Genomic DNA, 115,343 nt, shown 5'->3' with positions numbered 1-115,343 from the left:
GGTTCTACCTGTCTGTCCTGCCGGGCTGGCTCGGACTCGACCAGACCCAGCTCGACGTGTCCGCATGGCAGATCGCCAAGTCCGTTCTGATCTTCCTCGGCATCCCCTTGCTTGCCGGATACCTGAGCCGCAGGATCGGCGAGAAGCGTTGGGGCGCAGACGCGTACGAGCGTTCCTTCCTGCCGAAGATCGGCCCGTGGGCGCTGTACGGCCTGCTGTTCACCATCGTGATCCTGTTCGCGCTGCAGGGTGAACAGATCACCTCTCGCCCGATGGACGTTGCCCGGATCTCACTCCCGCTCCTGGCCTACTTCGTCGTCATGTGGGGAGGCGGTTACCTGCTCGGCCGAGCTCTCGACATGAGCTACGAGCGCACCACGACGCTCGCCTTCACCGCCGCCAGAAACAACTTCGAACTCGCGATTGCCGTCGCGATCGCGACCTTCGGAGTCACCTCCGGCCAAGCACTCGCCGGTGTGGTCGGTCCACTGATCGAAGTGCCCGTGCTCGTCGCTCTGGTCTACGTCGCCCTCGCCCTGCGTCCACGCTTCGACCGCTCTACCAGCACTGACAGTTCCAAGGAGAATCATGTCTGAGTCGCGTCCGTCCATCCTGGGCCCGGCCGTCCGCGTCTTCGAGCCTGCGCTGTGCTGCAACACCGGGGTCTGCGGGCCGGAACTGGACGAGGAGTTGGTGCGCTTCACCGCCGACCTCGATCACCTGCAGCATCAGGGTGCCGACATAGAGCGGCACAACCTCGGGAACGATCCATCGGCGTTTGCCGCGAACCAAGTCGTCGCCGACTTTCTGCGGGTCGCGGGTTCAGCCGGTCTGCCGTTGACGACGGTGGACGGAGTGACCGTGCGGTATCCGGACCGCGATGAACTCTCGCGTTTCACCGGTATCACTGCACCGGCCGGTCTTCCCGCCGGCGTTACCGATGTGGGCCTGTCCTCGACCGCGAAAGCCTGCGGTCCCGACGCCGAATCCGACTGCTGCTGAACGGAGTTCGATATGACCTTGACGTTTCTGGAAGGACTCCCCCGGTTCGTCTTCTTCACTGGCAAGGGCGGAGTCGGGAAGACCTCGCTGGCCTGCGCAACAGCAGTGAGCCTCGCGGAATCCGGCAAGCGCGTCCTTTTGCTGTCGACCGACCCGGCATCCAATGTCGGGCAGGTGTTCGACCTCACCGTCGGTGACCGAATCACGCCCGTACCCCAGGTACCCGGACTGGATACGCTCGAGATCGACCCGAACGAGGCCGCCGAGGCCTACCGGGAGAAGATCATCGCACCGGTCCGTGACCTGCTCCCCCAGGCCGAGCTCGACTCGATCACCGAACAGCTTTCGGGTTCGTGCACGACCGAGATCGCCTCTTTCAACGAGTTCACCAGCTTCCTGGCCGACGACGAACGCATCAGCGACTACGACCACGTCGTCTTCGACACCGCACCGACCGGACACACGATCCGACTGCTGCAACTGCCCGGTGAGTGGACCTCCTTCCTGGACGCCGGCAAGGGAGACGCCTCCTGCCTGGGCCCGATGGCCGGGCTCGACCGCACCCGCGCGGTCTACGCCGAAGCCGTCCGCCGCCTGGCCGACCCCGCCATCACCCGACTGGTGCTGGTCGCCCGAGCCCAGCAGGCGACCTTGCGCGAAGCAGCACGCACCAGCGAAGAACTCGCACAGATCGGCATCACCAGCCAACACCTCGTCGTCAATGCTGTTCTCCCCGCAGCCGCCACCGGTGACGACCTGGCCGACGCGGTCCACCGCCGAGAGACCGACGCCATCGAGAATTTGCCCGCCGCCCTGAAGCCTCTGCCGCTGACCACCGTTCCTTTACGGGCGCACACGGTCGTCGGCGTGGACGCCGTCCGAAACCTTCTTGCATCCGACATCGAGGTTCCCGACGGCGCCGAAAGCAGCGAGCAACTGGACCTGGGCCCGTTGGCCGGGCTCGTCGACGAACTCGCGACGTCCGATCACGGGCTGGTCATGTGCATGGGCAAGGGCGGAGTCGGCAAGACGACGGTGGCCGCTGCGATCGCCGTGGCGCTCGCCGACCGCGGGCACGCTGTTCACCTGACGACCACCGACCCGGCCGCACACCTGGACGAGGTGCTGGAACAGGAGGTGGTCGGCAACCTGACGGTGTCGCGCATCGATCCCCAGCTGGCCACGCAGGAGTACCGCGACAAGGTGATGGCGAGCAAGGGCAAGAACCTCGACGACGCCGGTCGGGCACGGCTGGCCGAAGACCTCTTGTCGCCGTGCACCGAAGAGGTCGCCGTCTTCGGACAGTTCTCCCACATGGTCAACCAGGCCCGCCGTCACTTCGTCGTCATGGACACCGCGCCTACGGGGCACACGCTGCTGTTGATGGACGCGACCGGTTCGTATCACCGCGACATCGCCCGCAGCATGGGCGACTCCGGCACGTACACCACCCCGCTGATGCGACTGCGCGACCCCGACCTGACCAAGGTCGTGATCGTGACCCTGCCCGACACCACCCCGGTGTTGGAGGCGACCGAGTTGCAGAACGACCTGGAGCGTGCCGAGATCCACCCGTGGGCCTGGGTCGTGAACGGCTCGCTGGCCGCAGCGCACGCCACCTCGCCGTTCCTCGCCGCCCGCGCCGCCGCCGAGGAGCCACACCTGAACCAAATCAGCCGACGGGCCGACCGCACCGCGATGATCCCGATGCTCGCCGACGAGCCCCACGGCCCGCAGGCTCTCCGCCGACTCACCGAGTCGAGCCACCAACCCGCCTGACCCACCACTCGGTCGTCCGCGAAATCCGCGACGACATCAGGCGCGCGTCACTACGCTGCTGCGCGAGATTCTCTGAGCATTCACCGATCTGCCCGCCCGGAAGGAACACGAATGTCCGAACACACTGATCGCCCGTCCGTCCTGTTCGTCTGCGTGCACAATGCCGGGCGCTCGCAGATGGGCGCGGCCTACACCCACCACCTGTCCGCCGGCGCGGTCGAACGGTGAGCGGCGCGCAGGGACACGGGCACGGCCACGACCACGCGTCCGGGTTGGTCGATCACCGCAGACGGTTGGCGGCCGTGCTTGCCATCACCGTCACCGTCCTGGTCGTTGAAGTCGTGGGCGCGATTGCGTCCGGCAGCCTGGCGTTGCTGGCCGACGCCGGCCACATGCTCACCGACGTCGCCGGCCTGACGATGGCGATGCTCGCCGCCACGCTCGCGCGTCGGCCGGCAACACCGTTCCGCACGTGGGGATTCCTGCGCGCGGAGATCGTCGGGGCGGCTGCGCAGGCGATGCTCCTGCTCGCCGTCGGGGTGTTCATTCTGGTCGAGAGTGTCCAGCGACTGCTCGAGCCGCCCGAGATCACTTCAACCGCCATGGTCGTCTTCGGAATCGTCGGTCTGGTGGGCAACGCCATCGGGATGGCCGTGCTGGCCGGTTCGCGATCAGCCGACCTCAACATGCGAGCGGCGTTCCTCGAGGTTGCCAACGATGCCCTCGGTTCGGTCGCGGTGATCGTTGCCGCTGTGGTGATCGCGACCACCGGTTTCACCCGGGCGGACGCGTTCGCCTCGTTGGTCATTGTCGCCTTGATTGTGCCGCGCACCATCCGCCTGCTCCGCGAAGCGGTGCACGTGTTGATGGAGTCGACGCCTCCGGGTCTCGATCTCGTGGCCGTCCGGGAAAGCATCCTGGCCCTTCCCCACGTACGTGACGTGCACGATCTGCACGCGACGCAGGTTGCGACCGGGATCCCCGTGTTGACCGCACACCTGGTCGTCGACGACACCTGCTTCCGCGATTCGCACACGTTGCAACTGCTTGACGCCGTCCAGCGAAGGCTCCGGGACGACTTCGCGATCGAGCACTCGACCATCCAGTTCGAGGGACCCGCACACGGCGGTCACGAGTACCCGACCCACGCCTGACCGGCGTGGGTTCTGCGCTACGAGTGGTCGGTTGCTTTCGTTGAGCGCCACGCGAGAGCGGCGAGCGCCAGCAGCGAGGCCCAGCACACGTACGGCGTGACATTGGTGCGGAACCCGAGCGTCCATTCCTGCACGGACGGCGCGACCCCGGTGGCGCGACCGGGCACGTACGCCAGCGTCATGAACAGGTGGCGCACCAGCAGGATCGCGTCCCACACGAACGGGATCACCAGCGGCAGCAACATCCAGGTGACTGCGTCGTACCAGGGCAGTGTGTACGGCGCGAGCAGCACGTAAGCGGTCATCAGCACGAACGTCCCCAGGACGGCGTCGCGGGTGCGGTCGTCGTGGATCGAGTCTGCGAGTCCGAGTCGGCACGCCAGCCGATAGCCGAACCAGGCGAACGCGATCATGCCGGCGGCGGACAGACCGAAAACGACTGCGGTGACGGCCCATTCGGGCATGAAATGGCGAAGCCCCCGGATAACCGGCGACCACGGGGACGCGTACGAGAACGAACCGCCGGCCGCCTTCAGCTGGCGCAGCACGTTGGGCCCGGCGATCAGATACGCAGGTACGACGACCAATGCGAAACCCCCGAACAGTCGCAGCACGGAAGACTTCAGTCGCTCGCGGTCGAGCGTCCGCCAGGCCCACAGGATCGCCACCAGGACGACGCCGTAGGTCACCTTCGTCGCGAAGGCTGAACCGACGAAGATCCCTGCCGCCACAGGCTTCTTGTGCATCGCCCAGAGCGCGCCGAGCACGAACACTCCGGCGATGAGGTCGACATGGGCGCCGAGCACCAGGACGCTGAACACCAGTGGGTTGAAGGTCCAGAGCACGTCCACGCGGCGCCGGGAGACATCGTCGGCGGCCATGCGCAGCAACAGGATTCGCACGGCGACCCAGGCGAAGACGACGAACCACTGCCAGATCCAGACGGTGTCGCGCAGGTTCGTCCCGCCGACCGCGGACGAGACCGCCTGCAGCGCGGTCGAGATAGGCCCGTAGATGCTGGGGGTGTCCTGCCACGGCGCCTGCACGGCACTGGCCACCGGGTCGAGGCCCTGATGCCACTTGATCGGTGACTCGACGTACGGGTCGTCACCACTGACGGCGATGCGACCGTAGGCGGCGTAGTTGATGTGGTCAGCCGAACCGAACGGTCCGGTCAGCAGCGCTCCCGCGCCGAGCAGCGCGACGGCCCACCACCGGGCCGGACGCGGAGGCATCCGCAACAGGCCGAGCAGAACGCCGATCGTTCCGGCGATGCAGGCGACGAACAGGATCGTCGTGACGACGGCGGCACTGGGATACCAGGGAACGAAAGGGCCGGGCGCGAACTCGCCCGGTCCGAGAGGAGGTTTGGCTGCGGAGGTGCGGCCGGCGCCGACCAACAGAAGAAGGCCGAACGCAAGCAGCAGCAACGGGATTCGTGACTGCCGAAGCAGCCTCACCGTTTGGCCCGCCGTTGGCGAAGCGCGATCCAGACGTCCTTGAACTGATTCGCACGATGCAACTGCGCGCCCAGATCGGTGCCGGTGACCCGGTGGTGCAGGGCGACCGGCACCTCTTGCACGCGCAGACCGGCCCGCAGGACATCGATCGTCATCCCGACCTCGACACCCCAGCCGGTGGCGAACGGCAGAGCTTCGTCGAGGGCCTCCCGGTTCAGACAGCGCTGTCCGGAGAGCGGCTGCTCGAAACGTCGCCCGGTGGCCTCCTGGATGCCATCACGAGCCAGTCGGACGACGCGTCCGGTGCCACCACCGGAGGTCTTCTGCGCAGGCAACGTGGCGATGGTCATGTCAGCCTCCTCCGCAAGGATCGGCCGAATGAGCGGGGTGATCTCGTGAGCGGAGTCCTCCAGATCGGCGTCGACGAACAGCACGGGGCTCCTGCCGTAACCGAGCTGCTCGGCGTAGACGACACCGCTGTCCATCGCGGTCGCCTTGCCGAGCGTGCGCGGGTGCCGCAACACGTAAGCGCCTGCGTCCGCTGCCAATTGGTGTGTTCCGTCGCCGGACCCGTCGTCGACGACGATGACGCTCAGCACCTCGGGCAGGCTCAACACCGCCTGCACCGTGGCTTCGATCCTTGCCGCTTCGTCCTTGGCCGGGACGATCGCGATGACCCCTTGCCGGACCGGCATCAGCGCAGCGTGATCTGGCGACTCACGACGCCGTTACGGGCGCGACGCTCCTGCGGCGTGAGCGCGGCGTCGTTCTTCACAGCCTTGTCGAAACGGGCGGCGAGCGCCTTCATCTCGGCGTCGTGCGCGGACGCTTCCACGGACGCGTCCACCTCCCACACCGGGACGAGCAGGCCGTACGCACGGAATGCACCGAGCAGACGTCCCTCGCCGAGGCCGCTCTCACCGGCAGCGTGCAGACGCGCGAGGGCATCCGTCGCCTTGTCCTCGTCGACCTCGAGGATCCAACGCACATAGGTGCGCTGACCGATCTGACACCAGTACGCGGACGGGACGTCCTTCATCCGAACCGTCGGCGACACGGACTCGTTCGCACGGTCCATCGACGCACGACCGGCCTCGTCGAGGTCCTGGCCCTCGACCCAGAAGTCGAACCCGTCGTGCACGGTGACCTCGAGGTCGTCGCTCTTGACGAAGTCCTGCATCCGGGGGCTGTCGGCGGTGGTGCGCGGAGCGTCCTCGAGCGGCATGCCGGCCTCGAGTTCGATTGCGGCGCGGACGACTTCGGCCAGGTCGCGGCTGGCATCACCGGAGCCGGTGAGCGACTGCACGGCGACGAAGATCTCGCCGGTGTCGCGCTTCATCGCCGGCCAACCCATCGGCAGGACGGTGGCGAGCGTGATGTCGTGGCTGGTGCCGTCGACCTCGACGGTCACCGGGGCGGACGCGGCCGGCACGATCTCGCGCATGGCGACCCACTGGGCCTGGTTCGGCAGGCCTTCGAAGGGTCGGGCGACGTACGGTGCCGGTTGTACTTTCGCCGGCTTGATGCCGGCGGCCTTGTTCTGTGCTCTACGTCGCGAAGCCTTGCCCATGGTGGGTCAGCGTACCTACCCGTGGCACCGAATCGGTCCCGGGCTCAATGCGCTCCTCGCGTCACCTTGGTTTCGGCGCCTACGCCTTCCTTCGTCAGGCGTAGGGCTCAACCAGCGCAGGTGGGTGGCCCGCAGGTGAGCTACCGGTCAGACCCGGCGACGACTCGGGCCACCCATGGCAGCCCAGACGGTGGTGCGGCTGTCCTCGTCCGCGACGCCCCACTCGTGGGCGAGGGAACGCACGATGCGCAGGCCGCGGCCGCTGTTGGCCCAGGGGGTCTGGGGCTTGGGCTGGGGCGAACGCTCACCACCGCCGTCGCTGACCTCGATCTCGATGCGCGGCGGCCGCACCTTCCAGTGCACTCGGATGGTGCCGTCGGGCAGCGGGCGGCCGTGCAGCAACGCGTTGGCGACGAGTTCGGAGACGACGGTCTCGGTCTCCTCGATGACCTCGATGGGTACGAGTGAACCGGCGAGGTCCTCGGTGAACACACGCCGCACCTCCGGCACGGAGTCGCTGGTGAAGGCAAGGCGCACGGTGCGCACCCAGGAGTCGTTGGTCGAGCCGTCTTCGGTCATGCGCGCAAGTTTGTCATCTCAGGAGTAGGCGCGCTCGACAGCCTCTCGAACTGCAGCGGGTCGGTTGGTGATGATCGCGTCGACGCCGAGGTCGAGGCACAACTGGATGTCCTCGGGCGAGTCGACGGTCCAGGCGTGCACGTGGTTGCCGACCGCGTGATGGCGGGCCACGAACTTGCGGTCCCGGCGCAGCAACCCGATACCGGGACCGGCGATCGAGGCATTCGGACCGACGCAGGTGCGGTAGCGAAGCAGTTGCACGGTCTCGACCAACTGCACCCGCTCGAGTTCTGGCGCCAACCGTACGAAGCGCGCGACTGCCCGGGACGAGAACGACATGAGTCGCACCTGCAGATCGGCAGTCGCCGTATCGAGCAGTCCGTACTCCTCCAGCACCTCGGCGAGCACTTCCTCGATGCGAGCCGGTTGCCAGAACGGGTGCTTGGTCTCGATCACCAGTTGCAGCTTGCGCGGCCCGTCGAGCAGCGTCTCGATCAGTTCCCGGAGGGTGAGCAGCGAGCCGGTGTGACCCTCGCCCTTCCAGGAGCCCCACTCGAACTCCTGCAACTGTTCCAGCGTCAACTGGGAGACGACGCCGGTGCCGCTGCTGGTGCGGTCGAGTGTGCGGTCGTGGACGCACACGAGCTGCTCGTCGGACGTCAGCCGGACGTCGCACTCGACGCCGTCCGCTCCGTCCTCGAAGGCTTGTTCGTACGCCCTCAGTGTGTGCTCGGGGTGAGCCTGGCTCGATCCGCGATGGGCAATGACCAGGGGCGGTGTCTCACGCACGACTGCAATCCTGCCGCACTCAGCAGCCACCCCGCACCAAGGCGCGACCGTCGCGCCTTACGCCGTGGTACGGACTCGTGCCCGGGCGTAAGGCGCGACCGTCGCGCCTTACGCCAAGCGGACGCGTCCGTCTGAGAAGGTGGCGCCATGACTGACGTGGAGTTCAAGGTGGAGGGGCGTCTCGGCCGCATCGTGCTCGACCGGCCGAAGGCACTCAACGCACTGACGTTGCCCATGGTCGAGGCCGTCGATGCGCAACTGCAGCAGTGGGAGCACGACGAAGCGATCAGCTCGCTCACGATCGAGGGCGCCGGCGAACGTGGGCTGTGCGCCGGCGGCGATGTCGTCGCAGTACGCACGGAGATCCTCGACGGTCAGGACGGTCAGCACTTCTTCGAGGCCGAGTACGCGATGAACGCCCGCCTGGCCGCCTACCCCAAACCGATCGTGGTCTGCCAGGACGGGTTCGTGCTCGGTGGCGGCGTGGGGGTGTCGGCACATTGCTCGTTGCGGCTGGCGACCGAACGCACCAAGGTCGCGATGCCGGAGACGATCATCGGCTTCTTCCCGGACGTGGGCGCGATGCACCTGCTCGCCTCGTCGCCTGGCGAGATCGGCACCCACCTGGCACTGACCGGGCAGATGATCTCCGGTGCGGACGCGGTTTACGCCGGACTCTCGGACGCCGTCATCGACTCGGCGTCGTGGCCGGACGTCGTCTCCTCGCTCGCCGACGGACGCGCACCTGACTATGAGGCGCAGCACGTGCGCAGTGAACTTGCCGGACAGCAGGATTGGATCGACGAGTGTTACGCAGGGGATGACGCGTCCGTCATTCTGGAACGCCTTCGCACCTCGTCCGTCGAGCAGGCCCGGGTGGCCGCCGAACTGATTGCGCAGCGTTCGCCCTGGTCGGTCTCGGTCACGCTCGCGGCTCTGCGCCGGGCGGCCTCGATGGAAACGGTCGACGAGGTGCTCGCCCAGGACCTGCGACTGGCCCGCGTCGTGTCACACCACGCCGACTTCGCCGAGGGCGTGCGTGCGCAGTTGGTCGACAAGGACCGTGCCCCGAAGTGGACGCACGACTCGCTCGACGACGTTCCGAAGGACGAGGTCGACGCAGCGTTCGACTGAGGCCGACGCCCCGGTGCACTTCAGAGGGTGATCAGGTCGTGGCGCGCCAGTGCGCCGGCCTCGATCTCCAGCATCCCGGCAGTCGGACGCGGCTGCCGGCGTTTGTCGGTCGGCGATCCGGGATTGAACAGATGACACCCGTCGTCGACCACGTCCATCGGGATGTGCGAATGCCCGTAGACGACCAGCTCCGCGTCCGGGAAACGACGCCGCATCCGGCGGCCACGACCCTGGCGCGCACCGGAGTTGTGGATCATCGCCACCCGCAGACCGTCGATCTCCCACTCCAGCGTCTCTGGCACCCCGGCGTTCCACGCCGCCACGTCCGGCCCGTCGTTGTTGCCGAGTACCACTCGCACCGGCGCGTAGGCAGCCAGTTCGTCGAGCACCGACGGGACGCACACGTCACCGGCATGCAGGACCAGGTCGGCCTGCTCGAGCAGCGGAAGGAGCGCCGGCGGCACCGTCTTCCAGAAGCGAGGCGCATGCGTGTCGGCCAGCACCAGAACTCTCCTCACGACTCAGTTTCCACCGAGACGTGAACGCACCTGTGCCGGCGAGGGATTGGTCTCGCAGTCCCCGTCCGGGAAGACCACGGTCGGCACAGTGCGGTTGCCGTGGTTGATCACCTCGACGAGTTCGGCCGCGGCGGGTGAGCGCTCGATGTCGATCTCGGTGTAACCGATGCCCTCGCGGTCGAGGCCGGCCTTCAACCGGCGGCAGAAGCCACACCACCCGGTGGAGAACAGCGTGACGGTGCCCGCGGCCGGCAACTCGACGCCGCGGGGAAGGATCTGGCTCACGTTCATGACCACACCAACACCACAGCGTTGATCGGGATTCCACCGTGCGCCGCCCGCTGCCCTCCGCTGTGCCGGAACACCGACGAATACGAGCGGTTTCGGCGCCTACGCATTCGTTCCTCATGCGTAGGGCTCAACCAGCGAGAGGGTATGGGCTCGACCAGCGGCAGGACGCTGACCCACACAACTCCCGCTGGTTGAGCCACGCCGATGAGGAACGAATCAGCGTGCGCCGAAACCACTCCCGCGGACGAAGCACCCGATCAACGGTCGGCGAGCAGCTCGGTGACGACGGTCGGGTCGTGGAAGTCGATGTCACCCGTGGGCAGGTGCTGGACGCGTTCGTGACCCTTGCCGGCGACCACCACGACGTCGCCCGGACGCGCCTCGTCCAGGGCTTGACGGATAGCTTCGCGGCGTTCGAGCACGACCGCCGTGTTCGAACTGTCGGCACCGCTCATCACCTCGTCGGCGATGGCCTGCGGGTCCTCGGAGTACGCGTCGTCGGTGGTGATGATGTTGATGTCGCCCAGTCGGGAGGCCACCGTCCCCATCGGTGCGCGCTTGGCCGGATCCCGTTCTCCTGCAGCGCCGTACACCACGATCAGCCGGGCATCATCACCTCGCGTCGAGGTCACCTCACGGGCCACCTCGAGCAGGGCGCGGAGTGCATCGTCGGTGTGGGCGTAGTCGACGATCACCTCGAACCCGCGATCCGCAGCGGCCGGGACCCGCTCGAACCGGCCGGGCACCTGCGGGATGGTCTGCGCCGCCGCGACGAGCGTGTCGGCGTCCATGCCCATCTCCAGCAGCAACGCCGACGCGCCCGCGACATTGTGCACGTTGTAGTCACCCAGCAGCGGAGTACGGAACGAGAGTGACTGCCCGGCGGGGGTTTTCAGCGTGAACGCCGTCCCGGCCCCCTCAAGCCGCACGTCCGAAATGCGGTAATCGGCGTCCGCGGAAGCGCCGTACGTGAGCGTGCCGTCTACCTCGCCCGCGATGCGGCGACCGTACTCGTCGTCGGCATTGACCAGCTTGGGTCCGTCGGTGCGCTCGAACAGCCTGCGCTTGGTGCGGTAGTAGTCCTCCATATCGGGATGAAAGTCGAGGTGATCCCGCGTGAGATTGGTGAAAAGGGCTGCCGCGTAACGGGTGCCGAGCACTCGGTGCAGCGCGAGACCGTGCGAACTGGTCTCCAGCACGACATGCTTCGCACCGCCGTCGAGCATGCGACGCAGGTTGCCCTGGACGACAGGTGCCTCGCCCGTCGTCCGCACCGCCGGTTCGCGGTGTCTGCCGACCACGATCTCGGCAGTAGTGAGCAGGCCAGTCGCGTCCTCGCCGTACGCGGCCGACAGAATCCCGTGCAGCACATACGAACTCGTCGTCTTGCCGTTCGTTCCGGTGACGCCGTAGACGGTCAGTTCATGTGACGGATCCCCGGCGAACGCACACGCCAACTGTGCCAGGGCCACCCGGGCGTCCGGCACAACAGCCGTCGGCACGCCGTCGATCGGTTCCTGCGCCACGACCAGTCGTGCGCCGCGGCAGATCGCGTCCGGCGCGTACTTGGCACCGTCGCTGGTGAACCCCTTGATCGCGACGAAAACCCCGCCGGGCTGCACCTGGTTCGATGCATTGGTCACGGCAGTGAAGTCGCCCTCGACCGGCACCTCGGTGCTCAGAACGGTTGCAATTGCAGCGGAGTTCAGCCTCACCCGACGAGCCTAGCAACGGGCGCTCGACCCGCCTTCGACGCGCTTGCCGACCGACCTTCGTGGCGAGGAGCCGTCCTGGCGATAATGGGACGCGTGTTCGTCGTGGCGTTGATCCTGCTGGCGGTGCTGCTGGCTTGGCCGATGCCCCGTCTTCTCCCCCGGCTCACCGCACTGCGTTCGGTGCCCGCGGCCGCCCTGCTGCTGTGGCAGAGCGTATCGCTCGCCGCCGTCGCCTCCGGACTGCTCGCAGCCCCGCTGGCCGTCCTTCTGTACGCCCGAGCGACCTCCGGACATCACGATCCCGACCCCGGCAAGCACGTGACACTCCTGCTGGCCGGTCTCGCGGTCACCGGCTTCCTGCTGGCTCGCCTGCTGCTGCAGGGCCACCGGATCGGCACGGACCTACGCCGCGGACGCCGTGAGCACACCGAACTGGTGGACCTCATCGGCATCGATGACGCGGCCCTCGGGGAGAACGTCCGGGTGTTGGCTCACCCGACACCGACGGCGTACTGCGTTCCCGGCTCCAGCCGGCGGGTGGTCCTGACCCAGGGAACGCTCGACGCTCTCGACGCGGATCAACTGGAAGCCGTTCTGGCACATGAGCGTTCGCATCTGCGACAGCGGCACGACCTCGTCCTGGAGTTCTTCACGGTGTTGCACACCGCCGTGCCCGTGGCGGTGCGCAGCACTGCCGGGCTGCGCGAGGTGAAGTTGCTGATCGAGTTACTCGCCGACCGCTGGGCCGTCGGTGTGACCGGCAAGCGGCCGGTTGCCACCGCGATGCTGGCGCTCGCCGGAGGACAACACCCGGCGTCGGCGCTGGGCGCGACGGACGATGCGGTGATCCGCGTCGAGCAGCTGGCGTACGGCACCTACCGGCGGCGACTGGCTTTCGGAGCGGTGTTGACCGCGATGTTCGTGCTGCAGCTGCCCGGGCTGCTCACCGTTGCGACTCTCGTCAGCTGATCAGAGCGCCTCCAGCGCCTTGCGGACGCGGGCGAGATCGCGGTCGGACATGTCCTGCAGGAAGTGCAGCACGGCGTCCGACTCGGCCGGGCCGGCCCAGTCGGCGAGCGTTTCGCGCAACGCCTGGGCGGTGAGCTCCTCACGGCTGGACGCCGCGCTGTAGCGCCAGGCACGACCGTCCCGGACGCGCTCGGTCAGGCCCTTCTTGGCCAGGCGGTCGGCAACCGTCATCACCGTCGTGTAGGCGCGCTTCCTGCCGTCGGTCTGTTCGAGGCGTTCGGCGATCTCACGCACGATGAGTGGAGTCTCGGTGGCCCACAGGCACTCCATGATCGCGCGTTCGAGGTCGCCGAGGCCGTTGGCGCTGACGTTGTCACGATTCATGAGGTCCATCCCGGTGGTGCGGGCTCGTAAGAGCGGTGATCGTTCAATTTTACGACGCGCTGGGCACCGATGGTTCCCACCGGCTGGTGCGCGACGAGGATCACGGTGCGGCCGCTGGTCGCGCTGTGCAGGTCGGCGAGCACCTCGCGTGCGGTCGGGGTGTCCAGGTGAGCGACCGGCTCGTCGAGCAACACGATCGGCCGACCCGACAGCACGGCGCGTGCGATCCCCAGTCGGGCTCGTTCTCCTCCGGAGACGCCTCGGTTGCCGTCGCCGAGTTCGGTGTCGAGGCCGGCGGGCAGCGCAGCGAGCCAGTGTCCGAGCCCGGACTGCACCAGGGCTGCCGCGACCTGCTGGTCGGACGCTCCCGGACGAGCGAGCAGCATGTTGGCGCGCACGGTGCCGACGAAGATGTGGGGTTCGTCGTCGACGACGGCGAACAGGTCACGGACGGCGTCGAGCGACAGGCTGCGGACGTCGCGTCCGCCGATCAGGTACGACCCGGACGCCGGGTCGAGGTGACGAGCGAGCACCGCGAGCAACGTGGACTTGCCGGAGCCGTTCGGGCCGGTGATCGTCACGTGCTCGCCCGGACGGATCATCAGATCGAGCGGCGCCAGGTGCACCGCATCGTCGGTCCAGGCGGCGCTGACATCGCGCAGCTCGACAGTCGTGTCCGGGCCCGGTTCGTCGTGAGCAGTCGCGACGACCGCCGGAGCCTGGTCGAGCAGGACGCTCAGCCGCTTCGTGGCAGCTCGGCCGCGGGCGAGCGCGCCGACGGCGTCCGGGATCAGGCCGAGCACGTCGCCGAGCGCCAACGGCATGAACACGAGCAGGGCTGCCAGGGGCGTGTCCAGGTCACCGCTACGCACCGGGTCGAACAACAGGTAGCCGAGTGCGACGGTGGCAGTACCGGTGAGCGCCAACGAGAGTCCGAGACCGACCGAGCGCCCGCGGGCCTGCCGGCGACTCGCACCTTCGAGCTCGGCCTGCGCCTCGTCGATCCAGCGCAGAGCTTCGTCGGATGCCCCGATCGCCTGCAGCTCGGCGGGGTTGGCCGACACGAGGTGCGCCGCGCGCTGCACCGCTGCGCGTGCTTCGAGCACCTGCGCCTGCCCGCGGCGTTCCAGCGCGAGGTCGAGCGCCCCCACGAGCACGGCTGAAGCACAGAACACCACCAGCACGAACCCGGCTGTTGCGTTCAGCACGAATCCGACGATCACCGCAGCGGCCGACGCGACCAGCGTGGCGATCAACGGCACGACGGTGCGCACCTGTAGATCGACGACATCGTCGAGGTCGCGGACGACGCCGGTGAGCAGATCGGCGCGACGCCGGCGTCCGAGCCTGGCCGGGGTCAGCGGGATGAGTCGCCGGTAGACCTCGGTGCGCTCGTGCCGCAACGAGTTCAACGCGGCGTCGTGCGAGATGACCCGCTCGACGTAACGGAACGCCGGGCGTCCCATGCCGAACGCGCGAACGCCGACGACCGCGGTGAGCAGGGTGAGGATCACCGGGTGCTTGCTCGCCTGCACGATCAGCCAGCCCGAGGTGGCGGTCAGGAAGACACCGCATCCGACGGCGAGGCCGCCGATGACTCCGGCGATCACGATCTTGGCGCGTGACGGAGCCGACTGCTTCTTGATCGATGGTCCGTACGGGGTCCACTGGTTCATCGGGCCACCGCCCGGTGAGCGAGGCGGATGGTGTGATCGGCGCGGTCGATGAGTTCGTCGTCGTGGCTGACGACCACCACCGGACGCCGCGCGGCGAGATCGACGATCAGGTCGCGGACGTCGTCCGCCGCCTCGGGGTCGAGGTGCGCCGTGGGTTCGTCGACGAGCAGCACGTCGGCGTCGCTCAGCCAGGCTCGGGTGAGAACGAGACGGGCGCGCTGGCCGGCGGACAGGCCGAAGCCGTTGTCTCCCAACGCAGTCTCCAAACCGACGGGGAGGGTGCCGAGGATGCGCTCGAAGCCGGTGGCAGACATCGCCTCGTCGAGACGCGAGGTGTCGCTGACACCGAAGAGCAGGTTGTCGCGCACGCTCATCGGCGCGATGAACGGGGTCTGGGTGACCAGGTGGGTGGTCGGACGCTCGATGGTGCCGGCCGTCGGTGTGCGCAGTCCGGCGAGCAGTTCGAGCAGCGTGGTCTTGCCGCATCCGGAGGGTCCGGCCAGCGCGGTGAGGCCCGGCTCGACCGTGAACGAGACGTCGTCCAGCACGTCGTTGTCGGTGCCCGGGTAGCGATAGCGGACGCCGTCCAGCACCAGCGCTCTCCTTGCGGCTCCTGCGTCCGCAGCACCTTGGTTTCGGCGCGTGCGGTTTCGTTCCTCATCCGCACGGCACGACCAGCGGTCGGGCGGCGCGCTCGGAAGCAACGAATCGATCGCCTCGACACCGTCGGCGGCGGCGTGGAACTCCTGCCCCACCCGGCGGATCGGCCAGTACGCCTCCGGCGCGAGCAGGATCGCGGTCAGCGCGACACCGAGTTCCATTTCGTCCCATGCCAGACGCATGCCGGTCCAGACCGCGACGATCGCGACCGAGATGGTGGCCAGCAGTTCCAGGGCTGCGGACGACATGAACGCGATCCGCAGCGTGCGGACGGTGGCGACCCGGTGCCGGTCGCCGACCGCAGAAACCTGTTCGGCCTGGTGCTCGGCGCGGCCGTAGGAGACCAGCGTCGGCAGTCCGCGCATCACGTCGAGGAAGTGACCGGACAAGCGGGTCTGGGTCTTCCACCGCTTCTCGGTGGCGTCCTGCGTGAAGCGTCCGATCAGAGCCGCGAACACCGGCAGCAGCGGCAACGTCAGCACCACGATGAGCGCGCTGCTCCAGTCGACGAAGAGCAGGCAGAGGACGGCGAGCGGTGGCACGACGGCAGCCGCCACCAAGGAGGGCAGGTAGCGGGCGACATACGGCTCGACCGCGCTCGCCCCGTGGGTCGAGACCGTCATCAGACGGGCGGCGTCCGGACGCTCGTCCGCAGGCGCCGCGAGCATCCGTCGCAGGTAGTCGTGACGCAGTGCACCCGAGATGCGGGTCGCCGCCCAGGACGCCACCTGCTCGGTGAGCAAGGACAGCAGACCGCGGATTACGAAGACGACAACAACCGCGACCGCCGGGCCCGTCAGCGAGTGCCCGCGGACCAGAGCCACCACCAGCGCCGCGATCGCAAACGCACCGGAGATGGCCGCGACCCCCGACAGGCCACCCAGCACACCGAGCACCACAACGGGCACTCGGGTGGCGGGTACTTCCTTGACCAGTCGGGGGTCGAACGGCTTCATGTCAGGCGTCCACCTCGTCCTGGATCTTCAGCGGGTCGACGGCGCCGGGGATGTGCTCGACACTGATCCGGCGACGGAACACCCAGTAGTTCCACGCGGTGTACGCCAGCGCGATCGGGGTGAAGATCAGCGCTGCTCCGGTCATGATCTGCAGCGTCAGGTGCGAGCTGGACGCGTTCTCGACCGTCAGGTTGAACCGATCGTCCGTCGTGCTCGGCATGACGTTCGGGAAGATCGCCAGGAAGTAAGTCGCGACGGCCATCGCCCAGGTGATGGTGGTGCCGATGAACGCCTTGCCCTCCGCACCCTTGGTGTTGAAGAAGATCGCCGCGAGCAGCGACACCGCCGCGATCGCCGTGGTGATCCAGGAGCCGACGTTGCCGGTCTTGAGGCCGACCCACAGCAGCAGCACCACGGCCAGTACCGCCGTCACCAGGCCGGCCTTGGTGGCGAAGGCGCGGGCGTCGTGGCGGATCTGACCGGCGGTCTTCAGCGCGATGAAGTGGCCGCCGTGGGTGAGCGACAGGCCGACGAACACCAGGCCACCGAGCAGCGACAGCGGGTTCAGCAGCGTGAACAGGTTGCCGGTGAAGATGAACTCCTGGTGCCGGTCCTGGGTGATCGGCACACCGGCGACGATGTTGGTCAGCGCCACACCGAGCAGCAGCGGCGGCAGCAACGAGCCGATCATGATGCACAGATCCCAGCCCTTGCGCCACGCGTCCGAGTCACGCTTGTGGCGGTACTCGAAGCCCATGTTGCGCACGATCAGGGCGACCAGGATCAGCAGCAGCGCCAGGTAGAAACCACTGAAGAGAGTGCCGTACCAGGCCGGGAACGCCGCGAACATCGCACCGCCGGCGGTGAGCAGCCAGACCTCGTTGCCGTCCCAGAACGGGCCGATGGTGTTGAGCAGGACGCGGCGACGCTTGTCGGTGTCGGCCTTGTCCGAGCCCTTGCCGAGGATCGGTAGCGACATCCCGACCCCGAAGTCGAAGCCTTCGAGCACGAAGTAGCCGGTCCACAGGACGCCGATGATTATGAACCAGAGTGTTTCGAGAGACATGTGTTCTCAGTCCTTTTCGCGAATGTCCGGCGCTCAGTAGGCAAACGCCAACTGGTCGTCGTCCTCGAGCATCTTGGGTTCTTCGAAGGGCTCGGCACCCTTCTTGATGTAGTCGAGGAAGAGCTTCACCTCGATCACGGCGAGCACCGCGTACAGCAGGGTGTAGACGATCAGCGAGATCGCGACGTCGGCGGTCGAGGCGGCCGTGGACAGACCCGTCTCGGTGGTCATGACGCCGTAGACCAACCACGGTTGACGACCGATCTCGGTGAAGATCCAGCCGAAGCTGTTGGCGAACACCGGCGCGAACGGGGTCAGCACCGCGATCCAGATGAACAGCTTGCTCTTCGGAGTACCGCCCTTGCGGGTCTTCCACAGCACCAGCACTGCGCCGGCCATCGCCGCCATGCCTAGGCCGATCATGAACCGGAAGGACCAATAGGAGCCGGGGATGTTCGGCACGTAGCTGGAGGGGCTGATGTAGTGCTCGGGGACGCCGTATTCCTTGTTCTTCTCCGCGATGGCAGCCGGCAGTTCACGACGCAGATCGTTGATGCCGGCGACCTCGCCGTTCATGTCACCGGTGGCCAGGAACGACAACACCTTGGGGACGGTGACGGCGAACTCCTCCTTGCTGCCGTCCAGAGATCCGATGGTGAACACCGAGAAGCTCGCCGGCTGCTCGGTGTCGTACAGCGCCTCGGCGGCAGCCATCTTCATCGGCTGGACGTCGGTCATGATCTTGCCCTGGATGTCGCCGGAGATGAGCATCGCGACGCTGGCGACCAGGGTCACCCAGGCACCCACGCGGGCGCTCTTGCGGTACATGCCGCGGTCGGCTTCCGCGCGTCCCTTCATCAACTTCCACAGACCGACTCCCATGACCATCGCGCCACCGGTCATGTAGGCGGCGGACACGACGTGCGGGAAGGTGACCAGTTGCACCTTGTTGGTGAGGACGGCGACGAAGTCGGTGAGTTCTGCGCGGTTCTTCAACTCGTTGTACTTGAACCCGACCGGGTTCTGCATGAACGAGTTCGCGGCCAGGATGAAGTAAGCCGACAGGACGGTGCCGATGTGCACCAGCCAGATGCACATCACGTGCAGCTTCTCGGGGATGCGCCCCCAACCGAAGATCCACAGGCCGAGGAAGGTCGACTCCAGGAAGAAGGCCAGCAACGCCTCGAACGCGAGCGGGGCGCCGAAGATGTCTCCGACGAACCGGCTGTAGGCCGACCAGTTCATCCCGAACTGGAACTCCTGCACGATGCCGGTCACCAGGCCGAGCGCGAAGTTGATCGTGAACAGCTTGCCGAAGAACTTCGCCAAGCGCAGCCACTCCGGGTTGCGGGTGCGCAACCACGCGGTGTGGAAGCCGGCGACGACGGCGGACATGCCGATCGTGATCGGCACGAAGAAGAAGTGGTAGACGGTCGTGACGGCGAACTGCCATCTCGCCAGATCAAGCGCATCCACTGGGCGTACTCCTGAAATTCCCGGGTCCGGACACAGGTGGTCCCCGTGTCGCCGAATCCGATACTACTCCTAGTAGTACTACCCGCCACCTGTACTGGATTTTCACCGCGTGATACCCGTCACGCAGACGACCTGGCACCCACCTGGGCCGATCTTCCCCTCTTCGGCTTCGCCGTGTTCGCAATGATCCCGGGCCGGACCAGGGAGGTCGGCCAAAGCTGCCGCATCGCGCTGTTCGCCGTCCCCGACCGGCAACCAGGGCCTGGAACAATCGCCGGATGACTTCACCGCTGCGACGCATCGCCGTGTTCTGCGCATCCCGCCCCGGCATCGACGACGCCCTCATGAAGGCTGCGTACGACGCCGGAAACTGGCTGGCCCGCAACGACATCGGCCTGGTGTACGGCGGTGGGGGCAGCGGCCTCATGGGCGCAGTCTCCAGTGGCGCACTGGACGCTGGTGGCGAAGTGATCGGCGTCATCCCGCAGTCGATGATCGACCGCGAATGGGGTCGGCACGACCTCACCCGACTCGACGTCGTCCAGACCATGCATGAGCGCAAGGCCTCGATGGCGGACCATGCAGACGCGTTCCTGTGCCTGCCCGGTGGGCTGGGCACCCTCGAGGAGATCTTCGAGGTCTGGACCTGGCGCACGCTCGGCTATCACGACAAGCCGGTGGGCTTCCTGGACACCGGCGGCTTCTGGCAGCCGATGCTCGAAGTGTTGCGGGCGATGGTCGCGAACGACTTCGTCCACGAGGCGACGCTGAAGGACATCGTTGTGGAAGAGACCATGGACGCGGCCGTCGCAGGTCTGGCCGAACGCGTCTGACCACCTGTCGAAAATTTACCGGCGCACTGGACGTCCATGTGTTCAACGAACCGGGCAAGACCATGCCGGCGGCACGGTACATCCGGGTGCACGCCACCGAGCGCGCGACGAACTACGGCTACTCGATCGAGGAGCTGCAGGTCTTCACCGACTGAGGATTCGCAGCACGACGAAGGGTCCCGCCCGATCGGACGGGACCCTTCGTGTCGGTCAGTGCGTGCCGGGCCGTGTGACGCCGGCCACCTCACATCGGGGAGAATGCTGCGCGTCCGGGACGTTGGAACCACAACCGTCACCCGAGGCCCACCTCCGAACAAGGACCCCGCTTGAACGTCACCGCGCTCGTCTGGACCCTGACCATCACCGGCATCATCGGTCTGCTGCTGTTCGACTTCTTCTTCCACGTCCGCCAAGCACACGAGCCGACGCTGAAGGAATCCGCCACCTGGTCGGCTCTGTACGTCGGCGTCGCCCTGGTGTTCGGCGTCGGCCTCTGGTACTTCGCAGGCAGCGGCCACGGCGGCGACTACTTCGCGGGCTACATCACCGAGAAGGCGCTGAGCGTCGACAACCTGTTCGTGTTCATGGTGATCATGGCCAGCTTCAAGGTGCCACGGGCCTACCAGCAGAAGGTGTTGCTCGTCGGTATCGCAATCGCATTGGTGGCTCGTGCCGCCTTCGTCTTCGTCGGCGCTGCGATGATCAACACGTTCAGCTGGACGTTCTACTTCTTCGGCCTCGTCCTGTTGGTCACCGCCGGCCACATGCTCAAGCCTGAAGGCGAGCAGGAGCACTCCGCCGACAACATCGTCAGCCGGATCGCCAAGAAGTTCTTCAAGGCGTCCGATGAGTACGACGGCGACAAGTTGTTCACCCGGATCGACGGCAGGCGGGTCATGACCCCGATGCTGCTGGTGATGATCGTCATCGGCGGCACCGACATCCTGTTCGCGCTCGACGCGATCCCGGCGATCTACGGTCTGACCGAGGTGCCGTACATCGTGTTCACCGCGACGGCGTTCTCCCTGCTCGGTCTGCGGCAGCTGTACTTCCTGATCGACGAACTGCTCGACCGCCTGATCTACCTCAGCTACGGCCTGGCCGTCATCCTCGGCTTCATCGGCGTGAAGTTGCTCCTCCACGCCCTGCACAAGAACTCGCTCGGGTTCATCAACGACGGCAAGCCGGTGGACGTCATCGAACTCACCACACCGGTCTCGCTCGGCGTGATCGTCGGCGTCCTCGTGACCACCGTCGTCGCATCTCTGATCGCTTCGCGCAAGAAGGCCGAGAAGAAGGAGCTCAGCAAGGCCGGGCCCACGCAGTGATCAGCACGCAGTGATCAGGCGACCCGCTCGGTCGTGATCTGCAGCGCCGCGAGCCGGTCGAGGGTCGGGTCCCACATGCGGGTCAGGTGCTCCGCGATGTTGCTGTTGACGGCGTAGGTGAGCACGAGCTCGCACCCTTCGCCCTCGATGGGCAGCAGTCGTACCGACAGCGTGTCGAGGCCCTCCTGGACGAAGTCGGCACCGTCGACGCGCCAGGTCAGGTCGAAACCGTGCTGATCCCAGTGCAGGCAGGTGCCGGAGATCGTGACACCGGTGGACGCACTGGAGATGCGGTAGGCGTCACCGCGTCCGCGGCGCGGAAGGTCGTAGCTGACGCCGTCGATGTGGGGCCAGAACCACTCACTCATGACGCGGGGGTCAGCCCATGCAACGACGACATCGCTGACCGACATCCGCAGTCGCCGGTGGAAGATGTAGTCCTGGTTCACGCCACCAAGCTAGCCAGATCCGCCTTCTTTTTTGTATCGGACGAGCGTTCTGTAAAACGTCTTTACCTTCTCTATTGGATATCTTTACCTTCTTCAGTGGGTCGTCGAGCGCCCGCTTTGGACAGTCGTCCAGTCACGCGATGACGCGCAATTCTGGGGAGTCGCCATATCCAATTGGCCGATGAACCATTCGGTGCGTCAGACTCACGAGCATGTTGCACGTCGCCTTCTTCGAGCCGCAGATCCCGCCCAACACCGGAAACGCGATTCGCCTGTCTGCGTGCACGCCGGTGCATCTGCACCTGATCGAGCCGCTGGGCTTCTCGATGGAGTCGGCCCGGTTGCGTCGCGCCGGTCTGGACTATCACGACCTGGCGACCGTCACCGTCCATCCCGACTTGGATGCTTTCTGGTCGCATCTGCCCGGCGCTCGGGTTTTTGCCTACACCGGACGCGGCGACACCGTCTTCAGCTCGATCGCTTACGAGACCGGTGATGTGCTGCTGTTCGGACGAGAGGCCGACGGCCTGCCCGAGGAGGTCCTGTCGCACTCACGCATCACCGCGCAGGTGCGGGTGCCGATGATGCCGGGACGCCGATCCTTGAACCTCAGCAACACCGCGGCGATCGCTGTGTACGAGGCATGGCGGCAATGGGACTACGCACTGCCGAGCGCAACGGACGCGACCGTCTCGTAGCGCGGCCTGCCCGACTGGCCTTCCCGCAGGTGGGAGTGCACCAGTTCGACCTCCTCGACCAGCCACGGCGCGGACCGGAAGGTGTCGAGCACCTGCAGCCACTTGCGGGCGTCCAGTGATCGCTTCAGCCGTGCGATCGTGAGGTGACCGACGAAGCGCTGACCGTCCGGGGTCGCACCGGCGCTGTTGCACGCGTTGCGGACGCCGGCGGCGAGGCGACTCATGTCGGCAGCAGGTGCCAGCCACAGCACCTTGGCGGTGAACTCGTCCGGGAAGGCGCCCGCTCCGGCCAGTGACAGCTCGAAGGACTCGTGTTTGGCGGCAGTGCGTTCCAGCGCCTCGACCAGATCGTCGACCCTGTGCTGCGCCACCTGCGCAAGGAAGGCGAGCGTGAGGTGCCACTGCTCGGGGTCGATCCACGGCATGCCGTCGCGGGGCGCGAGAAACTCGCTGAGTTCTTCCTTGATCGGTTCCGGCGGCACCACCGCCACGAACATCCGCGCGCTCACGCCTGCTTGAAGAAATCGGGTGCAGTCATGCATTCGAGCCTAGGCGAAGAGCAGGGTGGAGCAATGACGATGCACGCGGACGATTACCAAGCCTGTCCAGCAAGGCCGGGTACGACATGTGGCCCGGGCCCTACGGCCAGGGCGGCGGCAGCCGGAAGTACCTGATCTCCTCACTCGACCAGTCGCTGAAGCGCATGGGCGTCGAGTACGGCGACATCTTCTACAGCCACCGGTTCGACGACACCACGCCGCTGGAAGAGACGATGGGCGCACTGGACTCGATCGTCCGGTCGGGCAAGGCGCTGGACGTCGGCATCTCCTCCTACAGCGGGCAGCGGACGCGTGGAGGGGTCAAGATCCTGCAGTCGATGGGGACGCCACTGCTGATCCGCATCGCCGGCAAGCGTGGCCAGACCCTCGCTCAGATGGCACTCTCGTGGGTGCTGCGCGACCCGCGGGTCACCGCGGCGCTGATCGGTGCGTCCAGCGTCCAGCAGTTGGAGGACAGCCTCGGGGCATCGACAAACTCGAGTTCACCAACAAGGAGCTGAGCGCGATCGACAAACACGCGGTCGATTCGGGCATCAACATCTGGAAGCGGTCCAGCGACAGCTGAACCACACCGGCTTGTGCCCGCGATTGCGTTCAAGGTCCGGCGCTTTCGGCGCATGCGGATTCGTTCCTCATCCGCGTGGCTCAACCAGCGGAGCGCGCGGATTCGCGTGGGCTCAGCGGGTCAGGCGGTCCAGGAACGCTCTGAGCAACACCCCGCTCAGGCGACGGTGGGTTCCGATCCGTCCGAGGAGACCATCGGCTTGCCCGCCTCGTGCCAGGCCTTCATGCCGCCCTCGAGGTTGGCGACATCGAGACCGAACTCGGCGAGCGAGGGCAACGTGCGCCGGACGCGTCCGCCGCCCTTGCAGGTGACGATCAGCTGGCGGTCGCCGGCGAGGTCGCGGATGTGGTCGAGGTTCTGGGACAACTCACCGAGCGGGATGTGGACGGCGTTGGGTGCGTGCCCGGCGTCCCACTCGTGCTGTTCACGGATGTCGAGGAACACCGCATCGTCGGGAAGGTCGGTGACAGGGACGTCCGGGAATCGGCTCATTCCTCGAGAGTAACCGTTGCCGCCGGGGACAGCCGTAATCACACCGTGATCACCATCGGCCCAACTGCGCGGATCGACCGAGCCTCCAGCGCAGTGATCAGGGTTCAGGTTCAAGGGTCGGGGGGCCGGCATGCACATCAATTCACCGGTCACTGGGCGACTATCGACCTGGCCGGCTTCCGCGCCTGAATCACCTCACTCGTACTGGTCGTCACTGCGGCGCAACAGGATTCGTGGCAGCACCACCCACAACGCGATGATCAGCAGGACGCAAAGCCCGGCCGCGATGTAGCCGGCTGTGCGGCCGATCACTACGTCGACGATCAATGCGGTCGCACACACCAGCGCGAGCCCGAGCATCATCAGGCCGGCCATCGTGAGCTTGTTCGCGGCCTTGACGAGTTCATCCTTCGCCCGGCGCCGGAACAGGATGCGGTGGATGACGACGGGGCTGATGATGCAGAACGTGGACGCCGTGATCAGCCCGACGATCGCGACGTAAAGATGGATCTGCTGCCCCTGCAGGATGTCGAACCGCGCCTGGAACGGGAGGGTCAGCAAGAAGGCGAACAGGATCTGGATGCCGGTCTGGGTGACACGCAGTTCCTGCAGCAGTTCGTTCCAGTTGCGATCGAGCCGCTCGCCGGGTGACTCGCCGCGCTCGTCGTCCCCCTGGTCGTAACTGACGTCCTGGTGCCCCATCCGTTCAACGTACTGGTCGCGAATCTGCCGGTGGGGGGTTTTCGGTCCGGCGACCCGCGACCCGCACGTCCGGCGTCGAGGGTGTCCGACCTTGAACGTCCGTCGCCGCCGAATACTTGCACCGTGAAAGAATCGCGCGATGGGACCCCTCTTGGATCGCATCGCCTCCGCACTTTCCGGTCGTCGGTCCTGGTGGGCCTTGATCCTGGCCGTTCTGCTGGCGGGCCTCGCCTTCGCGATGGGCGCTACCTCGAGTTCGAGTGCTCCGGTGTCGCTGCCCGCCGGCGCGGAGTCGGCCATGGTTCGCGAGACCCTGAAGAGCTTTCCCGGCGGTGAACTGTCCCAAGGCGTCGCCGTCGTGACCCGCGAGGACGGCGCCAAGCTGTCCCCCCAGGACCTCTCGGCGATCGGCCAGATGCGTGAGCGGATGCTCGCCGTCGACCGGGGGGACGCGGTCAAGAACGCACCATCCTCGGGCCCGCCGGTCGTGCCTTCGCCGGACGGCAAGGCCGCGATCGCCTTCGTCCCGTTCGACGGTTCGGTCACCGGTTTCCCCCTGGTCGACTCGGTCAAGGAGGTGCGTGAGGCCGCCAATTCCGGTCTGCCCCAGGCACTGAAGATGGAGTTCACCGGCGGCCCGGGCTTCGGCGCCGACACCGCCAACGCATTCGCCGGAGCTGACCTTCGGCTCATCCTGATCACCGCGCTCGTCGTCGCCGTGCTGCTGCTGATCACTTACCGTTCCCCGATCCTGTGGCTGGTGCCGCTGATCGTGGTTGCGCTCGCCGACCGGGTCGCATCCATCGTCTCCGGCCGTGTCGTCGAAGCGTTCGGACTGGTCAGCGACGGCTCGACGTCCGGCATCACCAGCGTCCTGGTGTTCGGAGCGGGCACGAACTACGCGTTGCTGCTCGTCTCGCGATACCGCGAGGAACTGCGTCACGAGACCGACCACCGAGTCGCCCTGCGCACCGCCGTCCGACATGCCGGTCCGGCGATCCTGGCCTCCAACCTCACCGTCGTGCTGGCCCTGGGTGCCTTGTTGTTCGCGATCCTGCCCAGCAACCGCGTCCTCGGTCTGAGCGCTGCCGTCGGCCTGTTGGTCGCACTGGTCTTCGTGATGCTGCTGTTGCCGCCGGCCCTCGCGCTGTGCGGACGCAAGCTGTTCTGGCCGTTCGTTCCGAAGCCGGGCGACCACAAGGACAAGAAGGAAGGCATCTGGCACCGCCTCGCCGACGGCGTCTCGAGCAAACCGTGGATCTACGGCGGAGCCGGTGTGCTCGTCCTGCTGATCTGCGCCGCCGGTCTGTTCGGGGTGAAGGTCGGCCTGTCGCAGACCGAGCAGTTCCGTGTCGCGGCCGAGTCCGCCGACGGGGTCGAGACGATGGCGAAGCACTACCCCGCCGGTGAGGCGAACCCCACCCGGATCGTTGCGAAAACCGCTGCAGCGCAGCAGGTTCAGCAGCGTGTTCAGGGCGTCGACGGAGTCCGCTCGGTGCGTCCGAGCGGTCGCTCCGAGGCGGGACTCTCCTCCTGGACGGTGGTGCTGGATGCGCCTCCCGGCACGGACGGAGCCACCGGCAGCGTCCGCGGGATCCGGGGTGCGCTGAAGGGTGTTCCGCAGGCCGAGGCGATGGTCGGCGGTCCGGACGCCGAAGCGCTCGACCAGTCGACCGGTGCCGAACGTGACCTGAAGCTGATCGTCCCGCTGATCCTGCTGGTCGTGTTCATCGTGCTGGTGGTGCTGCTGCGAGCGCTCGTGGCACCCGTCCTGCTGATGTTGTCGACGGTGCTCAGCGCTATCGCAGCGATCGGTCTCGGCAGCTGGATCAGCACCAATGTCGCGGGATTCCCGGCGCTGGACGACGGCGTCCCCTTGTTCGCTTTCCTGTTCCTGGTGGCACTCGGTGTCGACTACACGATCTTCCTGGTGATCCGTGCGCGCGAGGAGAACGCGAACCACGGCACCAGGGAGTCGATGGTGCGTGCCGTATCGGCGACCGGTGCGGTGATCACCAGTGCGGGCGTCGTGCTCGCAGCAGTGTTCGCGGTGCTCGGGGTGCTGCCACTCATCGTGCTCACCCAGCTCGGCATCGTGGTCGGCCTGGGCATCCTGCTCGACACCTTCCTGGTGCGCACGGTCGTGATCCCCGCGTTGTGGAGCATCGTCGGTCCGAAGGTGTGGTGGCCCTCGAAGCTGAGCTGAGCACCCGGACGGTTACGTCTCGGACGTACGTTCGTGAAACTTCTCTCGTTGTCGGCGCGTGCGCCTAAGGTCGGACACGTCGCGACCACTGTTCGTTTCACGGTCGCATCGCACATCCACGACACCCGGGGAATCCCATGCACAAGCTCATGTCCGTAGCCACCGCAGCCGCCTTCGCCATCGGTTTGGCCGCGCCGGCGGTGTCGGCCGAGGCCGCCACGTCCGCCCCGTCGTCGGTCCGGACCACCGACCTGCGCAGCGCGATCGAGGCCCACCTTGCCGCGTCCTCGCTGTCGCCGGCGCAGAAGACCCGGGCCCGTGCGATCGCTGCGAAGCTTCCCGCCGGCCTTACCCTGACGCCGCGTGGCGCTGCTGCGGCCGCCACCGACTCGGAGTGGAACACCGCGCGTAACGGCGCGATCGACCCGTCCCAGTACGAGTGTGCCGACACCCCGGTGAGCGGCTGGCTCGACGGTCAGCTCGCGAACGTGAACATGCCGAACTTGATCGCGCTCAACAGGCTCGGTGCGCTCGACATCCCGGCGTACCGCACGCTGATCTTCGGTCAGGCCAGCAAGGGCGACCGGTTCGGCTACAACGGCGAGTACACCAACGAGATGAACCGCACGATGCGCGACCTGCGCAGCTTCTGGGACATCAAGAGCGACGACATCTCGCTGATGCCGATGCACGGCGCGGCCTCGTTCACCGACCAGAAGCAGGTGTCGCTTACCGTGCAGTTGGCCTTCGGCGTCTCGCCCGCCACCGGCGACGCGATCGCCGCGCTCTACCCGATCCTGTTCGCCGCCGACCCGGCACTGAAGGGCGGCGACCACCCCATCTTCACCTTCAACGCGTTCGCGTACACCGAGGACGGTGCGCCTGCGAATGAGCAGCTCGGCATCTCCGACCGCATCGTGATGGGCGACGGCGTTTTCGCCGGCATGGCAGCGATCGGCCTGGGCCGCACCGCTCCCCGCTCGATCCTCGCGCACGAGTTCGGGCACCACGTGCAGTACGAGAACAACCTGTTCGACTCACCGCTGACCGGACCGGAGGCGACTCGTCGCACCGAGTTGATGGCCGACGGCTACGGCTCGTACTTCATGACCCACAAGAAGGGTCAAGCGCTGAACAAGCACCTCGTCGTGCAGGACGCTATGGCGTTCTACAACGTCGGCGACTGCCAGTTCACCTCCGACGGCCACCACGGCAGCCCGAACCAGCGTCTGCGCGCTGCGAACTGGGCGTCCGACCTCGCTCTGGCGACCAAGCCGCGGTCCAACGTGATGCCGTCGATGGACTTCGCGCGAGCATTCGACGCGAAGCTGCCGCAGTTCGTGGCCCCCGACGCCGGCTGACCTGGTCGTTCCACGCACGGTGCCCACGGACCTCGGTTCGTGGGCACCGCTGTCTGCACCGCGAATCCGCTTCATCCACAGCGTTGTTCACACCTGTGGATAAAACTACAACGATGTAATTTGTCCGGACTTCATCGCCATTACGGAACGGAGGCGGGCAGGATCGACGTCACTCCCCCGGTTCGGCACTGGTTCGCCGGACCCTCGGGGCAACGCAAAAGGCGTTGTCACACACAGAGATTCAGGCGAGATCATGAAGAAGATCGCCAAATTCGCACTGGCCGCAACGCTCGTCGGAGGCGTGGGGGCGCCAACCGCCGTCTTCGTCGCCGATCAAGCGTCCGCCGAATCGGCGTGAGTTTCTGCCCTTGGCCGTCCCTGGCGAAGGGCAGAGACTCACGCCGATTTGGTTTGGTCTCAGCTCACGCTGCGCAGGTACTTGCCGAAGTGCGGGACGGTGAACGCGACACGTCCGCGTTCGTTGGAGTAGACGAGCCCCTTCTTCAACAGCGCATCCCGTGCGGGAGATAGGGACTGGGGTTTGCGGCCGAGGACGTCGGCGACATCGGACGTGAGCACCGAGCCGACCTCGTCCTTCTCCGAATCGGGCAGCCGGCCGCCGGCCTCCGCCATCGCGCGTAGGTACTCCCGCTCCCCCGGCGTCGCACGTTCGTAGCGTGAACCGAAGAATCCGACAGCGAGGTCGGCCTCGGCCTGTGGGGCAGCGACGGCCACATCGGACGCAGTGATCGGCGACTTGGGGGCCAACTCCCACACCACCTGGCCGTACGCCTGGATGAAGTACGGGTAGCCGCCGGTCACCTCGTACATCGCATCGAGAGCGCCCTGCTCGAACTCGGCGTCCTCGTCCTGCGCCGGACCCTGGAGTGCACGGTCGGCCGCCTCGCGGGGAAGGCGATCGATCCGTGCGTAACGGAACAACCGCTCGGAGTAAGACTTGGACGCCGACAGCACGGCCGGCAGGTGCGGCAGGCCGGCGCCGACGACGATGACCGGCAGACCGGACTGGCTGATCTCGTGGCACGCCGCGCACAATGCAGAGACGTCCTCGGGGTGCAGGTCCTGCATCTCGTCGATGAAGATGCCAATACCGCGTCCCATGTCGGCAGCCAATCCGCCTGCGTCCGAGAGCAGTTCGACCAGATCGATCTCGATATCGCCGGAGTCGGCGCGCCCACTCACGGCCGGCGCGTCGATGCCCGGGCTCCACTTGTCCCGCAGCTTCGCGTTGGGTGCCGCGTCGCGCTGGGCGAAGGCCTTGATGACGCCCAGGACGTGGTCGACGTCTTCGCTCTGTGGGTGGCCGAGCTCGCGCACCGCCTGGTGCAGCGCACTCGAAATCGGTCGGCGCAGCCGTTGGTCGGGCCGAGCCTCGAACTTGCCGGTGCCCCACTTCGCCCGCACCGCCTCGGAGCGAAGTGCGTTGAGCAACACCGTTTTTCCGACACCGCGCAGTCCGGTGAGCACGATCGACCGCTCCGGACGACCGCGCGCGATGCGCTGGAGCACCACCTTGAACTGGTCGAGTTGCTCGTCACGACCGGCGAGCTCGGGCGGACGTTGGCCGGCGCCGGGCGCGTACGGGTTACGGATCGGGTCCATGCGAGGACTGTATGCGCATCTCTACCGGACACCCGATATTTCGCTAGCGAGTCCGATGGATCCACCAGAGGTGGTCGCAATCCCCCGATCAGGAAGTCTCATCAAATCTATTGCAGTTGCGATAGTCGCCTAGTCGACCTCATCACAGCACTGACGCGCAGTGACAAAGAGCATGTTTGTTCACCTGATGAATGTGACCCTTGACACATTTCCGAGAGTGCGCAACGGTCTGCCGCAGCCGGCACGCCCCCTGCTGCCGCCGACAAGGAGTGCTCCGATGTCCAAGCGCATGCTGTCCGTGAGCGCCGCCGTGGCCGCCACCCTCGCTCTCTCGATCACCCTTCCGCAGCAGGCCGAGGCCGCGTCCGACCCGGTCGGACCGACCCAGCTGTCTTTCCCCGCTGCCCTCGCATGGTCGGCCTTCTCCCCCAACGCCGTAGCACCCGGCATGAACGACTGGGACTGCAAGCCCAGCGCCGCACACCCGCGTCCGGTGGTGCTGGTGCACGGCACCTGGGCGAACCGCTACGCCTCGTTCGCGCTTCTGTCGCCCGAACTCAAGCGCGCCGGCTACTGCGTGTTCGGCCTCAACTACGGCGACGAGAACGACTCGATCGCCGGCAAACTGCCCGGCGTCTACGCAACTGCCGCGATCAAGCCGTCCGGCGCCGAGATCTCGCAGTTCGTCGACCAGGTGCTCGGCAGCACGGGTGCGGCGCAAGTCGACATGGTCGGCTGGTCGCAGGGTGGCATCGCGGCCCGCTCTTACCTGCAGTTCTACGGCGGCGCCAACGCCTCGAATCCCGCCGCCAACAAGGTGAAGAACCTCATCCAGTACGGCGCGACCAACCACGGCACCACCCTCAGTGGTCTGGCGACGCTCGCCGATCAGCTCGGGATCCTCAACCTCACGCCGGCCGCACTTGGCCAGGCCGCCGTCGACCAGACCATCGACTCGCCGTTCCAGCAGCAGCTCAACGCCAACGGCGACACCGTGCCCGGCGTCAACTACACGGTGATCGGCACGAAGTACGACGAGGTCAGCACGCCGTACACCCGCACCTTCCTCACCGCCGGACCTGGCGCGACGGTCAACAACATCACCCTGCAGGACGGCTGCGCGGTCGACCTCAGCGACCACCTGTCGATGATCTACTCGTGGCGCCTGATCGGCCTCACAAAGAAAGCGCTCAACCCGGCCGGCAACGTCTACGTGCCCTGCGTGCCGCGCCTGCCCGTCGTCTGACACCGCAATCCCGTCGCCGTCTCGCGCGGCGACGGGATTAGATGGTGCGGTGACCACGATCCACACCGCCCGCCTCACCCTGCGGCCGATCACCGACGCCGATGTCGCCGACGAACGGATCATCGGCTGGCACACCGACCCGGCCGGGTCCGAGCTCATGTCGGAGGCGCCGCGCACCCGTGACGACGCGGTCGAGGCACTGCAGACCTGGCGGGAGGGGTGGGACGCCGACGGCATCAGCTACTGGATCGCCGAGCACGAGGGCACGCCGGTCGGCATCGGCGGGGCGCGCGCGATGAACTACCAGAGCCACCCGCACCTCAACCTCTACTACCGGCTCGACCCGCAGTCGTGGCGCCGCGGCTTCGGCAGCGAGATTGCCTGTGCGGCAACGGCATACGCGCAGGAGTTCTACACCGACGGACCGGTCATCACCCGCATCGCACCGGCCAACGAGCCGTCACTGCGCATCGCCGAGCGCGCCGGAATGGAAGACCTCGGCCCGTTCCGGATGCCCCAAGACCCGGAGCACCTTCCCGACAACCTGCTCTTCGAGTCGCCCACCGCGCGGCTCGGCATCGGCGAGGCCTACGACGAGGTGCTCGACCTGTGGTGCCGGGTGAACGCGGACGGTGGTGCGGTCGGCTGGGAGGGTGCCGCACCCCGCGACGAGGTGGCGACGGTGCTCGACCGCCACCTGTCCGCCGAAGCAAGCACCCTTCTGCGCCTGCACGCGCCGAACGAGGAGACCTGGAACGACCCGTCCCAGGTCGGCCCGCTGCTCGGGTTCGGCTTCATCCAGCGCGCGACGTGGTTCTCGACCGCGCACCGCGCCACCCTCTACCGCGTGATGACGGACCCGCAGGAGCGCGGGCGCAATCTCGGACGCATCCTGATGGGCGCCCTGCACGGGCAGGCACGCCGGGACGGCGTCGAGACCTGCGAGATCAGCTACCGCGGGGGCACCGGACTGGAGAAGTTCTACGAACAACTGGGCTACGTCGAGACCGGGCGCCTGCCGGGAGGTCTGCGGTTCAGCTGGGGCGAGGTCGACGACGTGGCGATGGCTCGACGCCTCTGATCGGGTCTTATCTGCCTATCTAGCAACTCAACTAGAGGCCGCTAGCGGAAGACATCACGTGCCTCCTTGGTCAAGCGTCCATGGTGGCAGTGGCCGAGCGAATGCGGGAGGGGCTTCGGCGAATCCGTCAGTCGAGCCGGGTGACCTCGAACCGCCCCGTCGGGTGGGCGATGAGTTCCTGAGCGCCGACGATCTGGATCTCACGCGTGGCCGCGGTGTGGGTGGTCTCCATGACGCCGAACACGGAGTCGGCGGTCGCGGCGAGCGCCTGCTCGGCGGGTTCGGTGAGCAGGTGCGCCAGGAAGATCGCAGTGGTCGCGTCACCGGCACCGACCACGTACATCGGCAGCAACGGGGTGGTGACGATCCAGGCGCCGTCCCCGTTGACGACGGCCAGCTGGACGGAGTCGGCCGGGGTCTCGTCGGTCTGCACCGAGGTGACCAGCACGGTCTCCGGTCCGCGATCACGGATGGAGCGCGCGGCGTCCAGCAGTTCGGCGACGGAGTGGATCTCGCGCTCACCGGTGAGGTACTGCAACTCCCACTGGTTCGGGGTGATCACGTCGGCGGCCGGCACGACCTTGTCACGCATGAACTCGGGGATCCCCGGACGCACGAAGAACCCGCGTCCGACGTCGCCCATGACCGGGTCGGCGCAGTAGATCGCCTTCGGGTTCGCCGCCTTCACCCGTGCGACGGCGTCCAGAATCACGGTGCCGATCGGGTCGGCGCCCATGTAGCCCGACAACACGGCGTCGCATTCGGGCAGGACGCCGCGCTCCTCGATGCCGGTGATCACGTCACGCACGGTCTCGGGTTCGAAGACCGGTCCCCGCCACTCGCCGTAACCGGTGTGGTTGGAGAAGTGCACGGTGTAGACCGGCCAGACCTCGTGCCCCAGGCGCTGCAACGGGAAGACGGCGGAGGAGTTACCGGCGTAGCCGTAGGCGACCGAGCTCTGGATCGACAGGATCTTCATTCCCGCGATGCTAGTACGGCCGTGCCGTACACCTGTGCTGCAGTTCGTCGGTGCGCAGGCGCCACACCCGTGCAATCCCGGACCCAGGATTCTGGGCCGCGCCGAACTGCAGCACGGGTGTACGACGATCCCTACGCTGGTCACCATGAGCGAAGAACTGCAGCCGAAGGACATCGCCGACGACGCGATCATTCTCGACGTCCGCGAGCAGGACGAATGGGACGCGGGCCACGCCCCCAACTCGGTACACATTCCGCTCGGGGAGATTCCGGAGCGCCTGGGTGACCTGCCCGAGGGCGAGCCGCTGCCCGTGGTCTGCCGTTCGGGCAACCGGTCGAGCCGCGCCGTTCAGTGGCTGGAGGCGCAGGGCTTCGAGGTCGCGAACGTCGCCGGCGGGATGAAGCAGTGGGAGTTCGACGGCAAGCCCGTCGTCACCCAGCACAACGTGGAACCCACCGTCATCTGACACACAGACCTTCACCGAGTGGCCGGGCTGTGAATTGGTGGCCGGGCTATAGCCCGGACGCTGATTCATAGCCCGGCCACTCGGCGTAGGTGAGCATCAGTTGAGGATCACTTGAGCAGGCGGGACATGCGCCGGTCGGCGAGCGTCTTGCCGCCGGTCTGGCAGGTCGCGCAGTACTGCATCGAGCGGTCCGCGAAGGACACCTCGCGCACCACGTCGCCGCACTCCGGGCACTTCTCGCCGGCGCGTCCGTGCACCCGCATCCCGGAGCGCTTGGCGTCCTTGAGTTCGGCGGCGGGCTTGCCTGCGGAGGCTTCGATCGCGCCGTTGAGGGTATCCCGCATCGCATTGTAGAGCCGCGAAACCGCTTCAGGATCAAGGGAATCCGCCTTCGCGTACGGCGACAGTTTCGCGACGTGCAGCACCTCGTCCGAGTAGGCGTTGCCGACGCCGGCGATCACCGACTGGTCGCGCAGCACGCCCTTGATCTGCCCCTTCTTTGCGGCGAGCAACTGCGCGAACACCTCGAGCGTGAACTCCTCGGACAACGCGTCCGGCCCGAGGGAGGCGATCTGCGGCACCTCGGTGGTGGGGTCCTTGACGATGTACGCGGCCAGACGCTTCTGCGTGCCCTGCTCGGTCAGGTCGAACGCCGAGCCGTCCTCGAACGAGACTCGCAGCGCCACCGGGGACTTGCCGCCCGGACGTAGCCGGGTGGCCGGTGCCTTCTCATACCAACGCAACCAGCCCGCGCGGGACAGGTGGAAGACGAGGTGGATGCCGTCGACGTCGAGGTCGATCCACTTGCCGAACCGTCGCACGTCGGTGACGAAAAGTCCGCAGAGTGCCTGCGGCGCAGGCGAATAGGTCTTGAGCACGCTGAACGAGGCGAGCTCGACGTCGGCCACCGCGACGCCTTCGACCCGCGAGCGCAGGAAGCGCACGAGGGACTCGACCTCGGGCAACTCAGGCATGGGAGACGCCGGTGTCGAGGGTGCGCAGGCAGGAGAGTTCCTGGAAGAGGGCGTACCCGTCGCCGCCCTCGACCTTGAAGGTCGGCGACGCGCGTCCGTCGTCACGCGACAGTGGGTGACCGTGCGACAGCATCTGCTGGGTGACGGTCAACTGTCGGATCGCGATCGCCCGGACGTTGTCGGGCATCTCGGCGGCGAACTCGTCGTAGATCTCCGGATCGTGCTGCCCGTCGTCGCCCACCAGCAGCCACTGGATGTTCGGGAATTCGACTGCCAGTCGGCGCAATTGGGAACGCTTGTGTTCGCGTCCGCTGCGGAAGACGGCGGTCTCGGTGGCACCCCAGTCGGTCATCAGCAACGCGCCGGTCGGGAACCCGTGGCGTTGCAGGAAGCGATTGATGATGGGCTGGGTGTTCCAGGCTCCGGTCGACAGGTACAACATCGGCGATCCGGGATTGTGCGCGAGCAGCGACCGATACAGCGCCGACATCCCGGGCACGACTCGGCGGGCCGTCTCCGGCAGCACGAACGTGTTGTACGCGGCGAGCATCGGACGCGGGAGCGAGGTGACGACGCAGGTGTCGTCGATGTCGCTGATGATCCCGAACCGGATGTCGTCGCCGATCACCTGCACCGGGGCAGTGCTCTCGACCGTTCCGCAGCGCACCCGGGCGTGGTGCCAACCCGGCTCGAGTCCGTGGCCCTGCAGAGTGATGTCGAAGTAGCCACCGCGATCGGAGTGGGTGTCCACGACCGCATCTCCGAGTCGCACCTGTACCGGCTGCCGGGATTGCGGGGCGGCCATGAAGACCCGGATGCCGCGCCGCACACTGGCGTACATCGGGTCGATCGGTTGGTCGGCGGCGTCGACGCGTGAGAGCACGATGCGTCCCATGACCCGCGCCTGGGTGCTGCTGGCATAGCCGGAATAGGCCAACACGCGCGTGACGAATCCACGTCGCGACAGCAACGTGCCCAGCACACTGTTGAACGCGTCCTCGGCGCGGGCGGCGGGGTGCATCGAACCCATGGGCAACACCCTAGGCGAACCGTCCCGCCTAGTCTGGACGCGTGGTGAACGGCAAGCGAGCGCGTCCGACCCGGCGCACCTTCGTGGCCGCGGCCGTCGCCACCACCGCCGGCGTCGGCGGCCTGCTCGGCTACCAGGCCTGGCCCCGCCGCGAGTACCCCCGCCACGTGCCGCTGTACTCCGCAACCGTTGCCAAAGGGCCTGCGCCGCAAGGCGATCCGGTGCCCGGCGAAGACCGCACGCTCGTCCAGTCCGGGGAAGTGAGCCTGTTGATCCGGGACAGCCGAGTCCTGCAGACGGCACCGGACGCGTCCGCCCTGCTCACCAGCGAGAACATCATGCTCGCTGCCGCTCCGCAGTGGTCGCGCACCGGTGATTTCAAGGAGTTCGCGCGCTCGGCGTTGCAGGACGTGTTCGTGCTCTCCGACGGTCTGCCGAGTCCGGTCGCCGCGTGGACGCCGTACTGGCGGTTCAGCTGGCCTCGCGACAGCGCATTCGTCGCGGTGGCTCAGGCGATGACCGGTCAGCCCGACGCCGCCGTGCGAGTCATCCGCTTCCTGCGGTCGGCGCAATCGGACGACGGCTGGTTCGAGGCTCGATACGCGCCCGGCACCTCACGCAGCCCCGACCGCCGGGCACGGCAGTTGGACGGTTCGGGATGGGCACTGTGGGCGGCCGACCAGGTACGAGCGCGTCTGCCGGCAGACCGGGCTCGCGTCGAGGTCGCGTCCTGGAGATCGCTGATCGTGCGCAGCACCGACCGGATCATCGCCGCGACGAACACCTCGTCCGGGTTGCCGCCGGCGACCCCGGACTACTGGGAGGTGGCCGAACGGTCACCGACTCTGGCCACGTGCGCGGTGCTCGCCGCCGGCCTCGAAGCGTCGGTGCGTCTGCTGACCGCACTCGGCGACACTGCGCGAGCCGAGCGAGCCAGTCGTGCGCTGACTCGGTTGGACGCGACGATCATGAGCGCCTACGGCCGGTACGGCTACCCGCGCCACCCCGGACGCAGCGACCCGGACATCGGCGCTGCCTTCCTGCTTCCACCCTTCCGGGAAGCGGTGAACGAGCATGCGCTGCAAGGCCTGGTTTCACTGTTGCCCCGGCTGAAACGACCGGCCGGCGGGTTGGCACCGGGTTCGAGTTGGCACCGCGACGGGATCAGCTGGACGCCTGAAACCGCGACTGTCGCAGCTGTTCTGGGTGCATCTGGTCAGACGCATCGGGCCAGCGACATGGTGCAGTGGCTCGGTGAACATCGCACGATCGCTGGTTCGTACCCGGAGAAGGTGCTGGAGACGGGCGAGCCTGCCGCGGTGGCGCCGCTCGCTTGGACCGGGGCTGCGGTGCTGCTCGCGATCCAGGGGCTCGAGGGTTGACTTCCCACTTCCCGGCGAACAGCCCAGGGACGACGAAAGCGCGACAGTCGCGCGTTACGCCCTGGTGCACGTCCGAACCGCGGCGTAACGGACGACTGTCGCGCCTTCATGTCATGGGTGAAACCAAAACGAACTCAGATGAACGACGGAACCGCGGTCCACGCCTCGCCGGGCTCGCCGGCACCGTCGCGGAGGACGGTCGCTTCGATGAGGCCGTACGGGCGGTCGGCGGCAATGAAGACCTCGCCGTTGTTCTCAAGGCCGAACCGGTCGAGGTCGTAGAGGAAGTGGTGCTTGTTGGGCGCGGAGAACTTGATCTCGTCGATCTCAGGGTGCGCCTCGAGCACGTCGCGGCCCATCGCGTAGAGGGTCTCCTGCAGCGCGCGGCTGTACGTGGTCGCGAACGCGGCCAGGCAGAGCTTCTTGACGTCATCGTAGACCTCGTCGAAGTTCACGCCGTCGATCGTGTTGAAGCGCCAGCGCGCGGTGAGGCTGGTCGCCATGATGCGGTCGTCGGCCTCCTCGAGCGTCGTGTACTTGTCCTTGAGGAAGCCCTTGAACTCCGAGCCGGTCGACTTCAGGACGATGAGGTCCTCCAGGCCGGAGACGACCCACACCTTCTGGTCGGCGTCGCGACCTTCGACCGTGATGATCGCGGTGCGGGTCTCGGTGCCGCGGCGCACGAACGAGTGGTCGTGACCCTGGCCGTCGACCTGGATGCGGTCCCAGGCGTACTCCTCGATGCGGATCTGCGATCCGGTCGCCTTCGCAGCGGCGGTCAGGAAGTGCTTGCCGAGCGCGACGCCGTAGGCCTCCGGCGACTCGATGCCGACCTCCTTGGCGAACGCGAAGGACGTGTTCTTCTGGGTGTCGGTCGGCAGGACGTCGCCCTGGTTGCCCTCGAGGTGGGCGGCGGTGAAGTCGCCACGCAGCGAGGTCGAGACATTGAGGTCACGGATCGAGTGACGGTCGGTGTCGCGGTAGACCCGCATCACACGGTTCTCCGCCTTGCCGTACTGGTTGCTTCCGAGCGAGATCGCCATCGGTTCTGCTCCTTGGTAGGGGCGCCCTCCGCGGCCAGGACACCCAAAGACTCGGTTCTGAGGTGCATTTCGCAATACGAAATTTGAATACCGACTGATGGAACCGTAGGGACGCACATCACACCCTGTCAAGGGTGGAGTCCACGCCTCGATGACAGATGTCACGATGCCTCGCCCGGCGGTCGTCATAACGGCCGGTTCGCCATACTACGGGCGTCTTCAAGGGAGGTGGTCGTCATCGCGACCGGTTGTCAGGGACGCTCGGACGCGATCTGTCGCAACAACTCGTTCGCCCGCACCAGCACTTCGCGATCCTGCTCGGACAGTCCGGCGAGTACCGGAGTGATCGTCGCCGACCGCGCCCGCCGCGCTTCGTCGAGCACCCGGCGTCCGGCGTCCGTCAGCGAGATCAGGCTCGCGCGGGCGTCGTCCTCGTCGCTCGCACGGACCAACAACCCTTGTTGCTCAAGCCTTTTCACCTGAGCGGTCATCGTCGGCTGACTGCAGTGGTCGGCCGCGGCGAGCTCACCCACCCGGGCGTTGTCGTGCGCCTCGACCAAGCTCAACAGACGTGCCTGACCGGTCGGGATCGGCAACTCCGAATGCTTGGTCGCCCAGCGGTTGAGTTTGGCCACCGCCGACAACAACTGAGCACCGAGGTCGTCCGCGGGTATGTCGCTCATCGCTCAGCCCTCTGAGGAATCCCGCAGTTCACGCTTCAGGATCTTGCCGGTCGCTCCCTTGGGCAGCTCGCCGATGAACCGCACCTCGCGCGGGTACTTGTAGGCGGCCAGGCGCTCCTTGGCGAAGTCCTGGATCTCCTGCTCGGTCAGCTGCGAGTCGCCGGTACGGACGACGTAGGCGATCACTTCCTCGCCGTAGTGCTCGTGCGGGACGCCGATGACGGCGGCCTCGGCGACGTCCGGGTGCTCGTACAGCACTTCCTCGACCTCGCGCGGGTACACGTTGTACCCGCCGCGGATGATCATGTCCTTGCTGCGGTCGACGATGAAGAAGTAACCGTCGTCGTCCATCTGCGCCAGGTCGCCGGAGAAGAACCAGCCGTCGCGGATCGCCTCGGCAGTGGCGTCCGGACGCTTCCAGTAGCCCTTCATCAACAGGTGGCCACGGATCGCGATCTCGCCGATCTCGCCCTTGGCGGTGTCCGAACCGTCCGGCTCGGCCAGGCGCATCTCGACGCCCTCGAGCGGGGTGCCGATCGAGCCGGCCTTGCGCTCGGCGTTCGGGTGGTTGAACGACGCGACGGGCGAGGTCTCGGACAGGCCGTAACCCTCGAGCACGACGCAGCCGAACTTCTGCTCGAACTTCTTCATCACCTCGACCGGCATCGCCGATCCGCCGCTGGCGCAGACCCGCAGCTTGGGGAAGTTGACCTCCCGGTCGGCGGTCGCAGCCAGCAACGCCTGGTACATCGTCGGCACGCCCTGGAAGATCGTGACGCCGGCCTTGTCGAGCATCTCCAGCACCGCGCCGGGCTCGAAACGAGGGACCATGGCCAGCGTCGCGCCGGTGGCGACGGAGGTGTTGAGGCCACAGGTCAGGCCGAAGACGTGGAACAAGGGCAGGCAGCCGGCGATCACGTCGTCCTCGGTGATCGCCATCAGCGTGCGGGCGACGACCTCCTGGTTCTTGTTCAGCGAGAAGTGGGTCAGCTCGGCGCCCTTCGGACGACCGGTGGTGCCGGAGGTGTAGAGGATGACGGCGGTGTCGCTGTCGTCGCGGTCGACGAACTCGGTGCTCGGCTCGTACTGCTTGATCGACTCACCGATGCCGGCGGGCAACGGCACCTCGATGAACGGGACACCGGCCTCCTCGGCCCCTGCGGCGGCGTCGCCCGGCATGCCGAACATCAGCTTGGCGCCGGAGTCGGACAGGTAGTACTCCACCTCGCGCGGACGGAACAGCGGGTTCATCGGGATGACCACGGCGCCGGCCTGGAGCGCACCGTAGAGGATGACCGGGAAGTCGAAGACGTTCGGCAGCGAAATGGCAACCCGATCGCCCGGCTGGATCCCCTTGTCCTTCAACAGGTTCGCCACGCGTCCGGCCGCGTCGGCCAGCTGGGCGTAGGTCATCGAGTGCTCGCCCATCCGCAGTGCGACGTTGTCGGGGTGCTGGGCGGCGGTGTTCTGCAGATTGCAGGCGAGATTGGTCATGAGCCGAGATTAGTTGGCGTTCCCGGCGTTCGGGTCGGTGCGGCCGAAAACGACCACGACTTCACGATGGTGCGGCCCTTCAGAGCCAGGAGACGTGCGACTTCAGCAGCGCGTAACCCACGAACGCGACGATGTCGAGGATCGTGTGCGCGATGACCAGGGGCATCACCCGCTTGGTGCGGCGGTAGACGAGCCCGAACACCAGCCCCATGACGACGTTTCCGACGAACCCGCCGAAGCCCTGATAAAGGTGGTAGGTGCCCCGGATCAGCGCCGACACGACGAGCACCTGGATCCACGACCAGCCGGCTTGCGTCCAGCGGGTGAAGAGGTAGCCGATCATGATGACCTCTTCGAGCAGTCCGTTCTGCAGTGCTGCCAGCACCAGCACAGGGATCGCCCACCAGTGCTCGCCAAGACCCGACGCGGCGAGTGTCGTATTGAGTCCGAAAGCTCGAGCCGCGAGGTACAGCAGCAGACCCGGAATGCCGATCACCGCAGCAAGGGCTGCGCCGAGCGCGAGATCGGGTCCTTTGCGTCTCCCGTCGAGCCCCAGCCACGTTGTCGCAGAGGACATTTCACGGTTGAGCAGATGGATCACCAGGAGCACCGGCACGATTGCGAGACCGACGCCGACGAGTTGGTAGACCAGGTCGAGCCATGACGCGCTCGCCTGGCTGCGGTTCATCGTGGTCGTCTGCTTGTTGAGCGCGACGTCGGTCGACAGGCTGCGCATGATCGACAGCACTGAGTAGATCGCCGACGCGCCGAGACTCAGGAGCAGGACGAGGACGGTCTCGTGCACGAGCGCGCGACGACGCAGTGGCGTCACCGGCACGTCGTAGGCAGGCAGGCGCATCAGCGCTGGTCGGTGCCCGTGGGGGTGTCCGGTGCGATCTCGGACGTGCCGCCGGATGCGGTGCCGGATTTCGGTTCGGACCCCCGCGCCGCCGCGTCACGCAACGGGACCGACGGCTCGACCGGGAACACCTGCCCAGGCCCCCACTCCTCGACCTCGACGTCTTCGACTTCGTAGCGCCGACGCCGGCGAGCACCGCTGCCAGCCGCAGCCGCACTGCCAGCGGGGGCCGCAGGGCTCGCCTGGTCGGCGATCGCGGCGCGATGGCGGGTACGTTCGCCGACCGGTTCGTCCGGCGTCGGCGCGTCGGCCCGGTTCCGGCGAGTGGCCCTGGACGCACGGGGAGTTTGCGGGCGCGACGAACCGCCGATCGTCGCGTAGAGCGTGATCGCGAACCCGAGAAGCGTGCTGATCAGCACCCACAACCAGATGTGCGGGAACAGCCAGGTCATGCGCCGTCTCCCGCTTCGCCGGCGGGGGCGCCGTCGGCCGCGGACGACCCGTCGACCTGCGATTCGCCGGCACCCGGCGCCGCGACCTGCGCCTCATGTGGGAACAACATCACCGCGACCAACCAGGCCGCGAGCGCACCGACCGCGAACCCGACGAGGCACCAAGCGATGGTCTGGATCGTCAACCAGGTCACTGCGCGCTCCCCTGCACCACGACCGTGCGCACTCCGGACATCTTTGCCAAGGCGTCGCGTGCCCGGGTGGTGTCGGCGCCGTCGGCGGTGCGCAGCGTCGCGTCGCGTCCGTCGAACCTCACCGTGGCGTCGCTCGCTCCGACTCCCTGCAGCACCTGCTGGGCGCGTTCGGTGAGGTCGTCCTGGATCGCGCCCTTGCTCGCCTGGGCTCCGACGAACCCGAAGATCAACGGGATGCCGCACAACGCGGCGATCCACCACGGCGCCGGGGTGCGGCGCACGCGCGCGCCGGTTGTCGATGTCACTTCGTGCTGCTCCTGTTCGGATCGGGCCGTCCTGAACCTACCCGGTGAACCAGCGTCCGGACGGTCGCCGGCGCCGGTGCCGGCCGCCTGCCCGCGCCGTCCGCAGGGTTGGAGGCCCGCACTACATTGTGCGGGTGAGCACCCTGTGGCGTGGCGAGAAGATCTGGACCGGAACCGAATTCGTCACCGGCGTGTTGGTCGAGGCTGGGCGCGTGGTCGCGACCGGCGACGCCGAATCCCTTGCCGCACAGACTGTTTCGCAGATCGAGACATTGCCGGGTGCGCTCGTGGTGCCGGGTCTGCACGACGCGCACATCCATGCCGCGTCGCTGGCGCGGGTGCGCACCGAGGTCGACGTGCGTGGCTGTGCCGACGAGTTCGAAGCGGCCGAGCGGGTGGCGCGCTTTCTCGCGGCGAATCCGGGCACCGGTCTGGTGTGGGGCGGCGCGTGGGACGCGAACCAGTGGGGCGGTCGGCAGCCCCACCGGCGCACCCTCGATGTCGTGACGGGGCCGCGTCCGGTGGTGTTGGCGAGCGCCGACTACCACTCGCTGTGGGCGAATTCCGCCGCGTTGCGGCTGGTGGGTTACGGCCCGGAGACCACCGACCCGGCCGGCGGACGCCTCGAACGCGACGCCGACGGTGAGCTCACCGGGGTGCTGCGAGAGACGGCCTGCACCGCCTTTGACGACCTGCCGATCGACGACGCCGACGCCCTGCCCGGGCTGATGGCGCAGACGATCGACGACCTGCTCGCGGTGGGGCTGACCGGCATCACCGAGATCGATCACGAGGACGCCCATGTGGCGCTGCGCGCGCTGCACGAGCAAGGTGCCCTGAAGATGCGGGTCAGCAAGGCGATTCGACACGAAGACCTCCCGCTGGCGATGCAGCAGGGGCGCCGCACCGGCGAGGGCGACGACTGGATCCGGGTGGGGCCGCTGAAGCTGTTCGCCGACGGCGCGCTCGGTTCGCACACCTGCCACATGACCGAGGCGTTCGCCGGTGAGGACGGGCACGACGGCGGGCATGGCGTGCCGACGCTCACCCAGGAGCAGCTGAAGGTCTACACCGAGCTCGCGGTGCGGGCCGGCATCGCGGTGGCGACCCACGCGATCGGTGACCGTGCGGCGACCGAGGTGCTTGACGCGTACGAGCACGTGCTCGGGGCGACCGGCTCAGACCTTCGGCTGCGCATCGAACACGCCCAGCACCTGCGCCGGGCCGATCTGGCCCGAATGGCGCGGCTGGGTGTGGTCGGCTCGATGCAGCCGGTGCACTGCACCACCGACTTCGAGCTCGTGGATGCGTTGCTCGACGGCCACGACATCGTGTCGTACGGCTGGCGGTCGGCGCTCGACGCCGGGGTGCCGCTGGCGTTCGGGTCGGACGCCCCCGTCGAAGACCCGAATCCGTTCGTTGCCCTGCACGCGGCGGTCACCCGACAGCGCGTCGACGGCACTCCCGCCGGCGGCTGGCAGCCGCACGAGCGGGTGAGCATGATCGAGGCGCTGGCCGCCCACTCGCGCGGGGCCGCCTACGCAGCCGGTTGGGACGACGTGGGCACGCTCACCCCCGGCATGCTCGCCGACTTCGTCGCGGTCGACACCGATCTCATCGCGACGCCCGAGCGCGCACACGAAGCGCGGGCGCTGACGACGGTCGTCGGCGGCCAGGTGCGGTTCAGCGGCTGAGCGCAGCGGCCGCGGGGTCGAGTTCGGTGGTGTGCACGCTGCCGTTGTCGATCGTGAGGCGCCAGTCGAGTTGCCGGTGAGTGCGGCCGGCGAGCACCGCGAGGGCCATCCGCAGCGTGTCGCCGTGGGTGACCAGCACGAGGTGTTCGATGGGCGCCGTCGCCAGTTCGGCCATCAGCGCGCTCAGCCGGCGGTGCACGTCGAGCAGGCTCTCGCCCCCGCCCCAGCGCACCTCCTCGACCGGCACGCCTTCAGGTGCGGGTTGCGCGGTCAGTTCGCGGGCGAGCCGCCCTTCCATCTCCCCCAGGGCCTGCTCCCGCAGCCGCACATCGGTGCGCACCGGCAGGTCGAGCGCGGCGCCGATGATCTGGGCCGTCTGCTGCGCGCGCACCAGGTCGCTGCTGAGCATCTGCGCCGACTGCGCGCCGATCGCTGCGCGCAGCGTTCGGGCTGCCGCGAGCGCCTGGGTGCGGCCGAGTTCGGTGAGCGGCGGGTGCGGCGTCTGCCCTTGAATGCGCCCCTGCTCGTTCCACGTCGACCGGCCGTGGCGGACGAGGTGGACGGAGGGCATGAGGCCGATCGTAGACTCGTGCCCCATGTCGGGGCTGCTGGTGACGGGAACGAGCTCGGACGCCGGAAAATCGTTGCTGGTCACCGGAATTCTGCGTGCCTGGGCCCGACGCGGAGTGCGCGTCGCCCCGTTCAAGGCGCAGAACATGTCGAACAACTCGATGGTCTGTGCCGACGGCAGCGAGATCGGCCGCGCGCAATACCTGCAGGCCGAGGCGGCCGGCGTCGAGGCCACCTCGCTGCACAACCCGGTGCTGCTAAAACCGGGGTCCGACCGGCGCGCGTTCGTCGTCGTGCGCGGCCGCCCGGCCGGCGAGTTACGGGCGGGCGAGTACGCCACCGGACGCGCCCACCTGCGCGAGGCGGCGTTCGCCGCGTACGAGGAGTTGGCCGCGTCCGTCGACGTGGTGGTGTGCGAGGGAGCCGGGTCGCCGGCCGAGATCAACCTGCGCGCAGGCGACTACGTCAACCTCGGTCTGGCACGGCAGTTCAGCCTGCCGGCACTGCTGGTGGCCGACATCGACCGCGGCGGCGCGCTGGCCGCCACCTACGGCACCTGGGCGTTGCTCGACGACGCCGACCGCGCGGTGCTGCAGGCTTGGTGCGTAAACAAGTTCCGTGGTGACCGCTCGGTGCTCGACCCCGGCCTCGACACGATCGTCGAACGCACCGGCATGCCGTGTGTCGGCGTGCTGCCCTGGCTCGACGACGTGTGGCTCGACGGTGAAGACGCCCTCTCCATCGGCCGCTGGAAACCCGCTGCGCCACAGGAACATTCGCTCACCGTCGCGGTCGTCCGCCTGCCGCGCACCTCGAACGCAACCGACGTCGACGCACTGGCCGCCGAGCCCGGTGTCGAGGTGCGCGTGACCACCGACCCGTCCTGGTGCCGCGAAGCCGACCTGTTGGTGCTGCCCGGCTCACGGACGACGGTCAGCGATCTCGCCTGGTTGCGTTCGCGTGGGCTCGACGCAGTGGTCGATGAGCGGGTGCGCGAGGGACGTCCGGTGCTCGGCATCTGCGGCGGCTACGAGATGTTGCTGGAGTCGATCGACGACTCGCTGGAGAGCGGCGAAGGCGTCACTCCCGGACTCGGGCATCTGCCTGGTGTGGTGCACTTCGCAGCCGACAAGGTGCTCGCCCGGCCGCACTCCACCTGGCAGGGAAATGCGGTGTCCGGCTACGAGATTCACCACGGCATCGTCGAGGGCGTGGTCGACGACGGGTCGTTCCCGGGCGGCAGCGTGCGCGGCCCGGTGTGGGGCACGATCTGGCACGGCACCCTGGAGAATGATGCCTTCCGCCGGGCCTGGCTCACCGTGGTTGCGCAGCAGGCGGGCTCCACCTGGAGCCCGCAGCCCGGCCCGGGGTTCGCCGACCGCCGGACGGCGATGATCGACACGCTCGCCGACGCCGTGGAGCAACACCTTGACCTCGACCGGCTGCTCGATCTCGCCCGACGGGAATCTCATGTGCACTGACCCGATTCCGTTGCAGGTCAAGATCATCGGCATCGGTGCGGGCTCGCCCGGCCACGTCACCGCCGACGCGGCCGACGCCCTGCGCTCGGTCGACGTGTTCGTCGTGGCCGACAAGGGGTCCGCCACCGACGAGTTGCTGCAGGTGCGACGCGCGATCCTCGACCGGTTCGTGCCCGAGGGCGGCTACCGGTTCGTCGCGGTGCCCGACCCGAAGCGCGGGCCCGACGCCGGGCGCGATCGCGACCAGTACGGCGCCGCGGTGCGCGACTGGCACGCCGCCCGCGCCGACGCGTACGCCGCCGTGCTGGGCGAGTTGCCCGAGGGCACCGTGGTCGGGTTCCTGGTGTGGGGCGACCCGGCGTTCTACGACAGCACGATCCGGGTGGTCGACGCCGTTGCCACCCGAATGTCGTTGCAGGTCAGCGTGTTTGCCGGAATCAGCGCTATCCAGGAGTTGGCTGCCGCGCACCGCATCGTGCTGCACGAGATTGGCGAGCCGGTGCACATCACCACCGGACGCCGCCTGGCGGGCGAGTGGTCGCCCGACCTCGGCACCGTCGTGGTGATGCTGGACGGCGCGCTCGCCTGCCGTGAGCTGGTCGAGCGGGCACCCGACCTGCAGATCCACTGGGGCGCCTACCTGGGGATGCCGCAGCAGGAGCTGCGCTCGGGCCGACTGACCGATGTGATCGACGACCTCGTCGCTACGAGGGCGCGGCTGCGCGAGCAGCACGGCTGGATCATGGACGTCTACGCGTTGCGCTGAGCCGTTCGCAGGCTGGTTCGCACCGTCATCCGCCGGGCGGCCATGCCCTGCAGCACCATCCCCGCCGCGAGGCAGGCACCCACCCCTTCGCCGGCGCGCAACCGCAGCTGCAGCAACGGTTCGAGGCCGAGCCGCCGCAGCACGAGTCCGTGCGCCTTCTCCCGGCTGCGTTGCCCTGCAATGAGATACGCCTGCACCGAGGGTTCGATGCCGACCGCGGCGAGCGCGGCGACGCTGGTGGCGAGACCGTCGAGCACGACCGGTCGTCCGGCGCGGGCTGCGCCGAGCACCACCCCGGTCAGCACCGCGAACTCCGGTCCGCCGACCGCGGCGAGCATCCGGTGCACGTCGTCCGTGTGGCCCAGGCGGTCGATCGCCGCGGCCACCACCTCCGTCTTGCGGGCCACGATGTCGGCGTCGGCGCCCGATCCGAGCCCCACCACGTCGGCCGCGGGTGTGCCGGTGAGCGCGCAGGTGAGCGCAGCGGCCACCGTCGTGTTGCCCACCCCCACCTCGCCGAGTGCGACGAGTCCGGGGGCGATTCCGGGGACACCGGCACCGAGCCGGCGTCCGGCGTCCATCAATCGGCGGACGTCGGCGGCCGACATCGCGTCGGTCGTCACCAGGTCTCCACGCGGGTCGTGCGGCCGCACGTCGACAGCGCCCTCGACGTGCGCCTCACCCACTCCGGCGTCGACCACCACGACGTCGAGCCCGGCGGCGCGGGCATGAGCGGCGCCCAGCGAAATGCCCCCGACCGCACTGGTGAGCACGTCACGGGTCACCGACCGGTCGTAGGCACTGACGGCGTGGGCGGTCACCGGATGATCGGCGCCGACGAGCACGAGCTGGCCCGTGTCGAGGTCGGGTCCGGCCGCAGCGCGCGCGAGGTGGAGCGCGCGATCGAGTGCGCCGAGCGCCTCCGGCGGGCTGAGCAGCCGGTCGGTGTCGTCGGTGCCGTCGACCCGGCGCCCCGGCTCGGGCCCGCGCAGATGCGAGGTCGGTGGCGCCGGCGGGGCTGAATCGTCGGGCCAGCGCTCCTGCAACACCACGTCGTCGAGCGGGGCCTTGCGCGACCACGCCGCGCGTTCGAGTCCGGGCGCGGGCGGACGCTCGTCGGGCCACCCCACACACAGCCAGCCCAGGGTCACCACGCCGTCCGGAAGGTGCAGCAGGTCGGCGAGTTCGGCCTGGTCGAACAGCGTCACCCAGCCCACGCCGAGGCCGAGCGCGCGGGCGGTGAGCCAGAGGTTCTGCACCGCGCAGGCGCACGACCACAGGTCGGCGTCGGGGAAGGTGGCGCGCCCGAGCACCCCGGCCGCGGGGGTGCGCCGGTCGCAGGTGACGACCACTCCCACGGGCGCCTCGCGCAGCCCTTCGAGTTTGAGGTCGAGCAGCCGCGCGGCCCGCTCCGAGGTCAGCTCGGACGCCTGCTCGAGCCGGGCCCGGTCGGCGAGATGGGCGGCGCGATCTCGGGTGGTCTGCGAGCGCACGACGATGAAGCGCCAGGGCTGCGAGTGGCCCACCGACGGCGCGCTGTGCGCGGCCTCGAGCACCTGCCGCAGCAGTTCGTCGGGCACCGGGTCGGGCCGAAACCGTCGGATGTCGCGCCGTCCGCCGACCACTGCGGCGAGGGCGTCGACCACCTCGGGCAGCATCGCCCAGCCGGCGGGGTCGTCGCGGCGCTGCTGGGCCGAGGTCGTGTCGCCGACCAGCGGCACCGGACGCTGCGGCGCTGACTGCTCGCTCATTCCTCGAGGTCGCCTTCCACGTCGAGGTAGACCTGCTGCAGTTGCGCCATGAGCTCGGGGTCGGGCTCCTGCCACAGCCCGCGATCGGCGGCCTCGGCGAGCTTCTCCACGATCGACTGCAACGCCCACGGGTTGGCGTGCCGCATGAAGGCCTGGTTGGTGTCGTCGAGCACGTATTCGGTGGCCACCGACTCGTACATCCAGTCGGGCACGACCGAGGCCGTGGCGTCGAAGCCGAACAGGTAGTCGACGGTCGCGGCGAGCTCGAAGGCACCCTTGTAGCCGTGCCGCTGCATCGCCTTGATCCACCGCGGGTTGACCACCCGCGACCGGAACACCCGGTTGGTCTCCTCCTGCAGCGTGCGGGTGCGCACGTTGTCGGGTGAGGTCGAATCGCCCACGTACGCCTCGGGATCGGCGCCGGTGAGCGCGCGGACGGTGGCGACCATGCCGCCGTGGTACTGGAAGTAGTCGTCGGAGTCGAGGATGTCCGACTCACGGTTGTCGACGTTCTTGGCCGCCACCCGGATGCGCCGGTAGTTGCGCTCCATGTCGCCGCGGGCCGGTGCACCGTCGAGTCCGCGTCCGTAGGCGTAACCGCCCCAGGTGGCGTAGACCTCGGCGAGGTCCTTGTCGTCGCGCCAAGTGCCCGACTCGACCACCTGCAGGATGCCCGCCCCGTAGGAGCCCGGCTTCGAGCCGAAGATCCTTGTGCGGGAACGACGTTCGTCGCCGTGCTCGGCAAGGTCGGCGGACGCGTGCTTGCGCACGAAGTTCTGGTCGTGGGGTTCGTCGAGCCCGGCCACCAGCGCCACCGCGTCGTCGAGCATCGAGATCACGTGCGGGAAGGCGTCGCGGAAGAAGCCGGAGATGCGCACGGTGACGTCGATGCGCGGGCGGCCGAGTTCCTGCAGCGGCAGCGCCTCCAGGCCCACGACCCGGCGTGACTGCTCGTCCCACACCGGCACGACGCCGAGCAGCGCGAGCACCTCGCCGATGTCGTCGCCGCTGGTGCGCATGGCGGAGGTGCCCCACACCGACAGGCCCACCGACTCCGGCACCTCGCCGTGTTCGTCCCGGTAGCGCCGCACGAGCGACTCCGCCATCGCCGACCCGGTCTGGTAGGCCAGTCGCGACGGGATCGCCTTCGGGTCGACCGAGTAGAAGTTGCGGCCGGTGGGCAGCACGTTCACCAGTCCACGCAGCGGCGAACCCGACGGGCCCGCCGGCACGTATCCGCCGTCGAGGGCGTGCAGCACCATCGGGATCTCGCGCGTCGTCTGCTGCAGCCGGGGCACGACCTCCTCGCACCCGAACCGCAGGGACGCGGTCGCCGCCGGGTTCGGCTCACTGGTCACCTCGGCGACGATCCGCTCGACGTCCGCGGCGTTCCAGCCGGCCTCGGCGACCCGGGTGACGAGGGTGCGGGCCAGCTCTTCGACGCGGTCGGTCTGCTGCGACGTAGCGTCGTCGGTGAGCCCGAGCGCGTGCCGTAGCCCGGGGATGCCGTCGCCGCGTCCGCCGAAGACCTGCCCGGCGCGCAGGATCGCGAGCACCAGGTTGATCAGTTCGTCGCCTTCGGGCGCCTGTCCGAGCACGTGCAGGCCGTCGCGGATCTGCACGTCCTTGATCTCGCACAGCCAGCCGTCAAGGTGCATCACGAAGTCGTCGAAGCTGTCGTCGTCGGGGCGTTCGCTCACTCCCAGGTCCTGGTCCATCCGGGCCGCCTGCAGCAGCGTCCAGATCTCGCCGCGCAGCGCCGGCGCCTTCGCCGGGTCCATCACCGATACGTTGCCGTACTCGTCGAGCAACTGCTCGAGTCGGGCGATGTCGCCGTAGCTCTCGGCGCGCGCCATCGGCGGCACGAGATGGTCGACGACGGTGGCGTGGGCGCGACGCTTGGCCTGGGTGCCCTCGCCCGGGTCGTTCACCAGGAACGGGTAGATCAGCGGCAGCGAGCCGAGCGCGGCGTCGGTGCCGCACGACGCCGACATCGCGAGGTTCTTGCCCGACAGCCACTCGAGGTTGCCGTGCTTGCCCACGTGCACCACCGCGTGGGCGCCGAACTCCTGCTCGATCCAGCGGTAGGTGGCCAGGTAGTGGTGGGTCGGCGGCAGGTCGGGGTCGTGGTAGATCGCGATCGGGTTTTCGCCGAAGCCGCGCGGCGGCTGCACCATCAGCACGACGTTGCCCGCCTGGATCGCGGCGCAGACGATCTCGCCGTCGGGGTCGCGCGACGTGTCGACGTAGAGCTCGCCGGGCGCCTCGCCCCAGGTGTCCGTCATCGACTCCCGCAGGGCGGCCGGAAGCGTCTCGAACCAGCTGCGGTAGCGAGTGGCCGGGATGCGCACCTGTGCGCTGCTCACCTGCTCCTGGGTGAGCCAGTCGGGGTCTTGTCCGCCGGCCGCGATCAGCGCGTGGATGAGCGCGTTGCCGGCGGTGGTGTCGAGCGCTTCGCCGTCGACCGGGTCCACGTCGTCGAGCCCGGGCAGCGCGCCGCGCGGGCCGAGGTCGTAACCCGCCTCGCGCATGGCCCTCAGCAACCGGATCGTCGACACCGGGGTGTCGAGCCCGACCGCGTTGCCGATGCGGGAGTGCTTGGTCGGGTAGGCCGACAGCATGACCGCGATGCGGCGCTGCTCCGGTGGCGTGTGCCGCAGGCGCGCGTGCTTCACCGCGATGCCGGCCACGCGTGCGCAGCGCTCCGGGTCGGCGACATAGGCGGGCAGCCCGTCGGCGTCGATCTCCTTGAACGAGAACGGAACTGTGATCAGGCGTCCGTCGAACTCGGGCACGGCCACCTGGGTGGCGACGTCGAGCGGCGACATGCCGTCGTCGGAGGCCGCCCACACCTCGCGGCTCCAGGTGAGGCACAGCCCTTGGATGATCGGGATGTCGAGAGCGGCCAGCGGACGCACGTCCCAGGTCTCGTCCTCGCCGCCCGCCTGGGCGTGCGCCGGCTTGGTGCCTCCGGCCGCCAGCACCGTCGTGACGAGGGCGTCGAGGGTGCCGAGCTCGGCGAGCAGCTCCTCGGGGGCGTCGCGCAACGACGCGGCGTGGATCGGCACCCCCACCCCGCCTGCGGCGTCGATGGCGTCGCAGAGGGCGTGGGCGTAGTCGGTGTTTCCAGCGGCGTACTGCGCTCGGTAGAAGAGCACCCCTACCCGCGGAGCACCCGGATCGGCTTGTGCCGCAGGGCGATCGAGCACACCCCAGGTCGGCAGCTCCTGCGGCGGCTCGAACTCGTCGCCGGTGAGCAGCAGGGTGTCGGACAGGAACGCGTGCAGGTTGGTGAGGTTGTCGGGGCCGCCGTTGACCAGGTAGCGGTGCACCTCGTTGACCACTGCGGCGGGCGCCCGGCGCGACAGCTGCATCATCGCGGCGTTCGGGGTGAGTTCGCCGCCGAGCACGATCAGCGGCACCCGTTCGCCGAGCGCCCGGATCTCGTCGTCGACGTCGTCGGGACTGCCGAGGATGCGGGCGATCACGATGTCGGCGCCCTCGACCGCGGGGCCGATCGGGGTGCGGGCGGGGTTGGCCCAGGCGAACTCGGAGCCGCTGGCGCGCGCGCTCAGCAGATCGGTGTCGGACGTGGACAGCAGGGCGATACGCGCCATCGGCGAAACTCCTTCGCGGGGTCCGCGCCCCGGAACGATCGGGACCGATCACGATCGGATCGGCCGGCTCCGCAGGCGTTCCTGACTCACCCTTCGGGGTTCACAGTGGCGGGACCGTCCCGGATTCGCACCGGGTTCCGTCTGCTGGGGCCGGGACGACCCTACCCCGACGGTCGCGGCGGTCGACTTGCGTATCCTCCACCGCGTGACCGTGCCCTCCGATCGCTCCGGCGCCGACCGCTGCCCCGGCCTGCTGCGTCCGCACCTCGCCGACGACGGCGCCCTGGTGCGTCTACGCCTGCCCGGTGGACGGCTGAAGACCGCCACGCTGCACCGGCTCGGCGACATCAGCATTCAGCACGGCGCGCCCTTCGTGCAGCTCACGTCACGAGGCAATCTACAGTTGCGTTCGTTGCCGAATCCACTGACACCGCAGCTGATTTCGCAGATCGAAGCGACCGGTCTGTTGCCGTCGGCGAGTCACGAGCGGGTGCGCAACATCATCGCTGACCCGTTCGACGAGACGCTGCCGCCACTGGTCGCCGCACTCGATGCGGCGCTGATCGCCGACCAGCTGCTCGCCGGGCTTTCCGGCCGCTGGCTGTTCGCCGTGGCTGGTCGCGAGGGGCAGGTGCTCGGCGAGCCCTACGACGTCGCGTTCCAGCGGCTGTCGGAGACCAGCGGCCGGCTGCTCGTCGGAGGCATGGGCGTCGACTGCGCACCCGAGGACGCCGTCGCAGCCATGCTCGACCGCGCTCGGTGCTTCCTGCTGGGCCGCGACGACGAGTCGCACTGGAACGTGCGCAACCTGCCGCCCGAGTCGCCGGTGTTCGCCGGCCTCGCCCCCATGAACATCGACGCCGCGCCGCCGCCGACGCCCGGTCGCCACACGCCGGACGGCGCACGTCACGGCGCCTTCGTGCTCGGAGTTCCCCTGGGAATGCTCACGATCGAGCAGATCGATCTGCTGCGACGCGTTGCCGAGGAGATCGTGGTGACGCCGTGGCGTTCGCTCGTCCTGCGCACCGACGACATCGATCTCGACGTGTTCGAGGCCGGTGGTTTCGCGGTCGCGGCGCACTCGCCGTGGGCCACCCTGTCCGCGTGTGTCGGCGCGCCATGGTGCCGGCGCACCGACACCCCCACCGTCGAGCTCACCACCGCCGCGGCGGCCTCGCTGCCGATCGACAGTCCGCGCACCCACGTGGTCGGGTGCGAGCGCGCCTGTGGTCGACCCGCCGGTGACCACCGCCTCGTGATCGCGCCCCGAACCGTCCAGGAGATCCTGCCGTGAACCTCGATTTGCCTGAGCCGCAGCCACTTCCGCCGACGCGCCGGTATGACTACCTCACCGACGGACCGGAGATCTACCGCCGGTCGTTCGCGATGATCCGCGACCTCGCCGACCTGTCGGCGTTCCCGGCGCAGACCGAGCCGGTCGTCGCGCGGGTGGTGCACGCGGCAGGTGACCCCGCGGTGGCCGAGTGCGTGGCCGCCCACGACGACGTCGTGCGCGCGGCCCGCGACGCGCTACGCGCGGGTGCGCCGATCTTCACCGACTCGGTGATGCTCGCCTCCGGCATCACCCGCACTCGCCTGCCCGCCGACAACGAGGTGGTGTGCACCCTGCGTGACGGGCGGGTGCCGGCTCTCGCGGGGCGGTGGAGCACCACCCGCGCTGCCGCGGCGGTGTCGCTGTGGGGCGACCGGCTCGACGGCGCCGTCGTCGCCATCGGCAATGCGCCGACCGCTTTGTTCCATCTGCTCGAGTGGTTGCACGACGGTGGGCCGCGACCGGCAGCGATCGTCGGCATGCCGGTCGGGTTCGTCGGGTCGGCCGAGTCGAAGGTGGCGCTGGCCGAACACCGGCTGGCCGACGGTCACGTCGTGCCCTGGATCACCGTGCACGGTCACCGTGGCGGATCGGCCATGGCGGCAGCCGCCGTCAACGCTCTCGCCTCGACCTCGGAGGTCTGACATGCGCCCCGCCACAGCTGAATCCGGCCACCTGTACGGCGTCGGCGTCGGGCCGGGCGACCCCGGCCTCATCACCCGCCGCGCGGCCGAGCTCATCGCGTCGGCCGAGGTGGTCGTCTATCACGCCGGCACCGGCCGCTCCTCCAACGCGCGCGCCATCGCCGCCGAGCTCATCCCGGTCGAGGTGATCGAGGAGGAGTTGCGCTACCCGGTCACCACCGGCGCGGCCACCCACCCGGACGGTTACCACGCGCAGCTCGCGGAGTTTTACGACGAGTGCGCCGCGCGCCTCGCTGTTCACCTGGACACCGGTCGGTCGGTGGTCGTGCTCGCCGAGGGCGATCCAATGCTCTATGGCTCCTACACCTACCTGCACGAGCGGCTGGCCGACCGTTACCCGACCGAGGTGGTGGCCGGCGTTCCCGCCTTCGCCGCCGCGACTGCCGTTGCCGCCGAGGCGATCTCGCGCCACGAGGACGTGCTCACCGTGCTGCCCGGCACCCTCCCCGTGCCGGAGCTCGCGCGACGCTTGGCCGACAGCGACGCAGCCGTGGTGATGAAGCTCGGCCGCACCTTCGCCGGAGTGCGCGAAGCGCTGCGGCAGGCGGGCGTGCTCGATCGCGCCGTCTATGTCGAACGCGCTTCCCGCGAGGGCCAGCGAGTGTTGCCCGTGGCCGACGTCGACCCCGCGACCGTGCCGTACATGTCGCTGATCTTGGTGCCCGGGCTCGACCGTCGGGCCGACTCCGCGGGGCGGGCCGCCACCGCTCAGGCCGAGGCCGAGCCCGCGTCCGGCACCACACCCGGCACCGTGCACGTCGTCGGTCTCGGCCCCGGTCCCCACCGCTGGCTCACGCCTGAGGTGGCCGAGTTGCTCGGGCGGGTCGACCACGTGGTGGGCTACGCGCCGTACGTCGATCGCGTGCCGCAGCGAGAGGGCCTCACCCGCCACGCCAGCGGCAACACGGTGGAGGTCGAGCGGGGCCGGCTGGCACTCGACCTCGCCGCCCGCGGCGACGAGGTGGCCGTGGTGTCCGGCGGTGACGCCGGGGTGTTCGGCATGGCGTCGGCGGTGTTCGAGGCCGCCGAACACGCGGTGGCCGACGACCCGCACTACGCCCAGGTGCCGGTGCAGGTGTCTCCCGGCGTCTCGGCCGCGCAGGCCGCCGCGGCGCTCGTGGGCGCGCCGCTCGGCGCCGACTTCGCGATCATGTCGCTGTCCGACCGGCTGAAGCCGTGGCAGGTGGTGGCCGACCGGTTGCGCGCCGCGGCGTCCGTCGACCTGGTCATCGCGCTCTACAACCCGCGCTCGCTCAGCCGTCCGGAGCAGTTGTTCGCGGCCCGCGACGTGCTCTTGGAGGTGAAAGACCCGTCGACCGTCGTCGTGGTCGCGCGCGACGTGGGCAGGGCGGAGCAGTCGGCCACCGTCACCACGCTCGGCGAGTTCGACCCGGCCACCGTCGACATGAAGTGTCTGGTGATCATTGGCTCGTCGAGCACCCGCGTGTCGCCCACCGGACACGTGTGGACCCCGCGCTACGTGGAGTGAGTTCAGCCGCGGGCGTGCACCAACGCGACCAGGTCGTCGGCAGTGCGCGGACGGTCGACGGCGAGCAGGTCGAGCCCCAGCGCCGCGCCCACCCGCACGACGGCCGGCAGGGCCACCCGCGAGGCGGTGAGGGCGTCGGCGTCCGACATCACCTCGGCGCACGAACCCTGCCGAATTCCGCCCTGCTGCAGCAGCACCACGTCGTCGGCCCACGCCCAGGCGAGATCGCTGTCGTGGGTCGACACCACCACGGTGGTGCCGGCCCGTTCGAGTCGGGCGAGTGCGTCGAGGGCATCACGCACCCCGACGTCGTCGACCCCCGCCGTAGGTTCGTCGAGCAGCATCACCGCCGGACGCATCGCCATCGCCCCGGCGAGCGCCACCCGTTTGCGCTGCCCGTAGGACAGGTGGTGCACCGGCCGGTCGGCGAGCGGCAGCAGGTCGAGCAGCGCGAGCGCCTCCTCCACCCGGGCACGCACCTCCGGCGCCGGCAGGCCGAGGTTCGTCGGGCCGAATGAGACGTCGCGCCGAACGTCGGCGCTCACCAACTGGTCGTCGGGGTCTTGCCCCACGAACTGCACCCGCTGCCGGTGCTCGTTCAGTCGAGATCGTCTGTGCTGCAACGGTGTTCCGTGCCAGAGCACCTGCCCTGCCGTCGGACGCAGCGCCCCGGCGAGCGTGCGCAACAGCGTCGTCTTGCCCGAACCGTTCGCACCGAGCACCGCGATCCGGCGGCCGGCGCACACCTCGACGGTGGCGCGGTCGAGCACCTCCGGGGCGCCGGGGTAACCGACGTCGACCCCGCGCAACGCCAACACCGGCGGCTGCGACCGGTCGCTCATCGCAGCACCACCGACGCCGCCGCAACCACGGCGACAACCGCCACCGACGAGCCGACGAAGGGCCACGACACGGGCCGCTCCGGCGCCAGCATGCGCAGCGACCCGCTGTAGCCGCGACCGGCCAGGCCGCGTTCGAGTCGTGCGGCGCGGTCCCAACCGTGCACCAGTGTGCGCACGAACAGTGCCGCGACCGACCGGCGCGCAGACGCACCTCGCGCGTAGCCGAGTCGGGCCGCCTGCGCCTCCCGCGTGCGGGTGAGCGTGGCCCCGAGCACGAAGATCAGCCGGTACATCGCGCCGGCCAGATCGAGCATCACCTCCGGCACCCGCAACCGCCGCAACGATTCGAAGACTTCGACGATCGGCGTGGTCGAGGCGAGCAGCAACACCGCTGCGCTGCAACCGAATGCGCGTGATCCGATGAGCACGGCCGACGACACGCTGCGTTCGTCGACAGCCAAGGGCCCGGCGGTGAGCACCGGGTGCGGCACCGTGCCGACCGACACGACCACGCCGACCAGCCCGATGAGGGTGAAGATCAGCGGGCCGGTCCAGGCCGCCACGAAGGTGCGCCACGGCACCCGCGCCCAGGCCACCGCAGCAAGCAGCGCGAACAACCCGATGCCGATCGGCACGACGGGTGCCGTGGCCGACACCGCAACCAGCAGCAGCCCGCCCGACAAAACGGCCTTCTCCGCCACCGAGCGCGCACGCCAGCGGTTGGTCCAGGCCGCGTCGTCGAGGGCGAACCTCGTCACGCGCGTTTGCCCTTGCGCCGCTCGTGCAGCTTGCCCACGACGAACCCGAGCACGATGCCGCCGAGGGCGGCCTGCATCGCGAACAGCCCCGACTCCACCTCGCCGCCTGGAATGCGGAACGGCAGCTCGAACCACGGTCGGTAACCGCTGCTCTCGATCGCGGCACCGGCCGCGGCGTCGGTGCCGCCCTGGTCGCCGTGGCCGGCTCCGAGCATGAGGGCGACGACGAAGATCGTCACCACGGTGAGCACGATCGCCACCGTCACCAGATGCTTACGCACGACCCGCCACCTCCGGCTCGACCGCGGACTCTTCGGAGGCCGGCGCGAACACCGTCCGCAGCTGCTCGGGCGCCCAGTCGCGCAGTGCCCGGAACAACAGCACACCCACGAGTCCTTCGATGACCGCCAGGGGCACCTGCGTGAGCGCGAAGATCGCGAGGAAGCGGCCGAACGCGCCGACGATTCCCGACCCCGGGTCGGGGTGGGCCAGCGCGAGCTGCGCCGAGGTGACCACGTACGTCGACAGGTTCGCAAGCGCGACACCGGTGAAGATCGCGATCCACGGGTGCACCCGATGCAGCACCCGGAAGCACAGGTAGCCGGTCCACGGGCCGACGATCGCCATCGCGAAGACGTTCGCGCCGAGCGTGGTGATGCCGCCGTGCGACAGCAGCAGCGCCTGGAAGATGAGCACGACCGTGCCGAGCGCGGCCATCACCGGCGGCCGGAAGATGATCGCGCCGACACCGGTGCCGGTGGGGTGCGACGAACTGCCGGTCACCGACGGCAGCTTGATCGCCGACATCAGGAAGGTGAACGCGCCCGACGCCGCGAGCAGCAGTTTCGATTCGGGGTCGTCGTCGACGATCTGTCTGATCCGGCGGACGCCGTGCACGACGAAAGGCGCGGACGCGGCCGTCCAGGCGAGACAGTGAAGGGGTGGCAGGAAGCCGTCGGCGATGTGCAAAGCACCGCACCTCTCTCGGGATGACGCGTCCCGACGAAGAACTGCCGGCGGGGAGTTCCTGACTCGCAGCGTTGGCTGCTCACAGTGGCGCGACCGTCCCCGACTTCCACGGGGTTCCTCGATCCGTCCGGCAATGGACGTTCCGGAGGCTACCCGACGGCGGGTCGGGTGCGGCGACTGGAGTAGAGGTGCGACTCGACGAAGCCCTCCGCGGCGAGCGCCCGCCCGACGATGATGACCGCGGCCTGCCGCAGCCCGTGGGCCTCCACTTGGTCGGCGATATCAGCGAGCGTGCCGCGCAGCACCAGTTCGTGCGGACCGCTCACCTGCGAGCCGACGACCACCGGGCAGTCGGCGCCGTAGTGCGGCACTAGTTCGTCGGCCAGTCGGCGCACGTGCCGGATCGCGAGGTGCAGCACCAGGGTCGCGCCGGTGGCGGCGAAGTTCGCGAGCGCCTCACCCTCGGGCATCTTCGTCGAATCCCGTTGTGCCCGAGTCAGCACCACCGACTGCGCCACCTCGGGCACGGTGAGTTCACGGCCGATGAGCGCGGCCGTTGCGGCGTACGCCGACACGCCCGGCGTGATCTTCCAAGGCACCCCCGCCGCATCGAGCCGGCGGGTCTGCTCGGCGACGGCCGAGTAGATCGTGGGGTCGCCCGAACACAGCCGCGCGACGTCCTTGCCCGCATCATGCGCCCGCACCATCACCGCGACGATGTCGTCGAGGTCGAGGTGTTGGGTGTCGACCAGCTCGGCATCCGGCGGGCAGTGCGAGAGCACCTCGTCGTCGAGGTAGGTGCCGGCGTACAGGCACACCGTGCACTGCGCGAGCAGGTTCGCGGCACGCAACGTGATGAGGTCGGCGGCGCCGGGTCCGGCGCCGATGAAGTGGACGGTCATGGGGTCTCCTTGGGCTTGCCGGCGCTCCATTGCACGACCGGCCGGGCCGGCGTCCACGACAGGTGGCGGCCGAGGGGGCGGGCGTGTTCGACGCTGATGCGGGTGAGTTCGCCGCCGTGTCTGCCGGCGGCGGCGACGAGGATCTGCTCGGTGTCGATGGTCACCGCATGGGCCACGAAGCGGCCGCCGCCGCGCAGCCGCCGCCACCCTCGTTCGAGAAGTTCGGCGGTGAGACCGCCGCCGACGAAGATCGCATCGGGCGTCTCGAGCTCGTCGAGTGCGTCGGCCGACCGGGCCTCCACCACCTCCAGCAGGTCGTCGACGCCGAGGCGAACACTGTTGCGGCGCAGCCGTTCTGCGCGCTCGGGATGCTGCTCGACGCTGACACAACGGGCGTCGCGGCCGGCGAGGCACCATTCGATGCCGACGCTGCCCGAACCGGCACCGAGATCCCACAAGAGCGCGCCGGGGGTCGGACGCAGGTGGCCGACGGCCGAGGCCCGCAGGTCGCGTTTGGTGATCTGGCCGTCGTGTTCGAAGCAGTCCTCGGCGCGCCCTGGTGCCGGCCCGTCGAGGGCTGCGTCGGTCGGCACCGCCACCGTGCACAGCACCAGATCGGGGGTGCGTTCGGCGCCCCAGCGGGCGGCGGTCGCCGTCCGGCACCCCTCGTCGGCGCCACCGAGATGCCACCACGCGGTCATCGCCGCATCGGCGCAGCCGGCGTCGACGAGCAGGTCGGCCAGGGCCGCCGGGGTGGTGCCGTCGGAACAGAGCACGATCAAGCGGGCGCCCGGCGCGAGCCGACGCCGCACCCGGTGCAGCGACCGCCCGACGACGGTCACCACCTCGCACGACTGCGCCGACCAGCCTGTCCGCGCCCGGGCCAACGCCACCGACGAGACGGCCGGATGCAGCCGCACGCCGTCGGCGCCGAGCAGCTCGATCAGGGTGCTGCCGATGCCCGAGAGCGTGGGGTCGCCGCTGGCCAGCGCGACCACTCGATCCGGCGGCAATTCGTCGAGGAGATGGGGCAATTCGGCCCGTAGCGGCGACGGCCACACCCGTCTGACCTGGCCTTCGACGGCGGGCAGGGAAGCCAGCTGGCGGCGTCCGCCGAGCACGACGGCGGCGTCGCTCACGAGACGCTGCAACCGCTGCGGAAGGTCGGCGAAACCCGCATCGGTGACCCCCACGACGTCGATCATGGGGCCTCACCCTAGGTCAGGGTCGCTGTGCCATGATGACCCGGACACCAACGAGGAATCCGGTGCAAATCCGGAGCGGTCCCGCCACTGTGAGCCGTCGGCCAACGCCGACAGCAAGCCAGGACGTCAGCGGTGTCGGCCCGGCCGAACCCGGCGTGGGTCCACCGCTATGACGAGCGTGGTAACTCGTCAGGAGGTTCGATCTCGTTGTCGCAGTTTCCTTTTGCGGCCATCGTCGGTGCCGACGACATGGCGCTCGCTCTCGTGCTCACCACCGTCTCGCCCGAGGTCGGTGGTGTGCTGGTGCGGGGCGAGAAGGGCACCGCGAAGTCGACCATGGTGCGCGCCCTCGCCGAGGTGCTGCCCGACGTCGAGGTGGTCGAGCGCTGCCGCTTCGGCTGCGACCCGCGCCGCGACGAGCGCTGCCCCGACGGCCCGCACGACGACGCGCCCACCCGGATGCGCCCGGCGCGACTGGTCGAACTCCCGGTCGGCGCGACCGAGGACCGAGTCGTCGGCTCGCTCGATCTGGGCAAGGCGCTCGCTGCCGGTGAGACCAGCTTCGAGCCCGGCCTGCTGGCGCAGGCGCATCGCGGCCTGCTGTACGTCGACGAGGTCAACCTGCTGCATGATCACCTGGTCGATCTCCTCCTCGACGCCGCCGCGATGGGCCGCAACACCGTTGAGCGCGATGGGGTTTCGGTTTCTCACGCCGCCCGCGTGACCCTTGTCGGCACGATGAACCCGGAGGAGGGTGAGCTGCGCCCGCAGCTGCTCGACCGCTTCGGGCTCACCGTCGAGGTGCGCGCCTCCCGCGACCCGCAGCACCGCGCTGAGGTGGTGCGCCGGCGGCTGGCGTTCGACGCCGACCCGATCGCCTTCGCCGACCGCTTTCGCCCCGAGCAGCAGAAGCTGCGCAGCCGACTGCACGACGCGTCGGCCCGGGTCGCCTCGGTGCGCCTCGGCGACCGCGCGCTGGCCACCATCGCCCGGGTGTGCGCCGGGTTCGACGTCGACGGCATGCGCGCCGACATCGTCACCGCCCGCGCAGCCCGCGCCCACGCCGCCTGGTGCGGGCGCGACGAGGTGACCAAGGACGACATCCGCGTGGCCGCGCGACTCGCGCTGCCGCACCGGCGTCGGCGCAACCCCTTCGACGCGCCGGGCCTCGACGAGGAACTGCTCGACCGGTTGCTCGACGAAGACCCCGACCCGGACGGCCCGGAGCCCGACGGCCCGCAAACGGACGAGTCCGGCGACGAATCCGCCGACGAATCTCCCGAGAGCCGAAACACCGGCGACGATGGCTCGTTCGGGCAGCCCACCGACGACCGGTCGACCACGCCCTCCGCGTCCGGCCCTGCCGGCGACAGCTCCGACGGGCCCAGCGACCACCCAACCGACGACCCGGCCGGCGACAACCAGAGCGACAACAACGCACCCACCGAACGCCCCAGCACCGTCGGCGTCGCCGCGCCGAATTCGGCGTTCCGAGCCCGCACATTCACCGTGCGCGGCATCGGCACCGGGTCTGCCGGGCGCCGCAGCGCCGCCATCACCTCCGCGGGTCGCACCATCGGGTCGACCCGCCGCGCCGACGGTGCACAGCGCCTCCACCTCCCGGCGACGATCACTGCCGCGGCCCCCCGACAACACGAACGCGGACGTCGCGACGGTCGGCTGCGGTTCGCCACCGACGACGTGCGCCTGCGCATCACCCAGGGCAAGGAGTCGAATCTCGTGCTCTTCACCGTCGACGCCTCCGGGTCGATGGGCGCACGGCAGCGGATGAGCGAGGTGAAGACCGCCGTGATGAGCCTGTTGGTCGACGCCTACCAGCGTCGTGACCGGGTGGGCGTGATCAGCTTCGCGGGCGCCGGCGCCAACCTGGTGCTGCCGCCCACCGGGTCGGTCGAGGCGGCGGCGCGCTGCCTCAGCGACCTGCCCCACGGCGGTCGCACCCCGCTGGCCGAGGGGCTGCTGCGCACTCTCGCCACGGTGCAGGTCGAGCGGCTGCGCGACCCGCACCGACGCCCCTTGGTGGTCGTGCTCACCGACGGCCGCGCGACCGCAGGGCCCGACGCCCTCGTCCGCGCTCGCGAGATCGCGACGGCCTGGCCGACCCTCGGCCTGCAGACCGTGGTCGTCGACTGCGAATCGGGACGCTTCCGGATGGGGCTCGCGGTCGACCTCGCGGCCCGGATGGGCGCCGAACACGTGCCGCTGGAACAAGTGGCCGCAACCGAGATCGTCGACGTGGTGCGCCGGTCGACCGGCGCCGGGAAGGCCGCCTGATGGTGCAAGGACAGACGCCCGTTGAGGCCAACGACGGGCTCACCACCCGGCAGCGGCGCAACCGCCCGCTGGTGATCGTGCACAGCGGCGCCGGCAAGGGAAAGTCGACGGCGGCCTTCGGGCTCGCACTGCGCGGCTGGAACCAGGGCTGGTCGATCGGGGTGTTCCAGTTCGTGAAGTCGGCAAAATGGCGCATCGGCGAGCAGGCCGCGCTCGAAGCGCTCGACCGGGTGCACCGCGAGACCGGCGAGGGCGGGCCGATCGAGTGGCACAAGATGGGCTCGGGTTGGTCGTGGTCGCGCAAGGCCGGCAGCGAGGACGACCACGCCGCCGCGGCCCGCGAGGGCTGGGCCGAGATCAAGCGGCGACTGCAGCAGCAGACCCACGGCCTGTACGTGCTCGACGAGTTCACCTACGTGCTCAAGTGGGGGTGGGTCGACGTCGACGACGTGGTGCGAACCCTGAACGAGCGCAACGGTTTTCAGCATGTTGTCATCACCGGACGCGACCCCCACCCGAAGCTGCTCGAGATCGCCGACCTGGCCACCGAGATGACCAAGATCGCGCACCCGTTCGATCAGGGTCAGAAGGGCCAGAAGGGCATCGAATGGTGACCCAGCCGCGGTTGGTGGTGGCCGCCGCGGCGTCGGGCCAGGGCAAGACGACCGTGTCGGTCGGCCTCATGGGCGCATTGCGGGCGCAGGGTCACGCCGTCGCCCCCGCCAAGTGCGGCCCCGACTACATCGACCCCGGCTACCACGACCTCGCCACCGGTCGACCGAGCCGCAACCTCGACCCGTGGCTCACCTCTCCCGAGCTCGTCGCGCCGCTGTTCCTGCGCGGATGCCTGCACCCGACACCCGCCGACGTCGCGGTGATCGAGGGCGTCATGGGGTTGTTCGACGGACGGCTGGGAGCCGACGGGTTCGCCTCCACCGCCCACGTCGCGGCGCTCACCGACTCGCCCGTGCTGCTCGTCGTCGACATCTCCTCGGCCGCGCGCACGGTCGGCGCGCTGGTGCGCGGCCTCGCCACCCACGACCCGGCGGTGCGGGTGGCGGGCGTGGTGCTCAACAAGGCCGGCAGCGACCGACACGCCGCCGAGGTGCGCCGCGCCGTCGAGCAGCAGGGATACCCGGTGCTCGGGGTGCTCCCCCGCGACGCCGGCATCAGCGCACCATCGCGCCACCTCGGGCTGGTGCCGGCGTCGGAACGGCACGACGCGCAGGCCTCGCTCGACCGCCTCGCCGAGCAGACCGCACAGCACATAGACATCGACGCGGTCTTCGAGATCGCTTGCACCGCGCCGCAGTTGGACGCCGAACCGTGGGCCCCACCGGTCGTCGACCGACCCGCTCGACGAGTGGCCGTCGCGGGCGGACGGGCGTTCACCTTCCACTACGCCGAGACCGCCGAGATGTTGGCGGCCGCCGGCTGCGAGCCGGTGCGCTTCGACCCGGACACCGACCGCGAGCTGCCGTCCGGCACCACCGGGCTCTACCTCGGCGGCGGGTTTCCCGAGGCGCACCTCGGCGCGCTCGCCACCAACACCCCGTTGCTGACCCAGGTGCGCGACGCGGTGTCGTCGGGTCTGCCGACGGTGGCCGAATGCGCCGGTCTGCTCTACCTGTGCGAATCGCTCGACGGCCGGCCGATGGCCGGGGTGCTGCCCACACGCGCCGCCATGCAGCCGCGCCTCACCCTCGGCTACCGCGACGCCACACTCACCGTCGACAGCCTGCTCGGTCCGGCCGGCACCACCGCGCGCGGCCACGAGTTCCACCGCACCCGCACCGACCCCGGTCACGGGACCGCGGCGGCCTGGCACTTCCCCAGCGGTCCCGAAGGCTTCGCCCTCGACCCTGCCCGCACCGGTCGCGCCACCGTGCATGCCTCCTACCTGCACACGCATTGGGCGGGAGTCCCGCGGCTTGCGGCGGCGTTCGCCGATGCGGTGCACGAGTTCGCACCGGTCGCCGACGCCCGACCGGTGCGCGACACGTGTCTCGTCAACCCACGCGCCGTCGATCTGCCCCCGTCGAACGATGCGCGCGTGCAGCCGGTTGACAGCAACGCACACCCCGGCGACGCGCCTCACGGCGACGCACATCACGGCGACGACGACGTCCGCGACCGTCCCGACCTCGTCGACCTCGCAGTCAATGTGCGCCTGCCCGCGCCGCCCGCCTGGTTGGCCCGCGAACTCGCCGACGGCATCCCCGGGCTCGGCGCCTATCCCGACGCGACGGCGGCCCGCGACGCGATCGCCCGCCGACACCGGGTCGACCCGTCGATGGTGCTGCCCACCGCGGGGGGCGCCGAGGCGTTCACCCTCATCGCCCGCGCGATCGAGGGCCGCACTCCGCTGATCGTCGAACCGCAGTTCACCGAGCCCGCCCAGGCGCTCGCGGCCGCCGGGCGCACCGCCGACCGGCTCGTGCTGCGCGCCGAACACGGGTTCGTGCTCGACCCGGCCGCTGTCGACCCCGCGGCCGACCTGGTGTTCGTGGGCAACCCGACCAACCCCACCGGTGTGCTCCACCCACGCACCACCACCCTGCACGCACTGCGCCGCCGCGGACGCGTGCTGGTGATCGACGAGGCGTTCGCCGACGCCGTGCCCGGCGAGACCGAGTCGTGCATCTCGCCCGACCCGGAGCAGCTGCAGTCGGTGCTCGTCGTGCGCTCGCTCACCAAGACCTGGGGCGTGGCCGGTGTGCGCGCCGGCTACGTGATCGGCGACCCACAACTCATCGAGCTGCTGCGCCGCCAACAGCCGCACTGGTCGGTGTCGTCGCCCGCGCTCACCGTGATGCTCGCGACGACGTCCGACCGTGCGCTGCGCGAGTCGGCGCAGGCCGCCCGTGACCTCGCCTCCGCCCGTGAGCATCTCGTTGGCGCGCTGGAGCGCCGCGGGCTGCGTCCGGTGCCCGGGGTGGCACCCTTCGTGCTCGTCGAAGTGGGCGACGGGGTGCGGGCAGCGTTGCGTCACAGCGGTTTCGCCGTGCGGCGTTGCGACACCTTCGCCGGCCTGTCCGACCGTTGGATCCGGGTTGCCGTGCGCGACCCGCACACCATCGACACCTTCCTGAGGGCGCTCGACGACGCTCTCGCCCTTACCCGTAGCGCCGCTGCCGCCACTCCCGAAGAGGTGCCCGCATGACCTTCTGGAAGCCGGGTGACCGTGCCCTGTTGCGCCGGCCGGGCGCCGATGCCGACTACGCCGTGCACCGTCTGCTGGAGGCCGGCTTACGGGTCGACGTCGAGACGCAGACACCCAGCCCCCGGCTGCTCGACCTGCAGTCGCGCGGACTCGTCGGGATCGCGGCGCACCCGGACCTCGACGACTACGCGGTGGTGCTGCGCGACGACGTCCGCCGCGCTGACGCGCCCACCAACGTGCCCACCGACGCGCCCATCGACAGCGCCCGGGTCGGACGGGTGACCCTCGTCGGCGGCGGCCCCGGACCCACCGAGCTGCTCACCGTCGCCGGACTCGCCGCCGTGCGGGAAGCCGACGTCGTCGTGTGCGACCGGCTCGCTCCGCTCGGTGCGCTGACCGGCATCAGCGCCGAAATCGTGCACGTCGGCAAGATCCCGCGCGGCGAGTTCACCCCGCAGGAACAGATCAACCGGCTGCTCGTCGAGCACGCCCAGCGCGGACGAAAAGTGGTGCGGCTCAAGGGCGGTGACAACTTTGTGTTCGGGCGTGGCGGTGAGGAGTGGAACGCCTGCCGTGCGGCAGGCATCGAGGTGCGTGTCGTGCCCGGGGTGAGCAGCGCCCTCGCGGCGCCGGCCCTCGCCGGTGTGCCGGTGACCCACCGCGACATCACGCAGGGTTTCGCCGTGGTCAGTGGGCACGTGCCGCCCGACGATCCGCGCAGCACCGTCGACTGGGCCGGCATCGCCCGCAGCGGCCTGACCCTGGTGGTGCTCATGGGCGTGGCGACCCTGCCCGCGATCTGCCGACGCCTGATCGATGCGGGCCTCGACCCGCACACCCCGGCGGCGTCGATCAGCGACGGTGGCCTGCCTAGTCAGCAGTCGGTGCGTGGCACGCTCGCCTCGATCGCGGCCGACGCCGAGGCCGCCGGCATCCGCGCTCCCGCCGTCACCGTCATCGGGGCGACAGTGGATGCGCTCGACGCCGCGAGCGTCGACCGGCTCGCAGCGGCCCGATGAGGGCGAGGCGTTCGCCGGCCGGGGCCGGTCTCCGGCTGGCCGTCGGCACCCTGACTGTGCTGCCGACCGGCGACATCGGCCCCGTCGACCGCCGCACCGCAGGGTGGGCGATGGCCCTTGCTCCGGTCGCCGCGCTGCCGGTGGCCCTCGGCGCCGCCGCGGTGACGTGGGCCGGCACCTGGCTCGACCTGCCGCCACTGGCGGTGGGCCTGTGCGCCGTGGCGACCACTTCGTTCGCCACCCGTGCGATGCACCTCGATGGTCTCGCCGACACGGTCGACGGCCTCGGCGGCGGATGGACCCGCGAACGAGCGCTGGAGATCATGCACCGCGGCGACATCGGACCGATGGGCGTCGTTGCGCTCGTGGTCGTGCTGGGTCTGCAGGCGGCCCTCATCGGCAGTCTCGCGTTACTCCCGTGGGGCGCTCTGGTCATCGCCGCGGGGGTCGTGGTCGGGCGAGCCTCGACCGTGCTCACTTGTCTGCGCGGTCTGCCCTCGGCGCGGCCCACCGGGATGGGCGCGACGGTCGCCGGCACGGTGTCGCGGCCTGTCGCCGCGGCGGTGCAGTCGGTCTCCGTGGCGCTGCTCACCGGCGCGGCCACGATGGCAGGTCTGCCCTGGTGGCAGGGAGCGCTGGCGGGAGCGGTCGCGGCGCTCGGCGTGCTGTGGCTGCTGCGGGTGTGTTGCCGCCGGTTTGGCGGGGTGAGCGGCGACATCATGGGCGCCGCGATCGAGCTGGCCACCACCATCGCGCTGCTCGTGCTGGCAGCGGGCGCACTGCGATGAAGACCCTCGTCACCGGTGGGGTGCGCTCGGGCAAGAGCGCCGCGGCCGAGGCGGCCGTATCCGCGATGTCGGCCGATCGCGCCGTCGTCTACGTGGCCACCGGACCCACCACCGACAACCCCGACTGGGCCGACCGCATCGCCGAGCACCGCGCGCGGCGCCCCACGGACTGGACGGTGCTCGAGACCACCGACCTGGCCGCCGCGCTCACCGACCGCACCGAGGCACTGCTCGTCGACTGCCTCGGCACCTGGCTCACCGCCCGCCTCGACACCCTCGCGGTGTGGGACGCGCCGTCCGCCGAGTGGGCGCGGGCGCTCGACGCAGAGTTCGACGCGGTGGTCGACGCGCTCGCCGCCCGCCGCGAACCCGCGGTGCTCGTGACCAACGAGGTGGGGCTGGGGTTGGTGGCGCCGCACCGGTCGGGACGCATCTTCGCCGACAGCCTGGGCCGGCTCAATCAACAAGTGGCGGCCGTCTGCGACCGCGTGGTGTTGGTGGTCGCCGGACAGTCGCTGGTGATCAAGTGAGCACGCGCGCCGCGGGTCTGCTCGCCGGATACCTCGCCGACCGCGTGCTCGGCGATCCGCGGCGGCTGCACCCAGTGGCCGGATTCGGCTGCACCGCAACCGCATTGGAGAAGCTCACCTACCGACCGACGCGGGTGGCCGGAGCGGCGCACGTGTGCGTGCTGGTCGGTGCCGTGGCGTTCGCCGGACGGTTGCTGCCGCGGCACACAGTGGTCGTCGCGGCGGCCACGTGGACGGTGCTCGGCGGCCGATCGTTGGAGCGTGAGGCGCTCGCGGTACACGACCTGCTGGCCCGCGGCGACCTCAACGGCGCGCGGGTGCGGGTGCGTAACCTGGTCGGTCGCGACACCAGCGGCCTCGACGCAGCCCAGGTGGCGCGCGCCGCAGTGGAGTCGGTGGCCGAAAACGGTTCGGACGCCGTCGTCGCGCCGCTGTTCTGGGGTGCGTTGGCCGGCACGCCGGGGTTGCTTGCCCATCGCGCGATCAACACCCTCGACGCGATGATCGGCCATCACACGCCCCGATACGAGCAGTTCGGTTGGGCCGCAGCCAAACTCGATGATCTCGCCAATTGGCCGGCGGCGCGGGTGAGCGTGCTGTGCACCATGCTGGTGCACCCCCGCCGCGCGCGCTCGATCGTGGCCACGGTGCGGCGCGACGCGCCCGCCCACCCCAGCCCGAACGCCGGCCCGGTGGAGTCGGCGTACGCTGCCGCCCTCGGTGTGCGACTCGGCGGCACGAACAGTTATCACGGCGCGGTCGAGCACCGCGGGGTGCTCGGCGACGGACGGGCCGTCGCGCCCGATGACCTGCTGCGCGTCGTCCGGCTGCACCGCCGAGTGTGCGGCGCAGCTCTTGCGCTGAGCGTTGCCGCGTCGCTCGGCGTCTCAGCGCTGCGAAGCTGATGGCGACGCCCGGACCGTCTCTGCGGCGGTCGCTGGGACAACGCCTCACTGTTTTCAATCTCGCTGGAGCTGCGATCACTCATCTGCCGTACCCCTGGACCAGGGTGTTGATCGATTCCGGGTGCAATGGCCGACCAGTCGGCTTGTTCCCTTTGGTCACTCCTTGGAAAACAGGCCTGGTGATGCCGCGGGCTCGAGACAGACGCTCAGCGCGGTGGCCGGGAACCGGTGAGGGTTACCGGAACGTGGAAGGCCACAAATTCGGCTTCGGTGCCGTGAACCGCACCGCATCCGTGGCCGCTGGTGCCCGTGCGACCGTCCCCGAGACAGAGTGCGTTGAGGGCGTCGGAGGTGAGTTGGTCAGCGCGTGCATGACGCACTCCCACGGCCTGTTACACGCCATTCCATGCATTATCCCGTGTAATAGGAACGGTGGGGGATGGGCGATTTCTTCGGACACTGAGCAACGGAAGTATGAAGGTAGAGGCGACTACTCCCGCTCGGCGGCGCGGCTGCGACGTCGGAAGGATTGCCCGTACTACCCGCGCAGCTCCGGAAGCTCGGGCACGCCGAAAGGCTCCAAGGTTCGGCGACGATCTTTGTCTCTGCAGGTAGACGGTTCTTCAAGAAGAGGCGCGGCGGCAGCTTGGATGGGGATCGCAGATTCACCTGGGCGACTTCGCCTCGGCCGAGGGCGCCCAATACCTCGGGTGCGTTATCCGCGACTAGTTCCGGGTAATAGTAGCTAAGGGGTTCGTCTAGAATAATGACAGCTTGGTCACCTTGGTCTTTGAGGAGATCGAGCGTCCACTCGAACGGCGTGCGTTCAAACATTAGTTTGCTCGGGTTTTCGATGAAGCTGACGAACGTTTCGTCGTTTAAAGCCTCTGGGAGAATGTTTACGGGCTCATCACAGATGAGGGTGTAGGAGTTCCTGGCGCGTCGGTCCGGGGGTGAGGGTCGAGGTCTCCCGATGATGAGAGTTCTGACGCAACTCATCTGGAAGACCTCGACGTGCACAACGCTACCTTCACGACGCCTGACCTGACTACGTTCTGCCGCCTGGATGAGCTTGGTCTCCTCGCGACGGGTCAACGTCTTGAACCAGGCCGGGCGGTGCTGACGTGCCGGGTCGTTGAGGATGACCGGTGGTGTCACCGGTGCGGCTGCGAAGGGACCCCGCGGGGCAGCGTGGTCCGCCGGTTGGCCCACGAACCGTTCGGGTGGCGACCAACGACACTGCTGGTCACGGTACGGCGGTACCGGTGCACCGAGTGTGGGCATGTGTGGCGCCAAGACACCAGCCTCGCGGCCGAACCGCGAGCCACCTTGTCGCGGCGTGCGATGGCGTGGGCACTTGCCGCGATCGTGTGTCAGCACCTGACCGTCGCCCGGGTCGCTGAAGGACTCGGCGTTGCCTGGAACACCGCGAATGACGCGGTCCTCGCCGAGGGGTACCGGGTGTTGATCAACGACCCGGCCCGGTTCGAAGGTGTCACCGCGATCGGGGTCGATGAACACGTCTGGCGCCACACTCGGCACGGCGACAAGTACGTCACGGTGATCATCGATCTGACCCCGATCCAGGACGGCACCGGGCCAGCACGGTTGTTAGACATGGTTCCCGGCCGATCCAAGGCCGTGTTCAAGACTTGGCTCGCCGACCGTGACCCAGCGTGGCGTGAGACGGTGCAGGTCGTCGCGATGGATGGGTTCACCGGCTTCAAAACTGCTGCTACCGAAGAACTCCCGGACGCGACCACGGTGATGGACCCGTTTCATATCGTCCGGTTAGCCGGTGACGCCCTGGACAAGTGCCGGCGCCGGGTCCAGCACGAGCTGCACGGCCACCGGGGTCGGGCCGGTGACCCTTTGTACCGTGCGCGGCGCACGCTGCATACCGGAGCGGACCTGCTCACCGACCGGCAGCAGGACCGCCTCACCGCGTTGTTCGCGGTCGAGGAGCATGTGGAAGTTGAGTGCACCTGGGGCATCTACCACCTGAGTTGGGTCAAACGCTTAGTGCCTTGAGGGCGGGCGTTCCAGCGCCTCGATGATCTCGGCTTCGTCGCTGTTCAGTGCGGGTGGGATGGTCGTGACGACGCCGTTGATTTCGATGGTGGCTGAGCGCAGTGGTTTGAGGGCGCGCAGGACACGGCGCAGGGACAGCCCGGTCCGGGCTTGTACTTCGCGGCTGACGGCGAGGGCGGTGAACACGATGGTGAGGTGGGCCTCGATCGCGTCGCGGGTGCGGGCGAACATGGGCCGGGCGCGCAGGTCGGTCTTGGACATCCGGAATGATTGCTCGACGTGCCACAGGTCGTGGTAGCTGGCGATCACTTCGCTCGCGGGCATCAGTTCGGCCGGGATGTTGGTGACGTACCCCTTGAGCCCGACCAGCCGGCGTGCCCTCGCCAGTGACGCCTCATCCAGCGTGCGTGAACCGTTGGTGGTTTTGACGAATCGTGGTGTCCGCGCGGCCTTTTCACCGGCGACGACGGCCTTGGCGCGGTTCTCCTGCAGGGTCAAGGTGGTGCTGTCCCGGGCGGCGCGTTTCGCGGAGTACGCCCACACTGCCCGCCACGACCCGGGATGCTGCTCCCGATCCCACACCGGTTCCGCCTTGAGGTTCGGGTCGTTCTCGACCGTGTGCCCGGTCCGTGGGGTGAGGGTATCGATGAGCTGCCCGTCGGTGAACGCGTCACCGTGCCACCGGAAATGAGACTCCAGATCCTTGGGTGCCTTGGTCACCCGGGAGCCCACGATGAACCGCAAGTTCGCCTCGTCGAGGGCTGTGAGGTTGGACGTGGACAGCATCCCCGCGTCGGCGACCACGACCATGTCCGCGATGTTGTGGCGTTCCTGGAACTGCTTGACGATCGGGATGATCGTGGCCGTCTCGGCCTTGTTGCCTTCGAAGCAGCCGATCTCCAGCGGGAACCCTTCCCGGTCGACCAGCAACCCGACCACGATCTGCGGGTCGACCCGCCGCTCCTTGGAATACCCGACCTTACGCAGGCCGTCCTCCTTCTCCGCCTCGAAGTAGAGCGTGGTGACGTCGTACAACACCAACGACACATCACCGCTGGTGCAGGCGTGCTCGAAACAGGCCACCGCGACCTGGTCGCGGTACGAGCCCTGATGCGCCCGCCGCAACGTCCGCTTCCGCGTCGACAGACTCACCGCTCGCCGCCCCAACTCGGCCAGGACCCGGTCCACATCGAGCAGGCTCGTCGGCTCCACGACCCGAGCGATCACCAAGTCCCGGAAGATGTCATCGGCCACGACATCGAAACCCAGGTCCGTGTACACCCCGGCCAGGGCCCCGTACAGCAGCCCCGAGGACGTCTTGAGCACCCGTGACCTCGACACCATCGGCCGAGCCGCTGACACCGCTGGCACTGCCGACACTGCCGACGATGGCTCGGGGTCCATGAACAGCCCCGACGGCCGCGCCGCGGGCACCATCACCGCCTTCGCGGCCACCGGCGTGATCCCGAGGTCCAGCACCCCCTGCCGGTCATCGGCGAGCAGAGCCCGCGCCTGCTCCATCAGCAACCCGAGGTCGGCCTCGTTCCTGGCGGACCCGACATGACGCACGATCCGACGCCGACCGTTGACCGACTCAGCGATCTGCACCGCGGTCGCTCCCGAGGCCGTCCGCACCCGCCGAATCCACACCACCGCGCGACCCTCACCATCGAATTAGTGCCTTAGCGACACACTAATCGTCGGCATCCCCGCAGGTCACAGCGATTCAAACCCCTCGAATCCATCAAAGTGACCCAACTCAGGCCAGATTCTGCGTATGGTCCGACACGACGCGAGCCTAACCGGACCGAACTGGTTCGCGGGCAGCTATCGATCAAGATGCCTGATGGCTGCGTACCGGCGTCATCGTCGCCGACCGTAGGAATCCAAGCTACAGCTCCACCGGATTATCTGCCGTGCCCAGTTCGGCCCAGAACTTTCCGAAATCGCTCAGGCCTGCCAGGGGTGACGATTGCGCCAAGCCGACGATGCCGGCCACGACTGATTGCACCATCTGAGGATCGCCTGATTCCATCGCCTGGTCGAGTCGCACGAACAACTCACCACCGGTCTTGGCGCGCTCTTCGAAGACCCTGTCGAAGTACTGTCTTAGTGTGTTCTCAGCGGCTTGAATTCGATCGACCTGAACCCTTTCGGCTGCACCAATCGCTGCGCGCTTGGTCGATTCCTCCTGCCGGATCTTTCCGTAATCATGGGCTGCGTGCACGATCTCCCGCAGTGCAGAGAGTGCATCCACTGCCGGCACGGGAGAAGCCTTCGCCCCTCGGACGATCTTGCCGACCACTGCGGGCTTGTCAGACATCTTCAGCATCCTTCGTCATCGTCCGGTACTTCATCGTCAAGCCGGTCGTCTCTGCGTTCAGCCCGCCAGTTTCATCGACAACTTCCGCGCTCGCCACTTCGACGATCCCCTTCGCAATGTCGAGAACTTGCTGCAGAGTTGCGCCATCACGTTCCGGCTCGAAAGGCTCCACGGATTCGAGTCGATCCAGGAGCGGCGAGGCCCTCTCGACCAGGCCGCCCAGGAGCGAGGACAGCTCTGCCGCTCGCGCTTCGATCGCGTCGAGCTGAACTATCTTGAGCCGAAGGTCCTCGATGGCGGTGTTCACCGTTGCCTCATTCTCACGAGCCTTCGTTCTGGCTTTCTGTCCCTGACCGGCTACAACCAGACCGCTCACGAGCAGTGCAGGCCCCAGCGTCACCACGTTCAGTGCCGCTGCCCCGGCAGCCATGCCTCCACCGCCACTGGCAAGGCTTCCTCCGCCGAGGGCGGCAAGCGTCGCATTCGTCGCGGCGGCGCCTCCAAGGGAGGAGATCGCGGTACCCGTGCTCGCCGAGCCAACACCCATGACCAGACCGGTGAGACCTGCGTTGATCCCGACACCGGTGGCGCCGGAACCGATGATCCCTCGCATCCATGAAACCGCGTCCTGGCCCAGTCGAGCATCGAGCGCGACCTGCTCGTCCTTCGACTCGAGACCATCGATAAGCAACTTGTCCTTGTTAGTGACGTGCTTCTCGTTACGACGAAGAAAATCAGCAAACCTGCGGACGACTGCACGGTGCGCGAACTCCTGACAAGCGCCCAGTTGATTCAGTACCTCATTCGTGGCCCGAACGCGCTCCCCGGCGTACTCACGTTCCTTTTCGTAACGCGCCCCAGCCTCCCGAATAACGGATTGCGCCTTCTTGAGGTCGTAGCCGCCCTTCAAGCCGAAGCAGGCGCCGGTCGCTCCGGTCGAAGCACCTATGCCCCACAGGACCAACGGGACAAGGGGAAGAACCATGATCGACTCCAGCGGGTGGGTACATCGGGATTGTGACTGTACTGGTGGACGACGACGTAACAGTGCGGTTTCGGAGAACCTCCGTGCCTATAACCTGCTTACCAGGCTCCCAGCAAGGTGGACATCGCTCCGAACCAACTCACGGCGAGCACATCCCTGGCTCTCGTGGATGCAACGTAGAGCAACGAACGCTCGCGCAACATGGCATCGACGAAATCCTCGTCGCTCGCCTTGTAGTCCTTCAGCCCGTGCGGCACCGAACCCTCGTGTACACCGAACAACAGCACGTGCGTGAACTCGAGCCCCTTCGCACGGTGCATGGTCATCACCAGAGGCATTCCGGGCTTCGCGTTCTCCTGGTCGACCGACCGCACCTGAAGCCCTCGCTCGGCGAGGCCGCTGACGACGGACTGCCGACGGTACTTGTCACGGACAAGGACGGCGATCGCTTCGGGCTTGGGAGCACGATCGCTCTCGCCGTCACCGGACGGTAGCCATGTACGGATCAATTCGGCTGCCTGGTCAAGCTCCTTACTCATTGATGCGGTGGGCAGCAGGCGAGGAACTGGCCCCGAACGCGCCGAGTGATAGGGGTGCTTCTCGCTCTCGCCTTCGAGGTCGGTGAAGTCTCCGCCAGCGAGAATGTGCATGGCCCAGTCGAGGTTCTGTGCCGTGGTCCGATAGTTCAAGGTGAGCCGTCGTGCACGGCCGCGGATCTGGATCCCGACGTGTGACAGGACGACCTTCTGTCCGTAGATCCTCTGGTGCGAGTCCTCACAAATGAACAGGTCGTCCCGCCCCTCGGCGACGACCGCTCTCAGGAAACGCAACTGGGACAGGTTCAGGTCCTGCGCTTCGTCGACGACCACGTGATCGAAGAACGTCCGTTTGTTCGACTCGAGCCAGGCCGCGGCAATCTCCGCCTTCTCCTGCCAGTCCGTGGTGTCGTTCGCTCGCGCGAGCATGCGGTACTCGGTGATCACCTTCCACACCTCGAGCCGCTTGGCGCGGTCCAGCGCAGCACCGCGACCAGTTCGTCGCACCCGGACGTACCCGGTCGAGGTGGTGATTCGATTCGGAAGGACGATCAGCCCGTACTCGGCGCTCATGAACGCGGACGTGAGCAGATCGGCAGGAAGGTCGGCGTCGGCGTTGTCGATGGCTTCCTTCCAGAGCTCGCCGCTCGTCGGTGTGCCGAGAACGGTTCGACTGTCCCCCAACACTTTTGCCGTCGCTTCGTCCAAACCACTCCCGGCAGCCTGCAGGACCGCACGGACGGTCTGGTCCACGCCCTTCACGTGGACCCCGGCCGAATCGAGGGAGTTCTGCAAGGTGATCGATTCGTCGAGCTGTCGCAGTCCCTGCGCCAGGTCCTCGGCGAGATTTCGGGTGTAGGTGGTCAGCAGCACCCGAGCCTTCGGGTTCTCCTGGGCCAGGCGCCACGTGCGGTGCAGCGCGACCACGGTCTTTCCCGTTCCCGCGCCGCCCGAAAGACGGAACGCTCCCTTGTACGCACCGTCGGCGTACTTGCGCTGTTCCGGGTGAAGGAACAGACGCCACGCGACCAGGTCACCGGCCTCGACGATGCGACGCAGTTCCTCGTCGTCGTCGATCCAGTGGAAGGACGCCTGTGCCGCTGGGTGCTTGAGGCTCCGGATGAGCTTCTCGTCCTCGGTGCCGTCGCCGACGTCGACCTTCTGGTCGAGCCCCATCTTCGACCGCGCCTCGTCCACCGGCGTACCGGTGGCGAGGTCCAGGAGCATCTGGGCCTGCCACTCGACGTCCACCGTCTCGATCAGGCTCAGTAGGTCGCCCTCGGTCGTCACTGCCATCGCTGCCGACGCAAGCTGCTCGTCGATGCCGAGCTCGGTGTGCAACACATCGGCGGTCAGGCCGGCAGGCCAGCTCGGTGCACTCTCCGCCTCAGGAACGACCGACGGCGCCGGAACAGTCGGCGCAGTCTCGACCGGGACGTCGGACGACGGCTCCGTCTCGACGGCAGGCTTCGCCGCAGCCGCCTTCACACTGCTGACCACGCTCGTGATCTCGGGCACCCCGTTGATGGGGTTCATCGACAGGTGGACGCTCTCGGCGATCTTGTTCGCCTTGTCGTGCGGCCACACACCGTGGATCACGTACACCGGATCGTCCTGACCGACGATCTTGAACAGCACGCACCGGTAGTTGTCATCGACCCGGCCGGTACGCACCCGCGAATCGACCGATCCCTGAATGGGTTCGATGTGAAGGCCGGGAAGTGTGTCGTCCTCCTGCAGTTTCTCCAGGAAGGCGAACGCCTTCTTCTTCATGGACGGGTCGAGTCCGTCCTTGACCTTGCTGAGAATCAGAAGAGGCATCGGGTCACTTCCTGCTGTCGATCAGAACGGCGCGGACTTCGTCGATGAGTGCACCGAGGTCGGAATCGGCGGTCGCTCGGAGCACGGTCCAGCCGCGACCACGAAGCTCGTCGGCGTCCTCGTCGGGAGCTTCGCCGTCGAGCAGCACCAGCTTCCGTTCGCGCCAGACGGCGTCGGCCATGACACCGGAGAGTTCGACCATCATGTCCGCCGAAGGCAGACCCGCCTGCGACATCGCGCCGACGGCTTCGACCACCGACGGTCCGACGTCACCGAGGTCCACGCCGGCCCAATCGCCGGAGAGCGTCGCTGACGGCTGCGCAGACTGTTCGCCACCGACCAGTGAGGTGACGGTGATCCGCGCGTCGATGTCGGCCGCGTGGGCGAGGACGTTCGAAAGTCGCAGCCACTCCCGCCAGGACTGCGCGTGGGACGGGTCCGCCAATGCCTCGTCGGAGTCGTCCAGGACGAGTGCGACTTCGGTGGCGCTGATGCCTTGGATGCGCGCAACCAGCGCGACGTGCGGCATCCGGTACACGATCGCCTTCGGGCCGTTGGACGGAAACTCCCGATCGGCATCGGCGACAAGTTCCGCTGCGACAGAAGCAAGGTCCTCGTCGGGATGGATCGAGCGTGAGCCACCGCCCGGTTGCTGGGACAACAACAGAGGAAGCACACGCGCAAGCACTCCACGGGGTGCCGACAATGGATCGCTGACGACGCCCGTCAGCAGGCCCAACGAACCCGCCACGAGTTCGTCCCGTGCGGCCTTCGAGATGCCGGCACCGACCGGGGTGGCCATCCGCTTGGAGACGAGGCCTTCATCGAGCCACTCCGGGGCCGGCGGTTCGTCGAGGTCCGACCATGGAATCGAGATGACTCGAATCCCCTTGGCTCGCAAGACCTCCCGCTTGACCGCATCATCCGCGAGGTTGTTGTGGACGGCGGACGCATGGAACGCCTTGCCGTCCGTGTAGATCGCGTAGTCGGGGACGCCGGGCGCCGTGAGCATGAAGTCCGGACGTGTCCCGTGGGTCAGTACCTGCGGGCGCAGCACCCACTCCCGGGACGCTGCCGAAATGCGGAGCTCGACGCCGTTGGTGCCGGTCACCTGCTTCACCGGGGCGACGCCGTCCATGCGCTCGGCGAACTTCGTTCGGAACTGTTGTTCGAAGCTCGACTCGCCCCAACCCGGGTCGACCGGTTTGTCGACCACGCTCCACGACGGGTCGTCCAGTTCCAGTGCAGCGAACGACTGCTCGGCGTCGGTCGCGAGCAGGACACGGAGTGCCCGGATCGCGTCCAGTCGAGTTGCAACGGAAGGGAATCGGGTGAACGGCAGCAGACAGCGGTGGCAGGAGGCGCGGTCCTCGAACTGACACGGACAGTCCTCGAGCGCACGAGCGGCACGAACGAGGATCGCCCAGAGCCGAGCCGGCGAGACCAGATCCGTCAGGTAGCCGGTTCCTCCGGGCACCGTGTCGTGCAGGAGAAGCGCGTCGCGCACATTGCCTTCGGCATCGCCGAGTGGATGGGGAACGACCTCGATACGCAAATGGTCGGGCGATCCGCCCATCGTCTCCCGCAGACCGAGCAGCAACGCAGCCTGAAGGCTCGGGACGCTGTAAGGGTCGGCCGTGACGCTGGGCGGCAGACTGATGGCCACACCCTGGGTCATCAACTCGCGGTACAACGCGAGCTGTCGCGTGTGTTCGGTCGTGGACGTGCGATGCGTACACCAGCCACGGTGTTCTCTGGGCGAATTGGTGCCCGCAGCGCCGTCGAGCTTTCCGCATGCAGCACAGACCCGGAACAGTGGCGCGGCCAGTTCACGGCCGGCGAGCATTCGAGTGCTGGGTGCGTTCGTCGAGCGTCCGAGGTTGAACCAGCGCACCGGCAACCGGCGGTAATGGGGCACCCCGAGGCCGACCTGCTCCACCGACCACTGCCCGACGAGCCTGGCGGGATCGAAGTCGACGGCCGTCAACACCTCGAACCGGGTCGAGTGCCGCTCGTCGCTGTTGTCGCTGATCTTGGCGTCGTAACGACGGATCTCCGAGAACACTCGTCTCAGCCGGACGGCTTCGAAGGGCTGACCGGTGTCCGCGATGCCTGCACTGCCGCACTGCGGGCACGAGCCGGGCGACGGGGACGTCGGTGTCACGGTCGCGTGATGGCCGCAGGTGTTGCACAGGACGTGGGTGGCGATCTCGGTCTGATCCTGGCTGACCTCGATACCGTCGACCCGCATCTCCAGGCCGTGCGCGTAGAGGCTGGTGCCGGGCGCGAGTTCGGTGAGGGCTCGGGCCGATCCTCGATCGATCACCATCGAGTCGCTTCCGAAGCGCTCGGTATCGGGATCGATCCAGGAGATCTGGACGTCGAGTTCCACCTTGTCGTCGAGCAAGGAGAGTTGGGCAGCAGGCCACGCATCTCCAGCCCACCGATCCACGGGGCGTTGTTCATGTCCGACAGAACAGCCTGGAGCAGCTTGCGAGTGCCGATCGCCGATCGATAAGCGGCCTTGTCGTCGCTCGCGGCCGGCAGCTCGGCCTTCTCCCGCAGGTCGGGGATGCTCGCCACCACCGCCTTCTTCCGATGACGCAGTTCCTCGACCTCGGCCTTGTGCTGCGCGATCGCACGGTCTGACCCATGAGGGAAGCGGTGTCACCGAGTGCCTTGTGTGCTTCGTGCTCCTTCTCCATCAGCGAGCGCAACACACGAACATCACCGGAGAACCGTTCGTCGCTCGGTTGCAGGAGCAGGGTGGTGATCCGTGGCGGGTGCTTCTGGCCGTAACGGTCGATACGTCCGTTGCGCTGTTCGATCCGGATGAGCGACCACGGAATGTCGAAATGGATGAGTTCGTGGCACTGACGGTGGAGGTTCACACCCTCGCTGGCGACGTCGCCGGTGACGAGCACGCGAATGGCAGAGCCCTCCTGCTTGAAGGACTCGACGATCTCCTGCTGCTCGACGTCGCTCAGCCCACCGTGCAGAACACCCACCTGGCCATCGGACATCTTTCGGTCCTTGATGATCCTGTCGCGCAACCAGTGAAGCGTCGCGATCCGCTCGGCGAAGATGACCACTCGCTCGCTCGACGATGAACCGATTCCGATGCGGTCGAGCTCGCCGAGCAGTGCGCCGTACTTCCTGACCTTGCCCTGAGCCTTCTCGCCGAGCTCGACGAGACGTTCGAGCGATTCGGTGTCCGAGACGGACAGATTCTCGGCGCGCTTGATCCGTGCCTTCGCCGTCTCGGCCAAAGCGACGGGTGACGACAGGAACGCCTTGGCCAACGTCCAGCCGAACAGTTGCTCGGCACCGGTCCGCTTCGAGTCGCCGTAGATCCAGTGGTCGGCGATCTCCTGAGCGATCGCGTTCTCCTCGGCGGACGCGGGCACCAGGATGTTCTGCGGCTCCGTCCGCTCGGCCCAATCGGCGCCGACCACGCTCGCGACCTCCGGGGAGTGCCGGTGACGCCGTACGACCAGCCGCTTGATGTCGGCGGGGTCGATCTCAACGTCGGGCCCGACGGCTGTCGGCTCGAGCAGCCGCATCAACTCGGCGAAGGACTCCTTCTTACCGTTGTGCGGAGTGGCGCTCGCCAGGATCAGTGCATCGGTCTGCGGTGCATGGACATTCGCGAGCCGGTTGTTCTGAGTCGCCCCGGTGATGTTGTGGGACTCGTCGATGACCACGGCGTCCCAGTGGTGCTTGCGCAGATGGGCGAGATAGCGATCGCTCTTCAAGGTGTCGATCGAGATGATCGCCCGTTTGTAGAGACTGAAGGGGTTGCGAGTCGCCGGAAGCCGGCGTCGCACCTGTTGGATGCCGACCGAGTCGAGCCGGACGAACGGCAGCGCGAACCGCGTCCACATCTCGTGCTGCATCTGTTCGAGCACGTGCCGTGGGGTGACGATGAGAATGCGTTCTCCTCGACCACGGCGCACCAGCTCCGACAGGATCATGCCGATCTCAACGGTCTTGCCCAGGCCGACCGCGTCAGCGAGCAGGATGCGCGGCCGCAGGATCTCGGGGTCGAGTGCCTTACGGACCGCGCTGCGCTGGTAGTCGAGCGGGTCGAGCAGCATGTCGTCGGCGACCGCGAGCGTCGAGTCACCGACCGGCAGCGGCGTCTTCCGCAGTGTTGCCTCCAACCAGAGGCGGGCGCGGCGATAGTTCGGCGAATCGTCGGCGACGACCTTCGTCAGCTTCGGGTCGAAGACCTCGATCTCGTCGAACGCCTCACTGAACTGAGCCGTTGTGCCGGCGACGAGTTCGGACAACCCCTGGGCCGTGATCAACGTGCCGTCGCGGTTCTGGGAGACCTGCGTGACGAGCCACTCCTCGTCGCGCACCACCACCAGGGAACCCGGAGCGAGATTGTCCATCGTCAAGGTTCCACTCGGCATGTGTTGCATCGTAATCAGGTCTCCTCGACTGCTCCGGAATGCGAATTGCGTTGTGCTGCCTATATCTCGGCCCCTGAGGTCACAAGTGAGAGAACAGCCCGTCCTCGCCTTCAGCGCCGACGAGGCAGGCGCGATCGAGGACGACGTTGAAACGCTCGCAACTCGTTTCGGGAAGCAGCAGGCACGCGTGGCAGGCGCACAGGTTCATGCCGTCGACTCCGGTGGGGCCGGACTCGATGCAGACCGGGTCGCTCGTACACCACTCCGCCCGCTTGATCGCCGAACGAAGAATCCCATTGAACCGATGGGGGTCGCTGAGGGCAGCCAGCCCACCGAGACTTCCGGCGCTGTCCGCCGTCGCGGTGTAGATGAGAATACCGGCTTGGTTCTCGGCGTCGTAGACGCGTTCACGCAGCGACGCCGCCGGATAACCAGCGGTGAGTGAGAACTCGTCGACGAGGGCGTGGGCAAGCGTATGCAGAACAATTGTCCGTTGGCTCACCTCGAAGCGCCGGGCCAGCGAGGTGGCGGGCAGGCGCTCCTGTACCTCGAGGAGTCGTCGTGCCCGCTCCCGTGCGAACGTGGTGTTCGACCATTGCGTCAGCTTGTCCTCGTCGAGTCGGACGAAAACACCCTCCCCGAGCACCTCGACCGCCGGCAGCCAGTCGATGTCCTTGGACACACTCAGCGGAGACAGCATGGCCTCTCCGGTATCCGGGTCCTCGGGAGCGCTCGGTGTCACCCGCGAGAATCCGGCCAGGGCACGTACCTCCCGGAGCCGGGAGACACGGGAGATCTGCGCGACGGCCTCGTCCACATCGCTGCCGGTGAGGTCGGTCTCCACGCACAGAAATTGGTGACTTCCCTCCTGATCCTCGTCCAGCCCGTTGACCAGTGCGCGGTACTCCTCGGCGCGCAGTTCTGCATCGCTGGGCCGCCGCTTGCGGCCGGCAGAGGGCGAGAGCATCTCGTCGATGGCCTCGATGATGTCTTCGACCGAACAACCCGGCGGCGGCAGGAACATCCCAGCGAGATCCTCGCTCGACTTCGACGGATTCGCGTCGCGGAACTTCCGTTCGGCGAAATCGCGCGCCCGCGAGCGGACCGAGGGAATGGAGATCGCGGAGCGGGTCGAGGCGAACCAGACGTTCGAGGAACCGCGTTGAAGGGTGCGTGGCACCTGATCACAGTCCACCGGGTCCTTCGGTTCTTCCGGCAACCAAGGCCGCCTTCCGAAGCACGAAGTGACATCCTTCAGTGCATTGAAGTCGAAGGCTCCTTGAAGCGAGCGCGACTTGCCGCACGAGCAGTCGACGACGAGGTCCGCGAGCGCCGACGATCGTCCTTCGGTGTTGAGCTTCAGAGAGTGACCGTCGCGGTCCTGTTTACCCCGCCCGTGCACCCACGCGAAATACGGGAAATCGTCGATATGTCCTCTTGGGCAACAGGCGACGAACCGCGAGGGTGCGATGACACCGGTGCATTCACAGCGTCGGCTGTCACCCCTCGCGAGTTTCCATGAGACGTCGAGCCGACGACAGTCCGGGCAGAAGGCCCAATCCGGGAACCGGACGACCGGAACATCGCCGGCTTTCCTTCCCGCGGCCGGCAGGCGGAACGTGTGGACACCCATGCTCTCGGCCAGCCGTGGCTCGAGCACCTCCGGGCCCTTGGGCCAGTCGTCGAGACCGCAGATCATCACGCTCTCGTTCTCGGCGGGGAACAGCGATCCGATCCCGAAGGTCGACACCATGCTGCTGCGGCGACCACGTCCTGCACGCTTAGCGCTCACGGGAGCTCCTACCTCTCGTCCGGACGAAGAACAGAGTGGATTCGGCGTCGACGTCGCGCATGCTGGTGAGCGTCGGCCATGGAGTTTCGGTGACCGGGAAGTTCGGCGACACGTCGTCGTCGGCGCTGACCGCCCGGGAGGCCTCCTGGATGAGTGCTCCGACTCGTTTGTCGAACCAACCGGGATAGTGGTCGATCTTGTATGCGTCGTTCATCCAGTTTCCGATGAGTTCGTCCAGTTCGTCGCGCACCTTGTCGGGGGACTCGTCATCCGGGCTGTAGGACGAACCCGACCTCACGACATCGACCCGACGCACGATCTCGTCGACACAATGTTCGAGTTCCTGTTTCCAGTCCTCGATCTTGCCCGCGGCCTGATCCGGCGCCGCAGCTTTGATGGTGAGCCGGGCCATCGAAACGAGAACCCCGTGCAGCGCTCTGTCCCTCGCCCGTGGAGCAAAGGGCGTGGCACCGGTCGCCTCCACGTGCCGATAGAGCATCCGGTGGTAGCCGGCGAAATTCTCGTAGTGCGACAGGTCTCGGCTTCGAGCCGCGTTGAACATGGTGACCACGAGACCCGGCATGCGGCGCCCGACGCGAGACGTCGCCTGGATGTACTCCGCGGTGGTCTGCGGTTGCCCCATCACCGCCATGAGCCCAAGGCGATCGACGTCGACTCCGACCGAGATCATGTTCGTGGCCAGAACCGTGTCGGCAGCGTCGACCTCGCCCCGCTGCTTCTCGAGGATCTTCAGTTCCTCCGGGATCTCGCTCGACTTCTTGCGCGAGGTCATCTCGCGCGGGTCGGCCAGCTCTCGCCTGTCCTCGCCACGACGGTTGGCGATCACCTGCATCTCCATGGGGACGTCGTCGATCACCTGGATGAACGCGCCACCGAGCACCCGCAGACTGTTGAAGTAGCCCAGCAGCGTCCAGTACAGGTCGGCGGTCTCATCATCCGCACCGACGGCTGCCGCGCTCTGCAGCAGAGATGCATAGACACGAACCATGACGGTCGTGTGGCTGGTGCCGGCTCCCATGACTCCCACGTACTCACGCGACCCCTTGACCTCCTTCGGTGCCTCCACCGCGAAGTAGGAGTGCCGATAGGTACGCCCAGGCGGCGGGAACTGGCGCGCCTCGCGGGCGAACACCGCCCGCACCTGGTCGGTCGCGCGACGAATGGTCGCGGTCGACGCGACCACCTTCGGACGATGCGGACGACTGCACGCCGCATCGACAGCGGTCTCGTACAGACCGACCACGGTGCCCAAGGGGCCGCTGATGAGATGGAGTTCGTCCTGGACGATCAGGTCCGGCGGCGGGTCGGCGTGACTGCCGGTCGTCGAACCCTCGGTGCCGAACAGATTCCCGACATCACGCTTCCACGGCATCATTGCGAACTTGTCGACCGTGCCGATCAGCAGCGACGGACGCTCCCGGTAGACGTCCTCGTCGACGATCCACACCGGAAGCTCGTTGTGGAACCGACAACCCGTGTTGCGGCAGGACACGGTCATCCGACCGTAGGCCACTTTGTACTGTTTGTGCGTCAATTCCGTTCCGCACCAGGGACATTGCCTGAGTTGAACCGGATCCGCCGCGTCCTCGACATCGTCGGCCGGGTTGTGTCTGTTGGCTCGGCGGAGCGCGCGGTTGGCATCCTCGAGCTTGTTCGGTGTCGATGCCTGTCCTACCCACAGGCCGATGCTGATCGGCTTGGTGGTCGGGAGCTCACGCAAGCGCAGATCCTCCAGCGCACAGATCAGTCCGGTCGCTCGTTGGTACTGCTGGAGCGTCAGCAGGCGCAGCGTGTACCGCATGAGAACGGAGACGCCGGCTGCCTTCGGATCACGGATGCGGCGAAGCATGATCGAGATCGCGACGAGGCCGAGGTATGCCTCCGTCTTTCCACCACCGGTTGGAAACCAGAGCAGGTCGGCGAGCTCGCGTTCGGCTGAGTCGGCGACAGCGAGCCCCTCGAGGTTCACGAGGATGAAGGCGATCTGGAAGGGACGCCATCCCGCCTTCTCGACATCCGCCTGCGACGGATCGCCGATGCCGCCGTTTCGATGAAATTCCTGACGGCTCCGCTGCTGGGCCATCGCCAGGTTCATCAATCGGAATGCCTGCCGCACATCGTCGTTCGTACGGAGCAGGTTGATTCCACGCAGCATTCGGTCGGCGGCCGCGCCGGCCTCTGTCTTGTGGCGGTCGAGGGCGTTCGAGTCGTCGGCCGACAGGTCGTCGTCGGACAGGCCATCGATCCAGCGCCTGTAGTCCTCGACCAGCGACTCCAGTTCGCCGAACGTCGTGGAGTCCGCCAGGTGCGTCATTCTCAGATCGACGGAATCAAGACCGCCCGGGTCACTCAGCAGGAGTTCGTGCCGAGGAAGGAAGGTGGTCGAGATGGATGTTGCCTGAGCGTCGTCCCACTCGACTGCGCAGCCGTGGCCGATCGCATAGGACTTCACATCGCTGAACAGCAGGTGCTGTGCCTTCACCTCGTCGTCGTCCAGGCCGGCAACGACCGTTTCACGACGGGCGCAGAGCACACCCTCCGGCGCGGACACGGTGATACACGGACGGAACCAACAGGCACCGTCCTTGTCACCCGGTTCGGCGACGGCCGAATTCACCAAGGCAACGGTCACCGCCACCACCTCGTCGTCCGCCTGACGTACGACGATCCTGAGATCCAGACCCGGAACAAGCTCGACATCACGGTTGGCGGGAACAGTCAGGTCGATTTCGATCGGGTCTGGGGCGACCTCTTCACGAACCCAGCGCTCGTCCGGCTCCGAGGCGATCTGCCGGTACCTCGCTGCGGTCACCGTCAGGGTCACCGTCCGCCCCTGCGTCGGATCGCCCGCGAACGTCAGGCCCATCGTGCGCGGGTACCTCACCCGAGCAAGTGAGACGACCGGGTCGTCGAGTCCCTCGGTCACCGATGCGCCGGCGTTCCCGTCGTTCGAAGTGTCGACCTGATCGGCCTCGGGGGTGTCTGGAGTGGCCACCGACGAAAAACTCGTGTCGGGGTAGAGCACGCCGACGACGAACCGTGACATCGGCTTTTCGCTGAGTTCCTGGTCGAACTCACCACCGAGGAGATCTTCCTCGAGCCTTCGGACGACGAAGTCCCTTGTCCTGTATGCGTCCTGAAGTGATGGCATGTCAGCTCCACTCGAGATCGACGGATCCGGATATGCGAGCTGCGACCCAAAGGCCGTGCCGGCCGGGCTGCTCGCTCCTTGGTTCGCCGAGGGCGGTCTCGAAGCCGTCGACCCGCCCTCCGTTCAGACGTGGGATGACCCCTCGGGCGCACTCCCGTGCCATGAAGCGCCCGAAGTGCTCTCCGGTGCGAGCGATCGGCTCATCATCGACCGACGCCACCCAACTCGGGAACTCGTTTCCTGCCTCGTCGATCAAGGGCTCGGTCTCCTCCCAGGTGACGATCGCGCCGAGAGTCTCGGTGACCCCTGACCCCGTCGCGCCGAAGGCTCGCGCCATCCTCGGTTCCATCAGCACGCCGAGCAGACCTCGAGCACGGAAGGGCCGCTTGACCCACGGCCGCTCGCCGTCGCCGTACGCGGCTCGTCGCCATCTGCCCACGTCGATGCCGTCGACCTTGGTCACGCGGTCGCGGCCTCTCGACATTGCCACGTACAGCATCGAGGCCATGCGTTCGGCGTCGCCGAGATCGTTGCTCCAGTCGTCGGAATCGACCAACACCACGTTGTCGAACTCCAGGCCCTTCGCCCGGTGAACCGTCGAGACCACGATGGGGCTCTCCGGCACTCGCCTGAACATGTCTCGACCCCGAAGGCCGGCGAGTTGCCGCGCGAAGGTGCGGATGTCCACGCCTGAGCCGGCCCCTGCCACCGTCCTCATCTGCCGCCAGGCTTCGTCCACGTCGGGGCATCCGGCCCCCTCGGCCACAGCCATGAACTCGGATCGCTCGATGCGGGTGTGCTGGTGATCGGCCAGTGCGAGGGCGATCCACGCCGGGTGGCTCACATCCCGCGCTTCCGCGACCGCCTCGGCTCGGACGCCATGGCGGGCAAGCGCTGAGGCAGCGAGCGCCGCACGGGCGTTGGTGTCGCACAGCAGGACGGTCCGGCCACGCCACGAGGCGATCGTCTCGACAGCGTCCTCGTCCAGTTCTCCCAGGGGCGACAGATCAGCTGAGGCGGTCTCGACACGCCGCCGTCTACGCGACGGATCGAGACCCTCCAACTCCTTGCGGAGTCGACTCATCTCGCCGGCGACCGTTGTGCGGGAACGATATTCACCACGAAGGTCGCGCTGTGCCACGTTCCGGCGGCGACGGACCGAATCGAGAAACTGTTGACTCGTCATCGGGTGGTCATCGGTCAGCTGGAAGTCGTAGAGCGACTGCAGCGGATCACCGAGCAAGGTGAATCCGGCATCGTCCGGCAGTGCCTCCAACAGTGCGAGCACGAACTCCGCCCGTACACCGACGACATCCTGCACCTCGTCGACGATCACGTGCCGAATGTCGCCGAACACATCGTCGCCCGCGGCCATGAGCGCGATGGCCTGCAGGACCGTGTCGTCGTAACTCTTGAACGGAGCCGGCGAATCGGACAGTTCCTCCACGAGCGATGCCGCAAGCGAGTCGATCGTGCGCACACGCACTCCCTGACCCTCGTCGACGACGTGCTCGGTACGTCGTCGCACGACGCTCACCGCTGCGCGACTGAAGGAGATGACCAGGATCTCCTCCGGGTAGAGCTTGTGTGTCGCAACGAGATTCGCTGCCAGTGCACCGACGGTCTCCGACTTGCCCGCACCGGGTCCCGCGAGCACGATCTGCCGCGTTTCCGGCTCGACCTCAGCCACCTCGCGCTGCGAGGAGTCCAACTCCGTCATGCGCCGTCCGCCTTCCAGAGGTGGTCGAAGTGCTTGAACGCGAACTCACCGCCGTAGTTGGTCAGGTTGTCGGCCACGTTGACGATGAGGACGTCCTCCGAACCACCGTTGAGCGGGCCGCGCAGACCTCGACCGATCATCTGCTGATAGACGTTCGGGCTGAATGTCGGGCGGGTGATGTAGACGGCGTCGACCGCCGGCACATCGAAGCCCTCGGTGAACACGTTGTAGTTGGTGAGCACACGCACCCGCCCGGCCTTGAAGTCCTCGACGTACTGCCGTCGGGCCGAAGACGATGTCTGACCGGACACTGCTCTCGCCTCCACACCGCGGTAGGACAGCAGCGCGGCGAGCACCTTCGCGTTCTCCACGGACGTCGCGAACACCAGTGCGCGGCTGTCGGCGGGGAGTTCGGCGAGTGAGTCGACGATCGTGTTGTTCCGCTTCTCGTCCTCACCTAGTCGACCTTCCACGCGTGCCGACAGACGTCTGAACTTGTCGGCCTCCGCGATCTCGTCCGCGGTCAGCGTGATGTCGGAACCCGCGAGTTCGATCTGTCGGATGGCGGCGAGCACCCCCATGCGCTGCAGGGTCGGGTACGGATCGTCGTCAGGGAAGACTCCTTCGTCGAGCCGACGGTCGTAGCGGCGCACCAGCGTCTCGGTCTCACGCTGATTGAAACCGCGGAACGGAGTGGCAGTCAGCCCGAGGAGCGGGGTCTCCATCTCCGCCACGCGGACGGTGCCTCCGAGGGCGGCCAGAATCCGGGTGTACTGCGGACCGACGGACTTGTGCGCTTCGTCGACCACGATCAACGCGGGGTTGCGGAGCCAGCCATAGGTTTCCCGCCAGTCGTCCCGGTCGATGATGGAGGAAAGTTTGCTGTCGGTCGCGACCACCACCTGCAGGCCGTCCCGCTCGTTCGTGTCGTTGGTGGACCAGAGGCGACTTACGTTGAGCGCAGTGCCGGGTCGACCGAACTGTCGCCAGATCGTCGCCCAGGTCTGGACCGCCTGCTCGCACAGCTCATCGGTCTCCGCGAGCCAGACAACACGAACATCGTGATCGACGTCCGCCATGTACTCGACGACCGCCTGCACGGCGACACGGGTCTTGCCGGCACCCGTCGGCAGGGAGACCATCCCTCTGTTCACCCGCACCGGAGCAGTGAACAAGCGCTGGATGCGCTGTGCGATCTTTCCCTGGTAGTCGTGGAGAGGCCCCAACGTCGGCGGACCTTCGATCTCGACCTCTGCGTCACGTGGCGAACCGGCGAAGCCGGCGAACTCGGCCGGGAAGCAGAGGTCGCGCACCCAGGCACGGGCGGTGCTCCGACCGGCCCACATCGCCGGAGGATCCAGCTTGTTCTGTCTCAGGCCGCGCGCGTGGTTCTCCAGAACGGCGTAGCCGTCCACCGCAATCGACAGCCTCGCGATCTCGACGTCCTCGAGTTCCCGGCCGAGCGAACTCCGCATCGCTTCGAGAGCGGGCGCCGGAATGGACGACCTCAACTCATCGGCACCGATGGCGAGGACAAGCTTCTCGTGAAGGTCCTCGGTCTCGGCGATCGTCGCTCGCAGCTTGCTGAGGCGTTGATCCTCCATCCGCTTCAGGACGACATGCGGCTTGATGCCATCGCCTGTCGCGCGGCCTACCTCGAGCAGGACATCGCGGTCCTCGATCGCCGTCGTGTAGAGGACACCGTCCTCGAGGCGAGAGGTCAGTGGCGACGAGACCTCGCCCTTGTTCGGGATACGCGTCAGCAGTTCGATCCGACTGCACGGCTGGACGTCGAGATCGTGCCATTCGAGGTCGAGCATGTTCGCCAGTGGTGGAAAACGGTCGAGCAACCGGTACTGCTCGCCGGAGGCGTCCCTGCTCACGGTCTGAGTGAGCAGATCGTCGCCGACATCCAGTCCCCAGGACTCCACCAGGCACGCGGCGTCGTTCTCACTCGCGGAGAGAACGACCGGGATGTCCGCCTCGACCAACTGGCGGTGAACCGTTTCGTCCGCGGTCACCGCGACGTCCGAGGGCGGCACTTCTGCGTGGCCACGCCCCCGATCGACCTTGATCCTCGCCGGGGCCGGCACACCTGAGTAGGCCGCCCACGCGTACAGGTGGAATCGCCGCGGCGGCTCCCATCCCGTCGCCCGGTCGAGCATTGTCTGCCACGCCTGATCGTCGAGGTCCTCCGGATCGGACTTCATGCGGAGGAGTTCTGCGTGCCGGTCCGACACCGGCCAGGTGGCATACGGCAGGCACCGTTGATCGCGTTCGTCGATGTCCTCGTCCGGGCGCACGAGTGTGTTCGACACCGACATGAGTCCTGCGACGGTCTCGAACACGCCGAACTTCGCCAGTCGGAACCAGGTCGGGTCCACCACCGAGAACGACTTTCCGCCGCCCGCGCGGGCAAGACGCCACTTCTCGTCGCCGTCCAACTCCCTAAGCGCGATACGGGTCAGCACGGCACGGCCTTCTGCGGAGAGGTCACCGAAGAACTCCAGCGGCCACAGCACCCGGCCGCGGTCGATCTCGATGTTCTCGTCGGGCAAGCGCGGCTGTTGTACCTGCTTGCGGTACTGGTCCCGTGCATCAGCAGCCCGCGCCGATCGCCATGGTTCTGCCGGAGCGTCGGCGATCCGATGCGGTTGCTCGACCAACCCCAGTGCGGACAGCAACACAAGATCTTGCTGGTGGAAACGATGATCGACGACGAAGTTCGCGTCCCGTGAACCATCCGCAGGTATGACTGCCCCGGGAAGGAAGACTTGCCCCGGTGACTTCCAGGTGCCCGCGACGGTACGCACCTGGAGCCTGGTCGGCAGTTCCCTGCCGAGCACCTCGCGGAAGATGCGTTCGGCCTCGCCCTGCTCGAGACGTCGGGCCGACGTCCACACCCGCGCCCAGTCGACCCGGGGTGCAGACAACTCGTTGCGCAACTCCCCCGCGTCGTCGAAGATCTCGATGCCCAATGTGCGTAGCGCGCGTTCCACCCCGGCGTCCGCCGCCAACACCTGATCGATGATCATCTGACCTGATGCTGCGTTGCCTCCGGGCAGGAATACCTGGCCGGGCCGAGGAGGGGCCAGCATTCCGTCCTCGAGCAGGAGGACGCGAGCGCCGACCGCGACACTGCGTTGCGACGGGTCGCGTTTGACGACGGATGCGAGAATGCGCACGGCGGCAGCAGACCCGTCGACTCCACCTGTCTTCGCGATGTGCTCGACCCACTCCTTGAGGTCGACCGCCCCACGGTTGTGGAGCGCCAACAATCGCGAGACCTTCGAACGTCGCTCAGCGCTCTGCAAGGAATGATGAGCCCACGCGTCAGGATCTGTGCAGGCGTCCGCCCAGGCGGCCAACTCCTCCGCGGTCACATCCGAGGGGTGGAGCTTGACCCGAGTCGGGTGGCGAAGTTGCCCCTCCATGTTGGGGATGCACTGACCTGCTCCGACCGCCTTGTAGACCGGGCCGTTGATGATGTCGTCGGCGTGGCCACGACTTTCCTTGCCTCGTGCTGGAAGCACGTCGACAGCCGCGCCGGGCGCATCCGGGCGAGCCACGGAACTGAGTGCCGACGAGACGAGGCCGGGCAGCACCTCGGTCAGAATTTCGTCGTTGAACGCTCCGGCGAGGAGGCGCTCACGGTCGTCGGCCAGCTTCCAGGGGGCGTTGACGATCCCGGACAGGGTGGTCAACTCGGCGGTCGGGAAGAATGCCCAGAAGCTGCCGATCCGCTGATTGACGCCCTCCACGGGTGCCGCCCAGCTCACCTGCACGCTCTCCCGGGCAGCTTGATATCCACCGTCTCTCAAAGCGGCCGCGCTCGGCAGGTGGGTGCGGGTGACCACCGACCACGACGAGCGCTTCCCCGCATCGTCCAACCTGATCAGCCCGTCGGTGCCTCGATCGGCAGTCACACGTCTCGCGGCCCCGCCGGACCGGTCTTCGAGATCCAGCCTGGAGACATGGCCGGAGAACAGCAGAAACTCTGCTGGGAAGTCCTTGATCGACTTGGCGATGACCTCGCGGTTCGTCAGGCGCGGCAGCACGACGACGGTCGTCGCCCAGCCCATCAACTTGTCCAGTACAGGGTCGTCTCGACGCGCGCCATGTGGGTCGAGCGCCCTCGCCAATCGCGCCACCGGGTAGTGCGAACGGCCCGAGACGACCCGGGACAGTTCGGACTTCGACCATTCGCGATCGAAACCGAGCGACCCCGAGCGGCTGAAGATCTTGGGGCTGTCCGTCACCGCCAGAACGGACTTGAAGCCGAGGCCGAAGCGTCCGATCTGTTCGTCCCGCTTACCCGACAGGTGAGCGGCCATCAATGTCTCCACGCCATGAACGGAGAGCGGCTCGCCGGAGTTGGCGACGTACAACGTGTGGTCGGTGAGGATCACCTCGCAGCGACCGTCGCCCGACCTCATCGCGTCGGCGGCGTTCTGCAGGAGTTCGAACAATTGGCGCTGTGCGTAAGCGCCCTCGGAGATCGAGCGTTCCGTGTTCGCGTCTTCCTCGAGACGCTTCGGATCCGTCCGGTACGTGTCGATCAGTCGCCGCGACTGCTCCTCCACGGCAGCAGCTATCGCTCCGTCGAGGCCGATCCAATCCTGCATTCGCACCCCTTGATCACGAACGACGACGTGGGGCGCCGATGCCCCACGCATTCGACACTTGTATCACCTCCTGTGTCGTAGGTCACTGCCGTTGGCCGAATCGAGTGCAATCTCAACGATTTCCACGGCGTCATCGACGGGAACGTGCTCCCAGACCCTCACCGGCGTCCAGCCCAGGGAGCGAAGATGCGTGTCGGTCTCACGGTCACGTTCCACATTCCGCCGTAACTTGTCCTGCCACCACTGCTCGTTGTTGCGCGGGAACGTCGCGTGCTCGGGGCAGGAATGCCAGAAGCAACCGTCGACGAACACCGCGACCCGTTTCTTGGTGAAGAGGATGTCGGACCGGCGCCGGGACATACCCGGCAGCGCGGTATCCACTCGGAACCGGTGACCCCGCCGATGGAGAGCGCGACGGAGCAGCACCTCAGGCTGCGTGTCGCGGCGGCGCTGACGACTCATCCGGCTGCTCACACCGGCGAGCGCAGGACCAGGCTCTGACATGGACTCACGGTAACGACCCACACATTCGCGAAGGTGCCGCGATCACACGCTTCGGCCGGCTACCCTTGTGCAGTGGCCCAGAGGATGACGAAGAAGCGCGACACGCTCTCCGTCCTCGATCTTTTCGCCGGCGCGGGCGGGCTCACCGAAGGGCTCCATCGGTCGTCCTCTGCGTTCGAGACCGTCAGAGCAGTCGAGTCCGACGTCCTGGCTGCCGCCACGTTCGACGCGAATCACGGAGCCGGTGTCACCTATGCGGGACGCATCGAGGACTGGCTCAAGGAGGACACGGTCCCTTCGGTCGACCTGCTGGTGGGCGGTCCACCGTGCCAAGGCTTCTCACAACTCAACCGCTCGAAGGTCGGCATCGAACGCAACGACCTCTGGAAGAGCTACGCAGAAACCGTCGTCCGTGCCCAGCCGAAATGGTTCGTCCTGGAGAACGTCCCTGCCTTCCTCAAATCGGCAGAGTTCGCCGAGTTGCAGAAGGCCTCCGAACCTGGTGGGTGGCTGGCCGACTGGCGCTTCAAGGCGTGGGTGCTGATGGCTGCGGACTTCGGCGCTGCACAACTGCGACGCCGAGCCGTTGTCATCGGGCACCACCGCGATCTCCCCGAACCGGCGTGGCCGGTCCCCACACACGTCGGCTCGCACAAACCGTTGAAGAAGGTACTACTGGGCGTGGCCGAGACGGTCACCCGCCAAGATTTCCCTGATCGACAGACCGAGGTGGACGGGCGCCTTGTCCCCGGCACATTCGAGACCCACGAGCTTCATGTGACCCGTCATTACGAGCCGCGGTCACTGGACCGCTTCGCCCACATACCTGAGGGCGGCAACCGACACAATCTGCCCTGGGCACTTCAGACTCCGGGATGGCGCAACCACACGACCGGATCGGGCGACGTCATGGGTCGACTTCTGTGGGACAAGCCGTCGGTGACCATCCGCACCGAGTTCTTCAAGCCGGAGAAGGGTCGATACCTGCACCCGACGGAACCCCGCGCGATCACACACTTCGAGGCGGCTCGCATCCAGGGATTCCCCGACGACTACAAGTGGGTCGGCGGCAAGACGCACATCGCACGCCAGATCGGGAACGCGGTGCCGATTCCGCTGGGTGTCGCGATCGGCAAGGCCATCGCGCGTGCCGCATCCGAGTCCGCCTGACCTCAATCCCACACACTATTCATGATGCTGGAGATCTTCGGCTGCGTGGTCGTCCTTCTAGCTGCCATCGGGGCCGCGTGGTTCACGAATCGCGTTCGGACTGGGCGTCTTTCAGCAAATGTGACCCGCTTGGGTGCCCTGCTGTGCGGTGCCGGACTCGTGGCGATGATCGTCAGCGACTTCCCGCTGACCGCCAACCGATTCTGGGCCGACCACTCCGTCCTGGCCGCGATGCTGTCGTCCGCGCTGCTTGTCGGAGCTGTCTACCTCGCCTACGAGTACCGAGAGCTCGAACGTCAGGCCGAACTGGCGCGTGGGCTCTCCGGCACCGGGCTGGCCGGAGTCGTCGACCACATGGTCGACCTCGAACTGGCGCTGGTCCTGGCCGTCAGCCCTCGCCCAGCCCGACCATCTTGAGCCCGAACACTGGTCGGCCTGGTCGCAGGACGGAAAGCCGCTCAGATGGCTTCGCAACGGTCGGGAAGCAATTCTCGACGGCGACCGCGACCCCCGCCTCCGCAGTACACGGGCCCGGGACGACGGTCGAAGCGTGGGCACCGGAGCTGGTCGATCAAGCGATCCGCCGCTTGTTCGCCGCTATCCGAGATTGGGGTCCGCTCATCAAAGCATCCGAGGACGGCACCACTGTTCTCATCATGTTGTCGGACATTCGCGTCGCGCTGATGGACCTTTCAGCGGACCTCGTCCCTGGAAGCGGCATAGCACTGAGCACTGCTTCTCAAATCGATGAAATACGTTCGCGGACGCGGGTTTTCGCAGTGTGCTTCGAACAGTGGAGCGGAGCTCGCACCCTTCGATCCGAGTTGCTCACGACACACGCTCCGCTCCCCGACCGAGCACCTTCGTTCCCACGGTTCAACAAGACTCTGGACGAGCGGCTCGATCTGGCGGCGAGAACGCTGGGATGGGAGAACAAGTGATCACGGTCGAGGACGTCGCCGCATTCGCTCGGGCTGCGCACGCAGGTCAGACGGACAAGTTGGGTCGCGACTATTGCGAGGAACACCTCGCGCCCATCGCCGCCAAGCTTGCTGACGTGGGTCCGGAGGCCGAGATCGCCGCATGGCTGCACGACGTCCTGGAGGACACCTCGGTCACCGTCGATCAGCTACGCGAATTGGGTGTTCCTGAAACCGTTGTCGCTGCAGTGGTCTCGGTCAGCAAGCGCGAGGGTGAGCCGTACGACGCCTTGATCGCACGAGCCGCGGCAGACCCACTCGGTCGACTGGTGAAGCTTGCTGCGGACAACGAACGCAACCTCGAGTCGAATGACGAACGGGCGCGGCGTGATCCTGACCTTGCACGACGCCTCCGTACGAAGTACGAGCATGCTCGAACGCAGCTCCTTGCGACGGGTCAACACGGCCTCGACTGACTCACGCCTCGGAGCTGCCCGCTCCCACGGGCTGCCCGCCGGGTGATTCCCGCGAAACGCGCACATGAATGTGGACTTCGCGGCATAGTCGAAGCCGCCGGACATCGGCATCGGCATGGTGACACCGAACAATCCGGAGGCACGATGCTCAACAGAGGGCAGGGAACCGACTATACGGGCTCATCACAAACCAGGGTGTAGCTGAGGTCTGAAGCCGCCGGTTTCGAGGAGGGATCGGGCGATGTAGTGGGCGAGGTTGCGGAAGCCGAGGGCCGACCCGCGTAGGTGCTCGAGGCGACCGTTGATCGCCTCCGTTGGTCCGTTGCTGGTGCCAGGCCGGTCGAAGTAGGCCAGCACGTCGGCGGACCGCTTGGTCAGGGTGCGGCCAAGGGTGGTGATCTCGGTCAAGGCCTTGGGCACACCGGTACTGATCGAATCGATGAGGGCGGTCATGAGCTTCTTGCCGGTGGCACGGTCGCGGTGCCGGTAGGCCGCGATCATCCGCTGGTAGATGCCCCAGGTGCACTCAACTTCCACATGCTCCTCGACCGCGAACAACGCGGTGAGGCGGTCCTGCTGCCGGTCGGTGAGCAGGTCCGCTCCGGTATGCAGCGTGCGCCGCGCACGGTACAAAGGGTCACCGGCCCGACCCCGGTGGCCGTGCAGCTCGTGCTGGACCCGGCGCCGGCACTTGTCCAGGGCGTCACCGGCTAACCGGACGACATGAAACGGGTCCATCACCGTGGTCGCGTCCGGGAGTTCTTCGGTAGCAGCAGTTTTGAAGCCGGTGAACCCATCCATCGCGACGACCTGCACCGTCTCACGCCACGCTGGGTCACGGTCGGCGAGCCAAGTCTTGAACACGGCCTTGGATCGGCCGGGAACCATGTCTAACAACCGTGCTGGCCCGGTGCCGTCCTGGATCGGGGTCAGATCGATGATCACCGTGACGTACTTGTCGCCGTGCCGAGTGTGGCGCCAGACGTGTTCATCGACCCCGATCGCGGTGACACCTTCGAACCGGGCCGGGTCGTTGATCAACACCCGGTACCCCTCGGCGAGGACCGCGTCATTCGCGGTGTTCCAGGCAACGCCGAGTCCTTCAGCGACCCGGGCGACGGTCAGGTGCTGACACACGATCGCGGCAAGTGCCCACGCCATCGCACGCCGCGACAAGGTGGCTCGCGGTTCGGCCGCGAGGCTGGTGTCTTGGCGCCACACATGCCCACACTCGGTGCACCGGTACCGCCGTACCGTGACCAGCAGTGTCGTTGGTCGCCACCCGAACGGTTCGTGGGCCAACCGGCGGACCACGCTGCCCCGCGGGGTCCCTTCGCAGCCGCACCGGTGACACCACCGGTCATCCTCAACGACCCGGCACGTCAGCACCGCCCGGCCTGGTTCAAGACGTTGACCCGTCGCGAGGAGACCAAGCTCATCCAGGCGGCAGAACGTAGTCAGGTCAGGCGTCGTGAAGGTAGCGTTGTGCACGTCGAGGTCTTCCAGATGAGTTGCGTCAGAACTCTCATCATCGGGAGACCTCGACCCTCACCCCCGGACCGACGCGCCAGGAACTCCTACACCCTCATCTGTGATGAGCCACTATACGACAGACCCCGACCGCGAGGACCACGGCGACCTCACGGGCCTGAGGGCACTGGCTCTGAAGAACGGTAAGGTTCAGCCCGTAGACATCGCGGAGCTGGACGCCGAGTCGCTCACGCGCTATCTGCGTTCACGGGGAGGAAAGAACCCGTTTTGCCGAAGGAGTGGTTCACACGCTCTTGGGGCACGGGCCTGGCGCCTAGATCGGCGAGACCAGGAGCAGTGACGATGCTGTACTCGAACCTGGCGATGACTGTCCGGCAATGATTCGAAGTTCTGAACAACACGGCTGGTGCCCGGTAAGAGGTCCCCGGGGGGACCTCAGATGTCGACTTCATCTCCGGGGGTGCACCGCTTCCGACTTCTCAACCCTGCTCCGCGGCACGTGACGGCCCGTTCACCAGTAGGTCGAAATCCTCGAACAGCAGTTCATCCCTGGTCTGATGCCCGCTGGCAAAGGCACGCAGAGATACCTCGCGACTAGCTTCGAAAGTCCGGTCCGCGTAGAGAACTTCAGGCTGACGGCATGTCGGACAGAATCGGTAAACGAGGAACGGTGTCAGGTCGACGAACCGTGAACCTGTCGCAAGGTAGATCGTCTCAGCTGCCAGTGGCGCGTCGACCTCCAGTTCAACGGGTCGAAAATCCGGATGGTCGCCCATCATCCGACCCGCGCGAACCACGAAGTGTCCCGTGCGACGCGAGTACTGGGAACTCTCGATCAACAGAAGGTCGGCGGTCGCCAGCGGCCCCAATGAGTCCATCAACCCTGCGAGGTGAGGTTCCAGCTCTGCCAGCCGAAGTGCCGCATCTCCCTTGTTCCGAGGCTGCCCGCCATGCGCACTCCTGTTCCGCTCCTCAAGGATGCTCCGCGCATGAGCGGTGAAGGATCCGTCACGCAAGGCCGAGGAGAATCTCCTCGCGAAGGGATCAGTTGACGAGGCCGCCATGTCGACGAACCTGTCGATGAGCGGCAACCAAACCCCGAAGGTCACCCCCGTTCTCCGATAGCGCCCGAGCAGATCCTTAATGTCCTTCGGTGCGAGTGATTCGTCATTGAGCCAGACCGCAGCGATGATGCCGGTGACGGTGGTTGTTGTCTCGGCGCAATCCAGTAGCCGGGAGTACTGCTCGAGTGGGCTCGCCGTCGAACCGAGATGACGCGCCGCCCTTGCGATCGGGAACGGAAGACTTTCCGACCGACGGTTCCAGCCGTCGGAAATTTCGCGCGAAGAACCGATCGGTGTGACGGAAGCAGGCAACAGATCAGAGACGCTAGGGGCAAGCGTCCAACTCTTGAACGAGGGCTCGTCAATGCTGCGATTCAGCGGAGCATATCCGTATCGCGCTTGCGCCGCGTCGGGCTGATCTGGTGAAGGCGCGCTGGCTTCACCCCCTGCCGTTTGTCGCGGCACGACCCGTGGCCCCGGGATTTCGGCAGCCACGTCGCCAAGATAGGAAGCCGAACGACGCTTCGCCCTACGAGAACGGGAAATCTTGCGCACGACGGCTACCGGTAGTCCGAAGAGCACAGGGGTGAAGAAGAACCCGAAAATGATGCTTCCGACGGTTTGCTCGGCTGACCCTTCGGTGGGCGTCATGATGACGAGCACCCAGAGCGGAATGCAAGCCACGGTGAGCCACCAGACCCAGTCACGTGCAAGTGGCTTGTCGTACAGCCCCAAGTAACGGTTCGGCTCCCTGTTCATGATGCTCCAAGTGTGCGAGTGCGGCGTCCTCACAGCTTCCCATGCGATTGGTACAACGAGCCCTCAGTAGCGAATGAGCGGGGTTTCAGCCGGGCAGAACGGCCCACCCGATATGTGGTGGCCGGCCGTCCACGTCCACCGCGTTGCCTGCCTGTCTCCTCGACGAACCCATCCGTGCCGAGCACCTTCCGATGGAAGTTCGCAGGGTCAAGAGGCGTCCCCCCACACCGCTTCGTACACGCCACGCAGTTTACTCATCGTGAACTCACTCGGCAGGAACGACGTTGCCAACGTTGTGTATTCGAGCTTCCCGCGGGCACGCTCTAATCCATCTCGCAAGATGTTCTTGTGGTCGAACGCCAGCCGACGACCGAGGGCTTCTTCCACCGGCACCGACTCCGCTGCGTCTGCGTCGGTGCCGGCGATCGTTTCCGGTAGGTCGGCCAAGAGTGCCAGGTGCGCGATCGCGATGATCCGCATCGAGTGCTCGGTGTCGCGCATCGGCACGGAGTAGGTGGCGAGTTGCTCGAGTCGGACGTCGCGCCGCTTGAGTCCGACTTCCTCCTCGAGTTCGCGGTATGCGGCTTCCTCTGCTGATTCGCCATCGAAAAGGAAACCTCCCGGCAGCGACCACGTACCCGGGCTGACTTTGTCTTGCGTCGGACGAGGGCGACGTGGAGCTCCCCGTCGCGCAGCGTGAAGGCGACGACGTCGGCGGCGATCCATGCAGTGAGGCGGTCTGACATTAACGACGCGACCGACATCGGCAACCAGGCCGCCGCCGCCGTCAGCGCAGCCAACGCGTACGCCCACAGGCTGCTTGGAACGCGGTCACGGTGAACCCGTTGCGGGAGCGGCCTCACGGCAACCCGTCGGAGCCCTCAATGCGATCAATAACGGGCTCAACTCGACGGCCGGCGCCACGTCGCGCCGCTCCCACGGGATCCTGCGGGCCGCTCAGCTCGCGGCTCGGCTCTGGGCTTCCGCAACCTCACGAACTACATCGCCAGGAGCCTGCTCGAAGCAGGAGGATTCAGACCACACCTACACCCTCAAATGCGATGAGCCCAATAAACTATAGCCACTCGTTATCGAGATCGTTCTTCGGCGAAACCTGGTCCACGAAGTCTTCGATGAGGTCGCGCTTGTTGCGCAGGCTCGGGCTGGCGTCGACCGCGCGGCTGATCTCGGCGCGGATCTCCTTATCGTCCCCATCGCCGTGCTGGTCTCGGTACTTCTGACGAGCATCAGGATGTAGTCGACGTTGATCTCGACCTGCTTGATCAGTTCGATCTCGAAGACGACGTGGTGGACGATCGACTCCTTCTCGGCGACAACGCCGTCGACTACTTCGAACTCGACCCGGGTCGCCTACGCACCCGCTCTCGACGACCGCGGGTTGGCCCTGTACCGCGAGCGTCTCGACGGCGTGCGCAGCAGGCTCGGCAAGCGTCCGACCAGCGTCTTCGACACCGAGCACCGGCATGAGTGGTTTGGAGCGAGCGGAACGAGCAACGCTTGGCGGTGCTCGACCAAGACGTCGAAGCCATCGTGCGCACCCACCTGCGCGACGGCAAGGTGGCGGCCTGGTATGAAGACGTCGCGCAGGCGTTCGACGAGATCGGCCGGATGGACCTGGCCATCGAATGGGCCTGGCGTGCAAACGAGTTCGACTGCGGGCAGCAGAACCAGAAGGCGGGGAATTACTGGTGCAGGTTGCTTGCTGAGCACCGTCCGCAGGAACTGCTGCCGGCCCGCTTGACGATGTTTCGCCGGTGGCCTTCGTCGAGCACCGCCGCAGCGCTTCACCTGGACGCCGGCCAAGCGTGGCAGGAGCATGCGGACGAGGTGTCGTTCCTTCTTTCTTCGCGACCCCGGGACGCCGTGCTATTCGTGTTGCTCACGCTCGAGGACGCGCAGACGGCGTGGCGCACTGCTCATGAACCCGGACTGACCGACGGTGACGTCTGGGACGAACTCATCAAGGCCTACGCGAAACTCGACCCGCTCGCCGTGCTCTCGGTGCATCGGCGCCTCGTCCAAGGCGAACTCGTGGCGGCGGGTGCCGAGCACTACCGCCGAGCCGCACGCCGGCTCGCCACGATGCGGAAGCTTGCTGCCGGCACCAACAAGGAAGCGTACGTCGACGAGTTCATCCGCGACCCGCGCGCAGCACACAAGCGACGTCCGCGTCTGGAGGCGATGGCAAGACCGTGCGCAGCGCGCTGCCCAACAGGTTGCTCCCGGACAAGGTCGAGGCTGCCCGCTTCGCCAAGTCGAGCCGTCCGACCAGCTAGTGGCGCACTGCGTTCGAACGTCAAGAACGCGGAGCCGGTATCGGCGTGCGGGCGGTGCTTCGGCGCGGAGTGTCAGCAGCCCGTCGTATGGTCACCCCGTGATGTGGATGAGCGGCTTGGCCCGATGAGGCCCGGGAGTATCGACCGGCCCGCGACTCTGCATCCGGTCCTCACCGTGCAAGAGTGTTATTCGAGAGCCGGCGCGACTTCGGTGACGCACCTGATCGTCGGTCACGAAGAGCACGGGGTCACTCGGCTCGCCCGCGAGTTGAGCACGACTCCGTCGCTGCGAAGCGCACCGGTCATCCGGGTGCCGGACGGGATCGGCACCGACCTCGTTGGTCTGGTCGCCCGCGCCTCCGTCCATGTGCACGTCACCGATCGCCTGTTCGGTCACACTGCCGCGCAGACAGCGTCCACGCTCATTGCGCTGGGCCGGTCCACGTCGATGAGTGTCACCTTGCACGACTTGCCGCAGCCTTCGGACGGCCCGGATCGTCACCGACAACGGGCGTCGGCATACGCCGACATCCTGGCCGTCAGCCGCGGGGTCGCCCTCAGCTCACATCATGAGTCCACTCTGCTGGACGCGGTGCTGAAGCTGACCGACCGCCGGAGTCTGAGGGCAGTTCCGCGGGCTGTCATACCCCTGCCGATCGAGAGTCCCCGCCGGTATGTCAGCCCCGCCGAGGTCGGCGGCACACACCGCGATCTTGCAGTGTTCGGTTTCCTGTATCCGCGCAAGGGCCATGCCCAGGCGCTTCGTGCCCTCAGCGAACTCCCCGCGGATGTGGGACTCATCGCCCTCGGACGACCATCGCCGGGCCATGGTCATCTGGTCGAGGAACTACAGCGCCAATCGCACCGACGCAACCGACGATTCACGGTCACCGGTTACATCCCGGACGACCGGCTCCAGGAGGTGCTAGCTCGGGTTGCGGTGCCGGTCGCGCCGCATCAGCACCTGTCTGCGTCCGGCTCCATCAACTCCTGGCTTACAGCCGGTCGACGACCGCTGGTTCCTCGTTCGCGGTACGTCGAGGAACTCGACGCCCGCTGTCCCGACGTGCTGACGATCTACGACGATCTCGCCGCCGCCGCCCGACACGCACTCGACCACCCCGAGTCGACGACGCTGAGACCCGGCGTCCCGCTCGGCCCGTCGCTCGACGACGTCGGCGCTCTCTACGCGAAGGCCTTGGCCTCATGGCACCACTGACGGCTGTCGTCGTCCCGTTCTTCGACCAGCAAAGCCAACTCGACCTGCTGCTGACAGCCTTGGAACTCCAGTCCATCGGCCCCGATGCGTTCGAGGTGGTCGTGGCCGACGACGGTTCGCCCGCTCGTGCGGTACTGGGCGACCGACCGTACGCGACACGTGCGGTGCGCCAGGAGAATCTGGGATTTCGCGCATCGGCCGCACGGGACTTGGCTGCTCGGGCGACGGATGCCGAGGTGATCTGCTTCCTGGATTGCGACACCGTTCCCGAACCCGACTACTTACGTACGATGACTGACGTCATCCGTCAGGGCGATGAACGTTGCGGAGTCGTCGCCGTGGGACGCAGACGCCACGCCGACCTCACCGGGTGGGAGCCGGCCCGGTTGCATGCCTGGTTGCGCGGTGATGGTGCCCCACCGACGCCACTGACCGAACCAGCCTGGCTGCGTGAGGGTTATCGTGCGACCGATAACCTGCGACACGCCGACGACCGCTCCTACCGCTTCATCATTTCCGCCGTCCTGGGAATGACCCGTCGAACCTACCGACGTGCCGGCGGATTCGACCCCGGTTTCGTCGGTTACGGCGGTGAAGACTGGGACCTCGCGAACAGATGTTGGCTGAGCGGTTGCGACCTGCGGCACGTCCCGGACGCCGTGGCCTGGCACGACGGACCCGACTTCGCCGACCGAAGCACCGAACACACCGCCGTCAAGGACCGCGAAACGCTTCAACTCGCGCGTGTCCTCACCGACCCGATGGCTCGCGGATCAGGATTCATGTGGCCCTACCCGGCAACCGTCGTCCGGGTGCATGGACACCACGACATCGGCCCGCTGGCCGCGTCGTGTTCGAGTTGGCTGGCCGGTGGCGACGTCGCGCTCTGGTTCGTCGATCATCCACGGGTGCCGACCCAACTTCCGCCCGACCCCCGGCTGCACCACGGAGCACCGTCGAACCAGGTGTTGCAGCGCTGCCGATACCAGGTCGATGTGTATGCACCGCTCGCGCTGTCCGCCCCGCTCCCTCGCCTCATCCCGGACGGCGGGCTCGACGTCCGAATCGGCAATGAGATCGTGGCGAGGGTGCGGCACACCCGCATGATCAATCGCGGTGCGGGCAACGCACCGGCGGCGGTTGTCGACGGCCGGCTGCTGGACGACAGCGTCACCCTCGAGTCGCGGTGGGGTGGCTGGGACAAGTAGCAGATCGCACCCTCGTCCGGGCGCACCTCAGGTATGCGTCTGGCTGACGTCGTGCCCGGTGACCACACTCGCGGTGTCGGCGAATTGAACGCGGCCGGCGGCCAATCGCAGGACTGGACCCGGCGAGGATGGGTCGGTGACCACGCTCCTATGGCTGCGCCGAGACCTGCGCCGCAACGACCTGCCGGCCCTGCTCAGTGCCCACGAAGCAACGGCCGACGACGTGGCTGCCGTGTTCGTTGTCGACCCCACGCTGTGGGGAGGCGCTGGCGACGTCCGACGGGCTTGGCTTGCCGCCTCGGTCAAGGCCGCCGTCGCGAGCTTCGACGGACACCTCGCGTTGCTGCACGGCGACCCACGCGAGGTGATCCCCCAGGTTGCCGAGCGCATCGGCGCAACCTCGGTGCACGTCACCCGCGAGACCACACCGTACGGCGCCCGCCGCGATCGCGATGTCGCAGAAGTGCTGCGGCGCAACGGTATCGAGTGGGTCGAGGCCGGCACGCCGTACGCGATCGGTCCGGGGATCATCCGGAACAAGAGCGGTGACGGGTTCAAGGTGTTCACGCCGTTCACGCGAACCTGGCGCGAACACAGCACCTCCGACCCGGCGCCGGAGGTCGAGCCGAACTGGCGCGACGTCCGCAATGACGCTGCTGCGACGAAGGCCGTCGACGACGCCCTGAAGGCCGCTCCCACCCTGCCTGACGCGGGTGAAGACGCTGCGCTGGATCGTTGGAAAGAGTTCTTACACAACGGAATCGACGACTATGCCGACACTCGCGATCGGCCGAGCATCGCCGGCACGTCCTTCCTCAGCCCCTACCTCAAGGTCGGTGCCATCCACCCGCGCACCCTGCTGGCCGACCTGCGCGGTCGCAGCGGCGAGGGCGTCGACACCTTCATCACCGAACTCGCCTGGCGCGAGTTCTACGCCGACGTGCTGCTGCGCGAACCGTCCAGTGCGTGGCACGACCTGACCACCTCGCTGCGCGGCATGGAGTACGACCCGCCCGGCGACGGCGTCCGGGCCTGGCAGGAAGGCAGCACCGGCTTCCCGTTCGTCGACGCCGGGATGCGGCAACTGGCCGAGACCGGGTGGATGCACAACCGCGTCCGCATGGTCACCGCTAGCTTCCTGACCAAACACCTGCACGTGTGGTGGACGGTCGGCGCGCGCCACTTCCTCGACCACCTGATCGACGGCGACCTCGCCTCCAACAACCATGGCTGGCAGTGGGTCGCGGGCACCGGCACGGACGCGTCCCCCTACTTCCGGGTGTTCAACCCGGTCACCCAGGGCATCAAGTTCGACCCGGACGGCGACTACGTGCGCCGCTGGATCCCCGAGTTGCGACACCTCGACGGCAAGGCCGCGCACGAACCCTGGAAGCACGACGACGGCTACGCTCACGGCTATCCCGAGCGGATCGTCGATCACGCGGAGGAACGCGAAGAGGCGCTGCGTCGGTACGACAGGGCCCGCGGGCGTAGGTAATCGCGAGAACGGCTTCCTTCGGCGAACAGCCACCTCGACCCTTCCCATCCGAAGGTGACCTGTGTCCTGTGTCCCACATCGATGGAAGCGCTTACAGACCGGAGGAAGCGGACGTCGCGATCGCCCGGGTCGGTGCTCCCTTCGACGAGCGGTCCGATCTGTTCCTCGAGGCGTGGTTCCACCAGGGCTCGCTCGACTTCCCACCCGGGTTCGTGGTGCGCATGCAGCGGATCGCCGATCAGTGCCCGCTGATTCTCGATGTCACCCTCGACCGGCCGGTGATCCTGACACCACTCGTCGACGTGGCGTCGGCGTTGACCGCGTCGTACGCCACCACCGGTAGGGTCTCGATCGCGCTCGGTCGGTAACCCTTCCTCACTACGCGACCGGCGTCTTGCACTAGTCCTCAGCGATGACGCGCCGACGTCGTCGCAGTGCCCTGACGAGGTCCCGTTGACGTCGTGTGTCGAACCCGATCGCACCGTCCGCGATCTCCTCCTCGATTCGTTCGGTGACAGCCAGGACCTCATCGACCGTACGGTCGATCGCGCGGCGTGGAAGACCCAGGCGTGCACCGAAGGTATCGAACTGCTTGCGGGACAGTCCATCTCGTCGCCCGCCGATCGACAGTGCCATCGTGTGATCGCCGTACGGCAGCGTCGAGGGAATGTCGTAGATGGGCGCCACGCGCCACTCACTTCCGTGCTGCAGGACGGACATGTTCTTGGCGTGCAAGTCGCCGTTGCCGGTCAGCCAGGCGTACAGCACCTGTTGGAACACCGCCCGAAGGGCCACCGGGCGCGCGGCGCAGGTAGGCGAAGGTGTTGACGGCGCCGTCCCGGGTCAGGGTGGCGGCCCGACGACCGGCCTTGTAGACGTCCGCGACCTTCACGTCGCGTGGGTCGAGGCGGTTCACTACCGGCGCTCGCTCAGCGTGAGTTCCAGGCCGAGGGCGTTCGCGAGGGCGGTGAGTTTGTCGAGGCGCACCGTCGGTTTGTCGGCCTCGACCTCACGCACGAAGCGTTCGGAGACCCCTGACAGATCAGCGATCTCAGCCTGGACGAGGCCGAGTTCGCGTCGACGTTCTCGGATGGTGCTGCCGATCGACATTCGGGTCCCCACTTCCGTACCGGCATGATCGTGCCGCTTCAAGCACGATGTCAGCCATGCGAGGCTCTGGTCAAGACCGATCGGCACGATCATGCCGATGACGTCTCGGAAAGGGCTCGGTGGTGAGCCTTCCATCTCCGAACCGGCACGATCCTGCCTCTCATCGGACGCAGTCGTACCGCGTGGCGTGGGCCGCCGACCTTTCCATATTGGGATTCGACTCCCAACAATCACCGCGATCGTACGCACACGAACCGACGTGACTCGAGCGATCGATCTGGTTGACTCGGGAACATGGGCGGATCCAACCAATCTGACATCGACGCGCTCGTGAAGCAGATCATCGCCGGACGCGACCCGTCCGAACTCCTGGAGGACCTGCGTCGAGGGCGCATCCTCGACTCGCTGCGCACCGGCAGCTTCCAGCAACACTTCAACAAACCGGTCGCGGTCGCCGCGCCGCTGGATGAGCCGTTGCTGCTGACGATCAAGGTCGAACTCGAGGACTCCGAACCGCTCATCTGGCGGCGGTTGCAGGTGCGCACGGACATGGCGCTCGACGCGTTCCACGACGTGCTGCAGGACGCGATGGGGTGGTCGAACAGCCACCTGCATCGGTTCCACATTCCCGGCGATCGGAACTACTTCCTCAACGAGTTCGACGTCGGTGAGGGCGAGAGTGGGACGCCGGAGACCGACGTCCGGCTCGACCAGATTCTGCGCGCCAAAGGCGACGGACTGAACTACGAGTACGACCTCGGTGACGGGTGGGAACACCGGATCGTCGTGGAGCAGGTACGGACGGCGACTCCCGACGACAAGGTCGCGAACTGCGTTGCGGGAGGACGAAGTTGCCCGCCCGAGGACGTCGGTGGGATCGGGTTCTTCAACGACCTGGCAGCAGAGTTGCGGCGGGTGAAGGACCCGCAGTTGCTGAGCGGCGAGTTCGAGGACCTCGCGCACTGGTTGCCGCCGGACTACGACCCGGATGACTTCAGCGTCGAGGATGCGAACCTCGCCCTGTCGATGTCGGGAACGGGTGGCGCCTCAGCGATCCTCGATGTCGCGGTTGACGGGGTGCAGCGTGCGCCCGAGTTCGAAGCGCTGGTCGGCCGGTGTCCGCGGCATCTCATCGGTGAACTCATCCTGCTCAGCGGCGAAGCCTTGCGGGCAGCGCCGGCCACGGACGTGGAGTTGCGGGAGCAGTTGCGTCCGTTCCAGACGATGCTCGACCTGGCCGATCCGGACGGCATTCCGTTGACCAAAGCGGGCTGGCTCGCGCCAGATGCGTGCGAACACGTCTGGAACGAGAGCGGATTGAACTGGGGCTATGGCAAGGGCAACCGCGAGCAGCACACGCCTGAAGTGAGCCAGCTGCGTCGTGATTGTGTCGCCCTGAAGCTGCTGCGCAAGCACCGCGAGCGGCTCCTGCTCACGCCGCTCGGACGGAAGGCCGGTGCGGATGCAGGGGTTCTGTCGTCGGTCGTTGCCGGGTCGTTGCTCCGGGGTGAAACCGAGATGGATCGGGATGCGAACGTTCTTGCATTGTTGCTGCTTGCGGCTGGTCGGCCGTTCGAGAGACGTGACGACTTCGAGGACCAGGTGGCGAACTTGCTCACGGAGATCGGTTGGCGGACAGGGGATTACGCCGAGGCGCCCGTGCATCGGCACGAACTGCGGCTGTATCGCATCGAGCGGATCGTTGCCGGCGATCCGAACGCTGCTTTTCGTTGGACGGGCCCGGTCGGATCCGCGGGTGCGCGGCAGCTCGCGAAGAAGGCGCTCTGGCCGGACGCGTGATGGGGTTTCGTCGATTGTCACCGGGTTTCGGAGCATGCAACCTCGTACCTCGGCTGCACGGCTCAACCAGCGAAAATCCTGGGACTCAACCAGCGTGAGGTGCGCTGGGGGTCAGTAGAGGGGGTCGCGGAGGACGGGGCAGGTCATGCAGCGTCCGCCGCCGCGTCCGCGTCCGAGTTCGCCGGCGCTGATCGTGATGACCTCGATGCCCGCGTTCGCGAGCGCCTTGTTGGTGGCGGTATTGCGGTCGTAACCCATGACGACACCGGGTTCGAGGGCCAACAGGTTTGCGCCGTCGTCCCACTGTTCGCGTTGTACGCCGAACGGGTCGCCGTCGGTCGCGACCGTGCGCAACTTCGTGCCGAGGGCCTTGCCCACCGTCTCGACGAAGGACGTGTCGGCGCGGTGCACGTCGAGGCCGGACGGCGCGTTCGGGTCGGGACGCAGCGTGATCGGGACAATGCGGTCGGTGATGGGCGCGAACGCGGTCACGACGTCCTCGGAACAGAACGTGAACACGGTGTCGAGGTGCATCGCAGCACGCAGCTTCGGCAACGCGGCAACGATCACCTGCGCAGCAGCGCCCGCGTCGAAGAGCGTGTGCGCGACCTGGGTGATCGCCTGCTGCGAGGTGCGCTCCCCCATGCCGATGAGCACAACGCCGTTACCGACGGGCATCACGTCACCGCCCTCGAGCGTCGCGAGTCCGCGGAACAGGTTGCGCCCGTCCGGATCACCGAACCAGTACGTCAGATCCTGATCGGCGAACGCCGGATGGAACCGGTACACCGCCGTCGTCAGCAAAGTTTCCTGTTGTCGGACAGGCCAATACATCGGGTTCAGCGTGACACCGCCGTAGATCCACGACGTGTTGTCGCGCATGAACAACGTGTTCGGCAACGGCGGGATGAAGAACCCCATCTGGTCGAGGTCGCGGGCCACCTGCAGCAGCGGACTCGACAGATCGTCCGGCACGTCTCGGTACGACACCCCTCCGACGAGGTACTCCGTCAATTCTGCAGCGGGCAACGAGTCGAGCCAACTGCGCAGGTCGTCGGTGAATGCCGCCCCGACCCGGTCGTCGGTCACCTTGCGGTCGAGCACCCATGCGCGGGCTACAGGTTGGTCGAGGATGTCGGTCAGCAGATCGAGCAGGTCGAGCACCTCGATGCCACGCGATTCCATCTTCGCCACGAAGTCGGCGTGGTCCCGCTGCGCCTTCTCGACCCAGATGACCTCGTCGAACAACAGGTCCGCGCACGTGTCAGGGGTGAGGCGCAGGTGCGCCAGGCTCGGACGACAGACCAGGACGCGGCGCAGGCGTCCGGCCTCGGAATGGACTCCGACTTCAGGCATTCGTCGATCGTCTCATTCCGGAGTGCGCCGATCAGTTGTTCAGCCCGCTGCCCTTGTAATAGAACCGGCCCGCTCCGCGGACGGCCCAGTAATAGGTGGACGCGATCGCGCGGCACGTCGCGCCCTTGCCGGCGGCGGCGCACGCGTTGTTCATCCGGGTGCGGAACGCGGTGTCGCAGGTCAGGCGGTTGGTGCGGCTGCCCGCGCTGTAGCACGCGTCGTGGCGGGTGCACGCGTAGTGGAAGTTCGCCCCACCCGGCGGGTTCTCGGGGACGAGGCGTCCGATCCAGTTGTTGGGTCCGCACTGGAACTCGCCCGCTGCGTAGACGTAGGTAGCGGTGGGTGCGGCCTGCGCTTCCGGGACCGTCGTCAGGGAGACACCGGCCGCCATCGCGACCCCGCTCATCACTGTCAAGAATTTGCGACCCGCCATGTCCGCCCCGTTTCGTCGAAGTGTGAAGCTCCAACGTTGCATGCGGGCGGGCCGGTGGGAATGGGTGAGTGCGTTTCTTTGCGAAGTTCTTACTCGGACGCGCGCGGTCGGGCGGGCGTCGAACGTCAGCCTGGTTTCGGCGCGTGGACTACTTCTTCTTGGCCGCCTTCTTGCTGGTCGCCTTCGTGATCGGCTTCTCAGTGACCTTGCCCAACTTGTTCACCTCACCTGCGTGGTCGGGGACGTAGGTCTGGGAGGTACGGGGCGGGCGGGTGTAGCCGACAGGTGCGGGGCGCTCCGGGATCGACGGCACCTTCACCTTCACGTACTCCCACGGAATCATCGACAGCAGGTGCGCGATCACGTTGATGCGGGACGCGCGCTTGTCCTCGGATTCGACCACGTACCAAGGCGATTGCGAGCGGTCGGTGGCAGCGAACATCTGGTCCTTGGCCTGTGAGTAGGCCTCCCAGCGGGTGATCGACTCGAGGTCCATCGGGGACAGCTTCCACTGCCGCATCGGGTCGCTGTGACGCGACTTGAAGCGCGCCTCCTGCTCAACGTCCGACACCGAGAACCAGTACTTCAACAGGATGATGCCGTCGTCGATCAGCATCTGCTCGAAGATCGGCGCCTGCACCAGGAAGCGCTCGTACTGCTCCTCCGTACAGAACCCCATCACATGCTCTACGCCGGCGCGGTTGTACCAGGAGCGGTCGAAGATGACGATCTCGCCGGCGGCCGGCAGGTGCTGGATGTAGCGCTGGAAGTACCACTGCGTCTTCTCGCGGTCGGACGGTGCGGGCAGCGCGGAGACGCGAGCAACGCGCGGGCTGAGGTACTCGGTGATGCGCTTGATCGCCGAACCCTTGCCGGCTGCGTCCCGGCCCTCAAAGATGACGACGACACGGGCACCGGTCTCCTTGACCCACTCCTGCATCGCCACCAGCTGAGCCTGGAGTCGCTCCAACTCCTCTTCGTAGAGGTCCTTGTCCATGCGGACCATGCCGCTCGCAGTCTTCTTGGCCATGTTCCGATCGTGCCATTGCGGCCCGCTGTCTGTTGCCAATTGGGCCGACCGGTGAGTGGCATCCGTCTCACCATGTGCGCGTCCGGCACCGATTCGATTGCGGAGACGGCCGATCGCAGAGGACGAGTCAGCACACGGGCGGTGCCGTTCAGCGCGAAAGATACTCAGCCGCGCACTCCCCAACCCCGGAGTGGGAAGCGCGACGGCTGAGGTCTTTGTGGCCCGCCTCAGGCGAGGTCGAGCTTGGCGTTCTCGCCGTCGTCCGGACGCTGCTTGGTGACCGCGCCCTTGACCATGCCGAACAGCTGCGCGGGCTTGCTGGGCGAATCCCAGAACTCACCGCCGGTGACGTTCACCCGGATCAACGCGACCTCAGGGCTCTCCGGCTCCCGCTGGAACCAGGCCTGCGCGAACGGGTTCCACAGCTCCTTCTTCTTCGTGACGTCGTCGACCAGTTCGCCTGTGCCACTGGCCGATACCCACGACGTGCCGCTGACGAACGCGATGTTCACCTGCGGGTGCATGGCGAGCTGGTCGATCTTCGGGGAGTCGGCGAACGCCATGAACCACAGCGTCCCGTCGTCGTCCACCTTCTGCACCGCCATCGGACGGCTGATGATCGTGCCGTCGGCGTCGACCGAGGTGAACATGCAGGTGCGCTCGTCCTTGACCATCTCGACGAACGTCGGGACGTCGTGCGCCGGTCCCTGCGCGGGGTCGGGCCTCCGACACGCCAATTAAGGGGAACGCAATGATCAAGAAGGACGAACCGGACGCAAGTGCCTGCCCGCAGACGTACGTGGAGCCCTGGCGCTAGAGAAATGGACGTAATGACGACCGGCTCCCTTCACTACGGCTGTAGTCAAGGGAACCGGTCGTTATTGGGTGCGGCTCTTCGCAGGCGCGGTCAGCGCAGGATGCCGTTGCCGACCTTGCGTCCCCACCAGCGTCCGAGTCCGAGCTTGTCGCCGGAGAACGTGTAGGCGACCACCAGGAGTCCGAGTGCCTCGAGCCAGTGGCTGTCGAAGACCGGGTTCGTGAAGCCCTTGCCGGACTGGCCGATCGGGAACTCTGCGAGGTACATGAGGAAGAGCAGCAGCGTGCCCGACCAGGCGGCGAGCTTCAGGCCCGCGCCGAAGAGCATCGCGATGCCGATACCGGCGAGGCCGGCCATGAACAGCCAGTCGGACCACGTGCCGGCGATGTTCTTGAAGAAGTCGCCGAACGGGCCCTCCGCGTTCTTCATGAATCCCTGCGCCGGCTTGCCGCCGTTGACCCAGGCGCGTGCTTCGGGCGTCGCGTAACCGAGGCCGAACAGCTTGTCCAGGAACGGCCACAGGAAGAAGAAGCCGAGGATGATCCGCAGGATGCTCAGCAGCCAGCGAGCGATCGGGGATCGGACGACGTCCTCCTGGAACGTCACCGCGCGGTCGGTTGCGTCGTGGTCGCGACGCCCTGCGCGGTCGTGTCCTTCGTCAACTCCGCGGTCTGTCGTGTTGCTCATGGCCAACATCCCTCCCACGGGGTGGTGGGCGATCCGGGGCGGTTCGCCCTACCTACTATAAATGGTAGTACTACGCCGCGTAAGTGGCCAATCCATTGCCTCGGTGCGTCGTGTCGGTGTCGGACGAGCGAAGTTCGAGGCGGCGTGTCGGCCGTTGCCCGGAGGGTGTCAGTGCCGAGCAATACGATCCAGATGCAGAGCCCTTCAAGGGGGGCCACGATCAAGGGGGACACGTGAAGCGACGCATGCTGGGAGCAACGGCCGCGGCGGTGCTGGTGCTGAGTGGTTGCAACGGTGGTTCGAACGACGCCGCGACGAAGTCATCGCCGGCAAGTTCGGCGAGCGCGACCGGGTCGAGCACCTCGAGCGCCTCGACGACGACCGGGTCGCCGAGGCCTACGTCATCCTCCGCCTTGACCTCCTTGGCCTCGCCGAGCTCGTCCGCATCGTCGACGCCCAGCAGCACATCCGGTGGGCGTACCGAGATCGTCGGCATCAACCCACGTACGACCTCGGGCACCCTCGCACCCGGATGGACGACGCGCCGCGACTCGATGGGCTGCGGCGGCTACACAGACCCGTCAGGTTTCGCGATCGCCGACGGCATCTTCCACTGCGGCTCGAACGCACAGGGCCTGAACGCCTGCTGGCCACTGAGCGATGGAACGTCCGCATGTCTGCACTCCGCGTTCAACCGTGAGCTGGCGCTGATCGACACTCCGGACGGCAGTGCGGTGAAAGCACCGGCATCGGCCTCTCCGTTCGCCGTCCAGTTGAGTGACGGCGTGCGCTGTGAGGTGGTCAGCCATGCGCACCACCCGCCGCGCCCGGACCAGCGGTTGTCCTGGTACTCCTGCGCCGACGGCCGCGGCTTGTTCGCGCGTTCCAGCGCAGACCCGCTCCCGAGCAGCTTCGACCGAAGCGCAGCGGCGTGGACTGCCGATGCAGCAACCGGCAACGGCGCGATGAAGAAGGTCTCGATCCGCAAGGCGTGGTTTGCCACCGCGACGAAGGTGTCCGCCGCCTCGTCCCCGGCCGCCTCTGGCCTCGACCAGGTCGGCACTGCGAACGCGTTCCTGCGTGCGATCGGAGCGAAGAACGAGACCAAGGCCGCTCAGTACGGAACGCCCGCGGCGATTCGTGGCACCGACAGCGGCGGGATCGAGAACGTCGTCTACGACACGTGCACGCCGAAGGGCGGCACCCCGTGGACGTGCGTGGCCGAAGTGGGCGAGAACCACACCGACAACGTCTGGTACGCGACCTTGACCGTTACCAAGCAGAGCGGTCGGTGGATGGTCACCGGCTACCGGCCGTGGGACACCTGCGAAACCACGCCTATCGAGAGCTGCGTTCCGAGCTGATCTCGGTGACAGCGCTCGCGGCGAGGTTGTGCCAGCGCCACGGTTTGTCGATCAACGCATGACCGCCGCCGGGCACCTCGGTGTAGGTCGCGTCTGCCCCTAGTGCCTGGAGCCGTTCGACGAACCGGCGCGCTTTCGCGGGCGAGCAGACGGTGTCGTTCTCACCGTGGATGACTCGAACGATTTTCTCGCGCAACGGTTCTGCGTGTTCGTCGTCGGCCACCCAGGGCGCAAGGGCGACGCTGCCGATCACCGACTTCTCGCGTCCGGCGCGGATCGCCGCCCACCCCCCGCTGGAGTGACCCAGCAGCACGATCGGCAGGTCGTACTCGGCATGCAACCGGCGGACGAGTTCACGGGCCTGGACGACTCCGCTCCCGGACTGCGCCACCCAGCCACCGTGCGTGTTGTGCACCAGCACCGGGGCGACCCGGCCCCTCGACACCCGCCGGACGGCCGACGCGAAGGGGAGCATCCGTAGGTAGGAGATGTCGCGAAAACGCTTGGGCTGCAACTCCGTTGCGCGCCCGCCGTGGAGCAGGAGTGCGATGGCTCGGGTGCGTCCGGTGACGCGAACGCGTCCCTGGCGGACCGCATCCATCGCGTCGTCGAGGTCGATGTCGTCCGGCATTGTCCGACTATCGCAGGCCGGCGACGCCGACCCGCGATGCGGACCCCTTCGTCGCGACCAACCGAGCGCGGGTCGGCTTCGTCGGTCCAGCTTGGCCTTGTCTGCGCTCGACAGGCCCGCCCGGGACGTCGTCTCACGCATGATGGACGCGGCTGCGTCCGCCGCCGTGGTGCGCTCGGAAGACGTGTTCTCGCCGGTCCGCGATGAATGTCTTCACCACGGCGGATTCCGGTCAGCGTTCTGTTCACCTGACTCAGGCCAGCAATACGACCTTGCCGGTGACCGTGCGGGTCTCCAGCGACTTCAGCGCCTCGGCTGCCTGCTTGAGGGGGTAGGTGTCGCCCACGATGGGCTTCAGGACGCCGCTCTCCAGGTGCGGGCGCAGCGCCTCCCACTCCTTGGCGATGTGCCCCGGACGCGTCAACGCGTACGCACCCCAGCCGACGCCGACGACCGAGATGTTGTTCAGCAGAAGGCGATTCACCTTCACCTCGGGAATCGAACCGGCGGTGAATCCGATGACCAGGATGCGTCCGTCGTCCTTCAGGCAACGAAGCGAGTCGGTGAAGCGGTCACCGCCCACTGGGTCGACGACGACGTCGGCCGACTTGCCGACCGCGTCCTTGAATCCCTCGGCGAGCACGTACTCGTCCGCGCCGGCCTGCTTGGCGACCTCACCCCTGGCATCGGTCGAGACGACCGCGATCACTCGTCCGGCGCCGAAGGCCTTGGCGACCTGGATGGACGCGGTGCCGATGCCGCCGGCGGCGCCGTGCACCAGGACGGTCTCACCCTCGGCGAGCTGCCCGCGTTCGACGAGTCCGAAGTAGGCGGTGCAGTAGTTGAACAGGAAGGACGCGCCTTCCTCGAAACCGACCGAGTCGGGCAGCTTGAAGGTCATCAACGGGTCGGCGGCGACCTTCTGCGCGAACCCGCCGAGCAGCGGGAGCGCTGCCACGCGGTCGCCCTGGGACAAGCCGCTCCCTTCGGGGGCGGACTCGACGATGCCGGCGACCTCGGCGCCCGGGACGAAGGGCGTTTCCGGCTTCATCTGGTAGAGGCCACGGGTCTGCAGGAGTTCGGGGAAGGCGACGCCGGCCGCCTTCACGTCGATGACGACCT

The 115,343-nt window shown here is 67.5% G+C and carries 99 protein-coding genes, 5 pseudogenes and 3 riboswitches (2 of these 107 running past the window's edge); of the genes and pseudogenes, 41 read left to right on the top strand and 63 right to left on the bottom strand.

The window, feature by feature from the left end; translation table 11 throughout:
- From arsB to FB459_RS02620, 5 genes and pseudogenes are all read left to right on the top strand, one after another.
- Positions 1–596, top strand: partial view of an ACR3 family arsenite efflux transporter gene (arsB, locus tag FB459_RS02640; RefSeq protein ID WP_141927370.1) — the 3' portion only. The gene continues 514 nt to the left of window position 1, outside the view; only the last 596 of its 1,110 coding nucleotides appear in the window; its start codon lies off the left edge, out of view; its stop codon occupies positions 594–596.
- A complete protein-coding gene (arsD, locus tag FB459_RS02635) occupies positions 589–1,002 on the top strand; it encodes an arsenite efflux transporter metallochaperone ArsD (RefSeq protein WP_141927369.1) in 414 nt (137 codons plus the stop codon). The genes arsB and arsD overlap by 8 nt, the downstream gene beginning before the upstream one ends.
- A gap of 12 nt (positions 1,003–1,014) precedes the next feature.
- Positions 1,015–2,781, top strand: a complete 1,767-nt coding sequence (arsA, locus tag FB459_RS02630) for an arsenical pump-driving ATPase (protein WP_281279518.1) — start codon at positions 1,015–1,017, stop codon at positions 2,779–2,781.
- Positions 2,782–2,892: 111 nt separating this feature from the next.
- A pseudogene (locus FB459_RS02625) lies at positions 2,893–3,003 on the top strand (low molecular weight phosphatase family protein); the annotation flags it as partial.
- A 2-nt stretch (positions 3,004–3,005) separates the two neighbouring features.
- Entirely contained in the window at positions 3,006–3,935 is a 930-nt protein-coding gene (locus tag FB459_RS02620; protein ID WP_129624430.1) for a cation diffusion facilitator family transporter, read from the top strand.
- 17 nt (positions 3,936–3,952) lie between these two features.
- Here the strand turns inward: FB459_RS02620 and FB459_RS02615 are convergent, their stop codons facing one another.
- The 5 genes from FB459_RS02615 to FB459_RS02595 form a co-directional block, all read right to left on the bottom strand.
- A complete protein-coding gene (locus FB459_RS02615; RefSeq protein ID WP_141927368.1) occupies positions 3,953–5,395 on the bottom strand; it encodes an MptA/MptB family glycosyltransferase in 1,443 nt (480 codons plus the stop codon).
- The gene (locus FB459_RS02610; protein ID WP_141927367.1) at positions 5,392–6,090 is read right to left on the bottom strand and encodes a glycosyltransferase family 2 protein; all 699 of its coding nucleotides are present in this window, start codon (positions 6,088–6,090) and stop codon (positions 5,392–5,394) included. The genes FB459_RS02615 and FB459_RS02610 overlap by 4 nt, the downstream gene beginning before the upstream one ends.
- Entirely contained in the window at positions 6,090–6,965 is an 876-nt protein-coding gene (locus FB459_RS02605; RefSeq protein ID WP_141927366.1) for a DUF5926 family protein, read from the bottom strand. Before FB459_RS02605 ends, FB459_RS02610 begins: the two co-directional genes overlap by 1 nt.
- A 147-nt stretch (positions 6,966–7,112) precedes the next feature.
- Complete coding sequence (locus FB459_RS02600) at positions 7,113–7,544, bottom strand: ATP-binding protein (protein WP_141927365.1); 432 nt, start codon at positions 7,542–7,544, stop codon at positions 7,113–7,115.
- 18 nt (positions 7,545–7,562) lie between these two features.
- On the bottom strand, positions 7,563–8,333 hold the full coding sequence (locus tag FB459_RS02595) for a glycerophosphodiester phosphodiesterase (RefSeq protein ID WP_211345113.1): 771 nt from the start codon (positions 8,331–8,333) through the stop codon (positions 7,563–7,565).
- Positions 8,334–8,480: 147 nt separating this feature from the next.
- On the opposite strand from FB459_RS02595, the gene FB459_RS02590 reads away from it, so the two are divergent.
- Positions 8,481–9,467 (top strand): 3-hydroxyisobutyryl-CoA hydrolase, encoded by a 987-nt coding sequence (locus FB459_RS02590; protein ID WP_141927364.1) that lies wholly within the window; start codon positions 8,481–8,483, stop codon positions 9,465–9,467.
- Positions 9,468–9,487: 20 nt separating this feature from the next.
- Here the strand turns inward: FB459_RS02590 and FB459_RS02585 are convergent, their stop codons facing one another.
- From FB459_RS02585 to FB459_RS02575, 3 genes are all read right to left on the bottom strand, one after another.
- Positions 9,488–9,970, bottom strand: coding sequence for a metallophosphoesterase family protein (locus tag FB459_RS02585; protein ID WP_246092294.1), 483 nt, complete (start codon positions 9,968–9,970; stop codon positions 9,488–9,490).
- An 18-nt stretch (positions 9,971–9,988) separates the two neighbouring features.
- Positions 9,989–10,276 carry a mycoredoxin gene (locus tag FB459_RS02580; RefSeq protein WP_141927362.1) on the bottom strand — a complete coding sequence of 96 codons (288 nt, stop codon included), beginning with the start codon at positions 10,274–10,276 and terminating at the stop codon, positions 9,989–9,991.
- Positions 10,277–10,533: 257 nt separating this feature from the next.
- Positions 10,534–11,991, bottom strand: coding sequence for a UDP-N-acetylmuramoyl-L-alanyl-D-glutamate--2,6-diaminopimelate ligase (locus tag FB459_RS02575; protein WP_141927361.1), 1,458 nt, complete (start codon positions 11,989–11,991; stop codon positions 10,534–10,536).
- A gap of 84 nt (positions 11,992–12,075) precedes the next feature.
- Between FB459_RS02575 and FB459_RS02570 the strand changes: the two genes are divergently transcribed.
- The gene (locus tag FB459_RS02570) at positions 12,076–12,960 is read left to right on the top strand and encodes a M56 family metallopeptidase (RefSeq protein WP_141927360.1); all 885 of its coding nucleotides are present in this window, start codon (positions 12,076–12,078) and stop codon (positions 12,958–12,960) included.
- On the opposite strand, the gene FB459_RS02565 is transcribed toward FB459_RS02570, so the two are convergent.
- The 5 genes from FB459_RS02565 to FB459_RS02545 are packed head-to-tail and all read right to left on the bottom strand — an operon-like array spanning position 12,961 to position 19,178.
- A complete protein-coding gene (locus FB459_RS02565) occupies positions 12,961–13,344 on the bottom strand; it encodes a BlaI/MecI/CopY family transcriptional regulator (protein ID WP_141927359.1) in 384 nt (127 codons plus the stop codon).
- Entirely contained in the window at positions 13,341–15,020 is a 1,680-nt protein-coding gene (gene cydC / locus FB459_RS02560) for a thiol reductant ABC exporter subunit CydC (RefSeq protein WP_141927358.1), read from the bottom strand. Before cydC ends, FB459_RS02565 begins: the two co-directional genes overlap by 4 nt.
- Positions 15,017–16,636, bottom strand: coding sequence for a thiol reductant ABC exporter subunit CydD (gene cydD, locus FB459_RS02555; RefSeq protein WP_141927357.1), 1,620 nt, complete (start codon positions 16,634–16,636; stop codon positions 15,017–15,019). Before cydD ends, cydC begins: the two co-directional genes overlap by 4 nt.
- 1 nt (position 16,637) lies before the next feature.
- A complete protein-coding gene (gene cydB / locus FB459_RS02550; RefSeq protein WP_129624443.1) occupies positions 16,638–17,702 on the bottom strand; it encodes a cytochrome d ubiquinol oxidase subunit II in 1,065 nt (354 codons plus the stop codon).
- 33 nt (positions 17,703–17,735) lie between these two features.
- Positions 17,736–19,178 carry a cytochrome ubiquinol oxidase subunit I gene (locus FB459_RS02545; protein ID WP_141927356.1) on the bottom strand — a complete coding sequence of 481 codons (1,443 nt, stop codon included), beginning with the start codon at positions 19,176–19,178 and terminating at the stop codon, positions 17,736–17,738.
- Positions 19,179–19,456: 278 nt separating this feature from the next.
- On the opposite strand from FB459_RS02545, the gene FB459_RS02540 reads away from it, so the two are divergent.
- From FB459_RS02540 to FB459_RS02535, 3 genes and pseudogenes are all read left to right on the top strand, one after another.
- A complete protein-coding gene (locus tag FB459_RS02540) occupies positions 19,457–20,011 on the top strand; it encodes an LOG family protein (protein WP_141927355.1) in 555 nt (184 codons plus the stop codon).
- A 38-nt stretch (positions 20,012–20,049) separates the two neighbouring features.
- Positions 20,050–20,166, top strand: a complete 117-nt coding sequence (locus FB459_RS17685; RefSeq protein ID WP_246092293.1) for a discoidin domain-containing protein — start codon at positions 20,050–20,052, stop codon at positions 20,164–20,166.
- 171 nt (positions 20,167–20,337) lie between these two features.
- Positions 20,338–21,303: pseudogene (locus tag FB459_RS02535) on the top strand (TerC family protein); the annotation flags it as partial.
- A gap of 50 nt (positions 21,304–21,353) precedes the next feature.
- On the opposite strand, the gene FB459_RS02530 reads toward FB459_RS02535, so the two are convergent.
- Positions 21,354–21,788 carry an SRPBCC family protein gene (locus tag FB459_RS02530; RefSeq protein ID WP_141927353.1) on the bottom strand — a complete coding sequence of 145 codons (435 nt, stop codon included), beginning with the start codon at positions 21,786–21,788 and terminating at the stop codon, positions 21,354–21,356.
- A gap of 212 nt (positions 21,789–22,000) precedes the next feature.
- Here FB459_RS02530 and FB459_RS02525 point away from each other — a divergent pair, with 212 nt between their 5' ends.
- Entirely contained in the window at positions 22,001–22,486 is a 486-nt protein-coding gene (locus FB459_RS02525; protein WP_129624449.1) for a tRNA (cytidine(34)-2'-O)-methyltransferase, read from the top strand.
- Here FB459_RS02525 and thpR read toward each other — a convergent pair.
- Positions 22,447–22,995 (bottom strand): RNA 2',3'-cyclic phosphodiesterase, encoded by a 549-nt coding sequence (thpR, locus tag FB459_RS02520; RefSeq protein WP_141927352.1) that lies wholly within the window; start codon positions 22,993–22,995, stop codon positions 22,447–22,449. The genes FB459_RS02525 and thpR overlap by 40 nt on opposite strands.
- A 92-nt stretch (positions 22,996–23,087) precedes the next feature.
- Between thpR and FB459_RS02515 the strand changes: the two are divergent.
- Positions 23,088–23,611 (top strand): annotated as a pseudogene (locus FB459_RS02515) (aldo/keto reductase); the annotation flags it as partial.
- Between the two features lie 156 nt (positions 23,612–23,767).
- Here FB459_RS02515 and FB459_RS02510 read toward each other — a convergent pair.
- Positions 23,768–24,103, bottom strand: a complete 336-nt coding sequence (locus FB459_RS02510) for a rhodanese-like domain-containing protein (protein WP_129624452.1) — start codon at positions 24,101–24,103, stop codon at positions 23,768–23,770.
- Positions 24,104–24,298: 195 nt separating this feature from the next.
- On the bottom strand, positions 24,299–24,805 hold the full coding sequence (locus FB459_RS02505; protein ID WP_141927351.1) for a DUF6328 family protein: 507 nt from the start codon (positions 24,803–24,805) through the stop codon (positions 24,299–24,301).
- A gap of 139 nt (positions 24,806–24,944) precedes the next feature.
- Here FB459_RS02505 and FB459_RS02500 point away from each other — a divergent pair, with 139 nt between their 5' ends.
- Together FB459_RS02500 and FB459_RS02495 are read left to right on the top strand one after the other, a co-directional pair.
- Positions 24,945–27,011 carry an MMPL family transporter gene (locus FB459_RS02500; RefSeq protein ID WP_141927350.1) on the top strand — a complete coding sequence of 689 codons (2,067 nt, stop codon included), beginning with the start codon at positions 24,945–24,947 and terminating at the stop codon, positions 27,009–27,011.
- A 149-nt stretch (positions 27,012–27,160) separates the two neighbouring features.
- Entirely contained in the window at positions 27,161–28,372 is a 1,212-nt protein-coding gene (locus FB459_RS02495) for a hypothetical protein (protein WP_141927349.1), read from the top strand.
- A 417-nt stretch (positions 28,373–28,789) separates the two neighbouring features.
- Here FB459_RS02495 and FB459_RS02490 read toward each other — a convergent pair whose 3' ends face one another.
- Complete coding sequence (locus FB459_RS02490; protein ID WP_129624457.1) at positions 28,790–29,995, bottom strand: ATP-binding protein; 1,206 nt, start codon at positions 29,993–29,995, stop codon at positions 28,790–28,792.
- A 277-nt stretch (positions 29,996–30,272) separates the two neighbouring features.
- Between FB459_RS02490 and FB459_RS02485 the strand changes: the two genes are divergently transcribed.
- Together FB459_RS02485 and FB459_RS02480 are read left to right on the top strand one after the other, a co-directional pair.
- Complete coding sequence (locus FB459_RS02485) at positions 30,273–31,241, top strand: esterase/lipase family protein (RefSeq protein ID WP_141927348.1); 969 nt, start codon at positions 30,273–30,275, stop codon at positions 31,239–31,241.
- Positions 31,242–31,290: 49 nt separating this feature from the next.
- On the top strand, positions 31,291–32,322 hold the full coding sequence (locus FB459_RS02480; RefSeq protein WP_141927347.1) for a GNAT family N-acetyltransferase: 1,032 nt from the start codon (positions 31,291–31,293) through the stop codon (positions 32,320–32,322).
- Positions 32,323–32,449: 127 nt separating this feature from the next.
- Here the strand turns inward: FB459_RS02480 and pdxY are convergent, their stop codons facing one another.
- On the bottom strand, positions 32,450–33,301 hold the full coding sequence (gene pdxY, locus FB459_RS02475) for a pyridoxal kinase PdxY (RefSeq protein WP_129624460.1): 852 nt from the start codon (positions 33,299–33,301) through the stop codon (positions 32,450–32,452).
- Between the two features lie 145 nt (positions 33,302–33,446).
- Between pdxY and FB459_RS02470 the strand changes: the two genes are divergently transcribed.
- Positions 33,447–33,767, top strand: coding sequence for a rhodanese-like domain-containing protein (locus FB459_RS02470; RefSeq protein WP_141927346.1), 321 nt, complete (start codon positions 33,447–33,449; stop codon positions 33,765–33,767).
- 107 nt (positions 33,768–33,874) lie between these two features.
- On the opposite strand, the gene FB459_RS02465 is transcribed toward FB459_RS02470, so the two are convergent.
- Both FB459_RS02465 and FB459_RS02460 read right to left on the bottom strand, forming a co-directional pair.
- Complete coding sequence (locus FB459_RS02465) at positions 33,875–34,741, bottom strand: Fpg/Nei family DNA glycosylase (RefSeq protein WP_141927345.1); 867 nt, start codon at positions 34,739–34,741, stop codon at positions 33,875–33,877.
- A complete protein-coding gene (locus FB459_RS02460) occupies positions 34,734–35,771 on the bottom strand; it encodes an App1 family protein phosphatidate phosphatase (RefSeq protein WP_141927344.1) in 1,038 nt (345 codons plus the stop codon). The genes FB459_RS02465 and FB459_RS02460 overlap by 8 nt, the downstream gene beginning before the upstream one ends.
- 41 nt (positions 35,772–35,812) lie before the next feature.
- Between FB459_RS02460 and FB459_RS02455 the strand changes: the two genes are divergently transcribed.
- Entirely contained in the window at positions 35,813–37,153 is a 1,341-nt protein-coding gene (locus FB459_RS02455) for a glycoside hydrolase family 15 protein (RefSeq protein WP_141927343.1), read from the top strand.
- 134 nt (positions 37,154–37,287) lie between these two features.
- On the opposite strand, the gene pucL is transcribed toward FB459_RS02455, so the two are convergent.
- From pucL to FB459_RS17085, 7 genes are all read right to left on the bottom strand, one after another.
- Positions 37,288–38,196, bottom strand: a complete 909-nt coding sequence (gene pucL, locus FB459_RS02450) for a factor-independent urate hydroxylase (protein ID WP_141927342.1) — start codon at positions 38,194–38,196, stop codon at positions 37,288–37,290.
- Positions 38,197–38,447: 251 nt separating this feature from the next.
- Positions 38,448–38,879 (bottom strand): MarR family winged helix-turn-helix transcriptional regulator, encoded by a 432-nt coding sequence (locus FB459_RS02445; protein ID WP_141927341.1) that lies wholly within the window; start codon positions 38,877–38,879, stop codon positions 38,448–38,450.
- A 3-nt stretch (positions 38,880–38,882) separates the two neighbouring features.
- On the bottom strand, positions 38,883–40,373 hold the full coding sequence (locus FB459_RS02440) for a long-chain-fatty-acid--CoA ligase (RefSeq protein WP_141927340.1): 1,491 nt from the start codon (positions 40,371–40,373) through the stop codon (positions 38,883–38,885).
- Positions 40,374–40,452: 79 nt separating this feature from the next.
- Positions 40,453–41,232: a CPBP family intramembrane glutamic endopeptidase gene (locus FB459_RS02435; RefSeq protein WP_129624468.1), complete on the bottom strand. Its 780-nt coding sequence runs from the start codon at positions 41,230–41,232 to the stop codon at positions 40,453–40,455.
- The gene (locus tag FB459_RS02430) at positions 41,232–41,684 is read right to left on the bottom strand and encodes a hypothetical protein (protein WP_141927339.1); all 453 of its coding nucleotides are present in this window, start codon (positions 41,682–41,684) and stop codon (positions 41,232–41,234) included. Before FB459_RS02430 ends, FB459_RS02435 begins: the two co-directional genes overlap by 1 nt.
- Positions 41,681–41,878 (bottom strand): hypothetical protein, encoded by a 198-nt coding sequence (locus FB459_RS17090; protein WP_170221656.1) that lies wholly within the window; start codon positions 41,876–41,878, stop codon positions 41,681–41,683. The genes FB459_RS02430 and FB459_RS17090 overlap by 4 nt, the downstream gene beginning before the upstream one ends.
- Complete coding sequence (locus FB459_RS17085; RefSeq protein WP_168990119.1) at positions 41,875–42,183, bottom strand: hypothetical protein; 309 nt, start codon at positions 42,181–42,183, stop codon at positions 41,875–41,877. The genes FB459_RS17090 and FB459_RS17085 overlap by 4 nt, the downstream gene beginning before the upstream one ends.
- Positions 42,184–42,317: 134 nt before the next feature.
- Here FB459_RS17085 and FB459_RS02420 point away from each other — a divergent pair, with 134 nt between their 5' ends.
- A complete protein-coding gene (locus FB459_RS02420) occupies positions 42,318–43,877 on the top strand; it encodes an amidohydrolase (RefSeq protein WP_168990120.1) in 1,560 nt (519 codons plus the stop codon).
- Here FB459_RS02420 and FB459_RS02415 read toward each other — a convergent pair.
- The gene (locus FB459_RS02415; RefSeq protein WP_129624472.1) at positions 43,867–44,448 is read right to left on the bottom strand and encodes a histidine phosphatase family protein; all 582 of its coding nucleotides are present in this window, start codon (positions 44,446–44,448) and stop codon (positions 43,867–43,869) included. The genes FB459_RS02420 and FB459_RS02415 overlap by 11 nt on opposite strands.
- A gap of 25 nt (positions 44,449–44,473) precedes the next feature.
- On the opposite strand from FB459_RS02415, the gene FB459_RS02410 reads away from it, so the two are divergent.
- Positions 44,474–45,928: a cobyric acid synthase gene (locus tag FB459_RS02410; RefSeq protein ID WP_141927337.1), complete on the top strand. Its 1,455-nt coding sequence runs from the start codon at positions 44,474–44,476 to the stop codon at positions 45,926–45,928.
- Complete coding sequence (gene cobF, locus FB459_RS02405; RefSeq protein WP_141929383.1) at positions 45,918–46,694, top strand: precorrin-6A synthase (deacetylating); 777 nt, start codon at positions 45,918–45,920, stop codon at positions 46,692–46,694. Before FB459_RS02410 ends, cobF begins: the two co-directional genes overlap by 11 nt.
- Here the strand turns inward: cobF and bluB are convergent.
- Positions 46,679–48,445: a 5,6-dimethylbenzimidazole synthase gene (gene bluB, locus FB459_RS02400; RefSeq protein ID WP_141927336.1), complete on the bottom strand. Its 1,767-nt coding sequence runs from the start codon at positions 48,443–48,445 to the stop codon at positions 46,679–46,681. The genes cobF and bluB overlap by 16 nt on opposite strands.
- Entirely contained in the window at positions 48,442–52,062 is a 3,621-nt protein-coding gene (gene cobN, locus FB459_RS02395) for a cobaltochelatase subunit CobN (RefSeq protein WP_141927335.1), read from the bottom strand. The genes bluB and cobN overlap by 4 nt, the downstream gene beginning before the upstream one ends.
- A gap of 77 nt (positions 52,063–52,139) precedes the next feature.
- Positions 52,140–52,201: riboswitch (cobalamin riboswitch) on the bottom strand.
- Between the two features lie 66 nt (positions 52,202–52,267).
- On the opposite strand from cobN, the gene FB459_RS02390 reads away from it, so the two are divergent.
- The 3 genes from FB459_RS02390 to FB459_RS02380 are packed head-to-tail and all read left to right on the top strand — an operon-like array spanning position 52,268 to position 55,588.
- Positions 52,268–53,356, top strand: coding sequence for a cobalamin biosynthesis protein CobG (locus FB459_RS02390; RefSeq protein ID WP_246092292.1), 1,089 nt, complete (start codon positions 52,268–52,270; stop codon positions 53,354–53,356).
- Positions 53,353–54,039, top strand: a complete 687-nt coding sequence (locus tag FB459_RS02385) for a precorrin-8X methylmutase (protein WP_246092291.1) — start codon at positions 53,353–53,355, stop codon at positions 54,037–54,039. Before FB459_RS02390 ends, FB459_RS02385 begins: the two co-directional genes overlap by 4 nt.
- Position 54,040: 1 nt before the next feature.
- Complete coding sequence (locus FB459_RS02380) at positions 54,041–55,588, top strand: precorrin-2 C(20)-methyltransferase (protein WP_141927334.1); 1,548 nt, start codon at positions 54,041–54,043, stop codon at positions 55,586–55,588.
- A gap of 2 nt (positions 55,589–55,590) precedes the next feature.
- Here the strand turns inward: FB459_RS02380 and FB459_RS02375 are convergent, their stop codons facing one another.
- From FB459_RS02375 to cbiE, 6 genes are all read right to left on the bottom strand, one after another.
- The gene (locus FB459_RS02375; protein WP_141927333.1) at positions 55,591–56,430 is read right to left on the bottom strand and encodes an energy-coupling factor ABC transporter ATP-binding protein; all 840 of its coding nucleotides are present in this window, start codon (positions 56,428–56,430) and stop codon (positions 55,591–55,593) included.
- Positions 56,427–57,188: a cobalt ECF transporter T component CbiQ gene (cbiQ, locus tag FB459_RS02370; RefSeq protein ID WP_141927332.1), complete on the bottom strand. Its 762-nt coding sequence runs from the start codon at positions 57,186–57,188 to the stop codon at positions 56,427–56,429. Before cbiQ ends, FB459_RS02375 begins: the two co-directional genes overlap by 4 nt.
- Positions 57,185–57,469: an energy-coupling factor ABC transporter substrate-binding protein gene (locus FB459_RS02365; protein WP_141927331.1), complete on the bottom strand. Its 285-nt coding sequence runs from the start codon at positions 57,467–57,469 to the stop codon at positions 57,185–57,187. Before FB459_RS02365 ends, cbiQ begins: the two co-directional genes overlap by 4 nt.
- Positions 57,462–58,157: an energy-coupling factor ABC transporter permease gene (locus tag FB459_RS02360; RefSeq protein ID WP_141927330.1), complete on the bottom strand. Its 696-nt coding sequence runs from the start codon at positions 58,155–58,157 to the stop codon at positions 57,462–57,464. Before FB459_RS02360 ends, FB459_RS02365 begins: the two co-directional genes overlap by 8 nt.
- Before the next feature lie 32 nt (positions 58,158–58,189).
- Positions 58,190–58,330, bottom strand: a riboswitch (cobalamin riboswitch).
- Positions 58,307–59,059, bottom strand: coding sequence for a precorrin-4 C(11)-methyltransferase (gene cobM, locus FB459_RS02355; RefSeq protein ID WP_170221655.1), 753 nt, complete (start codon positions 59,057–59,059; stop codon positions 58,307–58,309). It overlaps the preceding riboswitch by 24 nt.
- Positions 59,056–60,264, bottom strand: coding sequence for a precorrin-6y C5,15-methyltransferase (decarboxylating) subunit CbiE (gene cbiE / locus FB459_RS02350; RefSeq protein WP_141927329.1), 1,209 nt, complete (start codon positions 60,262–60,264; stop codon positions 59,056–59,058). The genes cobM and cbiE overlap by 4 nt, the downstream gene beginning before the upstream one ends.
- Positions 60,261–60,472: riboswitch (cobalamin riboswitch) on the top strand. (Overlaps the previous gene by 4 nt.)
- On the opposite strand from cbiE, the gene FB459_RS02345 reads away from it, so the two are divergent.
- From FB459_RS02345 to FB459_RS02310, 8 genes and pseudogenes are all read left to right on the top strand, one after another.
- Complete coding sequence (locus FB459_RS02345) at positions 60,472–62,559, top strand: VWA domain-containing protein (protein ID WP_170221654.1); 2,088 nt, start codon at positions 60,472–60,474, stop codon at positions 62,557–62,559. Its footprint overlaps the riboswitch before it by 1 nt.
- Positions 62,559–63,173: a cob(I)yrinic acid a,c-diamide adenosyltransferase gene (gene cobO, locus FB459_RS02340; RefSeq protein WP_141927328.1), complete on the top strand. Its 615-nt coding sequence runs from the start codon at positions 62,559–62,561 to the stop codon at positions 63,171–63,173. Before FB459_RS02345 ends, cobO begins: the two co-directional genes overlap by 1 nt.
- The gene (gene cobBC / locus FB459_RS02335) at positions 63,167–65,722 is read left to right on the top strand and encodes a bifunctional hydrogenobyrinic acid a,c-diamide synthase/histidinol phosphate aminotransferase CobBC (RefSeq protein ID WP_141927327.1); all 2,556 of its coding nucleotides are present in this window, start codon (positions 63,167–63,169) and stop codon (positions 65,720–65,722) included. Before cobO ends, cobBC begins: the two co-directional genes overlap by 7 nt.
- A complete protein-coding gene (gene cobA / locus FB459_RS02330; protein ID WP_141927326.1) occupies positions 65,719–66,741 on the top strand; it encodes a uroporphyrinogen-III C-methyltransferase in 1,023 nt (340 codons plus the stop codon). Before cobBC ends, cobA begins: the two co-directional genes overlap by 4 nt.
- Entirely contained in the window at positions 66,738–67,529 is a 792-nt protein-coding gene (locus tag FB459_RS02325) for an adenosylcobinamide-GDP ribazoletransferase (RefSeq protein WP_141927325.1), read from the top strand. Before cobA ends, FB459_RS02325 begins: the two co-directional genes overlap by 4 nt.
- A complete protein-coding gene (gene cobU, locus FB459_RS02320; protein ID WP_141927324.1) occupies positions 67,526–68,059 on the top strand; it encodes a bifunctional adenosylcobinamide kinase/adenosylcobinamide-phosphate guanylyltransferase in 534 nt (177 codons plus the stop codon). The genes FB459_RS02325 and cobU overlap by 4 nt, the downstream gene beginning before the upstream one ends.
- Positions 68,056–68,964, top strand: a complete 909-nt coding sequence (gene cbiB, locus FB459_RS02315) for an adenosylcobinamide-phosphate synthase CbiB (RefSeq protein ID WP_246092290.1) — start codon at positions 68,056–68,058, stop codon at positions 68,962–68,964. Before cobU ends, cbiB begins: the two co-directional genes overlap by 4 nt.
- A gap of 1,014 nt (positions 68,965–69,978) precedes the next feature.
- Positions 69,979–70,962: pseudogene (locus FB459_RS02310) on the top strand (ISL3 family transposase); the annotation flags it as partial.
- A gap of 21 nt (positions 70,963–70,983) precedes the next feature.
- Here FB459_RS02310 and FB459_RS02305 read toward each other — a convergent pair.
- The 11 genes from FB459_RS02305 to FB459_RS02255 form a co-directional block, all read right to left on the bottom strand.
- Positions 70,984–72,648: an IS1634 family transposase gene (locus tag FB459_RS02305; protein WP_141927224.1), complete on the bottom strand. Its 1,665-nt coding sequence runs from the start codon at positions 72,646–72,648 to the stop codon at positions 70,984–70,986.
- 238 nt (positions 72,649–72,886) lie between these two features.
- Complete coding sequence (locus FB459_RS02300) at positions 72,887–73,318, bottom strand: hypothetical protein (RefSeq protein ID WP_141927323.1); 432 nt, start codon at positions 73,316–73,318, stop codon at positions 72,887–72,889.
- Positions 73,311–74,303 (bottom strand): hypothetical protein, encoded by a 993-nt coding sequence (locus tag FB459_RS02295; protein ID WP_141927322.1) that lies wholly within the window; start codon positions 74,301–74,303, stop codon positions 73,311–73,313. Before FB459_RS02295 ends, FB459_RS02300 begins: the two co-directional genes overlap by 8 nt.
- A 98-nt stretch (positions 74,304–74,401) precedes the next feature.
- Positions 74,402–76,660 (bottom strand): 3'-5' exonuclease, encoded by a 2,259-nt coding sequence (locus FB459_RS02290; protein ID WP_141927321.1) that lies wholly within the window; start codon positions 76,658–76,660, stop codon positions 74,402–74,404.
- Between the two features lie 4 nt (positions 76,661–76,664).
- Positions 76,665–79,112, bottom strand: a complete 2,448-nt coding sequence (locus FB459_RS02285) for a DUF1998 domain-containing protein (RefSeq protein ID WP_141927320.1) — start codon at positions 79,110–79,112, stop codon at positions 76,665–76,667.
- Positions 79,113–79,122: 10 nt separating this feature from the next.
- Positions 79,123–81,078 (bottom strand): helicase-related protein, encoded by a 1,956-nt coding sequence (locus FB459_RS02280; RefSeq protein ID WP_141927319.1) that lies wholly within the window; start codon positions 81,076–81,078, stop codon positions 79,123–79,125.
- Between the two features lie 79 nt (positions 81,079–81,157).
- Positions 81,158–82,870 carry a DUF1998 domain-containing protein gene (drmB, locus tag FB459_RS02275; RefSeq protein WP_141927318.1) on the bottom strand — a complete coding sequence of 571 codons (1,713 nt, stop codon included), beginning with the start codon at positions 82,868–82,870 and terminating at the stop codon, positions 81,158–81,160.
- On the bottom strand, positions 82,860–86,042 hold the full coding sequence (locus FB459_RS02270; RefSeq protein WP_141927317.1) for a helicase-related protein: 3,183 nt from the start codon (positions 86,040–86,042) through the stop codon (positions 82,860–82,862). Before FB459_RS02270 ends, drmB begins: the two co-directional genes overlap by 11 nt.
- 1 nt (position 86,043) lies before the next feature.
- Positions 86,044–87,762: an ATP-dependent helicase gene (locus FB459_RS02265; protein ID WP_141927316.1), complete on the bottom strand. Its 1,719-nt coding sequence runs from the start codon at positions 87,760–87,762 to the stop codon at positions 86,044–86,046.
- Positions 87,759–92,387, bottom strand: coding sequence for a DEAD/DEAH box helicase (locus FB459_RS02260; RefSeq protein ID WP_170221653.1), 4,629 nt, complete (start codon positions 92,385–92,387; stop codon positions 87,759–87,761). The genes FB459_RS02265 and FB459_RS02260 overlap by 4 nt, the downstream gene beginning before the upstream one ends.
- A gap of 63 nt (positions 92,388–92,450) precedes the next feature.
- Positions 92,451–92,891, bottom strand: a complete 441-nt coding sequence (locus FB459_RS02255; RefSeq protein WP_246092289.1) for a very short patch repair endonuclease — start codon at positions 92,889–92,891, stop codon at positions 92,451–92,453.
- A gap of 72 nt (positions 92,892–92,963) precedes the next feature.
- Between FB459_RS02255 and FB459_RS02250 the strand changes: the two genes are divergently transcribed.
- From FB459_RS02250 to FB459_RS02235, 3 genes are all read left to right on the top strand, one after another.
- Positions 92,964–94,061: a DNA cytosine methyltransferase gene (locus FB459_RS02250; RefSeq protein ID WP_246092288.1), complete on the top strand. Its 1,098-nt coding sequence runs from the start codon at positions 92,964–92,966 to the stop codon at positions 94,059–94,061.
- A 129-nt stretch (positions 94,062–94,190) separates the two neighbouring features.
- A complete protein-coding gene (locus tag FB459_RS02240; protein WP_141927314.1) occupies positions 94,191–94,478 on the top strand; it encodes a hypothetical protein in 288 nt (95 codons plus the stop codon).
- Between the two features lie 508 nt (positions 94,479–94,986).
- Entirely contained in the window at positions 94,987–95,457 is a 471-nt protein-coding gene (locus FB459_RS02235; RefSeq protein WP_141927313.1) for a hypothetical protein, read from the top strand.
- 183 nt (positions 95,458–95,640) lie between these two features.
- Here the strand turns inward: FB459_RS02235 and FB459_RS02230 are convergent, their stop codons facing one another.
- The 5 genes and pseudogenes from FB459_RS02230 to FB459_RS02215 form a co-directional block, all read right to left on the bottom strand.
- On the bottom strand, positions 95,641–96,948 hold the full coding sequence (locus FB459_RS02230) for an ISL3 family transposase (RefSeq protein WP_141927312.1): 1,308 nt from the start codon (positions 96,946–96,948) through the stop codon (positions 95,641–95,643).
- 479 nt (positions 96,949–97,427) lie between these two features.
- Positions 97,428–98,771 carry a hypothetical protein gene (locus FB459_RS02225; protein WP_141927311.1) on the bottom strand — a complete coding sequence of 448 codons (1,344 nt, stop codon included), beginning with the start codon at positions 98,769–98,771 and terminating at the stop codon, positions 97,428–97,430.
- Between the two features lie 29 nt (positions 98,772–98,800).
- Positions 98,801–98,956 carry a hypothetical protein gene (locus FB459_RS18170; protein WP_425472274.1) on the bottom strand — a complete coding sequence of 52 codons (156 nt, stop codon included), beginning with the start codon at positions 98,954–98,956 and terminating at the stop codon, positions 98,801–98,803.
- 22 nt (positions 98,957–98,978) lie between these two features.
- On the bottom strand, positions 98,979–99,497 hold the full coding sequence (locus tag FB459_RS02220; RefSeq protein ID WP_246092286.1) for an NUDIX hydrolase: 519 nt from the start codon (positions 99,495–99,497) through the stop codon (positions 98,979–98,981).
- Positions 99,498–99,846: 349 nt separating this feature from the next.
- A pseudogene (locus FB459_RS02215) lies at positions 99,847–100,091 on the bottom strand (type I restriction endonuclease subunit R, EcoR124 family); the annotation flags it as partial.
- A gap of 204 nt (positions 100,092–100,295) precedes the next feature.
- Between FB459_RS02215 and FB459_RS02210 the strand changes: the two are divergent.
- From FB459_RS02210 to FB459_RS02195, 4 genes are all read left to right on the top strand, one after another.
- Positions 100,296–102,287, top strand: a complete 1,992-nt coding sequence (locus FB459_RS02210) for a glycosyltransferase family protein (RefSeq protein ID WP_141927310.1) — start codon at positions 100,296–100,298, stop codon at positions 102,285–102,287.
- Positions 102,275–103,495 carry a glycosyltransferase gene (locus tag FB459_RS02205; protein ID WP_141927309.1) on the top strand — a complete coding sequence of 407 codons (1,221 nt, stop codon included), beginning with the start codon at positions 102,275–102,277 and terminating at the stop codon, positions 103,493–103,495. Before FB459_RS02210 ends, FB459_RS02205 begins: the two co-directional genes overlap by 13 nt.
- Positions 103,496–103,631: 136 nt before the next feature.
- The gene (locus FB459_RS02200; protein ID WP_141927308.1) at positions 103,632–104,993 is read left to right on the top strand and encodes a cryptochrome/photolyase family protein; all 1,362 of its coding nucleotides are present in this window, start codon (positions 103,632–103,634) and stop codon (positions 104,991–104,993) included.
- Between the two features lie 68 nt (positions 104,994–105,061).
- The gene (locus FB459_RS02195; RefSeq protein ID WP_342771009.1) at positions 105,062–105,361 is read left to right on the top strand and encodes a hypothetical protein; all 300 of its coding nucleotides are present in this window, start codon (positions 105,062–105,064) and stop codon (positions 105,359–105,361) included.
- A gap of 31 nt (positions 105,362–105,392) precedes the next feature.
- Here FB459_RS02195 and FB459_RS02190 read toward each other — a convergent pair whose 3' ends face one another.
- On the bottom strand, positions 105,393–105,788 hold the full coding sequence (locus FB459_RS02190; protein ID WP_141927307.1) for a HipA domain-containing protein: 396 nt from the start codon (positions 105,786–105,788) through the stop codon (positions 105,393–105,395).
- A 120-nt stretch (positions 105,789–105,908) separates the two neighbouring features.
- Positions 105,909–106,103: a helix-turn-helix transcriptional regulator gene (locus FB459_RS02185; RefSeq protein WP_141927306.1), complete on the bottom strand. Its 195-nt coding sequence runs from the start codon at positions 106,101–106,103 to the stop codon at positions 105,909–105,911.
- 294 nt (positions 106,104–106,397) lie between these two features.
- Here FB459_RS02185 and FB459_RS02180 point away from each other — a divergent pair, with 294 nt between their 5' ends.
- Positions 106,398–107,903 carry a plasmid pRiA4b ORF-3 family protein gene (locus FB459_RS02180; protein WP_141927305.1) on the top strand — a complete coding sequence of 502 codons (1,506 nt, stop codon included), beginning with the start codon at positions 106,398–106,400 and terminating at the stop codon, positions 107,901–107,903.
- Between the two features lie 111 nt (positions 107,904–108,014).
- On the opposite strand, the gene FB459_RS02175 is transcribed toward FB459_RS02180, so the two are convergent.
- The 6 genes from FB459_RS02175 to FB459_RS02150 form a co-directional block, all read right to left on the bottom strand.
- Positions 108,015–109,259 carry an arginine deiminase gene (locus FB459_RS02175; protein ID WP_129626596.1) on the bottom strand — a complete coding sequence of 415 codons (1,245 nt, stop codon included), beginning with the start codon at positions 109,257–109,259 and terminating at the stop codon, positions 108,015–108,017.
- Positions 109,260–109,290: 31 nt separating this feature from the next.
- Positions 109,291–109,692: a phospholipase A2 gene (locus tag FB459_RS02170; protein ID WP_170221650.1), complete on the bottom strand. Its 402-nt coding sequence runs from the start codon at positions 109,690–109,692 to the stop codon at positions 109,291–109,293.
- A gap of 148 nt (positions 109,693–109,840) precedes the next feature.
- Positions 109,841–110,722, bottom strand: coding sequence for a polyphosphate kinase 2 (ppk2, locus tag FB459_RS02165; protein ID WP_141927304.1), 882 nt, complete (start codon positions 110,720–110,722; stop codon positions 109,841–109,843).
- Positions 110,723–110,949: 227 nt separating this feature from the next.
- A complete protein-coding gene (locus FB459_RS02160; protein WP_141927303.1) occupies positions 110,950–111,459 on the bottom strand; it encodes a pyridoxamine 5'-phosphate oxidase family protein in 510 nt (169 codons plus the stop codon).
- Positions 111,460–111,629: 170 nt separating this feature from the next.
- On the bottom strand, positions 111,630–112,226 hold the full coding sequence (locus FB459_RS02155) for a DoxX family protein (protein ID WP_239702772.1): 597 nt from the start codon (positions 112,224–112,226) through the stop codon (positions 111,630–111,632).
- Between the two features lie 220 nt (positions 112,227–112,446).
- Positions 112,447–112,746 carry a hypothetical protein gene (locus FB459_RS02150; RefSeq protein WP_129627748.1) on the bottom strand — a complete coding sequence of 100 codons (300 nt, stop codon included), beginning with the start codon at positions 112,744–112,746 and terminating at the stop codon, positions 112,447–112,449.
- Between the two features lie 34 nt (positions 112,747–112,780).
- Here FB459_RS02150 and FB459_RS02145 point away from each other — a divergent pair, with 34 nt between their 5' ends.
- Positions 112,781–113,590 (top strand): hypothetical protein, encoded by an 810-nt coding sequence (locus tag FB459_RS02145; RefSeq protein WP_129627745.1) that lies wholly within the window; start codon positions 112,781–112,783, stop codon positions 113,588–113,590.
- Here the strand turns inward: FB459_RS02145 and FB459_RS02140 are convergent.
- A complete protein-coding gene (locus FB459_RS02140) occupies positions 113,565–114,221 on the bottom strand; it encodes an alpha/beta hydrolase family protein (protein WP_141927302.1) in 657 nt (218 codons plus the stop codon). The genes FB459_RS02145 and FB459_RS02140 overlap by 26 nt on opposite strands.
- 253 nt (positions 114,222–114,474) lie before the next feature.
- Positions 114,475–115,343, bottom strand: partial view of an NADPH:quinone oxidoreductase family protein gene (locus FB459_RS02135; RefSeq protein ID WP_141927301.1) — the 3' portion only. It continues 82 nt past the right edge of the window; 869 of the gene's 951 nt are visible here — the last part of the coding sequence; its start codon lies off the right edge, out of view; it ends in the stop codon at positions 114,475–114,477.

This window comes from Yimella lutea, from assembly GCF_006715095.1.
In the GTDB taxonomy this organism is placed as follows: domain Bacteria; phylum Actinomycetota; class Actinomycetes; order Actinomycetales; family Dermatophilaceae; genus Yimella; species Yimella lutea.
Note: the sequence above shows the minus strand (reverse complement) of the source record. Positions and strands in the feature narration are given on the sequence as shown.

Bases quoted from the DNA above. Each gene is read 5' to 3' on its own strand.
- cydD (WP_141927357.1), bottom strand. From the start codon at position 16,636: ATGAAGCCGTTCGACCCCCGACTGGTCAAGGAAGTACCCGCCACCCGA.
- FB459_RS02225 (WP_141927311.1), bottom strand. From the start codon at position 98,771: ATGAACAGGGAGCCGAACCGTTACTTGGGGCTGTACGACAAGCCACTT.
- FB459_RS02470 (WP_141927346.1), top strand. From the start codon at position 33,447: ATGAGCGAAGAACTGCAGCCGAAGGACATCGCCGACGACGCGATCATT.
- FB459_RS02180 (WP_141927305.1), top strand. From the start codon at position 106,398: ATGGGCGGATCCAACCAATCTGACATCGACGCGCTCGTGAAGCAGATC.
- FB459_RS02605 (WP_141927366.1), bottom strand. From the start codon at position 6,965: ATGGGCAAGGCTTCGCGACGTAGAGCACAGAACAAGGCCGCCGGCATC.
- cobU (WP_141927324.1), top strand. From the start codon at position 67,526: ATGAAGACCCTCGTCACCGGTGGGGTGCGCTCGGGCAAGAGCGCCGCG.
- FB459_RS02525 (WP_129624449.1), top strand. From the start codon at position 22,001: ATGTTGCACGTCGCCTTCTTCGAGCCGCAGATCCCGCCCAACACCGGA.
- FB459_RS02490 (WP_129624457.1), bottom strand. From the start codon at position 29,995: ATGGACCCGATCCGTAACCCGTACGCGCCCGGCGCCGGCCAACGTCCG.
- cobA (WP_141927326.1), top strand. From the start codon at position 65,719: ATGACCTTCTGGAAGCCGGGTGACCGTGCCCTGTTGCGCCGGCCGGGC.
- arsD (WP_141927369.1), top strand. From the start codon at position 589: ATGTCTGAGTCGCGTCCGTCCATCCTGGGCCCGGCCGTCCGCGTCTTC.
- pucL (WP_141927342.1), bottom strand. From the start codon at position 38,196: ATGGCGATCTCGCTCGGAAGCAACCAGTACGGCAAGGCGGAGAACCGT.
- cydB (WP_129624443.1), bottom strand. From the start codon at position 17,702: ATGTCTCTCGAAACACTCTGGTTCATAATCATCGGCGTCCTGTGGACC.
- FB459_RS02220 (WP_246092286.1), bottom strand. From the start codon at position 99,497: ATGGATCGCCGCCGACGTCGTCGCCTTCACGCTGCGCGACGGGGAGCT.
- FB459_RS02265 (WP_141927316.1), bottom strand. From the start codon at position 87,762: ATGACGGAGTTGGACTCCTCGCAGCGCGAGGTGGCTGAGGTCGAGCCG.
- cobBC (WP_141927327.1), top strand. From the start codon at position 63,167: ATGGTGACCCAGCCGCGGTTGGTGGTGGCCGCCGCGGCGTCGGGCCAG.
- FB459_RS02325 (WP_141927325.1), top strand. From the start codon at position 66,738: ATGAGGGCGAGGCGTTCGCCGGCCGGGGCCGGTCTCCGGCTGGCCGTC.
- FB459_RS02500 (WP_141927350.1), top strand. From the start codon at position 24,945: ATGGGACCCCTCTTGGATCGCATCGCCTCCGCACTTTCCGGTCGTCGG.
- FB459_RS02460 (WP_141927344.1), bottom strand. From the start codon at position 35,771: ATGGGTTCGATGCACCCCGCCGCCCGCGCCGAGGACGCGTTCAACAGT.
- FB459_RS02255 (WP_246092289.1), bottom strand. From the start codon at position 92,891: ATGTCAGAGCCTGGTCCTGCGCTCGCCGGTGTGAGCAGCCGGATGAGT.
- cbiE (WP_141927329.1), bottom strand. From the start codon at position 60,264: ATGATCGACGTCGTGGGGGTCACCGATGCGGGTTTCGCCGACCTTCCG.
- FB459_RS02445 (WP_141927341.1), bottom strand. From the start codon at position 38,879: ATGAGCGACATACCCGCGGACGACCTCGGTGCTCAGTTGTTGTCGGCG.
- FB459_RS02440 (WP_141927340.1), bottom strand. From the start codon at position 40,373: ATGACCAATCTCGCCTGCAATCTGCAGAACACCGCCGCCCAGCACCCC.
- FB459_RS02270 (WP_141927317.1), bottom strand. From the start codon at position 86,042: ATGCCATCACTTCAGGACGCATACAGGACAAGGGACTTCGTCGTCCGA.
- FB459_RS02435 (WP_129624468.1), bottom strand. From the start codon at position 41,232: ATGCGCCTGCCTGCCTACGACGTGCCGGTGACGCCACTGCGTCGTCGC.
- FB459_RS02510 (WP_129624452.1), bottom strand. From the start codon at position 24,103: ATGAGCCGATTCCCGGACGTCCCTGTCACCGACCTTCCCGACGATGCG.
- cobM (WP_170221655.1), bottom strand. From the start codon at position 59,059: ATGACCGTCCACTTCATCGGCGCCGGACCCGGCGCCGCCGACCTCATC.
- FB459_RS02155 (WP_239702772.1), bottom strand. From the start codon at position 112,226: ATGAGCAACACGACAGACCGCGGAGTTGACGAAGGACACGACCGCGCA.
- FB459_RS02300 (WP_141927323.1), bottom strand. From the start codon at position 73,318: ATGTCTGACAAGCCCGCAGTGGTCGGCAAGATCGTCCGAGGGGCGAAG.
- FB459_RS02495 (WP_141927349.1), top strand. From the start codon at position 27,161: ATGTCCGTAGCCACCGCAGCCGCCTTCGCCATCGGTTTGGCCGCGCCG.
- FB459_RS02415 (WP_129624472.1), bottom strand. From the start codon at position 44,448: ATGCCCTCCGTCCACCTCGTCCGCCACGGCCGGTCGACGTGGAACGAG.
- bluB (WP_141927336.1), bottom strand. From the start codon at position 48,445: ATGAGCGAGCAGTCAGCGCCGCAGCGTCCGGTGCCGCTGGTCGGCGAC.
- FB459_RS02610 (WP_141927367.1), bottom strand. From the start codon at position 6,090: ATGCCGGTCCGGCAAGGGGTCATCGCGATCGTCCCGGCCAAGGACGAA.
- FB459_RS02295 (WP_141927322.1), bottom strand. From the start codon at position 74,303: ATGGTTCTTCCCCTTGTCCCGTTGGTCCTGTGGGGCATAGGTGCTTCG.
- cobN (WP_141927335.1), bottom strand. From the start codon at position 52,062: ATGGCGCGTATCGCCCTGCTGTCCACGTCCGACACCGATCTGCTGAGC.
- FB459_RS02580 (WP_141927362.1), bottom strand. From the start codon at position 10,276: ATGAACGTGAGCCAGATCCTTCCCCGCGGCGTCGAGTTGCCGGCCGCG.
- FB459_RS02540 (WP_141927355.1), top strand. From the start codon at position 19,457: ATGACTTCACCGCTGCGACGCATCGCCGTGTTCTGCGCATCCCGCCCC.
- FB459_RS02505 (WP_141927351.1), bottom strand. From the start codon at position 24,805: ATGGGGCACCAGGACGTCAGTTACGACCAGGGGGACGACGAGCGCGGC.
- FB459_RS02175 (WP_129626596.1), bottom strand. From the start codon at position 109,259: ATGCCTGAAGTCGGAGTCCATTCCGAGGCCGGACGCCTGCGCCGCGTC.
- cydC (WP_141927358.1), bottom strand. From the start codon at position 15,020: ATGAACCAGTGGACCCCGTACGGACCATCGATCAAGAAGCAGTCGGCT.
- FB459_RS02260 (WP_170221653.1), bottom strand. From the start codon at position 92,387: ATGCAGGATTGGATCGGCCTCGACGGAGCGATAGCTGCTGCCGTGGAG.
- FB459_RS02590 (WP_141927364.1), top strand. From the start codon at position 8,481: ATGACTGACGTGGAGTTCAAGGTGGAGGGGCGTCTCGGCCGCATCGTG.
- FB459_RS02375 (WP_141927333.1), bottom strand. From the start codon at position 56,430: ATGAGCGACCGGTCGCAGCCGCCGGTGTTGGCGTTGCGCGGGGTCGAC.
- pdxY (WP_129624460.1), bottom strand. From the start codon at position 33,301: ATGAAGATCCTGTCGATCCAGAGCTCGGTCGCCTACGGCTACGCCGGT.
- arsA (WP_281279518.1), top strand. From the start codon at position 1,015: ATGACCTTGACGTTTCTGGAAGGACTCCCCCGGTTCGTCTTCTTCACT.
- FB459_RS02140 (WP_141927302.1), bottom strand. From the start codon at position 114,221: ATGCCGGACGACATCGACCTCGACGACGCGATGGATGCGGTCCGCCAG.
- FB459_RS02280 (WP_141927319.1), bottom strand. From the start codon at position 81,078: ATGCCGAGTGGAACCTTGACGATGGACAATCTCGCTCCGGGTTCCCTG.
- cobF (WP_141929383.1), top strand. From the start codon at position 45,918: ATGTGCACTGACCCGATTCCGTTGCAGGTCAAGATCATCGGCATCGGT.
- FB459_RS02290 (WP_141927321.1), bottom strand. From the start codon at position 76,660: ATGCCTCTTCTGATTCTCAGCAAGGTCAAGGACGGACTCGACCCGTCC.
- FB459_RS02565 (WP_141927359.1), bottom strand. From the start codon at position 13,344: ATGAATCGTGACAACGTCAGCGCCAACGGCCTCGGCGACCTCGAACGC.
- cobO (WP_141927328.1), top strand. From the start codon at position 62,559: ATGGTGCAAGGACAGACGCCCGTTGAGGCCAACGACGGGCTCACCACC.
- FB459_RS02235 (WP_141927313.1), top strand. From the start codon at position 94,987: ATGGGAGAACAAGTGATCACGGTCGAGGACGTCGCCGCATTCGCTCGG.
- FB459_RS02485 (WP_141927348.1), top strand. From the start codon at position 30,273: ATGTCCAAGCGCATGCTGTCCGTGAGCGCCGCCGTGGCCGCCACCCTC.
- FB459_RS02205 (WP_141927309.1), top strand. From the start codon at position 102,275: ATGGCACCACTGACGGCTGTCGTCGTCCCGTTCTTCGACCAGCAAAGC.
- FB459_RS02430 (WP_141927339.1), bottom strand. From the start codon at position 41,684: ATGACCTGGCTGTTCCCGCACATCTGGTTGTGGGTGCTGATCAGCACG.
- FB459_RS02145 (WP_129627745.1), top strand. From the start codon at position 112,781: ATGGGCTGCGGCGGCTACACAGACCCGTCAGGTTTCGCGATCGCCGAC.
- FB459_RS02185 (WP_141927306.1), bottom strand. From the start codon at position 106,103: ATGTCGATCGGCAGCACCATCCGAGAACGTCGACGCGAACTCGGCCTC.
- FB459_RS02600 (WP_141927365.1), bottom strand. From the start codon at position 7,544: ATGACCGAAGACGGCTCGACCAACGACTCCTGGGTGCGCACCGTGCGC.
- ppk2 (WP_141927304.1), bottom strand. From the start codon at position 110,722: ATGGCCAAGAAGACTGCGAGCGGCATGGTCCGCATGGACAAGGACCTC.
- FB459_RS02410 (WP_141927337.1), top strand. From the start codon at position 44,474: ATGTCGGGGCTGCTGGTGACGGGAACGAGCTCGGACGCCGGAAAATCG.
- FB459_RS02380 (WP_141927334.1), top strand. From the start codon at position 54,041: ATGCGCCCCGCCACAGCTGAATCCGGCCACCTGTACGGCGTCGGCGTC.
- FB459_RS02465 (WP_141927345.1), bottom strand. From the start codon at position 34,741: ATGCCTGAGTTGCCCGAGGTCGAGTCCCTCGTGCGCTTCCTGCGCTCG.
- FB459_RS02170 (WP_170221650.1), bottom strand. From the start codon at position 109,692: ATGGCGGGTCGCAAATTCTTGACAGTGATGAGCGGGGTCGCGATGGCG.
- FB459_RS02570 (WP_141927360.1), top strand. From the start codon at position 12,076: ATGGGACGCGTGTTCGTCGTGGCGTTGATCCTGCTGGCGGTGCTGCTG.